This window comes from Corynebacterium confusum, from assembly GCF_030408715.1.
Lineage (GTDB): Bacteria > Actinomycetota > Actinomycetes > Mycobacteriales > Mycobacteriaceae > Corynebacterium > Corynebacterium confusum.
On sequence record NZ_CP047202.1, the window covers coordinates 2,006,498 to 2,121,840 of the forward strand.

94 protein-coding genes, 9 tRNA genes, 3 rRNA genes and 2 pseudogenes (2 of these 108 running past the window's edge) are annotated in these 115,343 nt (G+C 64.5%); 40 read left to right on the forward strand and 68 right to left on the reverse strand.

What is annotated here, in order from left to right; translation table 11 throughout:
* A protein-coding gene (locus tag CCONF_RS09310) for a type I polyketide synthase (RefSeq protein ID WP_290223014.1) crosses the window boundary here: on the reverse strand, window positions 1-6,172 show its 5' portion. It extends 2,327 nt beyond the left edge of the window; only the first 6,172 of its 8,499 coding nucleotides appear in the window; it begins with the start codon at window positions 6,170-6,172; its stop codon lies beyond the left edge, outside the window.
* A gap of 43 nt (window positions 6,173-6,215) precedes the next feature.
* Window positions 6,216-7,352: an SPFH domain-containing protein gene (locus CCONF_RS09315; RefSeq protein ID WP_290223016.1), complete on the reverse strand. Its 1,137-nt coding sequence runs from the start codon at window positions 7,350-7,352 to the stop codon at window positions 6,216-6,218.
* 233 nt (window positions 7,353-7,585) lie between these two features.
* On the opposite strand from CCONF_RS09315, the gene CCONF_RS11555 reads away from it, so the two are divergent.
* Window positions 7,586-7,828 carry an ABC transporter permease family protein gene (locus tag CCONF_RS11555; protein ID WP_290223019.1) on the forward strand — a complete coding sequence of 81 codons (243 nt, stop codon included), beginning with the start codon at window positions 7,586-7,588 and terminating at the stop codon, window positions 7,826-7,828.
* 110 nt (window positions 7,829-7,938) lie between these two features.
* Complete coding sequence (locus tag CCONF_RS11560; RefSeq protein ID WP_290223021.1) at window positions 7,939-8,448, forward strand: periplasmic substrate-binding domain-containing protein; 510 nt, start codon at window positions 7,939-7,941, stop codon at window positions 8,446-8,448.
* 88 nt (window positions 8,449-8,536) lie between these two features.
* On the opposite strand, the gene pflA is transcribed toward CCONF_RS11560, so the two are convergent.
* Together pflA and pflB are read right to left on the reverse strand one after the other, a co-directional pair.
* Window positions 8,537-9,406, reverse strand: coding sequence for a pyruvate formate-lyase-activating protein (gene pflA, locus CCONF_RS09330; RefSeq protein ID WP_290223023.1), 870 nt, complete (start codon window positions 9,404-9,406; stop codon window positions 8,537-8,539).
* A 6-nt stretch (window positions 9,407-9,412) separates the two neighbouring features.
* Window positions 9,413-11,791, reverse strand: a pseudogene (gene pflB, locus CCONF_RS09335) (formate C-acetyltransferase).
* Window positions 11,792-12,192: 401 nt separating this feature from the next.
* On the opposite strand from pflB, the gene CCONF_RS09340 reads away from it, so the two are divergent.
* A complete protein-coding gene (locus CCONF_RS09340) occupies window positions 12,193-14,121 on the forward strand; it encodes a solute carrier family 23 protein (protein WP_290223025.1) in 1,929 nt (642 codons plus the stop codon).
* 58 nt (window positions 14,122-14,179) lie between these two features.
* Here CCONF_RS09340 and CCONF_RS09345 read toward each other — a convergent pair.
* Window positions 14,180-14,265: transfer RNA gene (locus CCONF_RS09345), tRNA-Leu, on the reverse strand.
* Between the two features lie 112 nt (window positions 14,266-14,377).
* On the opposite strand from CCONF_RS09345, the gene CCONF_RS09350 reads away from it, so the two are divergent.
* Window positions 14,378-14,800, forward strand: coding sequence for a hypothetical protein (locus CCONF_RS09350; RefSeq protein WP_290223027.1), 423 nt, complete (start codon window positions 14,378-14,380; stop codon window positions 14,798-14,800).
* A gap of 44 nt (window positions 14,801-14,844) precedes the next feature.
* Complete coding sequence (locus CCONF_RS09355) at window positions 14,845-15,219, forward strand: DUF3817 domain-containing protein (protein ID WP_070769676.1); 375 nt, start codon at window positions 14,845-14,847, stop codon at window positions 15,217-15,219.
* Between the two features lie 9 nt (window positions 15,220-15,228).
* Here CCONF_RS09355 and rdgB read toward each other — a convergent pair whose 3' ends face one another.
* From rdgB to clpS, 8 genes are all read right to left on the reverse strand, one after another.
* A complete protein-coding gene (gene rdgB, locus CCONF_RS09360; RefSeq protein ID WP_290223038.1) occupies window positions 15,229-15,834 on the reverse strand; it encodes an RdgB/HAM1 family non-canonical purine NTP pyrophosphatase in 606 nt (201 codons plus the stop codon).
* Entirely contained in the window at window positions 15,834-16,565 is a 732-nt protein-coding gene (gene rph / locus CCONF_RS09365) for a ribonuclease PH (RefSeq protein WP_290223047.1), read from the reverse strand. Before rph ends, rdgB begins: the two co-directional genes overlap by 1 nt.
* A gap of 28 nt (window positions 16,566-16,593) precedes the next feature.
* Complete coding sequence (locus CCONF_RS09370) at window positions 16,594-17,364, reverse strand: MBL fold metallo-hydrolase (RefSeq protein ID WP_290223055.1); 771 nt, start codon at window positions 17,362-17,364, stop codon at window positions 16,594-16,596.
* A 62-nt stretch (window positions 17,365-17,426) separates the two neighbouring features.
* Window positions 17,427-18,257: a glutamate racemase gene (gene murI, locus CCONF_RS09375; protein ID WP_070769680.1), complete on the reverse strand. Its 831-nt coding sequence runs from the start codon at window positions 18,255-18,257 to the stop codon at window positions 17,427-17,429.
* A gap of 6 nt (window positions 18,258-18,263) precedes the next feature.
* Window positions 18,264-18,896 carry a rhomboid family intramembrane serine protease gene (locus CCONF_RS09380; RefSeq protein ID WP_290226376.1) on the reverse strand — a complete coding sequence of 211 codons (633 nt, stop codon included), beginning with the start codon at window positions 18,894-18,896 and terminating at the stop codon, window positions 18,264-18,266.
* Window positions 18,897-19,023: 127 nt separating this feature from the next.
* On the reverse strand, window positions 19,024-19,962 hold the full coding sequence (locus tag CCONF_RS09385) for a P1 family peptidase (protein WP_290223071.1): 939 nt from the start codon (window positions 19,960-19,962) through the stop codon (window positions 19,024-19,026).
* Window positions 19,962-20,501 (reverse strand): DUF2017 domain-containing protein, encoded by a 540-nt coding sequence (locus CCONF_RS09390; protein ID WP_070769683.1) that lies wholly within the window; start codon window positions 20,499-20,501, stop codon window positions 19,962-19,964. Before CCONF_RS09390 ends, CCONF_RS09385 begins: the two co-directional genes overlap by 1 nt.
* 20 nt (window positions 20,502-20,521) lie before the next feature.
* Window positions 20,522-20,821 carry an ATP-dependent Clp protease adapter ClpS gene (gene clpS, locus CCONF_RS09395; protein WP_290226377.1) on the reverse strand — a complete coding sequence of 100 codons (300 nt, stop codon included), beginning with the start codon at window positions 20,819-20,821 and terminating at the stop codon, window positions 20,522-20,524.
* Window positions 20,822-21,000: 179 nt separating this feature from the next.
* On the opposite strand from clpS, the gene CCONF_RS09400 reads away from it, so the two are divergent.
* Genes CCONF_RS09400 through CCONF_RS09410 form a run of 3 tightly spaced genes read left to right on the forward strand, consistent with a single transcriptional unit; the run spans window position 21,001 to window position 24,995 of the window.
* Complete coding sequence (locus tag CCONF_RS09400; protein ID WP_290223083.1) at window positions 21,001-21,567, forward strand: CAP domain-containing protein; 567 nt, start codon at window positions 21,001-21,003, stop codon at window positions 21,565-21,567.
* A gap of 38 nt (window positions 21,568-21,605) precedes the next feature.
* Window positions 21,606-22,946, forward strand: a complete 1,341-nt coding sequence (locus tag CCONF_RS09405; protein WP_290223085.1) for a nicotinate phosphoribosyltransferase — start codon at window positions 21,606-21,608, stop codon at window positions 22,944-22,946.
* A gap of 18 nt (window positions 22,947-22,964) precedes the next feature.
* Window positions 22,965-24,995, forward strand: a complete 2,031-nt coding sequence (locus tag CCONF_RS09410) for an ATP-dependent DNA helicase (protein WP_435384075.1) — start codon at window positions 22,965-22,967, stop codon at window positions 24,993-24,995.
* 37 nt (window positions 24,996-25,032) lie between these two features.
* Here the strand turns inward: CCONF_RS09410 and CCONF_RS09415 are convergent, their stop codons facing one another.
* From CCONF_RS09415 to nrdF (CCONF_RS09430), 4 genes are all read right to left on the reverse strand, one after another.
* The gene (locus tag CCONF_RS09415) at window positions 25,033-25,785 is read right to left on the reverse strand and encodes a peptidyl-tRNA hydrolase (protein WP_290223087.1); all 753 of its coding nucleotides are present in this window, start codon (window positions 25,783-25,785) and stop codon (window positions 25,033-25,035) included.
* Between the two features lie 3 nt (window positions 25,786-25,788).
* Window positions 25,789-26,967 carry a phosphoserine phosphatase SerB gene (serB, locus tag CCONF_RS09420; RefSeq protein WP_290223089.1) on the reverse strand — a complete coding sequence of 393 codons (1,179 nt, stop codon included), beginning with the start codon at window positions 26,965-26,967 and terminating at the stop codon, window positions 25,789-25,791.
* Between the two features lie 165 nt (window positions 26,968-27,132).
* Window positions 27,133-28,830 (reverse strand): aa3-type cytochrome oxidase subunit I, encoded by a 1,698-nt coding sequence (gene ctaD, locus CCONF_RS09425; RefSeq protein ID WP_290223091.1) that lies wholly within the window; start codon window positions 28,828-28,830, stop codon window positions 27,133-27,135.
* Between the two features lie 349 nt (window positions 28,831-29,179).
* On the reverse strand, window positions 29,180-30,169 hold the full coding sequence (nrdF, locus tag CCONF_RS09430; RefSeq protein WP_290223094.1) for a class 1b ribonucleoside-diphosphate reductase subunit beta: 990 nt from the start codon (window positions 30,167-30,169) through the stop codon (window positions 29,180-29,182).
* A gap of 292 nt (window positions 30,170-30,461) precedes the next feature.
* Between nrdF (CCONF_RS09430) and CCONF_RS09435 the strand changes: the two genes are divergently transcribed.
* Window positions 30,462-31,181, forward strand: a complete 720-nt coding sequence (locus CCONF_RS09435) for a FadR/GntR family transcriptional regulator (RefSeq protein WP_290223096.1) — start codon at window positions 30,462-30,464, stop codon at window positions 31,179-31,181.
* Between the two features lie 96 nt (window positions 31,182-31,277).
* Here the strand turns inward: CCONF_RS09435 and nrdE are convergent, their stop codons facing one another.
* The 5 genes from nrdE to CCONF_RS09460 form a co-directional block, all read right to left on the reverse strand.
* The gene (gene nrdE, locus CCONF_RS09440) at window positions 31,278-33,440 is read right to left on the reverse strand and encodes a class 1b ribonucleoside-diphosphate reductase subunit alpha (RefSeq protein ID WP_290223099.1); all 2,163 of its coding nucleotides are present in this window, start codon (window positions 33,438-33,440) and stop codon (window positions 31,278-31,280) included.
* Window positions 33,441-33,617: 177 nt separating this feature from the next.
* On the reverse strand, window positions 33,618-34,055 hold the full coding sequence (gene nrdI, locus CCONF_RS09445; protein ID WP_290223102.1) for a class Ib ribonucleoside-diphosphate reductase assembly flavoprotein NrdI: 438 nt from the start codon (window positions 34,053-34,055) through the stop codon (window positions 33,618-33,620).
* Between the two features lie 19 nt (window positions 34,056-34,074).
* Window positions 34,075-34,314: a glutaredoxin-like protein NrdH gene (gene nrdH / locus CCONF_RS09450; RefSeq protein WP_290223104.1), complete on the reverse strand. Its 240-nt coding sequence runs from the start codon at window positions 34,312-34,314 to the stop codon at window positions 34,075-34,077.
* Between the two features lie 396 nt (window positions 34,315-34,710).
* Window positions 34,711-34,833, reverse strand: a complete 123-nt coding sequence (gene ykgO, locus CCONF_RS09455; protein WP_003847162.1) for a type B 50S ribosomal protein L36 — start codon at window positions 34,831-34,833, stop codon at window positions 34,711-34,713.
* A 122-nt stretch (window positions 34,834-34,955) separates the two neighbouring features.
* Window positions 34,956-36,293, reverse strand: coding sequence for a sugar porter family MFS transporter (locus tag CCONF_RS09460; RefSeq protein WP_290223106.1), 1,338 nt, complete (start codon window positions 36,291-36,293; stop codon window positions 34,956-34,958).
* A gap of 26 nt (window positions 36,294-36,319) precedes the next feature.
* On the opposite strand from CCONF_RS09460, the gene nadE reads away from it, so the two are divergent.
* The gene (gene nadE, locus CCONF_RS09465; RefSeq protein ID WP_290223110.1) at window positions 36,320-37,144 is read left to right on the forward strand and encodes an NAD(+) synthase; all 825 of its coding nucleotides are present in this window, start codon (window positions 36,320-36,322) and stop codon (window positions 37,142-37,144) included.
* An 18-nt stretch (window positions 37,145-37,162) separates the two neighbouring features.
* Here nadE and CCONF_RS09470 read toward each other — a convergent pair whose 3' ends face one another.
* From CCONF_RS09470 to pgm, 6 genes are all read right to left on the reverse strand, one after another.
* A complete protein-coding gene (locus CCONF_RS09470) occupies window positions 37,163-37,879 on the reverse strand; it encodes a fructosamine kinase family protein (protein ID WP_290223112.1) in 717 nt (238 codons plus the stop codon).
* A gap of 97 nt (window positions 37,880-37,976) precedes the next feature.
* Window positions 37,977-38,052: transfer RNA gene (locus CCONF_RS09475), tRNA-Ala, on the reverse strand.
* A 38-nt stretch (window positions 38,053-38,090) separates the two neighbouring features.
* Window positions 38,091-38,163 (reverse strand) — tRNA-Ala (locus CCONF_RS09480).
* A gap of 116 nt (window positions 38,164-38,279) precedes the next feature.
* On the reverse strand, window positions 38,280-39,050 hold the full coding sequence (locus tag CCONF_RS09485; protein ID WP_290223114.1) for a thioredoxin domain-containing protein: 771 nt from the start codon (window positions 39,048-39,050) through the stop codon (window positions 38,280-38,282).
* Window positions 39,051-39,120: 70 nt separating this feature from the next.
* Window positions 39,121-39,582 (reverse strand): MauE/DoxX family redox-associated membrane protein, encoded by a 462-nt coding sequence (locus CCONF_RS09490; RefSeq protein ID WP_290223116.1) that lies wholly within the window; start codon window positions 39,580-39,582, stop codon window positions 39,121-39,123.
* Between the two features lie 18 nt (window positions 39,583-39,600).
* Window positions 39,601-41,223, reverse strand: coding sequence for a phosphoglucomutase (alpha-D-glucose-1,6-bisphosphate-dependent) (gene pgm, locus CCONF_RS09495; protein ID WP_290223118.1), 1,623 nt, complete (start codon window positions 41,221-41,223; stop codon window positions 39,601-39,603).
* Window positions 41,224-41,395: 172 nt separating this feature from the next.
* Here pgm and CCONF_RS09500 point away from each other — a divergent pair, with 172 nt between their 5' ends.
* The 3 genes from CCONF_RS09500 to CCONF_RS09510 are packed head-to-tail and all read left to right on the forward strand — an operon-like array spanning window position 41,396 to window position 43,559.
* The gene (locus CCONF_RS09500; protein WP_290223121.1) at window positions 41,396-42,817 is read left to right on the forward strand and encodes an alanine/glycine:cation symporter family protein; all 1,422 of its coding nucleotides are present in this window, start codon (window positions 41,396-41,398) and stop codon (window positions 42,815-42,817) included.
* A 29-nt stretch (window positions 42,818-42,846) separates the two neighbouring features.
* Window positions 42,847-43,161: a fluoride efflux transporter family protein gene (locus tag CCONF_RS09505; RefSeq protein WP_290223123.1), complete on the forward strand. Its 315-nt coding sequence runs from the start codon at window positions 42,847-42,849 to the stop codon at window positions 43,159-43,161.
* Complete coding sequence (locus tag CCONF_RS09510; RefSeq protein WP_290223125.1) at window positions 43,158-43,559, forward strand: fluoride efflux transporter FluC; 402 nt, start codon at window positions 43,158-43,160, stop codon at window positions 43,557-43,559. The genes CCONF_RS09505 and CCONF_RS09510 overlap by 4 nt, the downstream gene beginning before the upstream one ends.
* A 16-nt stretch (window positions 43,560-43,575) precedes the next feature.
* Here CCONF_RS09510 and CCONF_RS09515 read toward each other — a convergent pair whose 3' ends face one another.
* From CCONF_RS09515 to CCONF_RS09535, 5 genes are all read right to left on the reverse strand, one after another.
* Window positions 43,576-46,125, reverse strand: coding sequence for an ABC transporter permease (locus CCONF_RS09515; protein WP_290223128.1), 2,550 nt, complete (start codon window positions 46,123-46,125; stop codon window positions 43,576-43,578).
* A 2-nt stretch (window positions 46,126-46,127) separates the two neighbouring features.
* A complete protein-coding gene (locus tag CCONF_RS09520) occupies window positions 46,128-46,892 on the reverse strand; it encodes an ABC transporter ATP-binding protein (protein ID WP_290223130.1) in 765 nt (254 codons plus the stop codon).
* A 215-nt stretch (window positions 46,893-47,107) separates the two neighbouring features.
* A 5S ribosomal RNA gene (gene rrf / locus CCONF_RS09525) occupies window positions 47,108-47,226 on the reverse strand.
* A 123-nt stretch (window positions 47,227-47,349) separates the two neighbouring features.
* Window positions 47,350-50,435, reverse strand: a 23S ribosomal RNA gene (locus tag CCONF_RS09530).
* Between the two features lie 435 nt (window positions 50,436-50,870).
* Window positions 50,871-52,388 (reverse strand): 16S ribosomal RNA (locus CCONF_RS09535).
* Together the 16S, 23S and 5S rRNA genes form the textbook arrangement of a ribosomal RNA operon.
* Window positions 52,389-52,505: 117 nt before the next feature.
* On the opposite strand from CCONF_RS09535, the gene CCONF_RS09540 reads away from it, so the two are divergent.
* Entirely contained in the window at window positions 52,506-52,721 is a 216-nt protein-coding gene (locus tag CCONF_RS09540) for a hypothetical protein (RefSeq protein ID WP_290223131.1), read from the forward strand.
* 140 nt (window positions 52,722-52,861) lie between these two features.
* Here CCONF_RS09540 and murA read toward each other — a convergent pair whose 3' ends face one another.
* Together murA and ramA are read right to left on the reverse strand one after the other, a co-directional pair.
* A complete protein-coding gene (gene murA, locus CCONF_RS09545) occupies window positions 52,862-54,130 on the reverse strand; it encodes a UDP-N-acetylglucosamine 1-carboxyvinyltransferase (protein WP_290223134.1) in 1,269 nt (422 codons plus the stop codon).
* A 20-nt stretch (window positions 54,131-54,150) separates the two neighbouring features.
* Window positions 54,151-54,993, reverse strand: a complete 843-nt coding sequence (gene ramA, locus CCONF_RS09550; protein WP_070768598.1) for an acetate metabolism transcriptional regulator RamA — start codon at window positions 54,991-54,993, stop codon at window positions 54,151-54,153.
* 357 nt (window positions 54,994-55,350) lie between these two features.
* Between ramA and cysK the strand changes: the two genes are divergently transcribed.
* Together cysK and epsC are read left to right on the forward strand one after the other, a co-directional pair.
* Window positions 55,351-56,289 carry a cysteine synthase A gene (cysK, locus tag CCONF_RS09555; protein ID WP_290223139.1) on the forward strand — a complete coding sequence of 313 codons (939 nt, stop codon included), beginning with the start codon at window positions 55,351-55,353 and terminating at the stop codon, window positions 56,287-56,289.
* A gap of 92 nt (window positions 56,290-56,381) precedes the next feature.
* Window positions 56,382-56,945 carry a serine O-acetyltransferase EpsC gene (epsC, locus tag CCONF_RS09560; RefSeq protein WP_290223141.1) on the forward strand — a complete coding sequence of 188 codons (564 nt, stop codon included), beginning with the start codon at window positions 56,382-56,384 and terminating at the stop codon, window positions 56,943-56,945.
* A gap of 75 nt (window positions 56,946-57,020) precedes the next feature.
* Here epsC and CCONF_RS09565 read toward each other — a convergent pair whose 3' ends face one another.
* The 5 genes from CCONF_RS09565 to CCONF_RS09585 all read right to left on the reverse strand — a co-directional run bounded on the left by CCONF_RS09565 (window position 57,021) and on the right by CCONF_RS09585 (window position 57,979).
* Entirely contained in the window at window positions 57,021-57,395 is a 375-nt protein-coding gene (locus tag CCONF_RS09565) for a GNAT family N-acetyltransferase (RefSeq protein ID WP_353959500.1), read from the reverse strand.
* Window positions 57,360-57,435: transfer RNA gene (locus CCONF_RS09570), tRNA-Phe, on the reverse strand. The genes CCONF_RS09565 and CCONF_RS09570 overlap by 36 nt, the downstream gene beginning before the upstream one ends.
* 20 nt (window positions 57,436-57,455) lie before the next feature.
* Window positions 57,456-57,532: transfer RNA gene (locus CCONF_RS09575), tRNA-Asp, on the reverse strand.
* Between the two features lie 245 nt (window positions 57,533-57,777).
* Window positions 57,778-57,851, reverse strand: a tRNA-Asp gene (locus CCONF_RS09580).
* A gap of 55 nt (window positions 57,852-57,906) precedes the next feature.
* Window positions 57,907-57,979: transfer RNA gene (locus tag CCONF_RS09585), tRNA-Glu, on the reverse strand.
* Between the two features lie 116 nt (window positions 57,980-58,095).
* Between CCONF_RS09585 and CCONF_RS09590 the strand changes: the two genes are divergently transcribed.
* A complete protein-coding gene (locus CCONF_RS09590; protein WP_290223145.1) occupies window positions 58,096-58,428 on the forward strand; it encodes a metal-sensitive transcriptional regulator in 333 nt (110 codons plus the stop codon).
* 113 nt (window positions 58,429-58,541) lie between these two features.
* On the opposite strand, the gene CCONF_RS09595 is transcribed toward CCONF_RS09590, so the two are convergent.
* Both CCONF_RS09595 and scpC read right to left on the reverse strand, forming a co-directional pair.
* Window positions 58,542-58,614: transfer RNA gene (locus tag CCONF_RS09595), tRNA-Lys, on the reverse strand.
* A 114-nt stretch (window positions 58,615-58,728) separates the two neighbouring features.
* On the reverse strand, window positions 58,729-60,228 hold the full coding sequence (scpC, locus tag CCONF_RS09600; RefSeq protein ID WP_290223147.1) for a succinyl-CoA:acetate CoA-transferase ScpC: 1,500 nt from the start codon (window positions 60,226-60,228) through the stop codon (window positions 58,729-58,731).
* A gap of 182 nt (window positions 60,229-60,410) precedes the next feature.
* Between scpC and dusB the strand changes: the two genes are divergently transcribed.
* Entirely contained in the window at window positions 60,411-61,556 is a 1,146-nt protein-coding gene (gene dusB, locus CCONF_RS09605; protein WP_290223149.1) for a tRNA dihydrouridine synthase DusB, read from the forward strand.
* 88 nt (window positions 61,557-61,644) lie between these two features.
* On the forward strand, window positions 61,645-62,373 hold the full coding sequence (phoU, locus tag CCONF_RS09610; RefSeq protein WP_290223151.1) for a phosphate signaling complex protein PhoU: 729 nt from the start codon (window positions 61,645-61,647) through the stop codon (window positions 62,371-62,373).
* 162 nt (window positions 62,374-62,535) lie between these two features.
* Here phoU and pstB read toward each other — a convergent pair whose 3' ends face one another.
* The 5 genes from pstB to mshD form a co-directional block, all read right to left on the reverse strand.
* Complete coding sequence (gene pstB, locus CCONF_RS09615; protein ID WP_070768606.1) at window positions 62,536-63,309, reverse strand: phosphate ABC transporter ATP-binding protein PstB; 774 nt, start codon at window positions 63,307-63,309, stop codon at window positions 62,536-62,538.
* A gap of 59 nt (window positions 63,310-63,368) precedes the next feature.
* Window positions 63,369-64,283, reverse strand: a complete 915-nt coding sequence (gene pstA, locus CCONF_RS09620; protein ID WP_290223153.1) for a phosphate ABC transporter permease PstA — start codon at window positions 64,281-64,283, stop codon at window positions 63,369-63,371.
* A gap of 20 nt (window positions 64,284-64,303) precedes the next feature.
* On the reverse strand, window positions 64,304-65,380 hold the full coding sequence (gene pstC / locus CCONF_RS09625; protein ID WP_290223156.1) for a phosphate ABC transporter permease subunit PstC: 1,077 nt from the start codon (window positions 65,378-65,380) through the stop codon (window positions 64,304-64,306).
* Between the two features lie 167 nt (window positions 65,381-65,547).
* Entirely contained in the window at window positions 65,548-66,636 is a 1,089-nt protein-coding gene (gene pstS, locus CCONF_RS09630; protein WP_290223159.1) for a phosphate ABC transporter substrate-binding protein PstS, read from the reverse strand.
* 337 nt (window positions 66,637-66,973) lie between these two features.
* A complete protein-coding gene (mshD, locus tag CCONF_RS09635; RefSeq protein WP_290223161.1) occupies window positions 66,974-67,903 on the reverse strand; it encodes a mycothiol synthase in 930 nt (309 codons plus the stop codon).
* 32 nt (window positions 67,904-67,935) lie between these two features.
* Here mshD and CCONF_RS09640 point away from each other — a divergent pair, with 32 nt between their 5' ends.
* On the forward strand, window positions 67,936-68,754 hold the full coding sequence (locus CCONF_RS09640; RefSeq protein ID WP_290223163.1) for an LmeA family phospholipid-binding protein: 819 nt from the start codon (window positions 67,936-67,938) through the stop codon (window positions 68,752-68,754).
* Between the two features lie 6 nt (window positions 68,755-68,760).
* On the opposite strand, the gene CCONF_RS09645 is transcribed toward CCONF_RS09640, so the two are convergent.
* The gene (locus CCONF_RS09645) at window positions 68,761-69,804 is read right to left on the reverse strand and encodes a diacylglycerol/lipid kinase family protein (protein WP_290223165.1); all 1,044 of its coding nucleotides are present in this window, start codon (window positions 69,802-69,804) and stop codon (window positions 68,761-68,763) included.
* 93 nt (window positions 69,805-69,897) lie between these two features.
* On the opposite strand from CCONF_RS09645, the gene CCONF_RS09650 reads away from it, so the two are divergent.
* Complete coding sequence (locus tag CCONF_RS09650) at window positions 69,898-70,626, forward strand: heme-binding beta-barrel domain-containing protein (RefSeq protein WP_290223167.1); 729 nt, start codon at window positions 69,898-69,900, stop codon at window positions 70,624-70,626.
* Window positions 70,627-70,635: 9 nt separating this feature from the next.
* Here the strand turns inward: CCONF_RS09650 and CCONF_RS09655 are convergent, their stop codons facing one another.
* Complete coding sequence (locus tag CCONF_RS09655) at window positions 70,636-71,481, reverse strand: aminodeoxychorismate lyase (RefSeq protein WP_290223169.1); 846 nt, start codon at window positions 71,479-71,481, stop codon at window positions 70,636-70,638.
* A 62-nt stretch (window positions 71,482-71,543) separates the two neighbouring features.
* On the opposite strand from CCONF_RS09655, the gene ygfZ reads away from it, so the two are divergent.
* Together ygfZ and CCONF_RS09665 are read left to right on the forward strand one after the other, a co-directional pair.
* Window positions 71,544-72,605 carry a CAF17-like 4Fe-4S cluster assembly/insertion protein YgfZ gene (ygfZ, locus tag CCONF_RS09660; RefSeq protein WP_290223172.1) on the forward strand — a complete coding sequence of 354 codons (1,062 nt, stop codon included), beginning with the start codon at window positions 71,544-71,546 and terminating at the stop codon, window positions 72,603-72,605.
* Between the two features lie 194 nt (window positions 72,606-72,799).
* Window positions 72,800-73,009 carry a DUF3073 domain-containing protein gene (locus CCONF_RS09665; RefSeq protein ID WP_290223174.1) on the forward strand — a complete coding sequence of 70 codons (210 nt, stop codon included), beginning with the start codon at window positions 72,800-72,802 and terminating at the stop codon, window positions 73,007-73,009.
* A gap of 72 nt (window positions 73,010-73,081) precedes the next feature.
* Here CCONF_RS09665 and purM read toward each other — a convergent pair whose 3' ends face one another.
* The 3 genes from purM to CCONF_RS09680 all read right to left on the reverse strand — a co-directional run bounded on the left by purM (window position 73,082) and on the right by CCONF_RS09680 (window position 76,145).
* On the reverse strand, window positions 73,082-74,143 hold the full coding sequence (gene purM / locus CCONF_RS09670; protein ID WP_290223177.1) for a phosphoribosylformylglycinamidine cyclo-ligase: 1,062 nt from the start codon (window positions 74,141-74,143) through the stop codon (window positions 73,082-73,084).
* 28 nt (window positions 74,144-74,171) lie between these two features.
* The gene (purF, locus tag CCONF_RS09675; protein WP_290223180.1) at window positions 74,172-75,680 is read right to left on the reverse strand and encodes an amidophosphoribosyltransferase; all 1,509 of its coding nucleotides are present in this window, start codon (window positions 75,678-75,680) and stop codon (window positions 74,172-74,174) included.
* A gap of 69 nt (window positions 75,681-75,749) precedes the next feature.
* Complete coding sequence (locus CCONF_RS09680) at window positions 75,750-76,145, reverse strand: sterol carrier family protein (protein WP_290223183.1); 396 nt, start codon at window positions 76,143-76,145, stop codon at window positions 75,750-75,752.
* Between the two features lie 170 nt (window positions 76,146-76,315).
* On the opposite strand from CCONF_RS09680, the gene CCONF_RS09685 reads away from it, so the two are divergent.
* Together CCONF_RS09685 and CCONF_RS09690 are read left to right on the forward strand one after the other, a co-directional pair.
* Window positions 76,316-77,266 carry an acyl-CoA thioesterase gene (locus CCONF_RS09685; protein ID WP_290223185.1) on the forward strand — a complete coding sequence of 317 codons (951 nt, stop codon included), beginning with the start codon at window positions 76,316-76,318 and terminating at the stop codon, window positions 77,264-77,266.
* Window positions 77,267-77,429: 163 nt separating this feature from the next.
* Window positions 77,430-78,140 (forward strand): annotated as a pseudogene (locus tag CCONF_RS09690) (asparaginase domain-containing protein); the annotation flags it as partial.
* Here CCONF_RS09690 and trhA read toward each other — a convergent pair.
* The 5 genes from trhA to purS all read right to left on the reverse strand — a co-directional run bounded on the left by trhA (window position 78,137) and on the right by purS (window position 87,345).
* A complete protein-coding gene (trhA, locus tag CCONF_RS09695) occupies window positions 78,137-78,799 on the reverse strand; it encodes a PAQR family membrane homeostasis protein TrhA (RefSeq protein WP_290226379.1) in 663 nt (220 codons plus the stop codon). The pseudogene CCONF_RS09690 and the gene trhA sit on opposite strands and share 4 nt — an antisense overlap.
* Window positions 78,800-78,989: 190 nt before the next feature.
* The gene (locus CCONF_RS09700; RefSeq protein WP_290223187.1) at window positions 78,990-83,942 is read right to left on the reverse strand and encodes a DEAD/DEAH box helicase; all 4,953 of its coding nucleotides are present in this window, start codon (window positions 83,940-83,942) and stop codon (window positions 78,990-78,992) included.
* Between the two features lie 164 nt (window positions 83,943-84,106).
* Window positions 84,107-86,416, reverse strand: a complete 2,310-nt coding sequence (gene purL / locus CCONF_RS09705; protein WP_290223189.1) for a phosphoribosylformylglycinamidine synthase subunit PurL — start codon at window positions 86,414-86,416, stop codon at window positions 84,107-84,109.
* A gap of 9 nt (window positions 86,417-86,425) precedes the next feature.
* On the reverse strand, window positions 86,426-87,103 hold the full coding sequence (purQ, locus tag CCONF_RS09710; RefSeq protein ID WP_290223191.1) for a phosphoribosylformylglycinamidine synthase subunit PurQ: 678 nt from the start codon (window positions 87,101-87,103) through the stop codon (window positions 86,426-86,428).
* Entirely contained in the window at window positions 87,103-87,345 is a 243-nt protein-coding gene (purS, locus tag CCONF_RS09715) for a phosphoribosylformylglycinamidine synthase subunit PurS (RefSeq protein ID WP_070768624.1), read from the reverse strand. The genes purQ and purS overlap by 1 nt, the downstream gene beginning before the upstream one ends.
* 320 nt (window positions 87,346-87,665) lie before the next feature.
* On the opposite strand from purS, the gene CCONF_RS09720 reads away from it, so the two are divergent.
* Window positions 87,666-90,395 carry an ExeM/NucH family extracellular endonuclease gene (locus CCONF_RS09720; protein ID WP_290223195.1) on the forward strand — a complete coding sequence of 910 codons (2,730 nt, stop codon included), beginning with the start codon at window positions 87,666-87,668 and terminating at the stop codon, window positions 90,393-90,395.
* On the opposite strand, the gene CCONF_RS09725 is transcribed toward CCONF_RS09720, so the two are convergent.
* The 5 genes from CCONF_RS09725 to CCONF_RS09745 form a co-directional block, all read right to left on the reverse strand.
* A complete protein-coding gene (locus tag CCONF_RS09725) occupies window positions 90,392-91,075 on the reverse strand; it encodes a DUF2334 domain-containing protein (RefSeq protein WP_290223196.1) in 684 nt (227 codons plus the stop codon). The two genes, CCONF_RS09720 and CCONF_RS09725, sit on opposite strands and share 4 nt — an antisense overlap.
* A gap of 46 nt (window positions 91,076-91,121) precedes the next feature.
* Window positions 91,122-93,260: a S9 family peptidase gene (locus CCONF_RS09730; protein ID WP_290223197.1), complete on the reverse strand. Its 2,139-nt coding sequence runs from the start codon at window positions 93,258-93,260 to the stop codon at window positions 91,122-91,124.
* 64 nt (window positions 93,261-93,324) lie between these two features.
* On the reverse strand, window positions 93,325-94,209 hold the full coding sequence (locus CCONF_RS09735; RefSeq protein ID WP_290223198.1) for a phosphoribosylaminoimidazolesuccinocarboxamide synthase: 885 nt from the start codon (window positions 94,207-94,209) through the stop codon (window positions 93,325-93,327).
* Window positions 94,210-94,235: 26 nt separating this feature from the next.
* Window positions 94,236-95,666, reverse strand: coding sequence for an adenylosuccinate lyase (purB, locus tag CCONF_RS09740; RefSeq protein ID WP_290223201.1), 1,431 nt, complete (start codon window positions 95,664-95,666; stop codon window positions 94,236-94,238).
* 22 nt (window positions 95,667-95,688) lie between these two features.
* Window positions 95,689-96,366: a metal-dependent transcriptional regulator gene (locus CCONF_RS09745; protein WP_353959501.1), complete on the reverse strand. Its 678-nt coding sequence runs from the start codon at window positions 96,364-96,366 to the stop codon at window positions 95,689-95,691.
* 54 nt (window positions 96,367-96,420) lie between these two features.
* Between CCONF_RS09745 and nrdI (CCONF_RS09750) the strand changes: the two genes are divergently transcribed.
* On the forward strand, window positions 96,421-96,855 hold the full coding sequence (nrdI, locus tag CCONF_RS09750) for a class Ib ribonucleoside-diphosphate reductase assembly flavoprotein NrdI (protein WP_290223203.1): 435 nt from the start codon (window positions 96,421-96,423) through the stop codon (window positions 96,853-96,855).
* A gap of 61 nt (window positions 96,856-96,916) precedes the next feature.
* The gene (nrdF, locus tag CCONF_RS09755) at window positions 96,917-97,918 is read left to right on the forward strand and encodes a class 1b ribonucleoside-diphosphate reductase subunit beta (protein WP_290223205.1); all 1,002 of its coding nucleotides are present in this window, start codon (window positions 96,917-96,919) and stop codon (window positions 97,916-97,918) included.
* Between the two features lie 34 nt (window positions 97,919-97,952).
* Here nrdF (CCONF_RS09755) and purD read toward each other — a convergent pair whose 3' ends face one another.
* On the reverse strand, window positions 97,953-99,242 hold the full coding sequence (gene purD / locus CCONF_RS09760) for a phosphoribosylamine--glycine ligase (protein WP_290223207.1): 1,290 nt from the start codon (window positions 99,240-99,242) through the stop codon (window positions 97,953-97,955).
* Between the two features lie 34 nt (window positions 99,243-99,276).
* Here purD and CCONF_RS09765 point away from each other — a divergent pair, with 34 nt between their 5' ends.
* A complete protein-coding gene (locus CCONF_RS09765) occupies window positions 99,277-99,702 on the forward strand; it encodes an HIT family protein (protein ID WP_290223209.1) in 426 nt (141 codons plus the stop codon).
* On the opposite strand, the gene CCONF_RS09770 is transcribed toward CCONF_RS09765, so the two are convergent.
* The 3 genes from CCONF_RS09770 to CCONF_RS09780 all read right to left on the reverse strand — a co-directional run bounded on the left by CCONF_RS09770 (window position 99,699) and on the right by CCONF_RS09780 (window position 103,933).
* Window positions 99,699-101,177: a sensor histidine kinase gene (locus CCONF_RS09770; protein ID WP_290223212.1), complete on the reverse strand. Its 1,479-nt coding sequence runs from the start codon at window positions 101,175-101,177 to the stop codon at window positions 99,699-99,701. The two genes, CCONF_RS09765 and CCONF_RS09770, sit on opposite strands and share 4 nt — an antisense overlap.
* Window positions 101,178-101,220: 43 nt before the next feature.
* Entirely contained in the window at window positions 101,221-101,943 is a 723-nt protein-coding gene (locus tag CCONF_RS09775; RefSeq protein WP_409338181.1) for a response regulator transcription factor, read from the reverse strand.
* A gap of 247 nt (window positions 101,944-102,190) precedes the next feature.
* Entirely contained in the window at window positions 102,191-103,933 is a 1,743-nt protein-coding gene (locus tag CCONF_RS09780; protein WP_290223215.1) for a pyruvate dehydrogenase, read from the reverse strand.
* A 179-nt stretch (window positions 103,934-104,112) separates the two neighbouring features.
* Here CCONF_RS09780 and CCONF_RS09785 point away from each other — a divergent pair, with 179 nt between their 5' ends.
* Both CCONF_RS09785 and CCONF_RS09790 read left to right on the forward strand, forming a co-directional pair.
* Window positions 104,113-105,603, forward strand: a complete 1,491-nt coding sequence (locus tag CCONF_RS09785; protein ID WP_290223217.1) for an MFS transporter — start codon at window positions 104,113-104,115, stop codon at window positions 105,601-105,603.
* On the forward strand, window positions 105,590-106,138 hold the full coding sequence (locus tag CCONF_RS09790) for a TetR/AcrR family transcriptional regulator (RefSeq protein ID WP_290223219.1): 549 nt from the start codon (window positions 105,590-105,592) through the stop codon (window positions 106,136-106,138). Before CCONF_RS09785 ends, CCONF_RS09790 begins: the two co-directional genes overlap by 14 nt.
* A gap of 97 nt (window positions 106,139-106,235) precedes the next feature.
* On the opposite strand, the gene CCONF_RS09795 is transcribed toward CCONF_RS09790, so the two are convergent.
* A tRNA-Thr gene (locus CCONF_RS09795) sits at window positions 106,236-106,311 on the reverse strand.
* Between the two features lie 210 nt (window positions 106,312-106,521).
* On the opposite strand from CCONF_RS09795, the gene thrE reads away from it, so the two are divergent.
* The 5 genes from thrE to otsB all read left to right on the forward strand — a co-directional run bounded on the left by thrE (window position 106,522) and on the right by otsB (window position 111,448).
* Window positions 106,522-108,267, forward strand: a complete 1,746-nt coding sequence (gene thrE / locus CCONF_RS09800; RefSeq protein ID WP_290223221.1) for a threonine/serine exporter ThrE — start codon at window positions 106,522-106,524, stop codon at window positions 108,265-108,267.
* 75 nt (window positions 108,268-108,342) lie between these two features.
* Window positions 108,343-108,714, forward strand: a complete 372-nt coding sequence (locus tag CCONF_RS09805; protein ID WP_290223223.1) for a hypothetical protein — start codon at window positions 108,343-108,345, stop codon at window positions 108,712-108,714.
* A 9-nt stretch (window positions 108,715-108,723) separates the two neighbouring features.
* Window positions 108,724-110,151, forward strand: coding sequence for an alpha,alpha-trehalose-phosphate synthase (UDP-forming) (locus CCONF_RS09810; protein WP_290223225.1), 1,428 nt, complete (start codon window positions 108,724-108,726; stop codon window positions 110,149-110,151).
* Window positions 110,148-110,654: a hypothetical protein gene (locus CCONF_RS09815; protein ID WP_290223226.1), complete on the forward strand. Its 507-nt coding sequence runs from the start codon at window positions 110,148-110,150 to the stop codon at window positions 110,652-110,654. The genes CCONF_RS09810 and CCONF_RS09815 overlap by 4 nt, the downstream gene beginning before the upstream one ends.
* A gap of 29 nt (window positions 110,655-110,683) precedes the next feature.
* The gene (gene otsB / locus CCONF_RS09820; protein ID WP_290223228.1) at window positions 110,684-111,448 is read left to right on the forward strand and encodes a trehalose-phosphatase; all 765 of its coding nucleotides are present in this window, start codon (window positions 110,684-110,686) and stop codon (window positions 111,446-111,448) included.
* Here otsB and CCONF_RS09825 read toward each other — a convergent pair.
* Window positions 111,401-112,489 carry a LacI family DNA-binding transcriptional regulator gene (locus CCONF_RS09825; protein ID WP_290223230.1) on the reverse strand — a complete coding sequence of 363 codons (1,089 nt, stop codon included), beginning with the start codon at window positions 112,487-112,489 and terminating at the stop codon, window positions 111,401-111,403. The two genes, otsB and CCONF_RS09825, sit on opposite strands and share 48 nt — an antisense overlap.
* An 88-nt stretch (window positions 112,490-112,577) precedes the next feature.
* Here CCONF_RS09825 and CCONF_RS09830 point away from each other — a divergent pair, with 88 nt between their 5' ends.
* The 4 genes in view from CCONF_RS09830 to CCONF_RS09845 are tightly spaced (at most 18 nt apart) and all read left to right on the forward strand, a layout consistent with a single transcriptional unit that may run on beyond the window.
* Window positions 112,578-113,522, forward strand: coding sequence for a metal ABC transporter solute-binding protein, Zn/Mn family (locus CCONF_RS09830; protein ID WP_290223232.1), 945 nt, complete (start codon window positions 112,578-112,580; stop codon window positions 113,520-113,522).
* On the forward strand, window positions 113,523-114,227 hold the full coding sequence (locus CCONF_RS09835) for a metal ABC transporter ATP-binding protein (RefSeq protein ID WP_290223234.1): 705 nt from the start codon (window positions 113,523-113,525) through the stop codon (window positions 114,225-114,227).
* Window positions 114,227-115,105 (forward strand): metal ABC transporter permease, encoded by an 879-nt coding sequence (locus tag CCONF_RS09840; RefSeq protein ID WP_290223236.1) that lies wholly within the window; start codon window positions 114,227-114,229, stop codon window positions 115,103-115,105. The genes CCONF_RS09835 and CCONF_RS09840 overlap by 1 nt, the downstream gene beginning before the upstream one ends.
* 18 nt (window positions 115,106-115,123) lie before the next feature.
* Window positions 115,124-115,343, forward strand: partial view of a CE1 family esterase gene (locus tag CCONF_RS09845; protein WP_290223240.1) — the beginning only. 647 nt of this gene lie beyond the right edge of the window; the window shows 220 of its 867 coding nt (coding positions 1-220); it begins with the start codon at window positions 115,124-115,126; its stop codon lies beyond the right edge, outside the window.

Sequence of the window (115,343 nt, forward strand, 5' to 3'; positions counted from 1 at the left end):
GCAGGACGAGGTGGACGTGCTCTGAGATTTCGGCGGTGGCGGCGATGAGCCGCTCCACCGACCACAGCAGCAGGCGCATCTGGCGCTCGCTGCCCGCGCCCGCCTCGGCCAGGGTGCCGGCCACGCGCGGCGCGGCGAACGGGAAGAGCAGGGTCGGCGTCAGAGCCGGCTTCACCACGCGCACCTCGACGCCGACGGTGCGGGTGCGCTCGGTGCCAACCCAGTCGACCAGGGCGTCGACGTCGGCAAACGATGCCACGTTGCACGGCACGACCCACAGCGCCGCCTGGCCCCGGGCGTGGTCGCGGTAAAGGCGGGTGAAAAAGTCCAGGCGCGACTGGTCCAGCCGGGAGCTGGTCGCCACGACGGTGGCCCCGCCCCGCAGCAGCTCGGCGGTGATAGCCGCGGCGATGGAGCCCGGCGCGGCGCCGGTGACCAACGCACAGTCGGCGGCGTAGTCGAGGCCGGCCGGGTCCTTCCGGGCCGCGGCGGCGAGATCCGGGTGACCAGAATACTCGGCGATGCGGGCGACCTCCTCGCCCGTTGCGGTCACGTCGCCGCGTCCCCGGGCGGCGTCCTCGCGCGCCGAGGCCCAGCGGTCGTCGAGCAGAACCGCCCGCGCCGGTTCGAAGGCCGGCCGCACGAAATCGGCCCAACCGGCGCCCAGCTCGCGGTCGACGGCGGAGGCGAGTTCGCGCGCACTCTCGCCGTCCTCGCCGGCACCATCATCCTGGCCATCCGTGCTGGCTGCCTCCGGCTCTAGCCGCTCGACGAGGTCGCGGGCGTTGGCGGTTAAGGCATCGGTGAGCTCGCGCAGGGCGGCCGGGTCAGCCGTGGCGGTCGCGGCTGCGGCCGGTTCCGGCAGCGGGGTGGTGATTCCGGCGGCGGCGACGGCGGCATCGATGGCCGCGTCGAGACCTTCGGGCAGGCTGGCTAGCTCGCCTCCGCGCAGGGAGGCCCCGGTGCGGGTCCCATCAACCAGGTGGGCGAGCACGCGGTTCAACCAGCCGGGGCCAAGTCCCCAGCAGCCGCGCACGCGTTCGGAAACGTAGGAGGTCGGCTGCGCGGCCGGGCCGGTCAGATCACGCAGGCAGGCCTCCACCTGCGGCTGGAGCACCGGCCCGAAGGCCTGGTAGCCGCGGGTCTGCCGGTCGACTAGCTCGCCCAGGCTGGCCAGGTCGAGGTCGGCGGCGCCATCGATGGCGGCAATCCCCAGCTCGGTCGAAATATCCAGCAGCAGCTGGTTGCGCCTGGACGACTGGCCCTCCACCAGGGACTCGATGGTGTCTGCCGGCCGCAGCTGGTCGAGGCGCACCTTGGTCCAGGCGGCCACCAGCAGGCGGAGGGCGTCGCTGGCCAGCAGCGGCCGGTCCGCCGGAGTGTCTGTGGCGGCCGGCTGCTCTGATGCGGGCGCGGGCGCGGCTACCGGCTCCGGCTCCGTCTCGGGCTCCGGTTCTAGTTCCGGCCCCGGTTCCGGTGGGAGCTCGGGGTCGGCATCGGTGGCGAAGACGACAGACTGGTCGCGCTCGGCGTTGAGAACCTCCACGCGCGCCGCGCCCGGGTGCTGGCGCAGCATGTTCGCCAGGGTGGGCGCGCTGGCCACGCCGATTTCGACGAAGCGCTGCACGCCCAGCTGCCCCAGGGCGAGATCCTGGGTCTCGATCCAGCGCACCGGGGAGGCGAACTGCCAGGCCAAAAGCTCCACCAGCAGGGTGCGGCCGCGCTGCTGGGCCGGCTGCGTGCGCGCGGCGTCCAGCCACGGCGAGTCCACGACCTCCTCCATGGCTTGGATGAACTCCTCGCCCAGGTCGAAGGGGCGGGCCACCAGGTTGGGGATGTAGCGGCCAATCAGCCGGTCCAGGTCGATGTCTGCCGGGATGAGCTGGTCCAGGTGCCGGCGGAAATCGTCCACCCCGTCGCGCAGGCGGGAGGAGTGGAAGGGCACGTCCACGCCGGGGATGAGGACGAAGGCGCGCTCGCCGCGGGAGGCGGCATCGGCTTCCAGGGCGCGCAGCCCGGCGCGCGTGCCCGCCACGGCGTACTGCTTGGCCTTGACGTTGTAGTTGACGATCTCCAGGAACTCGCCCGTAATCGTCGACAGCTGGCCGACGTAGTCGAAGACGTCCGCGTCCGACATGCCCATTTTGTGCGGGCGCAGCGCCGCCAGCCCGTAGTTGGAGTTGCCGTCGCCATCCCGCGGGACCAGACGGTGCATGGTCAGCCCGCGCTGGTAGACGATCTCGATGACCGCCTCCACCGAGAGCACGTCCGCGAAGGCGGCCAACGCGTTGTACTCGCCCACCGAGTGCCCCGCGAAGAAGGCGTGCTCGGCCAGCACCTCGGCCTCGCGCAGCTGGGCGACCTGCGCGCAGCCCAGCGTGGCCATGGCCACCTGGGTGAACTGGGTCAGGTACAGCACCCCGTCGGGGTGGGAGAAGCTTTCGCCGGCCACCTGCACCTCGTGCGGGTTGCGGCGCACGATGTCCAGGATGGAAAAGCCCAGTGCCTGCCGGGTATGGGCGTCGGCACGGTCCCAGACGGCGCGCGCGGCCGGGGACGCGGCATAGGCTGCCATGCCCATGCCGGGCGACTGGATCCCCTGCCCGGGGAAGGCGTACCACGTCACCGGTGCGGCCAGCTGGGCGGTCGCCTCCAGCACGGGAACGCCGCCCGCGGTGGCGGTGACGGTGCGCACTTCCCCGCCGGCGGCCTGCCCGGTCCGCGCGGTGGAAAACTCCACGGTCTGCCCCGGCAGGACCGGGGCCAGCAGGCGCGCGTGCCAGCCCACGATGTTCTCCCCGGCGGCCAGCTGCGCCAGCGCCGAGGTCCACATGCCGTGGACGATCGGGCCCTGCGACAGGCCTGCCGCCCGCGCCAGGCTCTCGTCGGTGTGGATGGGGTTGAAGTCGCCGGTGACTTGGGCGAAGGGGCGCATGCTTTCCGGCGCGATAACCGCCACCTGGCCGCGGCTTAGAAGCGGGGTCGGGCGAGCGGCCGGGTCCGTGACGTCCACTGCCGGCAGCTCGTCGGCCCCGGCCGTACCGGGGATGAGGAAGCGCTCGGTCAGTGTTGCCAGGTGCTGGTGCCCGCTCACGATGCCGACGTGCACCTCCAGCACCCGCCCCCGCGCGGTGGCCAGGTCGCGGGTCAGGCGGGCCTTGGCGCTGACCTGCGCGCCGTGCTGCGGAAGCTCGGAGTGCAGGCGCACCGCGTGCTCCAGGTGCACCAGCCGCAGCAGCCCCTCGACGGCGCCGGTGTCCGCGATGACCGCGAAGATGGCCGGCCAGGCCGGACCCACCAGCGCGTCGGAGACCGGGCCCGACGCGCTAGCCGGGCCGCTGCCGCCCGGCAGGTAGCCCGCGGTCACGGTCTGGTAGTCCACGGTGTTCAGCGTCGTCGACCACGCCGCCGCCCCGTCGACGACCTCGGGCAGCTGCCCGCCGGCGGCCCGGCGCGCCAGATCCCGCATGGCCTCACCAGCCGAATCAGCGCCCACGACGGGCACGGTCGCCGCCTCCGGCAGCGCCACCGTAACTCCCAGGCCGGGCACACGGAATCCCCCGCCGGGACCTGCTTCCAGGCCCAGCCGGCGCGCCGGGTTGGCTACGGGGTGCCCGGCCCAGTCCCAGGCCGGCGCGGACAGGATGCGCTCGCGCTCGCTCGCCGCGGGGCCGGTGAGCTCCGCGCGGGCGGCCGCGGCGGCCACGAACCGTCCCAGCAGCTCGGCGACGGGCTCGTCCACGCGATCAATCCCGGCCACGGAGCGCGGCGACGGGATGATGGAGACGGCATCGGCCGGGTAGCGGGCATCGTGGGCCTGCCAGAGCGAATCCGTGCGCCACCACCAGCGCACGTCCTCGTCGATGACCGGCACGAAGTTGGCGGGCTTGCCGGGGCCTTTGAGCAGATCGATGAACCAGGCGGCATCGGTGGCGCACAAGTGCTGGGTGCCTGCCTGCGGGTAGGTGGCCAGCAGGTCGGCCAGGTTCGCGGCGTCCAGCTCGCCGGCGGGCAGCTGGGAGGCGAACTCGCCGTGATCGGCGGGGTGCAGTCGGGCCTCGGTGCGCAGGAGCATCTGCTCGAAGCGGGCGCGCCAGGAGTCATCTGCCCACCCGCCGCGGTGGGACAGCTCGAGGTAGCGCTCCAGCCAGCGCCGGTAGGTCAGGCTGGTCAGGTCCCCGAAATAGGGCTTGCAGGTGGCATCTAGGGCGGTGATGATTTCTTGGCGGCGGGAGCGGACAGCATCGACGTCGCCGGCCACGGCGTCCAGCAGCCGGCCGGCCTGGGCGAAGGAATTGTCCACCTCGTGGATGTCGGCGCCCAGCTGCGAACGGCCCGAGGACATGCCGGCGCGGGCGGTGCCGGCCGCGATGAAGCCCTCAGTGCCGGCTGCTGCGACGAGGGCGCGCTTGACGGCCGGGGACGTGGTCGCCTCCCGCGTGGCCATGGCGGCGGTGCCGACCAGGATGGCATCGACGGGCATGTCCGGGCGGTCGTAGGCGCGCGCCCAAGCGCCGGTCAAGTAGTCTGCGCCGCGCTCCGGCGTGCCGATGCCGCCGCCGACGGCCAGGTAGACGTTCTCCGCGGCGCGGATACGCGCGTAGGTGGCCAGCAGCAGCTCGTCCAGGTCCTCCCAGGAGTGGTGCCCGCCGGCCAGCCCGCCCTCCAGCTGCATGATGACGGGGGCAGGGGCCACCGCGCGCGCGATCTCCAGCACCTTATCGACGTGGTGCACCGCGCCGGGTTTGAAGGCCACCCAGGGGATGGTGCCCTCCCGCAGGCTCCGGTAGAGCTCCACCGCCTCGTCCAGCGGTGGGATGCCCGCCGAGCACACGATGCCGTTGACCGGCGCCCCGTTCGCCCGCGCGGTGGGCACCTGGCGCTTGCCCGCCACCTGGCGGCGCCACTGGCGGGGGTTGAGGTAGAGCGCGTTGAACTGCGCGTTCACGCCCGGGGCGAGGTGCTCGCACAGGTAGTCGAGGTTGTCCGCGAGCAGCTGGTCCGTGACCTGCCCGCCGCCGGCGAGCTCGGCCCAGTACCCGGCGTTGGCCGCGGCCGCCACGATGGCTGGGTCTACCGTGGTGGGCGTCATGCCGGCCAGGAGCACGGCTTGGTAGCCGGTCAGGCGGGTAAAGCGGGTCACCAGCTCGCCCTCGGCCGTGGTGCGTGGGGCGAAATCGTTGTACGGGCGGGGCGGGGCCAGCTGGTGGCCGGGGTCGAAAAGGCGGGCCTGTCCGGTCGCGGTGCCGACCGCGAGCACCCCGATGCCGCGACCCTCCACGATCTTCTCGGTCAGGGCGCGCACGCCTTCTTCCGGGCCGACCTCGAGGATCCACTGCGCGCCGGCGTCGACGAGGCGTTCTACCTGCGCCGGCCAGTCGATGACGTCGGTAAGCACCGCGCGGGCGGCCCGGCCCGCGACGGCCGCGTCCAAGCCGACCTGCTGGGCCCAGTCCACGACCTGCTCGACGGCCTCGCCCATGCGCGGGTGGTGGAAGGCCGCGGCGACCTGGATGGGGCGCGCCTGAACCCCCAGGGCGCGGGCGACGGCGAGGTTGTCGGCGGGCGGGCCGGACAGGACGGCATCGCGGGCGCTGTTGTGCAGGCCGATGACCGTGTCCGCGCCGGTCTCCCGGAGGGCGGCGGCGATGTCTTGCGGGTCGGCGTTGATAGCGACCATGGGGGCCGCCTCGTGGTCGCGGACCAGTCCGTAGCGTCGCGCCGTGTGCGTCATCGCCGCGCCGATGAGCTGGGCAATCGCCAGCATCTCCGCGCGGCCGGACTCCTCGTCGAGCACGAATTCGGCCAGCCGGCCTTGGGAGTGGCCGGCGGCGGCGACGGCATCGCTAGCCACCAGGCCCTGGGCGGCTAAGGCGTCGAGCAGGTTCAGCTGGGCCAGGAAGATGCCGGGCACGGATACCTCGGGGGCGCTGAGATCCCAGGCCGGCGGCTGTTGCGCCCAGTCGAAGGGGCAGAAGCCGCGGGGGCGCCGGCTGGCCAGCTCGGCGGCAAGCGGCTGCAACAGCTGCGCGGCCTCGTCCACCGTGGCGCGCAGTTCACGGTCGGCGCCGCGCAGCGAGTCGGTCCAAGAAAAACCCTGTCCCGAAAAGGACAGGGCGAAAGGTTCACGAGGATTCACGGTGAGCTGCTCCTTGTTCAGGTTGGTGCTCACCTAAGGTTAGTGGAGATTCCGGCGAGCCGGAAAAACAAACTCACTAGTCGTTATTGCGCCACTCCCCGTGCTTGTCGCGCAGGGCCTGGAAGGCGTCGCGGGCGGAGTGGATGCCGTTCTCGTCGGCCCAGTCGGCGGCCTGGCCGCGCACGTCGCTAGCGCTCGGCAGGCTGGGGTTCGCGGCCGGGCTGGCGGAGCTGGAGCTGGAGCTGCTGGAGCTGGTCTCCCGCTCGGGGTTGCTGCGGGTGCGCGGGCGCTGGCTGGAAGAAGACTTGCTCGGCTTGTCCAGGCTGTCCAGGGCGTGGTTGCTCATCAGCACGTCGCGCATACCCTCGAAGAGATCCCCCATGCCGGACGGGTTGGACGGCATGTAGAGCACGGAGGCGTTGCCGTTGGAGGAAACGTCCACCATGGCGTCCAGGTACTGGGAGACCAACATGAGGGCCTCAGGGGACTCCTCGACGCCGGCGTTGCGCAGCATCTCGTACTGGGCGGCGATACCCTCGACGATCTCCTTGCGCTGGTCGGCGACGCCGCGGCCCTGCAGCTTGCGGGCCTCGGCCGCGCCCTCGGCTTCCTTGACCACGCGGATCTTTTCGGCCTCGGCCTGGGCCACGGCGGCCTCCCGCTCGCGCTGGGCGGCGTTGATGGAGTTCATGGATTCGCGCACGCGCTCGTCCGGGCGGATGTCGGTGACCAGGGTATTGACGAAGTGCCAGCCGTAGGCGGCCATGTTGTCGCGCAGGGACTCGGCCACGTTCTGGGCGATGGTGTCCTTGGAGGAAAAGGAGTCATCCAGGTTCATATTCGCCACGGAGGAACGCACGTTGTCCTGGACGTAGGCCACGATCTGTTGGTCGGGGCTGGACAGGGTGTAGTAGGCCTCGCGCTCGCGGCCCTCGACGACCTGGTACTGGACCGCCACGGGGATCTGGACGAAGACGTTGTCCTTGGTCTTGGTCTCCACCATCACGTCGAGCTGGCGGACCTGCAGGTTAATCTTTTCGCGTACCCGGTCGACGAAGGGGACCTTGAAATGCAGGCCCGCGTGGGCCACCCCCTGGTACTTTCCCAGCCGCTCCAGGATGGCGGCCTCCTTGGTGCGGACGATGAAGTATCCGTCGAACAACGTCAAAATGACGATGAGGACGATGATGCCAATGACGAGAAGCGTACTCACGCGCGGCCTTTCTGTTTTCGGGGAATTCTATTGCACCGGTCAGCTTTCAGTCTGACACATTCGCCGCCGATGCGCGAGGGGTCCCCAGCGCGAACAGCGCGCACGACACGCAGCCGTGGATGTGGGATCGTGACCGGCCTGCGACCTTCCCCTCCCCGGATGGGGGGGGTAAGCCCGAACACCTTTCCGGAGGGTTTTTCTCATTTTTGCCCCGCCGGTTAACCGCGCCCGCGATGGTCAAATACATCATCAAAAAGACCGCCAGTTGGTTAATCGTGATCTTCCTGGCCACCAACATCGCCTACCTGTTGGCGTCAGTCTTTTTGGATCCGCGCTCCAACTACGCCGGGCGGCGCCCGCCGCTCAGCCAGGAACAAATCAGCCACATCCTGCAGCCGCTCAACCTAGACCCGGAGACCCCTCTACTGGAGCGCTGGTGGACGTGGCTCACCGGCGTGGTGCTGCGCTGGGACTAGGGCGCTTCCCTGCTCGGGGCGGAAGGGTTTTCCCCAAACTCATCGACACCGCCCAACACTTGGTTCTGCCTACCATTTCGTTGGTCATTATCAGTTACACCGGCTACCACATGATGCAGCGTACACTGCTGCTGGATAACCTGTCCGCAGACTACGTGCTCACCGGCGACGACCCGGGGATTAAGGCGGAGGCTTCCGCCACCCAGAAGATGCTGGCGGACGTCGGCATCAAGCTGGACGTCGAGGAGCGCCCGTCGGCGGACTTCTCCAAGATTGTCACCAAGCGCGACTTCGACATCTTCCCGATGGCCTTCGCGTCCTCCTCCCCGCTGGGCGTGGCCAGCTTCAACCAGATCTACGCCTCGGACTCGGAGCTGAACAAGTCCGGCACCGGTACCCCGGAGATGGACAAGAAGATCGAGGAGCTGGGCCAGATCGCGGACGCGGACGAACAGACGCAGAAGGCCAATGAGCTGGAGAAGGAGGCGCTGTCCACCTTCGGCATCATGCCGCTGATGAACGGCCCGCAGATGGTGGCCACCAACCCGAAGCTGGCCAACTTCGGCGCCAAGTCCCTGGGCAGCGTCGAGGTCGAAAACGTCGGCTACGTCAAGGAATAGCCGCCTAAAGCCTGCCAAACGCCGAACACCCGCCCCTGCCTCCTAGTCTCTAGGAGGCAGGGGCGGGTGTTTGCGGGTTATAAGGGAATTAGTAGACCGTGAAGCCTTTGGCTCGGAAGACGTCGCGGATAGCTTCGACATCCTCTGCAGCCGGGGGCTTAGTGTCTTCCAGTGTGTAGGGATAACCCAGCTCACGCCACTTGTCGGCGCCCATGTTATGGAACGGAAGGACCTCAACGCGTTCCACGTTGTTGGGCCACCGTGCCACGATATTGGCGACGTTCTGGACGTTTTCCGGGCTATCCGTCAGGTCAGGGACGACCACAAAGCGGATCCACACCGGCTTGTTTGCCGCCGCGAGCCGGTCACCGAAATCGATGGTCGGCTGCAGCTCACGCCGCGTGACTTCTTTGTAAGTCTTCTCATCGCCTGCTTTGACATCCAGCAGAACCAGGTCAATGTTGTCCAGGTCCTCGTCGCGCACGCGCGCCCCGAGGAAACCGGAGGTATCGATGGTGGTGTGGATGCCGGCATCGTGCACTTCCTTGAGCACCCGGCGGGTGAACGCCGTCTGGAACAGCGCCTCCCCGCCCGAGATGGTCAGCCCGCCATTGGAGGCGTCGAAGATGGGCTTGTAGCGCTTGACGCGCTTGACCACGTCTTCGACCTTCTCCAGGGAGCCGGTCTTCATCTCGAAGGTGTCAGGATTGTGGCAGTACTGGCAGCGGAGCGGGCAACCGGACATGAACATCGTCATGCGGGTACCCGGCCCGTCGACCGAGGTCACCAGTTCCCACGAGTGCACCAAGCCGACGTCGCCAGTGCGGCGGGCTTCCATGAGCTCGGGGCGGGTGATTTGGTCGAGTTCGTTGTCCCCACCCAGGCCCGCGGCGACGCCGCGAACCTTTTCGCCTTCTTCTGGTTGGAGGGTAACAACACCAGTAACGCCATCAGCCATGGTTGATTACGAACCCTGGTGGAAGGTACGGGAGATGACGTCCAGCTGCTGTTCCTTGGTCAGCTTGACGAAGTTGACGGCGTAGCCGGAGACGCGAACGGTCAGGTTCGGGTACTTCTCCGGGTGCTCAACTGCGTCCTCCAGAGTGGACTTGTCCAGGACGTTGATGTTGGCGTGGTACAGGCCGGAGTCCATGTTGTGCTCTGCACGACGGGACTTCATTGCCTCGAGACGCTGATCGAAAGTCGGGGTTGCCATGATGATTTCTCCTTCTACGAGATTGGGTTTTGGGTGGTCTTACTTGTCCATGATGAAGCCGGCGTCCAGGACGCCCACCAGGTTGGTGATGCGCTCATCCGGGGTACGGCCCAGACCAGACGGCGTGATGGTGTTGGTCAGCGAGATGCCGTCCAACGCATCCTTGTAGTCCAGCTTACCGACGGACAGCATGGATGCGACCATGCCGTGGCTGTCGGCGCCGTTCTCCGGGTTTGCGCCCGGCGCGAACGGGGTGCCGGCCTCGTGGCCTGACGGGAAGGCGCCAGTGGCCTTGCCGTAGACCACGTTCGAGGTGATGGTCAGCACCGACTGGGTCGGGATGGCGTTGCGGTACATCGGGATGGCCTTAATCTTTTCCATCACGGTGTGGACGATGGTTGCGGCGATGTCGTCGGCGCGGTCGTCGTCGTTGCCGTAGACCGGGAAATCGCCCTCGGTCTTGTAGTCCACAATCAGGCCGGTCTCATCCCGGACCGGGGTGACCTTGGCGTACTTGATGGCGGACAGGGAGTCGGCCACGATCGACAGGCCGGCGATACCGCAGCCCATCGAGCGCACGATGTCGGAGTCGTGCAGAGCCATCTCAATGGACTCGTAGGCGTACTTGTCGTGGCTGTAGTGGATGATGTTCAGGGCCTCGACGTAGGTGCCGACGACCCAGTCGAGCATCTCCTCGTACTTCTGCCAGACCTCATCGAAGTCCAGCGGCTCGTCGCCCTGGATGGCGTCGTAGCCTTCCACGACCTGCTTGCCGCTGACCTCGTCGCGGCCGCCGTTGATGGCATACAGCAGGGCCTTGGCGGCGTTGACGCGGGCGCCGAAGAACTGCATCTGCTTGCCGACGCGCATCGGGGACACGCAGCACGCGATGGCGGCGTCGTCGCCCCACTGCTCACGAATCTGGCGGTCGGACTCGTACTGGATGGACGAGGTCTCAATCGAGATGTGGGCGCAGAATTCCTTGTAGCCTTCCGGCAGCTTCGGGTCCCAGAAGATGGTGATGTTCGGTTCCGGGGACGGCCCCAGGTTAATCAGGGTCTGGAGCAGGCGGAAGGAGGTCTTGGTGACCAGCGGGCGACCGTCGTCGCCGAAGCCGGCGTCGGACCAGGTGGCCCAGTACGGGTCGCCGGAGAAGATCTGGTCGTAGTCCTCGGTGCGCAGGAAGCGGACGATGCGCAGCTTCATAACCAGCGCGTCGATGATTTCCTGGGCGTCTTCCTCGGTGATGGTGCCGTTGGCCAGGTCGCGCTCGAAGTAGCAGTCGAAGAACGCGGACAGGCGGCCGATGGACATGGCGGCGCCGTCCTGGGACTTGATGGAGCCCAGGTAGCCGAAGTAGGTCCACTGGACAGCTTCCTGCGCGGTGGTAGCCGGACCGGAGATGTCGAAGCCGTACTGCTCGGCCATGACCTTCAGCTTCTTCAGAGCCTTGATCTGCTCGGAGTGCTCCTCACGGAAGCGAGCCCAGTGCTCGGAGAAGCCGGCATCAGCGACGGAGTCGCGAGAAGCCTGCTTTTCCTCGATGAGGTAGTCGACACCGTAGAGGGCCACGCGGCGGTAGTCGCCGATGATGCGGCCACGGCCGTAGGCGTCCGGCAGGCCCGTGATGATGTGGGAGGAACGGGCAGCGCGGATGCGCGGGGTATAGATGTCGAAGACGCCGTCGTTGTGGGTCTTGCGGTAGCGGGTGAAGATCTTCTCGACCTCCGGGTCCACTTCCTTGCCCGCTTCCTTGATGGCCTGCTTGACCATGCGCCAGCCGCCGAACGGCATCATGGCGCGCTTCAGCGGGGTATCGGTCTGCAGACCGACGATGACGTTGTCATCCTCGGAGATGTAGCCGGCCGGGAAGGCGTCGATGTCGGACGGGGTGTGGGTGTCGACGTCGAAGACGCGCTGCTTGCGCTCGACGGACAGGTACTTGTCTTCCAGGTGCTCGAAGGTGCGCTTGGTCTTTTCGGTCGGGCCGGCCAGGAAGGACGAATCCCCTTCGTAGGGGGTGTAGTTGCGCTGGATGAAGTCGCGCACGTCGATGCCCTCAGCCCATGGGCCGGTCTCAAAACCCTTCCAGGCATCAAACTTGAGGTCTTGGGTTGCGGTGGTCACTATCGGTGACTCCCTTCTGTATCTATAAGTTCCCTTATACCGTGGGGCGCGCTCGCCATTCCCAATTCCCAATCCATCTTGTAACCTGTATTTTTCTCGGGTTTCAATGGTCTTGAGCTTCTCTAGCGGCAAGCCCCGCTGAGTCCCAGTGTAGGGGCTTGTTAGGTGGTTACTCCAACCCAGAAAGTGTGCAATAGCCCACACGTCTGATGTCTGACTCTAGTGCGCTGCTCAGGCATTTTAAGTAAAACGTCCGTCCGGTTTAAGCTTCGGGTGGGCGCCAGCTTTCTGGTCATAACCGGAACGTTTTGCTGCGGTTTTCCCGAATTCTGCGCCACCCTTCTACGCTTAGAGAGTACGAATTCAACCGTTTTTTGCTTCGCCCCACCCTGGAGGACTTCGTGGCTGCCCAAACTAGCACCCAGCCCAAGCGCACACACCCCGTCGACCAAGTTCCGGCCCCCGGCAAACTCGCCGCTTTAGGCCTGCAGCACGTGCTCGCCTTCTACGCCGGGGCGGTCATCGTCCCGCTGCTGATCGCGGGTTCCCTGAACCTGGATACCGCCACCACCATCCACCTCATCAACGCGGATCTGCTCACCTGCGGTATCGCGACCATCATCCAGTCGGTGGGCATCGGCAAGCATGTGGGCGTGCGGCTGCCCATCGTGCAGGGCGTGACCACCACGGCCGTCGCGCCGATCATCGCCATCGGCCTAGGCGCGACCGACGGGCAGGGCGGGGTGGCCTCCCTGCCGGTCATCTACGGCTCCATCATCGTCGCGGGCCTGTTCACCTTCTTCATGGCGCCGCTGTTCGGCCGCTTCCTCCGCTACTTCCCGCCGGTGGTCACCGGCACCGTCCTGCTCGTAATGGGCACCTCCCTGCTGGCCGTGTCCGCCAACGACTTCACCAACTACGCGGAGGGCCAGCCCGCGGCCCGCGACCTCTGGTACGGCTTCGGCACCCTGGCCGTCATCGTCCTAGTCCAGCGCTTCTTCCGCGGCTTCCTGGGCACCCTGTCGGTGCTCCTGGGCCTGGTGCTGGGCACGGGCGTGGCCCTACTGGCCGGCGACGCGAGCTTCGCCGAGGTCGGCGAGGCCGACGCCTTCGGCATTACGACGCCGTTTTATTTCGGCCTGCCGCAGTTCGACCTGGTCGCCATCTTCTCCCTGCTGATCGTCATGGTCATCACCATGGTGGAGACCACCGGCGACGTCTTCGCCACCGGCGAGATCGTCAAAAAGCGCATCCGCCGCGCCGACGTCCAGGCCGCGCTGCGCGCCGACGGCGTGTCCACCTTCATCGGCGGCGTGATGAACTCCTTCCCCTACACCTGCTTCGCCCAGAACGTCGGCCTGGTCCGCCTGACCGGCGTGAAATCCCGCTGGGTGGCCGTGTCCGCCGCGGGCTTCATGATCGTGCTGGGCCTGCTGCCCAAGGCCGGGGCCGTGGTCGCGGCGATCCCGGCGCCGGTGCTGGGCGGGGCATCGTTAGCGCTGTTCGCCAACGTCGCCTGGGTGGGCCTGCAGACCATCGCCAAGGCCGACATCAACGACGGGCGCAACGCCGTCATCGTGACCACCGCGCTGGGGCTGGCCATGCTCGTGACCTTCAAGCCGGAGATCGCGGCGGTCTTCCCGGAGTGGTCGCAGACCTTCGTCTCCTCGGGCATGTCCATCGGCGCCATCACCGCCATCGGGCTGAACCTGTTGTTCTTCCACACGGGCCACTCCCGCGGCGGGGACGTCGCCCGCACCGGCGGCACGGGCGTTTCACTGGACGAGCTCAACGCCATGGACCGCGACGACTTCGTGGCGACCCTGCGCCCGTTGTTTAACAACGAGACCTGGCCGCTGGAAACCACCTGGGAGTCCCGCCCCTTCGACAACGTCGGGCAGCTGCGCGAGGCCATCCAGGTCGCTGTCCTCACTGCCGACGTCGAGCGCCGCGAACAGCTCATCCACGACTACCCCGCCATGGACGAGCTCCTGCTGGCCGACGACGAGGGCGCCGCGGCGATCTCCGCCGACCGCGGCTCGCTCGGCCTCGGTGAGCTCGACGACGTCCAGACCGAGCAGATCACCCAGCTGTCCGCCGCCTACCGCGAGCGCTTCGGCATGCCGTTTGTGGCCTACCTGGACACCAACGACACCTTCGAGCGCGTGCTGGACGCCGGCGTGCGCCGCCTGGCCAACTCCGAACCCCAGGAGCACCGCGTGGCGCTGAGCGAAATCGTCGAAATCGCCGGCGATCGCTTCGATATCCTGCTGGCCGACGCCAACCCCATTCGCTCGGCGTGGGACCGGAAATTCACCGAAGTCGAGTAGGAAGGCACAAAAATACCGAGGCCATCTGGTGCGATGACCTCGGCATTTTTCTGTGCGCTGGTGCGCCCGGTGAGACTTGAACTCACACGTCCTTCGGACACTAGAACCTAAATCTAGCGCGTCTGCCAATTCCGCCACGGGCGCGCAATGCGAATGATACTACCGGATTGATTCCGGCGAGTTCTAATCGGGTCGGCGGGCGCTTTCGCTCACTAATGACTTTGGCGCGCCGCGGCCAGTGGGTAGGCTAGGACTCGTGAGCACGCAAGAGTCCGGCAAGCGCCAGAGGATCCGAGTGCGGTGGTGGCATATTGTCCTCATCGCCGTGCTCGTGGTCGCCTTTTTCGCGCTCGCCTACTGGCAGTGGACCCGCTTCCAGTCCGGTTCCGGCACCTTCCAGAACCTGGGTTACGCCCTCCAGTGGCCGCTGTTCGCGGCGTTCGTCATCTACGCCTACCGGACCGCGCTGCGCAGCGAGAACGAGCGGATCGCCGCCGAAAACGAGGCGGAGGACCTCGACGGGTTCGCCTACGAGGCCCCAGAGGTCACCAAGACCAAGCCGACCACCATCGACGAGGATTTCCTCCCCCGCCGGCCCCAGCTCGACGTCGAGGAGTTCAACGCGCTCAACCGCCCGCGCCGCGGACACCACGAGGTCAACCCCGACCTCGACCGCTAAGCCCTGTCCGGCACGACAATTGAAAGCTAAGCTAGATTACCGCTATGACTTCTGAGAATACTTCTGCTTCCACCGCGCCGAAGCGCATCCACCCGGCCCGCCAGGCCCGCGTGCGCACCGCGCTGACCCTGTTCACCGTCGCCGCGACGGTGACCGGTATCTTCCTGCTGGTGCTGACCACGCGCATGGTGCTGGAATACATCGTCGGCATGGACATGCCCGAGTGGGCCACCCACATCGCCCAGATCCACGGCGCCTTCTACGTTTTGTACCTGCTGTCCATCCTGAACCTGGCGCCGAAGGCCCTGTGGCCGCCGATGAAGTGGTTCACCACGGCCCTGGCCGGCACCATCCCGTTCTTCTCTTTCTACATGGAGGTCAAGCGCCGCCGCGAGGTGCAGCGCGACTTCCAGCTCTAGCTCTTCGCGCTAGTTTTTCTGCAACGCCGCCACTACCGGAACCAGCTGCCGCAGCGCCTGGCCCCGGTGGGAGACGGCGTTTTTCTCTTCCGGGGACATCTCCGCCGCGGAGCGCTCCTCGCCGTCCGGCTGGAAGAGCGGGTCGTAGCCGAAGCCGCCCTCCCCGCGCGGGGCAGTCAGCACGCGCCCGGACCAACGGCCTTCCACCACGTGTTCCTGGCCGGCCGGGGTGACCAGCGCGCACACGGAGACGAACGCCGCGGTACGGCGCTCTTCCGGCAGGTGGGCCAGCTGCCCGAGCAAGAGCTCGTTGTTGGCAGCGTCGTCGCCGTGGCGGCCGGACCAGCGCGCCGAGAGCACGCCGGGCATGCCGTTGAGCTCGTCGACGGCCAAGCCGGAGTCGTCTGCCACGCACGGCAGCCCGGTGGCCTGCGCGCCCGCGCGGGCCTTGATCAGCGCGTTGTCGGCGCAGGTGCGCCCGTCCTCGACCGGCTCCGGGTAGGACTGTGCCTCACTGAGCGGGACCAGCTCCACGCCCGCGATGCCGGCCTCGGCCAGGATGGTGTGCAGTTCCTTCAGCTTCTTGGGGTTATTCGAGGCGACCAGCAGCTGCATTAGTCCCACCCCAGGGCGGCGCGCTGCGCGGCGATGAGCTCGGCGCAGCCCTTCTGGGCCACGTCGAGCATCTGGTTCAGCTCGTCGCGGCCGAACAGCCCGTGCTCACCGGTGCCCTGAATTTCCACGAAGTCGCCGCTTTCCTGCATGACCACGTTGAGGTCGACCTCGGCGCGGGAGTCTTCCTCGTACGGCAGGTCGAGGCACACCTGGCCGTCAATGATGCCGACGGAGACCGCCGCGATGGGGTCCAGCAGCGGCTCGCCCGGCACGGCGCCGCGCTCCTTGAGGGCAGCCACGGCATCGGCCAGCGCGACGTAGGCGCCGGTGATCGAGGCGGTGCGGGTGCCGCCGTCGGCCTGCAGGACGTCGCAGTCGAGCTGGATGGTGTTCTCCCCCAGCTCGCTCAAATCCACCGCGGCGCGCAGCGAGCGCCCTACCAGGCGGGAGATCTCGTGCGTGCGGCCCTTGACCTTGCCCTTCATGGACTCGCGCGGCATGCGCTCGTGGGTGGCGGACGGCAGCATGGCGTACTCGGCCGTCAGCCAGCCCTCGCCGGAATCCCGCTTGAAGCGGGGCACGCCCGTTTCCACCGAGGCGGTACACATCACGCGGGTATTGCCGAATTCGACCAACACCGAGCCCGCCGGGTTGGTGGTGAAGTTGCGGGTAATTCGCACGGTGCGCAGCTCGTCGAGGCCGCGGCCGTCTGCTCGTTGAAAATCAGTCATGCTCCCCAGGCTACCCGCCGGGCCCGGGCTAGAGTTCGAATACCATCCCGGGCTCGCCGAGGACCAGTTCGCCGTCGAATTCGGCGCGGGCGGCCGCCACGGTCGCGGCGGCGTCGCCCCAGGGCTGCAGGTGCACCAGCACGAGGGTGCGCACGCCCGCCAGCTGCGCCAGGCGGCCGGCCTCCGCGCCGGACATGTGCATATTTTCCGCCTTGCCCTCGGAGCTAGCTCCCCAGGCGGCCTCTGCTAACAAGACGTCCGCGTCCTGCGCCAGCGGCACCAGCTTGGCATCAAAGGCGGTGTCCGCGGTATACGCGATGATTTTGCCGGTCTCGGTGTGCCGCAAGCGCAGGCCGTAGGTCTCGACCGGGTGGATGGTGCGGTACGGGGTGATGGCGACGTCGTCGACGCGCTGCTCCACCCCGTCCTCCCAGGGGCTGAACGCGAAGGTATCCGACATATCGTCCACGCCGTCCGGCTGGCCGTCGGAGGACAGGCGCCCCAGGTGCAACGGCGCGTAGCTGGGGCCGAAGCAGAAGTTGCGGCCCTTGGCCGGCGCATAAGGGTGGAAGCGGCGCCAAACCATCAGGGAGGGAAAGTCCATGCAGTGGTCGGCGTGGAGGTGGGTGAGCGCCACGTGGGCGTCACAGGGATCCTGGACGTCCTGCAAAGCGGCCAGCGTACCGGGGCCCAAGTCCATGACGATGGACGGCGCATCCGGGAAAGACACGAGGTAGCCGGAGGCCGGATTCCCGGAAGTGGGCACGCTTCCGGAGCATCCCAAGATGGTCAACTTCATGCATTCATGGTGTCACGAATGGGCCCACAGTGGGGCGATTTGTGGCCATTTCGGGGAGAAAATCAACCCGAGTGGGAAATGTGGTTGAATTCACCGACCCCCGGCCCCAGGAAGCGGGAGGCGAGGTTTTCAAAGATCTCCATGTCGCCGGTGGACTCGAACACGCGCGTGGCCGGGTTGTCCACGGGCGCGAGCAGGTCGCGCTCGGTAAGCACCTTGAGAACGTCCTTGGCGGTCTCCTCCGCGGAGCTAACCAGCGTGACCTCGTCTCCCACGGCCAGTTGGATAACCCCCGAAAGGTGCGGGTAGTGCGTGCAGCCGAGTACCAAGGTGTCGACGCCGGCGGCCTGCATGGGTTCCAGGTAACCCTCGGCAATGCCCAGGATCTGGCGGCCCGAGGTAATCCCGCGCTCCACAAACGGCACGAAGTCGGGGCAGGCCACGGCGGTGGCCTGCACGTCCGGGTGCACGGCGAAAAGGTCCTGGTAGACGCCGGATTTGATGGTCCCCTCGGTGCCGATGACGCCGATCTTGTGGTTGCGGGTGGTGGCGATGGCACGGCGCACGGCCGGGCGGATGACCTCCACGACCGGCACGTCGTAGCGCTCGCGGGCGTCGTGTAGGAAGGCGGCCGTGGCGGTATTGCAGGCCACCACGATCATCTTGCAGCCGCGGGCGACCAGCTCGTCGGCGATGTTGATGGACAGCGCGCGGACCTCCGCGATGGGGCGCGGGCCGTAGGGGCCGTGCAGCGTGTCGCCGATGTAGAGCAGCGACTCGTGCGGCAGCTGATCGATGATGGTGCGCGCGACCGTCAGGCCGCCCACCCCGGAATCAAAAATCCCGATGGGGGCGGTCGGTCCGGGCTGCGGTTTATCAGCTAGTTCAGTCACGCCGAACTATTTTACGCTGCGGCGCATAATCTGCTTCGACGTGTCGTCGGAGGTGATAGTCATACCGGCCACGATGCCGCCGATGGCCCCGAACAGGTGGCCTTGCCAGGACACGCCCTCGTAGATGGGCAACACGCCCCAGACCAGGCCGGAGTAGGCAACGCCCAGGACCACGCCGAGGACGATCTGGATGAGCGAGCGGTTGAAGATACCGCGGACCAGCAGGTAGGCCAGCCAGCCGTAGACCAGGCTGGAGGCGCCGATGTGGTTGGTGCCGGGCCCGCCCAGCAGCCACGTGCCGAGTCCGCCGATGAGCACCACCAGTAGGGTGACCTCCCACCAGGCTTTCCGCCCGGAAAGGCCGATGAGGAAGCAGAACACGGCCCCGGGCAGCGAGTTGCCCATGAGGTGCTCCCAGTCGTCGTGCAGCAGCGGGGCGGTGACGATGCCCCAGATGCCGTTGAAGTCCAGCGGGTGGATGCCGTAGTAGCTCAATTGCCCGCCGAAGATGACGTAGTTGATGATGTGGATGCCCCAGAGCACCACCAAGTAGCCAATGGCGAAGACCAGGCCGGTGCGCAAGCGCCCGGCGCGCGTGTAATTCACCGAGTCGCCCCGGTTGGTCTGGGGCTTGCGCATGCCAGCGCCGCCGGCCGGCTGGAGGGGTCCGCCCGTGGGTCCGAAATTCGCCGGGCCGGTCTGCCCCCGGCTACGGTCCGGCCGGGACGAATACGGTCCAGTGGAATATGTCATAGTGCACTTCAGCTTAGCGCAGCAGGGAAGAATACGCGGGGTAGCCGAAGCCGTCGCTGGCCGCGCAGACGGCAGAGACGATGGCGGCTTCGACGGCGGCGGCAGCCAGCGCCGTCAGCCGGGCCAGGACCCCGTCCCCCACCAGCACGGATGCGGCCGGGGCCTGCCCCGACCCCGCGGTGGAGACGCCGAACAAGGTGTCCCCGTCCAGCGGCGAGTGGGCCGGGCGCACCGCGCGGGCGATGCCGTCGTGGCCGGCCAGGGCCAGCCGCTTGGCCTGTGCCTTGAAAAGCGGCGCGTTGGTGTAGACCACCCCGATGGTGGTGTTCAGGCCGGCGGCTGGGTCGGGCAGTTTGGCGAAGGCCGCGCTGTCGATGCCGGGGCTGCCCGGCGCGCCGAACAGGAGCCCGGTGTCCGCGTCGACTACCTGGCCGACCGGGTTGGCCGCCACGATGGCGCCGACGTGATAGCCGGTATCTGCCGACTCCAGCTGCGCCCGGCCCAACCCGCCGCGCAGCTTACCGGCGGTGGCGCCGCAGCCGGCTCCGACGCTGCCCTGGGCCGGATCGTCTCCGGCCAGGGCGGCGCGGATGGCCGCGGCCCCGTCGTCGGCAGTGGGCAGCGTCGGGCCCACTGCCAGATCGAAGATGACGGCCGCCGGCACGATGGGCACGCGCGGGCCGGGCTTGTCCTCGCCGAAGACGGCGAATCCCAGCCCCTCCTGCGCCAGCTGCCGCATGGCCCCGTCCGCGGCCGCCAGGCCGAAGGCGGAACCACCCGCCAGCACGATGGCGTGGACCCGCTGGACGGTGTTGTGCGGGGCCAAAAGGTCGGTCTCCCGCGTGCCCGGGCCGCCGCCGCGCACGTCGACGCCGGCCACTGCCCCGGCGGGCCCGAAATAGACCGCGGTGACCCCGGTATCCCCGCGACTGACGTGGCCGACGCTGAGCATTAGGACATCAGCGCCCGCAGCAGTGAGTCCTGGTTGAATGCCAGCCACTCGACGAGCGCGTCGCGGTCCGTGACCGCGGCATCCGGGCCGCTGAAATCCCCCGCGGCCACGAACAGGCGCAAATCGTTGAGCCCGGCGACGAACTGGTGGGCCTCTTCCTCCGTAATGCTCAGCTCCACGGAGCCAGTCGGCCCCAGCGCGGAGTTGATGGCCTGCAGGTTAGCCAGCTTGGCGCGGGCGATGTCGTTTTCGTGCAGGCTGCGCATCAGGGAGGCGTCGCCGTCGAATTCCTCGTCGCCGTCGGCCATGAAATCCGGGAACAGGCGCGCCAGGGACGGATCCTCCGGGGCGTCTTTGTGGCCGGAGGGCATGTCCATCATCTCCGCCAGCTCGTCCTTCGGCGCGGACTGCGCGCGCTGGATGATGGCCTCGGCCACCGTCGAGGTCAGGTTGCCTAAGACCTCGCGCTCCATGGGGTCCAGGACGGCGTGAAAGCGCACCGGGCGCATTAGCGATTTCTTCTTCTTCCACTCTTGCATGGGGTTTTCTTCTCCGCCTCCTAGCCGGCCTGCTGCATGGTGGCCCACAGGCCCGCGATCTGCAGCTTCTTGACGTCGGCTTCGATCTTGTCGCGCTCACCGGAGGACACGGCCGCCTTGCCCTCGGTGTGTACCTGCATCATCAACTCGTTAGCCCGCTTCTTGTCGTAGCCCAGCACGGTCTGGAAGACGTAGGAGACGTAGCTCATCAGGTTGACTGGGTCGTCCCAGACGATGCACATCCAGGGCAGGTTTTCGCTGGTGGCCACGTCCACCTTGAGGTCCTCGTCCAGTTCCGGGGTAGCCATGGGCGACCCCATGTAAATGGGGGAAATTCTGGCAGTCATACCTAATAGCCTAACCAATTTCACTAGTGCACAAGGTGCCTGGCAGGTAACCTGTGCCTCAACGAGTCTTGTAACGTACTTCATCCCCACTGAAATCACTGTGCTTGCGGCCGATCGCGCCTGCGCGGACCGAGCCGGATAGAAAGGACAGCATGTCACAGCCTCCTCTGCTCACGCGGTTGATTAACGAAGTTCGCGCCGGCCGCTTCCCAGCCGATCTGCCCGGCGTGGCCCGCGCGGTGATCACCCTCGCCGCGACCGTCGGCGTGGCCATCGCCTCCTTGGTCTCCAGCCCCGACGGGGCGGGCTCCTCCGAATTTCCCGGCAACAGATCCTCCACCTCCCAGCCCGAGCCGGCGTCCCCGGAGGAACAAATCCGGCTGACCGAGTTGGAGCAGGAGGTGGGCACCACCCTGAACCAGTGGCGCCTCGACAACGGGCTGCCGCCGGGGCTGCCATGGCCGGATCGCCAGGGCTCGGCCCAGGAGCAGGCCCGCCAGAACGCGGCCGCCGGGAAGGAATCCCGCTCGCCCGAGAACATCTCGCAGCTGCAGGTCAACCTGCCGGTCGAGGGGGCCACCGGCTACGCGGTCGTGGAGAAGCTGCGCGCCTCCCGCCCGCACCTCGAGGTGATCTTGAACCCGGCCAATACCTTCCAGGCGGTCGCCGCGGAGATCGGCCACGGACGCGTCTGGGTCGTCATCCAATTTGAACAATAAACACCCCCGTCACACGCCTGTGACGTACACTTCAGGCTGTGAACGATAGCTCGAATACCACCGCCTCCACTGCCTTACTCACCGACATGTACGAGCTGACCATGCTCGAGGCAGCCCTGCGAGACGGCAGCGCCCACCGCCAAGTCACCTGCGAAGTTTTCTCCCGACGGCTGCCGAACGAACGCCGCTACGGCGTCGTCGCCGGCACGCCGCGGGTCATCGCGGCCATCCAGAACTTCCGCTTCACCGAACAGCAGCTGGCCCACCTCGACTTCCTCGACGAGGACACCAAGGACTACCTGCGCAACTACCGCTTCAGCGGCCAGGTGGACGGCTACCGCGAGGGCGAGCTCTACTTCCCCAACTCGCCGCTGCTGACCGTGCGCGGCACCTTCGCCGAGTGCATCGTGCTGGAGACCGTCATCCTGTCCATTATGAACGCCGACTCCGCGGTCGCCTCCGCGGCCGCCCGCATGGTCACCGCCGCGGACGGACGCCCCATCCTGGAGATGGGCGCGCGCCGCACGCACGAATACGCCGCGGTCACCGCCGCCCGCGCGGCCTACTTGGCCGGCTTCGTCGCCACCTCCAACCTAGAGGCCGGCTTCCGCTACGACATCCCGGTCTCCGGCACGGCCGCGCACGCGTGGACGCTGGCACACGTCAACGAGGACGGCAGCGCCAACGAGAAGGCCGCCTTCGCCACCCAGATCGACGTCCTGGGCGCGGGCACGACCCTGCTGATCGACACCTACGACATCACGCAGGGGGTTATCAACGCCGTGGAGGTCGCGGGTAAGGAACTCGGCGGCGTGCGCATCGACTCCGGTGACTTGGGCGCGGTCACCCGCCGGGTCCGCAGGCAGCTCGACGATCTGGGCAATGCCGAGACCAAGATCGTGGTCTCGTCCGACCTGGACGAGTTCGCCATCGCCGGCCTGCGCGGCGATCCGGTGGACGTCTACGGCGTGGGCACCTCCGTGGTCACCGGCTCGGGCGCCCCGACGGCTGGCCTGGTCTACAAGGTCGTGGAGGTCGACGGGCACCCGGTGGCCAAGCGTTCGTCCTCCAAGGAATCCATTGGCGGTGCCAAGCAGGCGCTGCGCACCTACCGCTCCACCGGCGTGGCGGTCGAGGAGGTCGTCTTCCCCTATACGGACACCACCGCCCCGGACGTCGGCGGGCTGGAGACCCAGCAGCTGACCATCCCGCTGATGCGCGACGGCCAGGCCGTCGACGATATCCCGGACTTGGACACCTCCCGCGCCCACCTGGCCGCGGCCATCGGCACGCTGCCCTGGGAGGGCCTGGCCCTGTCCCGCGGCGAGCCGGCCGTACCTACCCGGGCGGTCGGGTTGCTGCCGCCGCACCAGTCCTAGCCCGGTAGACTAATCGGGGTGACAAACGCCCCGCACGACCCAGCAGACCCCGCCGACCCCGACAGCGAGGCTTATCGCGAGCCGCTCAACCACTCCACGGAGGAGCTGCTGTCCTCGGCTGTCGAAGCCCTGGGCGGCGCGCGGCGCGACGGGCAGATCCGTATGGCCGACGCGGTGACTAAGGCCCTGGATAGCCAGCGCCACCTCGCCGTGCAGGCCGGCACCGGCACGGGCAAGTCCCTGGCCTACCTGGTGCCCGCCATTCGGCACGCGCACAACACCGGCTCCACCGTGGTGGTCTCCACCGCGACGCTGGCCCTGCAGCGTCAGCTGGTCCAGCGCGACCTGCCGCGCCTAGTCGAGGCGCTCGAGCCCATCATGGAGCGCAAGCCCACCTTCGCCATCATGAAGGGCCGCTCGAACTACCTGTGCCTCAACAAGGTAGCACGGGCCGAATCCCTGGCCGAGGCGGAATCCGGGCTCTTCGAGGAAGCCGAAACCACGGGGCTAGGCGCCCAGGTCGCCCGCCTCTACGACTGGGCGGATGAGACCGACACCGGCGACCGCGAGGACTTAGACCGCGGGGTCAGCGACCTCGCCTGGCGGCAAGTCTCGGTCACCTCGAACGAGTGCCTGGGCGCTACCCGCTGCCCGCACGGGGCCGACTGTTTCGCGGAGTCCGCCCGGCAGGCGGCCGCCCAGGTCGACATCGTGGTCACGAACCACGCGCTGCTGGCTATCGATGCCGTCTCCCAGGCCACCATCCTGCCCGAGCATTCCGCGGTCATCATCGACGAGGCCCACGAGCTCGACGGCCGGATCACCTCCGTGTCCACGGCGGAGCTGACCGCGCGCGGCCTCAAGATGGCGGCCAACCGCGTTAAGGCGCTGGGCGCCAACGGCAAGGAGACCCGCCTGAGCGAGCAGGCCGACGAGTTCAATCTCCTCCTGGATGAGTACTCCCCGGGCCGCTGGGTGGACCTGCCGGACGAGGCCAAGTCCCAACTGTCTTCCCTGGCGGATACGGTCGAAGACATCAAGTCCGCCATCGGTCGTGCCCCCGACAACGAGCAGGCCCAGGACCCGGAGAAATACGCCGAGCGCCAGAACCTGACCAACCACCTGGGCTCGATTGTGGAGACCGTCGCGCGGCTGCTCGACGTCTTCGCGACCGGGGACCCGGCCGCGCACGAGGACGTCGTCTGGCTGGACCGGGACAGCCGCAACGGGGCGAACACCCTGGCGGTGGCGCCGCTGTCCATCTCGGAGATGCTCCACGACAACCTCTTTGCCGAACAAACCGTCGTGCTCACCTCGGCGACGCTGACCTTGGGCGGGCGCTTCGACGCGATGGCCGCCCAGTGGGGCCTGCCGCAGGGCACCTGGGACTCGCTGGACGTCGGCACTCCCTTCGACCCGGCCAAGTCCGGGATCTTGTACACCGCCGCAGGCCTGCCCCAGCCCGGCCGCGACGGCCTATCCCCGGCAACGCTCGACGAGCTGCAGCAGCTTATCACCGCCGCCGGCGGACGCACCTTGGGTTTGTTTTCTTCCCGCCGGGCCGCCGAGCAGGCCGCCGAGGAGCTGCGCCCGAAGCTGCCCTTCGAGATCTTCCTCCAGGGCGAGGATTCCATCGGCGCGCTGGTGGATAAGTTCAGCAAGCAGGAAAATTCCTGCCTGTTTGGCACGCTGACGCTCTGGCAGGGCGTGGACGTGCCCGGCCCGGCGTGCTCGCTTGTGACCATCGACCGCATCCCGTTCCCGCGACCCGACAACCCCCTGATGCAGGCGCGCACAGAGGCTGCCAAGGCCGCCGGCCGCAACGGCTTCATGGAGGTCTCGGCCACCCACGCCGCCCTCCTCATGGCGCAGGGCGCCGGCCGCCTGCTGCGCGCAACCAGCGACCGGGGCGTCGTCGCGGTACTGGACCCCCGCCTGGAGACCAAGCGCTACGGCGGCTTCCTGCGCGCCTCGATGCCGCCGTTTTGGTCCACCACGCGCCTGGAAACGGTGCTAGGCGCGCTTCGGCGCCTCGTTGAGAGCCGCTAAAGGCGGGCCCGGCCTCTCCCATAGCCGACCCGGACTGTTAGACGCTTAGAAGGTGCGGCAGGGCGCACACCGTCACCGAATCCGGGGCGATCTCGGTGAACCCGGCATCGACGACCACTACCGCCCCGGGCTCTGCTTCCGCCCGCTCGAAGGTGGCGTGGTCGACCTCGCGCACGCTTAGGGCGAACCCGGCCTGCTTCCACTCCCACGCCGCCTGAACGTTCAGGCTGGCGGCCAGCAGCATGGAGCCGTGCCCGACCTGGGCCGCGGCCTTGCCCGCGCTCATGCCGAGCGAGCCGTCCACGTAGATGACCGGTGCGTTCGCAGCCGGCACGCCCGGCTGGTCGGCGGGCAGGTCCGTGTGGCCGATCTGCAGCTTGCTAATGAGCGGATCCACCCCGTTGACCGCCGAGGGAACGAATGCACGCGCCACGTCGACCGTCACCCCGGGCAGCGCCTGGACGTCGTTCCAGGCCTTGTTACGGCTGCGGCGGGCCACCTTGCGGATACGGTGGCCGTACCAGCGCTCCAGAGCCGCGGCGAAGGCCGTATCGCCGCCGGCGCGCTCGTCCAGGCACACCGCGACCACAGCCCGGGCGGCCGCTTCCAGCACGCGGTGGCGGGCCGGGGTGTCCTGCTTGGGCAGGTTCAGCGCGATCTGCATGGCCTGGACGGTCTCCGGCTGATTGGGGTCTTCCCTATCGCAGTGCCAGTCGCGCGAACTGCAGGATTCCTGGAGCCGCTGGTGGGCGGTGCGGAAAGAGGCATCGATAGCCTGCTCGGGGCCCATGGCCTAGTCCTCCTCAATCTCAGCGGAGGGGATGCCCAGCAGCTGCAGGACCTCGTCCAGGTACGGATGGTTGACCTGCGCGTCGGCCACCTCCTTGAGCGCCGACTTGGCATTAAAGGCAATCCCCAGGCCCGCCGCGCTCAGCATATCGATGTCGTTGGCGCCGTCGCCCACCGCGACGGTCTGCGACATGGGCACGCTACAGTCCGCGGCGAATTCGCGCAGGTATTCCGCCTTCGCCGCGCGGTCGACGATCTTCCCGGTGACCTCGCCGGTCAGCTTCCCGTCGCTAATGGCCAGGGTGTTGGCCCGCACGTAGTCCAGGTTAAGCTCGCGGGCCAGCGGCTGGAGGACCTCCAGGAAGCCGCCGGAGACCACCGCGACCTTGAAGCCCAGGCGCTTGAGAGTAGCCACCGTGGTGCGCGCGCCTGGGGTGAGCTCGATATCAGCCGCGACCTCCGCCAGTACCGACTCGTCCAGCCCGCCCAGGGCCTTGACGCGTTCGCGCAGGGACTCCGCGAAGTCGAGCTCGCCGCGCATGGCGCGCTCGGTGACCGCGGCAACCTCCGCCTCGCGGCCGGCACGGGCGGCGAGCATCTCGATGACCTCGCCGGTAATCAGGGTCGAATCGCAGTCGAAGCAGACCAGGCGCTTGGCGCGGCGGTGCAGGCCGGCCTCCTCGATAGCCAGGTCCACCCCCAAGCGCCCGGCCAGCTCAGCGAGTCGGGCCCGCAAACCGGCGGCATCGCCCGCCACGGTCACGGACAGCTCCAGACCGGTCAGCGGCTGCCGGGACAGACCCCGGATGCGGTCGATGTTGGCGTCGAAGTTGGCCAGCTCCTGCGCCAGCGCCGCCATCTGTTCTGCGGTCACCGTCGCCCCCATGATGACCACCACGTGGCTAGAGCGCGGCCGCGGGGAGCGATCCGTGCCCACCTCGACGGTGACGGTGTGCTGGTAGATGCTCAGCGTATTGCGCAGCCCGGCCTCCGCCTTCTCGACGAGCGCGGGGTCGAGGCGCCCGTAGGCTGCCAGGATGATGCGCCCGGAGAAGATAGCTTGCTCCACGTCCACCAGTTCCACCCCAACGGCCGCCAGCACGCGGAAGAAGGCAGCCGATACCCCGGGCTTGTCCGGCCCCGAGGTCGTAATCACTACGTCCTTTAAAGCTTGATTATCCACAGCCTTTATCCTGCCACAGCAGGATGCGGCCGCGGTCACAGCCCCAGGGCCGCCCCCATTGACCCGGCCCTGGATCGCCAAAAGCCACCTTCTTCGGCCCCGGTAAGTACCGGGACCAGAAGGTGGCTTTGTTGGCAGGAGGGTTCAGCGCCTCGTTGACACTAGTTAGTGTCCAGCACCGATGTGCGCCTCGGAGCGCATGCGCTCAACCATGTGCGGGTAGTGCAACTCGAACGCCGGACGCTCGGAGCGGATACGCGGCAGCGAGTTGAAGTTGTGGCGCGGCGGCGGGCAGGTGGTGGCCCACTCGAGGGAGTTGCCGTAGCCCCACGGATCATCGACGGTGACGATCTCGCCGTAGCGCCAAGACTTGAACACGTTCCAAATCAGCGGGATGACGGAAGCACCCAGCACGAAGGAGAAGATGGTCGAAATCTGGTTGTAGATGGTGAAGCCATCGGACTCCAGGTAGTCGGCGTAACGACGCGGCATGCCCATGTTGCCAACCCAGTGCTGGACCAGGAAGGTGCCGTGGAAGCCGATGAAGGTCAGCCAGAAGTGAATCTTGCCCAGACGCTCATCCAGCATGCGGCCCGTCATCTTCGGGAACCAGAAGTACAGACCCGCGAAGGCGGAGAAGACCACGGTACCGAACAGGGTGTAGTGGAAGTGAGCAATCAGGAAGTAGGACTCAGCCAGGTGGAAGTCCAGTGCCGGGGAGGCCAGCATAACGCCGGTCATACCGCCGAAGAGGAAGGTGGCCATGAAGCCCATGGCGAAGATCATCGGGGTATCCCAGGTGATGTGGCCTTTCCACAGGGTGCCGACCCAGTTGAAGAACTTCATACCGGTCGGGACCGCAATCAGGAACGTCATGAACGAGAAGAACGGCAACAGGACCGCGCCGGTGACGAACATGTGGTGAGCCCAGACGGCCATCGACAGCGCACCGATGGACAGGGTGGCGAAGACGAGGCCGACGTAGCCGAAGACCGGCTTGCGGGCGAAGACCGGGACGACCTCGGAGACGATGCCGAAGAACGGCAGGGCCAGAACGTAGACCTCCGGGTGACCGAAGAACCAGAACAGGTGCTGCCACAGGATGGCGCCACCGTTAGCGGAATCGTAGATGTGGCCGCCCAGCTTGCGGTCGTAGAGAACGCCCAGTGCCGCAGCCAGCAGCAGCGGGAAGATCATCAGGGCCACCACGGAAGCGGTGAAGATGGTCCAGGTGAAGACCGGCATGCGGAACATGGTCATGCCCGGCGCACGCAGGGTCAGCACGGTGGTGACCATGTTGATGGCGGAAGCAACGGTGCCGACACCGGTGGCGCCAACGCCGACGATCCACATGTCAGCGCCAATGCCCGGGGTGTGGACGGAGTCCGCCAGCGGCAGGTACATGGTCCAGCCGAAGTCGGCAGCACCACCCGGGGTCAGGAAGCCTGCCAGCATCACGACACCACCGATGGTGGTGATCCAGAAGCCGAAGGCGTTCAGACGCGGGAAGGCCACATCCGGCGCACCGATCTGCAGGGGCAGGACGTAGTTAGCAAAACCCCAGACAACCGGGGTTGCGAACAGCAGCAGCATCACAGTGCCGTGCATGGTGAACAGCTGGTTGAACTGCTCGTTGGACAGGAACTGCAGACCCGGCGTGAACAGCTCAGCGCGGATCAGCAGTGCCATCAGGCCACCAAGGAAGAAGAAGCTGAACGACATGATCAGGTACATGATGCCCAGCTGCTTGTGGTCAGTGGTGGTCAACATCATCCAGGCCTTGGAGCCGGTCTTAGCGTGCCCCGTCGGCTCTGGACGTGAAGGCTGGACGTAATCGTCCAACCGTGGCGCCACAGCGGTCATTTATATCCTCCTGACTAGCAAGCGCTTGCCAGCTTTATGCCATACAAGCGCTTAAAAGTTTTACACCACCTAATCCTAGGCCAACTCCGCCCCACTTTGCCAGCCGTTTCTAAGACTCGAATTCGCAGCTGAGTGGCCTGGTGTGACTCGTGTGGCGGCATTGTCGCAGCAAATTGGGCCTAGATTTTCGCCAACCCAGAACCCGCACGTAAGCGAACGTGGTGTAGCCCACAATATTCCCCGCGCTAGCTCCGCTTCGCCGCCGGTACAGAGACGAAAATACACCCCCGTGATACGTCATCCTTTCGGTTGACGTCTCGGCCGGGGGTGTCGGGATCTGAGGAGCTTCTTAGAATTCCCAGTCGTCGTCGGTGGTCTCCTCTGCCTTGCCGATGACATAGGAGGAGCCGGAGCCGGAGAAGAAGTCGTGGTTCTCGTCCGCGTTCGGCGACAGCGAGGACAGGATGGATGGCGAGACGCGGGTCTCGTCCGCTGGGAAGAGGCCCTCGTAGCCCAGGTTGTTGAGGGCCTTGTTGGCGTTGTAGCGCAGGAAGCGCTTGACGTCTTCGGTCCAGCCCAGCTCGTCGTAGAGATCCTCGGTGTAGTCGATCTCGTTGTCGTAGAGATCGTAGAGCAGGTCGAAGGTGTATTCCTTCAGCTCCTGCTGCTTGGCCTCGTCCAGCTTGCACACGCCCTGCTGGTACTTGTAGCCGATGTAGTAGCCGTGGACGGCCTCGTCGCGGATGATCAGCCGGATGATATCAGCGGTGTTCGTCAGCTTGGCGCGGGATGAGAAGTACATCGGCAGGTAGAAGCCGGAGTAGAACAGGAAGGACTCCAACAGCGTGGAGGCGACCTTCTTCTTCAGCGGATCGTCGCCCTCGTAGTAGGACATGACGATCTTGGCCTTCTTCTGGAGGTTCTCGTTTTCCTCGGACCAGCGGAAGGCGTCGTTAATCATCGGGGTAGACGCCAGCGTCATAAAGATATTGGAGTAGGACTTAGCGTGCACCGATTCCATGAAGGCGATGTTGGTGTAGACCGCTTCCTCGTGCAGCGTGACCGCGTCATCCAGCAGGCTGACCGCGCCGACGGTGCCCTGGATGGTATCCAGCAGCGTCAGGCCGGTAAAGACCCGCATGGTGGTCTCCTGCTCCTTTTCCGTGAGCGTCTTCCAGCTCGGGATGTCGTTGGAGACCGGGATCTTTTCCGGCAACCAGAAATTACCCGTCAGTCGGTCCCAGACCTCGAGGTCCTTTTCGTCCGGAATGGTGTTCCAGTTGATTGCCTTAACCGGCTGGTCATGGCCGGAAACATACGCATCGTACTCGTGAGACAACGCAGGTGACCTACCTTCATCGATCGGGGGGTATTACAACCCACCACAATACCCGAGGAAGCGCCGGCGAGTCCCCGATGGTCGCCCTAACCTAGGCCGCGGCCGGTTACCCCTACTCAATAACGATCCGGTGTAGTCTTCCAAAAAGTGTTAACAACTCCTTATAGCCAGCGATAACATCCACGTAAGCGCCTACTGCCGGGCCCATAACCGCCAGGGACCTACCAGGTCATTGCACCCGCGTCCCCACTATCCGACCACTGACCCAGTCCACGCGCGAGGATTCCAGATTTTGCTTGCCCCCACCTCCCAGCACCCCACTCCCCTGCTGAGCTCCGTCCTCAACCAGCTCGGATCCGAAATCGTTCACGGGACCATCGCCACCGGCCAGACCTTCACCCTGCTGGATATCTGCGCCCGCTTCGATATCTCGCGGACCGTCGCCCGGGAGGCAATGCGCGCGCTGGAACAGCTCGGACTGGTAGCCTCCTCCCGGCGCGTAGGGATTACGGTCCTTCCCATGACCGAATGGGTGGTCTACGACCAAGCGGTGATCAACTGGCGGCTCCAGTCCGAGCGGACGCGCAGCGATCAGTTGGGTTCGCTGAACGAACTGCGGCTGGCCATCGAGCCCATCGCCGCGCGCTTGGCCGCGCAGCGCGCCTCCGCCGAGGAATGCGCCGAGCTCCTCGCGCTAGCCATCCGGCTATCCGAGCTGGAGACCTCCCCGTCCTCGCGCGTCGGCGAGGAGCTGTCCACCGACCTGCGCTTCCACACCATGATTCTCCACGCCTCCGGTAACGAAATGTTCGCCGCGCTGGCCCCCTCCCTGCTATCCATCTTCAAGGGCAAATCCGTCTTCGGCTCCCCCAAGCGCGACCCGGTCGCCGGCACCACGCGGCTCCACCATGAACTCGCCGCCGCCATCCGGGACCGCGATCCGGACCGCGCCGAGCACCTCTCGCGCATCATCCTGGACGAAAACTGGTCCAGCCCCCATCGCGACTGGTAATTACTGCATAAGCAGATAAGTTAAGAAAACGAAAGGCCCGAGGGAATCAGAACGATTTCCTCGGGCCTTTAACTACCGGCGTACAGCGTTAGCTGCTTAGAGCATGCAGGACACGCAGCCTTCGACCTCGGTGCCTTCCAGCGCCATCTGGCGCAGGCGGATGTAGTACAGGGTCTTAATGCCCTTGCGCCAGGCGTAGATCTGGGCCTTGTTGATGTCACGGGTGGTGACCGTGTCCTTGAAGAACAAGGTCAGCGACAGACCCTGGTCCACGTACTTCGTGGCGACAGCGTAGGTGTCGATGATCTTCTCGTAGCCAATCTCGTAGGAGTCCTTGAAGTACTCCAGATTGTCGTTATCCATGTGCGGGGCCGGGTAGTACACGCGGCCAATCTTGCCTTCCTTGCGGATCTCAATCTTGGAGGCAATCGGGTGGATGGACGACGTCGAGTTGTTGATGTAGGAGATGGACCCCGTCGGCGGCACGGCCTGCAGGTTCCGGTTGTACAGGCCGTCGCGGGCGACGTCCTGCTTAAGCTGCTCCCACTCCTCGGCGGACGGGGTGTGGATGGTCGAGTTGGCGAAAAGCTCCTTGACGCGCTCGGTCTGCGGCTGGAATTCCGCCGGGTCGTAGCGGTCGAAGAACTCGCCGGTCGCGTACTCGGACTGCGGGAACTCCGCGAAGGCCTCACCGCGCTCCTGCGCGATCTTCAGGGAGGCACGCAGGGAGGCGTACAGCACCGCCGCGAAGTAGGCGTTAGTGAAGTCCAGGGCCTCCTCGGAGCCGTATTCGATGTGCTCGCGGCCCAGGAAGCCGTGCAGGTTCATCTGGCCCAGGCCGATGGCGTGGGACTGATCGTTGCCCTGGCGCACGGACGGGACGGAATCGATAGCCGTCATGTCCGCGACCGCGGTCAAGCCGCGGATGGCGGTCTCGACGGTCTGGGCGAAGTTGTCGGAGTCCATCGTCATGGCGATGTTCAGCGAACCCAGGTTGCATGAGATGTCGTTGCCCAGGGTGCGGTAGCTCAGGTCCGCGTCGAACTCCGACGGGGAGTTGACCTGCAGGATCTCCGAGCACAGGTTGGACATGTTGATCCGGCCGGTCTTGACCGGGTTAGCCCGGTTCACGGTGTCCTCGAACATGATGTACGGGTAGCCGGACTCGAACTGGATCTCCGCGATGGTCTGGAAGAAGTGGCGGGCGTTGATCTTCTTCTTCCGGATGCGCGGATCCTCGACCATTTCCTCGTAGTGCTCGGTCACGGAGATGTCCCCGAAGGCCTTGCCGTAGACGCGCTCCACGTCGTACGGCGAGAAGAGGTACATGTCGTCGTTGCGCTTGGCCAGCTCGAAGGTGATATCCGGGATGACCACGCCGAGCGAGAGGGTCTTGATGCGGATCTTCTCGTCCGCGTTTTCGCGCTTGGTGTCCAGGAAGTTCAGGATGTCCGGGTGGTGGGCGTTCAGGTAGACCGCGCCGGCGCCCTGGCGGGCACCCAGCTGGTTGGCGTAGGAGAACGAGTCCTCCAGCAGCTTCATGACCGGGATGACGCCGGAAGACTGGTTCTCAATGTGCTTAATCGGCGCGCCGGACTCGCGGATATTCGACAGCAACAGGGCCACGCCGCCACCGCGCTTGGACAGCTGCAGGGCCGAGTTAATGGAACGCCCGATGGACTCCATGTTGTCCTCGATACGCAGCAGGAAGCAGGAGACCAGCTCGCCGCGCTGGGCCTTGCCGGCGTTCAGGAAGGTCGGGGTGGCCGGCTGGAAGCGGCCGGTCATGATCTCGTCGACAATCTTGCCGGCGAAGTCGACGTCGCCGTCGGCCAAAAACAGGGCGGTCATGGCCACGCGGTCCTCGAAGCGCTCGAGGTAGCGACGGCCGTCGAAGGTCTTCAGCGTGTAGCTGGTGTAGTACTTGTACGCACCCAGGAAGGACTTGAAACGGAACTTGAAAGCGTAGGCCCGCTTGAACAGGTCCTTGATGTCGGAAAACTCGTACTTCGCGATGACCGCCGGGTCGTAGTACTGGTTGTCGACCAGGTAACCGATCTTTTCTTCCAGGTCGTGGAAGTAGACCGTGTTCTGGTTGACGTGCTGCAAGAAGAACTGGTTAGCAGCCTCACGGTCCTGGTGGAACTGAATCTTGCCGTCTTCGTCGTACAGGTTCAACAGCGCGTTCAACGCGTGATAGTCGAGCTTTTCCTCCGGCTTAACCGGCTCTGCCACAGTCTTTCCCAACTGATTATCCACGGCTGCACTCAGGCCTTTCATCTACTACGGAAGCGCCGGATCACGAAGACGGTTGGCCAGCCGTGTCCCGCAGGATGAGACGCGACTGCTAACCGCCCAAGTTAGCCAACGCGATATTTCATGTTTTTAAGTCTATCTGTCCGGCCGCTTCCCCGCGGCCGGCGTTGTAAAGTTGCGCTACGCGCTCAGCGGGGGCTCGAGGCCTAGCTGCTGCGCGTTCGCTATCAAACCGCTGCGGCAGATCTCGACGTCGTCGGAGTTGCCAAGTAGTTCGAAGCGGTAGACGTACGGCACCTTGCACTTGGCGGAGATGACGTCCCCCGCCTTCCCGAAGTCGGTGCCAAAGTTGCTATTGCCTCCCGCAATAACCGCACGGATGAGGCTCCGGTTGTGTTCATCGTTAAGGAAACGGATGACCTGCCGGGGAACCGGGCGGGAGTTTTGGTGATTGATGGACGCTCCCCCACCGTATGTCGGGCAGACCAGAACGTAGGGTTCGTTGACAGTCAGCGGCTCATCATTGAGACGCAGGGGAATACGCGCATTGGGGAAGTCCAGCTTCTCCACGAAGCGGCGCGTATTTTCCGTTGCGGAAGAAAAATACACGACCAACATGGATATCTTCGACTCCTAGTTACGCAGACGCCGCCAGGGTGGCCAGCTCCTTGATGCGGTCCGGACGGAAGCCGGACCAGTGCTCACCGTTAGCCTCCACGACAGGAGCGGAGACGTAACCCAGGGCCATGACGTAGTCGCGGGCCTCGTCGTCCAAGGAGATATCGACGGACTCGTAGTCCAGGCCGGCACGGTCCAGCGCCTTCTTGGTGGCGTTGCACTGCATGCAGGCGGGCTTGGTGTAGAGCTTGATAGACATGGTGGCAGGTTCCTTAATCCGTTTCGGGGAGGCAGATTACTTCTTCTCCGGCCGGTCTTAGAGCACCTCCTGCACTCTTCGACGCCCGCGCTTGAAGTGGCGCCTAGGCCGCCGGAGCAACACCGACAACACTATACTTTGGGGCAAAAGCCCGCAACAGACACTATATATTGTGCTCTGACGCGGGATATCCGCAGGACACCCGAAGCTCAAGCCCCACATCTAGGCCGACACTCACCAACGACGTAACTACACCGTTGGCATTTCCGCAGGACGAGTCGAGCTATTGTGACATATTTCACTTACATCCGTGTAATTACCCCGTAACGCAGAAAGCCGCTCCCCGTATTGCACTGGTGGTGCGACGGGGAGCGGCTTTCGCGCGTCCGGTTCGGACTAGCCCTGGCGAGCCTTGAAACGCGGATCCTTCTTGTTGATCACGAAGACCTTGCCGTGGCGGCGGATAACCTGGGCGCCCGGCTTCTTCTTCAGCGACCGAAGCGACTTGCGGACCTTCATCGGGCGCTCCTTTCTGAATGCGCAATAAAAATGCGGTTGAATCTATAACAAAGAACGTGCTGAGCAACCTCAGCACTGACACGGGGAAACACTCTACCGTACGTTGCCCCAGACCCCAAAATTCACTCCTGGGGTTGGTAGCGTCGCCGCAGGTCCTGGGAGACCTCCTCGAGGCTGCGTCCCATAGTCTCCGGAACCAACACCCGGGTATAGGCGATGGCCACGATCCCCAGCCCGCCGAAGAGCGCGAAGGCCCACGGCCCGGTCAGCCACTCCACCAGCGGCAGGAAATACTGGGCGACGGCCCAGTTGGTCGCCCACAGGCTAAGCCCGGCGATGCCCATGCCGATGCCGCGGATGCCCACCGGCACCAGCTCCGAAATCAGCAGCCACGTTGTCGGCGAGACCGCCGCCTGCTGGAAGGCGATGAAGCTGGCCATCAGCAGTAGAGACAGGCTGGCGAAGGCCACCGAACCCTCCGCCCGCGAATACACGACGGCCAGGGCGAATAGGGAGACCACATTGCCGGTCAGGCCGATGAGCAACAGGCGCTTGCGGCCTACCCGGTCGACCACCTTGAGGCCGACCCAGCACGCGATAACGGAGACCGCGCCGATGACCATGGAGGTATAGACCGAGTTCTGGGTGGAAATCCCCACCTGGTTCATCATCGTCGGCGCGAAATAAACAATCGCGTTCACGCCGGTAATCTGCTGGGTCAAGCCCATAAGCATGGCCAGCAGGACGGTCACCTGCAGCCAACGCGCGGACTTCAGCCGTGAAAACTCGCTGCCGTCAACCTGGTTGTGCTGGCTGTCGGCGACCTCGTCCAGCTCCAGCCCGACCCGGCTGGCCACCCGGCGGGCCTGCTCCGTGCGCCCGCGGGCCACCAGCCAGACGGGAGTGTCCGGTAGGAACCACATGCCGACCGCCAGCGCCGCGCCCGGGAAGGCCGCGGCCGCCAGCATCAGGTGCCAGCTGCCCAGCCCCGCCAGGGCGGAGTTGACCAGGTAGGCCAGCAGCTGCCCCACCACGATCATCAAGGTATTGAGCGAGACCAGCTTGCCGCGCACGGCCGTGGGCACCATCTCCGAGATATACATGGGCGAGACGATGGAGACCGCGCCGACCGCCAGGCCCAGGAAGGCCCGCGCGGCCGCCAGCATCATCACCGAGCCGGACAGCGCGCACCAGATAGAACCCACCACGAAGACGACACCGCCCAGGATGAGTGTCCGCCGCCGCCCCAGGGACTCCGCCACGCGGCCGGCGCTGAGGGCACCGATAGCGGCGCCGATGAGCAGCGCCGAAGTCACCCAGCCCTCCTCGTGCGCGCTCATCCCGAACTCGGGGGAAATAAACAGCAACGCACCGCTCATCACGCCGGTGTCGTAGCCGAAGAGCAAACCACCCAGCGCGGCTACCGCCGCCACCGTTTTAATATAAGAACTTTGTTTCACGTCCCATATTGTCGCACTCCACTACGATGAAGCACATGTCACCAGATCCGAACTCCACCCAGTCCGAAATCATAAAAGCCCTGCACACCCGCCCCTTAATCGATCCAGCAAAAGAGGTCGAACGGCGCGTCGACTTCCTGGTTAATTACCTGGAGACGACCGGCGCGGCCGGCTATGTCCTCGGCATTTCGGGCGGCCAGGACTCCACCCTGGCCGGTCGGCTAGCCCAGCTGGCCTGCGAGCAGGTCGATGGCGCGGCCTTCTGGGCCGTGCGCCTACCCCACGGCCAGCAGGCCGACGAGGACGACGCCCAGGTGGCCCTGGACTTCATCGAGCCCGACCACCGCTTGGACCTAGACATCGCCCCGGCTACCGATACCCTGTCCGCCGCCGCGGCCGATTCCTTGGGCCAGGACGCGCTCAGCGACTTCAACCGCGGCAACGTCAAGGCCCGCTTGCGCATGGTCGCCCAGTACGCCCTGGCCGGCGAGAAAAACCTTTTGGTAGTCGGCACCGACCACGCCGCGGAAAACGTCACCGGATTCTTTACCAAATGGGGCGACGGCGCCGCGGACCTCCTTCCGCTCGCCGGCCTTAACAAGCGGCAGGGCGCGCAACTGCTGGTACACCTCGGCGCGCCGCGCTCGACCTGGGCCAAGGTGCCCACCGCCGATCTGGAAGACAACAAGCCGGGACTGCCGGACGAGGAGGCACTCGGCGTCGCCTATTCCGACATCGACGACTACCTGGAGGGCAAGCCGGTGCCCTCCGCGGCCGCCGCCACCATCGAGCGCCTCTGGCGCGCCGGCGCGCACAAGCGCCAGATGCCGCAGGGCCCTAGCCCGCTCTAGCGCCTCCCCCCCGCGCGCCTAGTAGCGCTCAAGCACGCCGCGCGCGGCCGCTACCAGCGGACGCTGGTAGGCGCGTCCGTGGGTCATCGCGTGCACGGCCAACGGGTGCAGCTGGTGCAGGTCGAAGTCGACCTTCGGATCGCCGTACCCGGCCAGAACCTCGTCGAGGTACGGGGCACCGAAAAGCTCCAGCATCGCCAGATCCGTGTGTGGATGCCCGCCGTGGGCCGCCGGATCGATGACCACGGCGCCGCCCTCACTAAACAGCAGGTTGCCGGCCCACAGGTCGCCGTGGATGCGGGCGGGTTCGACGTCGAAGTCGGTCGCAGCGATAGCCTGGCAGGCCCGCTCGACCGTCTCCAGGTCCCCGGAGGAAAGGCCTGCCCCGCGAGCGAAGGGCAACACGCGCTGCTGGGCGTAGAAGGCCCCCCACGAATCGCTCGGGGTGCAGTCCTGTTCGACGCGGCCGATGAAGTTCTTACCCTCCCAGCCCGCGGGCGGGCAGCCAAAGGCCTCGGCCCCGGCGGCGTGGATCCGGCGCAGGCGTCGGCCGAATTCCCGCGCCGCCTCCGTCGTGGGGGCGGCCGGCTCGACCCGCTCGGTACGCAGGTAGCTCTGGCCTACCTCGACTACCTCCACGACGGCCTCCGGCACCGCCTGGTGCAGCCAGCGCAGGCCCGCGGCCTCCGCCCCGGCCTGGTCGGGTTGGGCAACGTCCTTGGTAAAAGTAGCCATCCCGCCATCCTAACCAATTCTCACCCCGGCGAACCGGGCGCGCGGGCGGGGACAGCAAAACCCGGGCCAGCTGAGCTGAACCCGGGTTTTAAAAAATTGGTGGAGCTAACGGGATTCGAACCCGTGACCCCCACACTGCCAGTGTGGTGCGCTACCAGCTGCGCCATAGCCCCCAAAGTACTGCGAAAGTACCAGGTATGAAGTTGTGGAGTGGAGCTAACGGGATTCGAACCCGTGACCCCCACACTGCCAGTGTGGTGCGCTACCAGCTGCGCCATAGCCCCGTATGCCGTGCACCTAGAAACCGTGCGGTATCTAGTGCGGCAACTCGTATTAATCTACACGCTGGCGAAGGCGCGAACCAAATCGCCAGCGTGAGCTAATTTTTCTCCGGCCGGCCCTACTTGGCTACCTGGTCGACCCAGGCGCCCAGATCGGAGGTCAGCTCCAGCTCTTCACCGTCGACGAAGATGCGCGGCGAGGAAACGGAACCGGTGTCCTTCTCCAGCTTGTGGTAGTTGGCGGCGGCGAATTCCTGGCCGGCGCTCAGATCCATGCCCTTGATCTTGTCCACGGCGTCGCCGGAGGCATCGAAAGCCTTGGCGGCGTCAGCCATTTCCTCAGCGCCCCACTGGCGGGCGACATCCTGCTGATCCTCGAGCAGGACCTTGCGCAGGTTCCAGTAGGCGTGGACGTCGCCGTCTTCCGCCAGGGCGCGGGCCGCGGTGGCCGCCTGGGTGGAATAGCCGTCAAGCTTTTCGGGATCGTCCTGGCCGTCCATGAAGTTCAGGGTATCGTCCTGGCCGTCCATGAAGTTCAGGGTGCGGATGTGGACCACCATCTTGCCGTCCTCGATGGCCTGGGCCATCTTTTCGTCGGAGGCGACGGCCAGCTCCGAGCAGTGCGAGCAGGAGAAGTCCTCATACAGCTCGACGACCGGGGCGTCGTCCTTGGTGTTGGCGGACTTGAGCACCACCGAGTTGTCCTCGTACTGCATGTCCATATTGACGTCGACGGCGCGGTCGGCCAGCTCGTCGGTCTTCGCGCTCTGGCCGTTCCAGATGATGTAGCCGATGACGACGGCGACGATGACCAGCAGGGCTACCAGGCCCCACAGGAACCCGGACTTGCCGCTGGCGTTCGGGTCCGTGACTTTCCGAGAATTACTCACTTACTCCACTCATCCTTTTCAGGGTTGTTTTGCGGTCTTTGCACCTGGAAATAGCCTACCCAAGCAGGCCTTAGGGGTAAATTGCGAACTTCTTGAACGGACGCACCCAGATCCAGACCATGAGCACGAGGAAGAAAAGATCGCGCCCCAGGGTCTTGACGTAGTCCATTACTTGGTCGGTGTTGGCCGGATCGACTTCAAAGCAGCCGCAGTCGATGTCCAGTCCGCGGGCCCAGGCCTGGCCGATGCCGATCATGAACAGCACCAGCACGATGATGCCCACCTTGACTGCCGGGCGCATAAACAGGCCCAGAAGCAGCAGGACGCCGCCGGCGATTTCCAGCGGACCGATGAGATAGGCCAGGTAGTGCGACCATTCCGGTGTGAAGATCTGATAGGCCTCGATGGTCTGGGTCATCGTGAAGTGCTTGTTGAGCTTCTCCACCCCTGCGGCGATCCAGATATAGGCCATGAAGAAGCGCGCGAAGGCGCTTATCAGGTCGAGAATCAGGCTTTTATCGAGTTTCTTCACGCTTGAACAGTTTACACACTACGTGGCGCTGCTCAATGCGTCCTTGACCACATTGACAGCCTCCTGCAGGACTTGTTCCAGGTGTTTTTCACCCAGGAAGGACTCCGCGTAGATCTTGTACTTGTCCTCAGTGCCCGACGGGCGCGCCGCGAACCAGGCATTATCCGTGACCACCTTGAGCCCGCCCAGGGCCGCGCCGTTGCCCGGAGCCTCGGTGAGCTTGGCACGGATCTCCTCCCCGGCCAGCTGCGTGGCCGCCACCGCGTCCGGGGCGAGCCCCTTGAGGACGGCCTTGGCCGCGCGGTCGGCGGGCTCGTCGATGCGCGCGTAGGCGGAGCTGCCCAGCTCCTCGGTCAGCTGCTGGTAGCGCTGGGACGGCGACTGTCCGGTGACCGCCTGAATCTCGGCGGCGAGCAAGTTCATGATGATGCCGTCCTTGTCGGTGGTCCAGGTACTGCCGTCGAAGCAGAGGAAGGCGGCACCGGCGGATTCCTCGCCGCCGAAGGCCAGGGAGGCGTCCTGCAGCCCCGACACGAACCACTTGAAGCCGACGGGGACCTCCACCAACTTCCGCTCCAGACGACCGGCGACCCGGTCGATGAGAGAGGAGGACACCACGGTCTTGCCGATCCCGGCGCCTGCCCAATCGGGGCGGTGGGAAAACAGGTAATCGACGGCGACTGCCAGGTAGTGGTTGGGGTTCATCAGCCCGGCGTCCGGGGTGACGATGCCGTGCCGGTCCGCGTCCGCGTCGTTGCCGGTGGCGATGTCGTAGGAGTCGCGGTTGGCAATCAGGGAGGCCATCGCCGCTGGGGAGGAGCAGTCCATGCGGATTTGGCCGTCCTTGTCTAGGGTCATGAAGCCGAAGGTGGCGTCCACGTGCGGGTTCACCACGGTCAGCTGCAGCCCGTAGCGGCGGGCGATTTCCGGCCAGTAGTCCACCGCCGCCCCGCCCATCGGGTCCGCGCCGATGCGCACGCCCGCCTTGGCGATGGCCCGCAGGTCCACTACCCGGTCGAGGTCGCCGACGTAAGCATCCAGGAAGTCGTAGGTCGCCAGGTTCGGATCCGTTACCCCGGCGACGTCGGCGCGCTCGACCCCCTCGAGGCCGGCGCGCAGGTAGCCGTTGGCACGCTCGGCGATCCAGTCGGTCGCCGCGGAGTCGGCCGGCCCACCGCTCGGCGGGTTGTACTTGAAGCCGCCGTCGCGCGGCGGGTTGTGGGACGGGGTTACCACGATGCCGTCGCTGCCCGGGTGGGCAACGATGGCCCGCGAGACCGCCGGGGTCGGGGTGTACCCGCCGCGGGCATCGACCCGCACGTCCACCCCGCGGGCAACGAGGACCTGCAGGGCCGAGACCATCGCCGGCTCGGACAGCGCGTGGGTGTCGCGCCCGATGAACAACGGGCCGGCGATGCCCTGCTCGGTGCGGTAGTCCACGATGGCCTGGGTGATGGCCCAGATATGCCATTCGTTAAACGCCGCGTCCAGGCTGCTACCGCGGTGGCCGGAGGTCCCGAAGACCACCTCTTGCCCCGGGGTGCGAACGTCGGGGCGGAGCGCATAATAGGAAGTCACCACGTGTGCGATGTCGTCGCGGTCTTCCGGGCGGGCCGGCTGTCCGGCGCGGGGGTGGGCCATGGCAGGTTCCTCTCGTCACGTGTTGGGGGCCAGTTCTGGCAGGGGCCTTCCGCCTTCATTGTCGCCTGCGCGGGCGGACTGCGCAGCGTAAGCACACCTGCTTTTTACCCCCGCCGGAAATATTTTTGTCATTTAGGTCACACGCCTGTGTGGCGGCGGGTACATTCCAAGAATGGACTCGTTACAGAATTTCCTCGACTCGGTGGGTTCCGTCGTCTGGGGCCCGTTCTTCCTCATTCCCCTCCTGCTCCTAACCGGCCTCTTTTTGACCATCCGCATGGGTGGCCTGCAGTTTCGCGCCCTCGGGCGCTCCCTGCGCGCGGTGTTTAGCCACGACGACTCGGATGATTCCACCGACGGTGATATTACGAACTACCAGGCGCTGACCACCGCGCTGGCCGCCACCGTGGGTGTCGGCAACATCGTGGGTGTGGCCACGGCCCTGTCCATCGGTGGACCGGGCGCGCTGTTCTGGATCTGGGTCACCGGCCTGGTCGGCATGATCACCAAGTACACGGAGGCCTACCTCGGCGTCCGTTTCCGTGTCACTGACTCCCGCGGGGAGCAAATCGGCGGCCCGCAGATTTACCTGAAGCGCGGTATCCGCGGCCCCCTCGGCAAGTTCCTTGGCGTGGCCTTCGCTATCTTCGCGGTCTTCGCCTCCTTCGGCATCGGCAACCTGACGCAGGGCAACGCGATTGCTTCCAACATGGAATCCACCTTTGGCATCGACCCGATTGCCTCGGGCGCCATCATGTTCGTCGCTATCGGCGCGGTCCTGCTCGGCGGCATTCAGGCTATCGGCCGCATCACCTCCGCGTTCGTGCCGCTGATGATCATCATCTACGTGGTCGGCGGCATCATCGTGCTGATCACCAACGCCGGGGCCCTCCCGGAGGCCCTGGCGACGGTCTTTACCGACGCCTTCACCGGTACGTCCGCCGCCGGCGGCTTCACCGGCGCCGGCATCATCATGGTCATCCAGTTCGGTGTCGCCCGCGGTATCTTCTCCAACGAGTCCGGCATGGGTTCCGCCGCCATTGCCGCCGCGGCTGCCAAGACCCCGCACCCGGCCCGCCAGGCTTTCGTCTCCATGACCCAGACCTTCATCGACACCCTGGTGGTCGTTTCCATCACCGGCCTAGTCATCGTCGTCACCGGCACCTGGAAGGAAGGCCGTGAGAACGCCGCCACCATGACCGCCGACGCCTTCTCCGTCGGCCTGCCGGGCCACTGGGGCGGCACGATCGTCTCGCTGTCCATCATCTTCTTCGCGTTCTCGACCATCGTGGCGTGGTCCTACTACGGCGAGCGCGCCCTGGCCTCCCTGGTGGGCACCATCGCCACCCTGCCCTACCGCATGTTCTTCACCGTCATCGTCTTCGTCGGCGCCGTCACCGAGCTGGACCTGGTCTGGTCCTTCTCCGACCTGGCCAACGGCCTGATGGCAGTGCCCAACCTCGTCGGCCTGCTCATTCTCTCCGGGCTGGTCGCCCGCGAGACCAAGGCCTACCTCAAGTTCGATCCGGGGCTGAACCGCCCAATCACCGAGGTCCGCGAGTTCACGGAGTCCCAGGGGATGAACTGGAAGTAGCGGCCGCGCCGCGGCTAGCATAGGAGACTATGCGCGAAGCTCTGATTGTCGGCGCCGGGGCTGCCCTCGGCGCCGTTGCCCGGGTCGGACTCATGGCGCTGTTTGCCCAGGCGTGGTGGCCTCTTCTAGCCATCAACGTCGTCGGCTCAGCGCTCATGGGATATTTCCGGCCCGGGCCTTTCTGGTCGACCGGCGTGCTCGGGGGGTTTACCAGCTTCGCGACCTTTGCCTTGCTGAGCTCCGAGCTCAGCCCCGGCGCCGCGGCCGCCTACGTGGCGGCCACGCTGCTGGGCTGCGTCGGCGCGTACCTAGCCGGCGCGCACTTCGGGGGTGAGAGGCGATGACGGCGCTGAGCCTTAACACCCTGCTTATCCTCGCCGCGGTGGGTCTGGGCGCCTTCCTAGGGGGCATGCTGCGCTACGGCCTGTCGCGCCTTTTGCCCAGCCCCGCCGGCACCTTCGCGGCGAATATGCTGGGCTCGCTCGCCCTGGGCCTCACGGTAGGGTTCTTCCGCTTGGGCGGCTGGGAGGCCGGCCCCTGGGGATCCGTGGCCTATATGGGCCTGACTGGTGGCTTCGCCGGCGGGCTGTCCACCTGGTCTACGTTTGCGCGCGAGATGGGAGACATGCTCAAGGCCCGCCACTGGGGGCGGGCCTTGCGGTATGCGGCAGCCACGCTGGCGATTGGCATCATCGCCGCGTGGCGCGGGGTCATCTGGGCCGAGCGAATCTGGTTCGGCTAGCCCCGCGCGGGGCGTTTTAGGAGGAGATGGCCTCCAGCGGCGGGGTCTTGGCCGCCCGGCCGGCCGGCCAGAGGGCAGCGACAACGCCGACTACGCCGGAACCGACCAGCATGATGGCCAGCTGGCCCCACGGAACGGTGGCCTCGTCGAGGCCCTGGTCGGACATGACCTGAATGAAGGACCAGCCCAGCCCCAGGCCGATGAGGATGCCCATGACCGCGCCGAAGATGGCGATCTGGACGGCCTCCAGGGTGATCATGGTCCGGATCTGGCCGCGCTGGGTTCCCACGGCGCGCAACATGCCGATCTCCTGGCGACGCTCGATAACCCCCAGTGTCAGGGTGTTGACGATGCCCAGCACGGCGATGACCACGGCCAGCGCCAGCAGGGCGTAGAGGATGGAGAGCATCTGGTCGATGGCGCCCGCGGATTCGCTGGCGTATTCCTCGCCGGTGGCGACCTGGACGACCACGAGATCCTTGACGGCTTCCTCCAGGTTGCTGCGCAGCTGCTCCAGGTCGGTGCCCTCGGCGGCGTTGACGCCCACCATCTGGGTGGTCAGCGATTCGCGCGGCACGAGCTCCTCGGCCAGGGACTGGTTGACCGCGAAGCCCTGAATCATCTGGTTCGGCTCGAAGGTGCCGATGAGCTTGGCGTCGACCGCTTCGCCGAGGCCGCCGGCCTTAGTCATTGGGTAGGTCTGCCCCACCGTCCAGCCGTGCTCGGCGGCGTAGTCGGTGGTGGCGATGAAGCCCGGCTCCGCCTCGAAGTCCACGTTGCCTTCCGCCACGTCCAGCTGGAAGAGGTTTTCCGGATTGGTGTCCATGACCATGGACTGCTGGAAGCGGGGGCCGTAGTCCATGCTGGCATTGCCATCGATGGCCACCGGCGCCATGGACAGCGAGAGCACTTCGCCGACCCCGTCGGCCTCGCGGGCCTTGTCGGCGGTGTCGTTCGGCGTCGGGAAGGAGCCCGACTGCGGGCCGGCCAAGATGTAGTCGGCCGAGATCTTGTCATCCAGCACGTTGGAGATGGACGTCTTCATCGTCGCGCCCAGCATGCCGATCGCGGTCACCAGGGCGATGCCGAGGGTCAGCGCGAAGGCGGTCGCGGCCGTGCGGCGCGGGTTGCGCCGGGAGTTGGTCGCGGCCAGGCGCCCGATGGCACCGAAGGGGGCGCCGAATACCTTGCCTAGCACCGGCACGATGGGCAGCGACAGCGCCGGGCCGGCGAGGAAGAAGCCGACGATGACGAAGAGGGCGCCCACGCCGACGAGGATGGCGCGCGGGGTGGTCTCGACATCGATAAGCGCGCCCGCGGCCGCCAGGCCCGCTCCGAGCACCAGCACGAGGCCGCCGATGATGGTGCGCACCTTAAGCGAGGATCCGGCGGCGGATTCGGTGGTGCGCATCGCCTCGACCGGTTCCACCGCGCCCGCCCGCTGTGCCGGCATCCAGGCGGAGAACACCGTAACGATAGTGCCCAGCACCAGCGGGACCAGGAAGGCGGACACGGACAGGCCCAGCGAGTCGTCCAATGGCATGCCCTGGCCGTTCATGACGGCCTTGATAATGGCGACCAGGCCAATGCCCGCGACGACGCCCAGGGCGGAGCCGATAAGCCCCACGATGAGGGATTCCATGACCACCGAACCGGTGATCTGGCCGCGGGAGGCGCCCAGGGCGCGCAGGAGCGCGAATTCCTTTGTCCGCTGCGCGACGATCATAGAGAAAGTGTTCGCGATGATGAAGGTGCCCACCAGCAGCGCGATGAGCCCGAAGGCGATGAGGAAGTAGTTGACGAACTTCAAGGCCCCGGAGATGGTCTCCGAAAGCTCATCGGCCAGCTTCTGGCCGGATTCCGCCTCGACCTCGTAGGTCGCGTTGAGGTGGTCGACCAATTGATCGGCGCTGACCCCTTCAGCCGCGGAAACGCGCAGCTGCTGGGAGTCGCCATAGAGCTCGTTGAAGCCGCCGGCCTCCATCGACAGCGTCAGCCCGGAGCCTTGCTCGATGGCCGGCTCGACGATGCCGGAAATAGTCATCCGGTCCTGCTTGTCTGGGTGCACCACGACGACCTCGTCGCCAATCCCGATACCGAATTCCTCGGCGGCCCCGGAGTTGACGACGACCTCATTGGTGCCCTGCGGGGCGTTGCCCTCGACGAGCTCCGCCGGCTGGCCCACCGTGTCCTCGGGCGCGTAATACGGCACCAGCGCAGAGGTACCGCCCTGGGTCTGGTAGGCCTCGGAATCGGAATCGGCCACGACAACCGTCTGGCTCGACTGCATGTTGACGCCGCGGACCTGGGGGTCGTCGGCCAGCTGCTGCCGCATCTCCGCGTTCAGTAGCGGGCCACCCTCCTTCTGGGAGACAGCCGCGTCCACGCCGGTAAAGGAGTTCGACACCGCGGAGTCGAAGGTCGACGACAGCGAGTTGGTGAACATGAACGAACCCGCGATGAACGCGGTGCCCAGCACCACGGCCAGCACCGTTAGGCCCAGGCGCAGTTTGTGGGCCAGAATATTGCGCAGGGAAACCCTGCGCATGGTTTTGTTCTTACCCATATTTAGCTCTCAATCTCCGCCATGATCTGGTGGATGGCCTCCATGGAGGGATCCTCCAGCGAGTGGACCAGGCGGCCATCGGCAAGGAAGACCACCCGGTCGGCGTACGATGCCGCCTTGGCGTCGTGCGTAACAATGACGACGGTCTGCCCGTCCTGGTCGACACTGGTGCGTAGGATGTCCAGGACCTCGGCCGAAGAGTTCGAGTCCAGGTTGCCGGTCGGCTCGTCACCAAAGATGATCTCCGGGCGGGAGACCAGCGCGCGAGCGCAAGCCACGCGCTGCTGCTGGCCGCCAGACAGCTCCGCTGGGCGGTGCTCGAGGCGCTGCGCAAGGCCCAGCCGGCTGGTGATCTCGTCGAACCAGGCCTTGTCCACCTTCTTGCCGGCGATATCCACCGGCAGGGTGATATTTTCCGCCGCGGTCAGCGTCGGCACCAGGTTAAAGGACTGGAAGATAAAGCCCAGCCGATCGCGGCGCAGAGCCGTGATCTCCTTGTCGCTGAGCTGGGACAGGTCCGTATCACCAATCAGGGCAGCGCCGCTGGTGGCGGAGTCCAAGCCGGCCATGGTGTGCATCAGGGTGGACTTGCCGGAGCCCGACGGCCCCATAATCGCGGTGAACTCCTGGCGGCGGAAGTCGATGGTTACGTGGTCTAGTGCGGTAACAGAGGTCTCCCCCTGGCCGTATTGCTTAAACAGCTCGATGGCCCGGGCTGCAACCGCCGGGGTCGAGGCGCCGACGGGGGAAGCGGCAAAATCAGTCATACTTTCACTTTCTTCACTGTAGATAACAACTATTACAGCTTAGCGTGTCATATCCCCGAACGCATCACCGCCCCACCGGCTATGCAAACAATCCCCGGCAAAAACCAGCCACAAAAAGGGCGCAAGGAATCGAGCAAAGATCGAAAAACGGAGGGTTTCCGGCGTGTGGCTGGAAACCCTCCCTCAGGATTATTGAATTTTATGTTGTTGTTTGGTGTCGGCGGTAACCTACTCTCCCACAACCTCCCGGTTGCAGTACCATCGGCGCGACGCAGGCTTAGCTTCCGGGTTCGGAATGGGTCCGGGCGTTTCCCTGCCGCTATTGACCACCGACAAACATCCGGGACACACATGTGGTGTCTGGTCCGGGGTGTTGTGTCAGATACTGCATAGTGGACGCGAACACGACAAAGTGACGATATCTTGTGTTTTGTTTTGTTCCACACAATAGTTTGTGTGGTGTTGGTTGTTTGGCCGATTAGTACCAGTAGCCTCCACATCTTACGATGCGCCCAGGTCTGGCCTATCAACCCGGTAGTCTTCCGGGGGCCTAATAATGAAACCTCATCTTAAAACAGGCTTCCCGCTTAGATGCTTTCAGCGGTTATCCCTCCCGTACGTAGCCAACCAGCCCTGCCACTGGCGTGACAACTGGCACACTAGAGGTACGTCCGTCCCGGTCCTCTCGTACTAGGGACAGCCTTCTTCAAGTTTCAACGCGCGCGGCGGATAGAGACCGAACTGTCTCACGACGTTCTGAACCCAGCTCGCGTGCCGCTTTAATGGGCGAACAGCCCAACCCTTGGGACCTACTCCAGCCCCAGGATGCGACGAGCCGACATCGAGGTGCCAAACCATCCCGTCGATATGGACTCTTGGGGAAGATCAGCCTGTTATCCCCGGGGTACCTTTTATCCGTTGAGCGACACCACATCCACAAGTAGGTGCCGGATCACTAGTCCCGACTTTCGTCCCTGCTCGAGCCGTCACTCTCACAGTCAAGCTCCCTTGTGCACTTACACTCACCACCTGATTGCCAACCAGGCTGAGGGAACCTTTGGGCGCCTCCGTTACATTTTGGGAGGCAACCGCCCCAGTTAAACTACCCACCAGGCACTGTCCCCAACCCAGATCATGGGCCAAGGTTCAGGCATTCACTACCATCAGAGTGGTATTTCACCAACGACTCCACCACCACTAGCGTGATAGCTTCACAGTCTCCCACCTATCCTACACAAACGATAGTAAATACCAATACCAAGCTATAGTGAAGGTCCCGGGGTCTTTTCGTCCTGCCGCGCGTAACGAGCATCTTTACTCGTAATGCAATTTCACCGGGCCTGTGGTTGAGACAGCAGAGGTCTCGTTACGCCATTCGTGCAGGTCGGAACTTACCCGACAAGGAATTTCGCTACCTTAGGATGGTTATAGTTACCACCGCCGTTTACTGGGGCTTAAATTCTCCGCTTCGGAACCAAAGGTTCCTAACAGGTCCTCTTAACCTTCCAGCACCGGGCAGGCGTCAGTCCATATACATCAACTTCACGTCTTCGCATGGACCTGTGTTTTTGATAAACAGTCGGACCCCTCTATTCTCTGCGACCACCACCAGCACACACACCGCAAAGAGTATGGCACCAGCAGTGGCCCCCCTTCTCCCGAAGTTACGGGGGCATTTTGCCGAATTCCTTAACCACAGTTCACCCGAACGCCTTAGTATACTCAACCTGACTACCTGTGTCGGTTTAGGGTACGGGCCGTACACCCACTCACTAGAGGCTTTTCTCGACAGTACAGGATCACCAACTTCACCCTCACGGGCTACGCATCACGCCTCGACCATACATGGTGCGGATTTAACCTACACCACAGTCTGCACGCTTACACCAACAATCCAATAAGTGGCATGGCTACCAACCTGTGTCACCCCATCGCTTGGACCACAGTTCAGGCCCCACGCATATCAACCACGACAATGCCCTCGAAAGGGCGAGTACATGGCGATATGGGTGGTTAGTATCACTGCTTTACCATTGGGCGCGGATATACGGGTACCAGAATATCAACTGGTTATCCATCGACTACGCCTGTCGGCCTCGCCTTAGGTCCCGACTCACCCTGGGAAGACGAACTTGACCCAGGAACCCTTAGTCATCCGGCGGGTAGGATTCTCACCTACCAATTCGTTACTCATGCCTGCATTCTCACTCGCACACACTCCACAGCGCCTTACGATACTGCTTCCACACGTGCACGACGCTCCCCTACCCAACAAAACATTGTTGCCGCGGCTTCGGCGGTATGCTTGAGCCCCACTACATTGTCGGCGCAGAACCACTCGACCAGTGAGCTATTACGCACTCTTTCAAGGATGGCTGCTTCTAAGCCAACCTCCTGGCTGTCTTCGCGATCCCACATCCTTTTCCACTTAGCATACCCTTAGGGGCCTTAACCGGCGATCTGGGCTGTTTCCCTCTCGACTATGAAGCTTATCCCCCACAGTCTCACTGCCACGCACACACTAGCGGCATTCGGAGTTTGGCTGATGTTGCTAAGATTGTAGTCCCGCTCAACCAACCAGTAGCTCTACCTCCACTAGGCTTAAAAAACGTAACGCTGCACCTAAATGCATTTCGGGGAGAACCAGCTATCACGGAGTTTGATTGGCCTTTCACCCCTACCCACAACTCATCCCCGCAGTTTTCAACCTACGTGGGTTCGCGCCTCCACAACCTCTTACAGCTGCTTCACACTGGCCATGGGTAGATCACCCCGCTTCGGGTCCAGGACATGCCACTGACAACACCCCATTAGGATTCGGTTTCCCTACGGCTACCCCACACGGGTTAACCTCGCGACATGCCGCTGACTCGCAGGCTCATTCTTCAAAAGGCACGCCATCACACACAAACAAGTGCTCTGACGGATTGTAAGCACATGGTTTCAGGAACTATTTCACTCCCCTCCCGGGGTACTTTTCACCATTCCCTCACGGTACTCAATACACTATCGGTTATTGCACGTATTTAGGCTTACCGGGTGGTCCCGGCAGATTCACAACAGATTCCACGAGCCCGTTGCTACTCGGGGACAACAACAATCATGACAAGTATGCCTTCACCTACAGGACTCTCACCTACTCCGGTTGACCATTCCAAGCCAATTCAGCTAACACACACACCACAACGAAGCACTGGTAGACACTTCAACGTTGAAACCCCACAACACCGCATGCGCAACCCCTACCAAGTATCACACACACACGGTTTAGCCTCATCCACGTTCGCTCGCCGCTACTAGCAGAATCATTATTATTTTCCTCTCCTACGGGTACTGAGATGTTTCACTTCCCCGCGTAACCCCCACACCCACTATGAATTCATGGGCAGGTACCACCCCACAACGAGTGGCAGGTTTCCCCATTCGGACATCCTCGGATCAACGCTTACTTGACAACTCCCCGAGGCTTAACGCAGCCTGACACGTCCTTCATCGGCACACAATACCAAGGCATCCACCATGCGCCCTTCACACAACGAACACACACCACCACAAACACAGCCCACAAAGACTGCCCTCATGGCGGGTGAACACACAAAAATTAAGAAAAACAAGAAATCACATCACACCACACACAAACAACCACAACAGTTGCTCACATGCAGTACATGCTCGCGTCCACTATACAGTTCTCACACAACACCCAACACACACCACAACCAACCACACCATGGCCAACTGCTAGTCGTGTGTTAGCACCAGGACAACACTAATGCCCCAGACACCCAACAATGCACCAACATACCCAAAACAAACCAACACATGGAATATAAGCATTTGCGAAAAAGAATGATTGCACCCAGCCTCATTCACTGGGGGCATGCGTCCACCCGATTAAACAAATGATGACAGTGCCATACACAGACACATCAGCCACCAACACCCACAACCGTGGGCCAATAAATGAAAACTCCTTAGAAAGGAGGTGATCCAGCCGCACCTTCCGGTACGGCTACCTTGTTACGACTTCGTCCCAATCGCCGATCCCACCTTCGACGGCTCCCTAACACGTTTGGGCCACCGGCTTCGGGTGTTACCAACTTTCATGACGTGACGGGCGGTGTGTACAAGGCCCGGGAACGTATTCACCGCAGCATTGCTGATCTGCGATTACTAGCGACTCCGACTTCATGGGGTCGAGTTGCAGACCCCAATCCGAACTAAGGCCAACTTTAAGCGATTAGCTCCACCTCACAGTGTCGCAACGCATTGTATTGACCATTGTAGCATGTGTGAAGCCCTGGACATAAGGGGCATGATGATTTGACGTCATCCCCACCTTCCTCCGAGTTAACCCCGGCAGTCTCTCATGAGTCCCCAACCAAATGCTGGCAACATAAGACAAGGGTTGCGCTCGTTGCGGGACTTAACCCAACATCTCACGACACGAGCTGACGACAACCATGCACCACCTGTATAAAGGCCACAAAGGGAAACGACATCTCTGCCGCGAACCTAAATATGTCAAGCCCAGGTAAGGTTCTTCGCGTTGCATCGAATTAATCCACATGCTCCGCCGCTTGTGCGGGCCCCCGTCAATTCCTTTGAGTTTTAGCCTTGCGGCCGTACTCCCCAGGCGGGGCGCTTAATGCGTTAGCTACGGCACAAAACCCGTGGAAGGGTCTCACACCTAGCGCCCACCGTTTACGGCATGGACTACCAGGGTATCTAATCCTGTTCGCTACCCATGCTTTCGCTCCTCAGCGTCAGTAACTGCCCAGTAACCTGCCTTCGCCATCGGTGTTCCTCCTGATATCTGCGCATTTCACCGCTACACCAGGAATTCCAGTTACCCCTACAGTACTCAAGCCTGCCCGTATCGCCTGCACGCCCGGAGTTAAGCCCCGGAATTTCACAGACGACGCGACAAACCACCTACGAGCTCTTTACGCCCAGTAATTCCGGACAACGCTCGCACCCTACGTATTACCGCGGCTGCTGGCACGTAGTTAGCCGGTGCTTCTTATCCAGGTACCGTCACAAAACGCTTCGTCCCTGGCGAAAGGAGTTTACAACCCGAAGGCCGTCATCCCCCACGCGGCGTCGCTGCATCAGGCTTCCGCCCATTGTGCAATATTCCCCACTGCTGCCTCCCGTAGGAGTCTGGGCCGTATCTCAGTCCCAATGTGGCCGTCCACCCTCTCAGGCCGGCTACCCGTCGCCGCCTTGGTAGGCCATTACCCCACCAACAAGCTGATAGGCCGCGGGCTCATCCTACACCGAAAAAACTTTCCACCACACACACCAAAGTGCGGTCCTATCCGGTATTAGACCCAGTTTCCCAGGCTTATCCCGAAGTGCAGGGCAGATCACCCACGTGTTACTCACCCGTTCGCCACTCGAGTACTCCAGCAAGCTGAAGCCTTTCCGTTCGACTTGCATGTGTTAAGCACGCCGCCAGCGTTCGTCCTGAGCCAGGATCAAACTCTCCACAAAAAGGCTCGTGAAAAGCCCAAACCTAACAAACAAAACCAACACACAACACACAAACCATGCGCTGCATACTGACCAAAAAAGAATTACTACAAAGAAAAAATGAAAAATTCACAAAACATGAACAATCACATCAATGCAGCCAGAAAGAAACAATTATATTTCAATGACACCCCAACTGAAAGCGCCATCCGGCACACACCAACACAACCATCCACACAAATGCAAAAAGTACATTGGCACACTATTGAGTTCTCAAACATCACTGGCACGCCCCAACAATCAGCAACAACCAACTGTTCAAAGCGGCTTGTTCAACTTTACTCACAACCGTAAACAAAGTCAAACACCGTCACCACCCGTTAACCTCACGGCTACCTCGCGGCGACTGGGATTAATTTACACACAGTCCCTGAAAGAAACAAATCCGCCGGTCAACGGTAAATTCCGGGGCCGACGGATAGGGACTTTGAGCGTTAGTACCGCTCCTCTTCCTGGGTCCGCTCAACCTGAGCGCCCAGTCGGTTCAGGTTCTCGACGAAGTTCGGGTAGCCGCGGTCGATATGGAAGACGTCGTGGACCACGGAGACCTCGTCCGCACACAGGCCCGCGAGAACCAGGCCGGCGCCGGCGCGAATATCGGAACTCCAAACGTGGGTCGAAGACAACCGCTCCTGCCCCCGAACGATGACGTGGTGACCGTCGACTTGTGCGTCCGCCCCGAGGCGGAGCATCTCGTCGACAAAACGGAAGCGGGATTCAAAGACGTTCTCAGTGATCATCGTCGTGCCCTCGGCCACCGCGGACAGGCCAATGGCCATCGGCTGCAGGTCGGTCGGAAAGCCCGGGAACGGCAGGGTATTGAAGTTGACCGCCTTCGGGCGCCCGTCCATACGGACCCTAAAGCCCGTCTCATAGGTCTCCACGTCGGCGCCGGCGGACTTGAGCTTTTCCAGCGGCAGGTGCAGGTGCTTCGGCGCGATCCCGCCTACGGTCAGATCCCCGCGGGTCATGGCAGCGGCATAAGCCCAGGTACCGGCGACAATACGGTCGCCCACCACCTCGTGCTCGGTGGGCTGCAACTTGTCCACACCCTCAATGGTGACGGTCGAAGTTCCCGCCCCGCTGATGCGCGCGCCCATGGAGTTGAGCATGTCGCACAGGTCGACGATCTCCGGCTCACGCGCGGCATTGTCCAAAACGGTGGTTCCCTCCGCCAGCACCGCCGCGGTCAGGATGTTCTCGGTGGCACCAACCGAGGGGAAATCGAGCTTGATCTTCGCGCCGTGGAGGCGCTCCGCCTCGGCCACGACGGCGCCGTGCTCAATCCGGGTCTTGGCCCCCATCTTCTCGAGGCCCGACTGGTGCATATCCAGCGGGCGGGAACCGATGGCGTCGCCGCCGGGGAGGGCCACCTTCGCCCGACCACAGCGCGAGGTCAGCGGGCCCAGAACACAAACGGAAGCGCGGAACTGCCGGACGGCATCGAAGTCCGCGTCCGAGCGCGGCTGGTCTGGGGTGTCGATGGTGACTACCGAGCCGTCGATAGCAACCTCGCAGCCCAGCCCCTCAAGAACTTTCTTCATGAGGGGTACGTCGAGGATCTCCGGACAGTTAGTCAACGTCGTGCGACCCTCCGCTAGCAGGGCGGCCGCCATCAGTTTCAACACACTATTTTTAGCGCCGTCGACCCGCACAGAACCCTGCAGGCGGGCGCCACCGGTGACAATAAATTGGTCCTTCACACCGACCAACTTACAGCCTCTTAGGGCAGTGCGCCGATCCGGCGGGCGGCATTGACCGCCTCGTAACGGGTGTGCGCGCCAAGTTTACGCATCACAGAGCGCAGATAGGACTTCACCGTTTCGGCGCCGATTCCCATTTCTTCCGCGGCTTCGACGTTCGTGTGCCCCAGCGCCACGCACGAGAGCACGTCGAGCTCGCGGGCAGAAAGCTTGGTTGACTGCTTGACGCGGACCGGCGAGACCATCTGATCGCACAGGGTCTCGAGCTCCTTGCGGATATCGTCCTCGGCCACGCGGTTGGCCAGCATGCGCAGCTTCGAGTGGGTGGACCGGACCTGCTCCCATTCCGCACCGTTCATGACGTGCCCGCTGCGGCCGGCACCGCCCTTGCCGCCGTCGGTGCGGCGCAGGACCGAGTTCACGGCCAGATCCTGCTCGAGGCAGCGGGCGGTCATGGTGACTTCCTCGATGACCTTGTCACCTAGGCGGACCGGCGAGTGCACGCCGACGTAGAGGACGCCGCGGATTTCGCGCTGGACGATGACCGGCACGGCCACGATGGAGTGCAGCCCCTCGTCTTGGATGAGCCGGTCGTTTTCGTGGGAGATGGTCTTGGCGCGCAGGTAATCCGACACGCCTACCGCGCGGCGGCTCTTGACGACACGGCCACCGACGCCGACGCCGGCATCGATAGTCAGGTTCTGCAGGGCGGGGGTGCGCAGGCCGACCCACTGTGTGATCTGCAGGCGATTATCCGGCAGCAAGGTGCCGTACATCGTCACCGGGATACCAGTGGCGGTCTTCAAGGAAGACAATGCGGCCCGTACGGCCTCGTCGTCATCTTTAATTCGGTGCGCTTCCAAGACGTACTCCTACTCGGGGGTACCCATTAAGGTGCACCCAGGGTGCCCTTTTTGAACGGGTGTATTACAACACTGTTTCCCAACAGTAACGGGCTAACGGGGGTAATTCTAAATCAGCACTCACATAAAACACGAATCCGCTACCTAATTAAAATACAGGCGGCGGGGTTAACCGCGAGCGCCAGCGCGCTCCAGCTGGTATAACTGCCCGCCCTCCCCACGGCAACCGTCGTGATAAGCGCGGTGGCCAACTGAATAAAACTCGGTCTATTTCTTGCGGACTGGTCGGTCTAGACAACTAGTGTAGGGTGGGAAAAGTAAATCGGAAAACAGCTGCACAAGGAGTCCCGAATACCTATGACAAAGATCTACGACAACATTCTCGAGACCATCGGCGGCACCCCGCTGGTTCGCGTCAACCGTCTGACCGAGGGCCTCAAGGCCGACGTCCTCGTTAAGGTTGAGTCCTTCAACCCGGCTAACTCGGTCAAGGACCGTATCGGCCAGGCCATCGTTGACGCCGCCGAGGCCTCCGGCGAGCTGAAGCCGGGCGGCACCATCGTGGAAGCCACCTCCGGTAACACCGGCATCGCCTTAGCCCTGGTCGGCGCGGCTCGCGGCTACAAGGTCATCCTGACCATGCCGGAGACCATGTCCAACGAGCGCCGCGTCCTGCTGCGCGCCTACGGTGCCGAGATCGTCCTGACCCCGGGCGCCGCCGGCATGCAGGGTGCAGTCGACAAGGCCAACGAGATCATCGAGCAGGACGAAGGCGCCATCCTGGCCCGCCAGTTCGCTAACGAGGCTAACCCGACCGTCCACTACAACACCACCGGCCCGGAGATCTGGAACGACACCGACGGCAACGTCGACATCCTGGTCGCGGGCGTCGGCACCGGCGGTACCATCACCGGTGCGGGTCGCTTCCTGAAGGAGAAGAACCCGGATCTGAAGGCCGTGGCCGTCGAGCCGGCCGCTTCCCCGCTGCTGTCCGAGGGCAAGGCCGGCCCGCACAAGATTCAGGGCCTGGGCGCTAACTTCATCCCGGAGGTCCTGGACCGCAAGCTGGTCGACGAGGTCATCACCATCAGCAACGAGGACGCTGTGGAAACCTCCCGCAAGCTGGCCGTCGCCGACGGCATCCTGGGCGGCATCTCCACCGGCGCTAACCTGAAGGCAGCCCTGGAGCTGGCCCAGCGCCCAGAGAACGAAGGCAAGACCATCGTGACCGTCGTCTGCGACTTCGGTGAGCGCTACGTCTCCACCATCCTCTACGAGGATATCCGCGAAAATTAATTTCACGCGTTAAGTGCCTGCTTGAGCCTTCTATAGCCAAGCAGGCACTTTTTCTTGCCTTTTGAGCGACCGGTTTTTAGTACGCTTTGGATATGAACTTCCTCAGCCGAATCCGCGAAGACCTAGCTAACGCCCGCGACCACGATCCCGCCGCCCGCGGTGACGTCGAAAACGCCATCGTCTATTCGGGGCTGCACGCCATTTGGGCCCACCGTGTCTCCCACTGGCTCTGGAAGCGCGGCCTCAAGAGCCCGGCCCGCGTCCTAGCGCAGATCAACCGCTTCTTTACCGGCATTGAGATCCACCCCGGCGCCACCATCGGCCGCCGCTTCTTCATCGACCACGGAATGGGCATCGTCATCGGTGAAACCGCCGAGATCGGCGACGGCGTGATGCTCTACCACGGGGTTACCTTGGGCGGCCAGGTGCTCACCCAGACCAAGCGCCACCCCACCATCGAGGACAACGTCGTCATCGGCGCGGGCGCCAAGGTGCTGGGCCCCATCACTATCGGCCACGGCTCCGCCGTCGGCGCCAACGCCGTGGTCACCAAGGACGTGCCCCCGGAGCACAGCGCCATTGGCATCCCGGCTAAGAACCGGCCGCGTCGCCACGAAGAGCGCATTAAGCTCGTCGACCCCGACTACTTCATCTAGCCAAGACACAACGCCGCGCAGCGCCGCGCACGCGGCCCTGCAGCCGCCCGCCTAGCTCCCCCGCTAGCTCCCCCCTTAGGAACCCGCCTGCAGCTCCTTGTAGGCGGGATTTTTGTCGATAAAGCGCGCCACGGCGGAGCAGGTCGGGCGCACGCGCTTGCCGGCCTCCCGCGCATCATCTAGCGCGGCTTGAATCAGGGGCTTAGACAGGCCCTGACCCTGAAAGTCCGGTTGGACGACTGTGTGGTCGAACTCGCGGACGTCCGCGTCATCGATGTAGTGCGCGTAACCGGCCTCGTGGCCGTCCACGGTGATGACGAACTGAGAACGATCGGTCTGCTTGACAACGGAATAGTTTTCCATGGCCCCAGTATGCCAAAAAGGCCCGTTCTCTTTAGCGGAAACGGACCTTGCTGGTGGCCAGAGCCAGGATCGAACTGGCGACCCCACACTTTTCAGGCGTGTGCTCTACCGACTGAGCTATCTGGCCGAAGACTACCGGAGTAGCCTTGGCGACCCTGACGGGACTTGAACCCGCGACCTCCGCCGTGACAGGGCGGCGCGCTAACCAACTGCGCCACAGGGCCATTATTTAATTTGCTGCATTTCAGGGCTTAGCACCCTGTCTTGCACGAGTTATTACTCTACACAGAACGCGGAAACATAGGCAAATCGCCTGCTAGTCATCCATATTCATAGAGAAAGCTCGCGCCAATTGGCACACATCCACAAGCCTTGCCAAACCCAAGCCGCCCCGCCGTCCCCGCGCGGCCGCCGGCTCCCAAAGACGCAAAAAAGGGCCGAGGAAAAACCTCGACCCTTCGCAATGCTGCGACCCTGACGGGACTTGAACCCGCGACCTCCGCCGTGACAGGGCGGCGCGCTAACCAACTGCGCCACAGGGCCAGCACGTCTAAGACGTACATAGTGAAGAGGAACCCTTTATAAGAGAACTTCTCCGTACCCCCAACGGGATTCGAACCCGTGCCGCTGCCGTGAAAGGGCAGTGTCCTAGGCCGCTAGACGATGGGGGCGCGCCGCGGTAGTCAAGGCAGAAAACTCTCGCTTTTCCTTGCGCGACTTCTCAAAATATACTGGAAGAATCACTCAATACAAAATCGCGCCCTACCCCGGAGAAAAAACCACCGCTATGCCCGAAAATCAGGAAGCCTGCTCGTGCCACGCACCGCATAAACACGGCTACAACGCGAACGCCGAGTCGAAAAAGAAATACCTCGCCAGGCTGCGCAAGATCGAGGGACAAACCCGCGGCATCCACCGCATGATCGACGAGGATCAGTACTGCATCGACATCATCACGCAGATCTCAGCGGTGACCTCCGCCCTGGAAAACGTCTCCCTCGCCCTCCTCGAGGACCACATCGCCCACTGCGTGGCCGGGGCCCGCAACGCGGACGGGAGCATCGCCCAGGACAAGCTAGATGAGGCCATGCGCGCCATCAAGAAGATGGTCAAGAGCTAGGAGCCCGCAGCCGGCGTCTCAGCCCTCCCCTACGGGCTTGCAGGCCCGAAGCTTGTTAAGACACAAAAGAACCCGTTAACGCGCGCCGCGGCGCGCGTTAACGGGCGGGTGCGTGGGCCCTGAGGGGCTCGAACCCTCGACCTGCGGATTAAAAGTCCGTAGCTCTACCAGCTGAGCTAAAGGCCCAATGCGTTCCTTATTGTAATAGGAGCCGACAACAGGAAGAAAATAGCCCCCGAACCGGGCCTCAAAGGCCCTGTTCAAGGGGGGCTACTAACCGCCTAATGAGCGGTGGCGCGCTTACTGGGGACGCATATCGCCGGTCTCGGCGAAGCGAATCTGGAAGTCGAAGGCGGACTTCAGATCGTGCGGGGTGTGGATGAACTTACCCTGCTTGGCGCGCTCGAAGTACTCCTCCAGGGCCGGTCGGTACTCCGGGTGGGCCACGGCGATGACCTTCTCGGCTCGCTCGCGCGGGGCCAGGCCGCGCAGGTCGGCCACGCCGTTCTCGGTGATAATCACCATGGTGTCGTGCTCGGTGTGGTCGGTGTGAGCCACGAAAGGCACGATGGCGGAGATCTTGCCGTCCTTGGCGATCGACGGGGACACGAAGGTGCTGATGTAGGCGTTGCGGGTGAAGTCACCGGAGCCGCCGGTGCCGTTCATGATGCGGGTGCCGCCCACGTTAGTGGAGTTGATGTTGCCGTAGATATCGGCCTCAATCATGCCGTTGGAAGAAATGAGGCCTACGCGGCGGATGACCTCCGGGTGGTTGGAGATCTGCTGCGGGCGCAGCACGATGTGCTTGGCGTAGCGGTCGGCCTCAGCGTTCATCTTCTCCGCGTACTCCGGGGATAGCGCGAAGGAGGTGGCGGAGGCGACCGTCATCTTGCCGGCGTCGATGAGATCCAGCATGCCGTCCTGGATGACCTCGGTGTAGGCCTGGATGTTTTCGAACTTGGAATCCAGCAGGCCGGCCATCACGGCGTTCGGGACGTTGCCCACGCCTGACTGCATGATGAACTGGTCATAAGCCAGGCGGCCGGCGGCAACCTCGCCCTCGAGGAAGTCGATGAAGTTCGCGGCGATCTTCTCGGAGGTCTCGTCCGGGGCCTTGAAGGGGGCGTTACGGTCCGGGGCGTTGGTCTTAACGACGGCCACGACCTTGTCCTTGGGGATCTCGATGTAGGTCTCACCGATGCGGTCGCTGACCTTGGTGATCGGGATCGGCTGGCGGTTCGGCAGCTTCTCGATGCGGTAAATGTCGTGCATGCCCTCCAGGTTCAGTGACTGCCACTCGTTAACCTCGAGGATGATCTTGTCCGCGGCCTCGATGTACTCGAGGTTGTTGCCCACGGCGGACGACGGCACGATGTTGCCGTCCTCGGTAATGCGGACGACCTCGATGATGGCTACCTGGAAGTCGCCGTAGAAGCCCTCCTCGACCTGCTGGCCCATGTGGGACAGATGGACGTCCTGGTAGAGCAGCTCGCCGGAGTTGGCCTTGTTGCGCAGCACCGGGTCGGAGTTGTACGGAGCGCGGAAGCGCAGGGCGTCCGCCTCAGCGAGGACGCCGTCGCAGTCCGGGGCGGTGGAGGCGCCGGAGAAGACGTCAATCTTGAACTCTTCGCCCGCCTCGTGGGCCTTGGTGGCCTTCTCAGCGATAGCGGCCGGCAGTGCCTTCGGGTAACCGGCGCCGGTGAAGCCGGAAATGCCCACTCGGTCGCCATTGTTAACGTAGTTGGCTGCCTCTTCGGCGGAGACCACGAGGTCCTGGTAATACCCAATCCGCTCAGTCAAGTCTTTACCTCCTGTGATTGTCGCGGCGCACGGTTGTAACGCACGCCGCATGGTTTTAGTTACACGCACCACATTAGCGAATATTTGCAACCTTTTCCGCAACAATGCCAAAACTGTGAAGACAAGGCACACCCGCCATCTCGGTTTGCCAGCGTTTCTGCCCACAGTCCACAATGTAAAACGTGACTTTGCGCATCGGTTCTATCTCTCTCAACTCCCCCGTCATCCTCGCCCCGATGGCCGGGGTGACCAACGTGGCTTTCCGGACGCTGTGCCGCGAGCAGGAGCTCGCCCGCACCGGCACCGTGGCCGGCCTCTACGTCTGCGAGATGGTCACGGCCCGCGCCCTGGTGGAACGCAACGAGAAGACCATGCACATGACGACCTTCGCCCCGAATGAGGATCCGCGCTCGCTCCAGCTCTACACCGTCGATCCGGAATACACCTACCGCGCCGCGAAGATGATCGTGGACGAGGACCTGGCCGACCACATCGACATGAACTTCGGCTGCCCGGTCCCGAAGGTCACCCGCCGCGGGGGCGGATCCGCCCTGCCGTATAAGCGCCGGCTTTTCGGCAATATCGTCGCCGCCGCCGTCAAGGCCACGGAAGGCACCGATATCCCGGTGACGGTAAAGATGCGCGTCGGCATCAACAGCGAGCACCACACGCACCTGGACGCCGGCCGGATCGCCGTCGAGGAAGGCGCGGCCGCCGTCGCCCTGCACGGGCGCACCGCCGCCCAGCGCTACTCGGGCCAGGCGGACTGGTCGGAAATTGCCCGCCTGAAGGAGCACCTCGCGGACAGTGGGGTGCCGGTCCTGGGCAACGGTGATATCTTCAAGGCTTCCGACGCCGCCGCGATGATGGAAGCCACCGGCTGCGACGGGGTCGTCGTCGGCCGTGGCTGCCTGGGCCGCCCCTGGCTCTTCGCCGAACTATCTGCCCACCTGCGCGGCGAGCCGGTGCCCGAAGAGCCGACGCTGGGCGAGGTCACGCAGATCCTCTACCGCCACGCGGAGCTGCTCGCGCACTACGACGGCGAGGCCCACGCCTGCCGCGATATTCGTAAACACGTTGGGTGGTACCTGCGCGGCTTCCCAGTCGGCGGCGAGGTCCGCTCGCAGCTATCGAAGGTCAACTCCCTGCCGGATCTGCGCGAGCTGCTCGCCCCCTGGGCCGGCTCTAATGCCCGGGCTGACGATTCCTCTGGGCCCCGCGGACGTCAGGGTTCGCCGGCCAAGGTCGCGCTGCCGGACGGCTGGCTGGACGACCCGGAGGACGAGGCGGTGCCCGCCGGTGCCGAAATCATGAACTCCGGCGGCTAAACCCGCAGCTTGTATACACCTATTGAGGTATTGAAAAATACTAGTTCTTGACGGGCGTTCCCAATATACCTGCACTATACTGTTGGGCATGCGAATTGCCTACAGAGAGAAGTTAGATAACTTCGCGCACGACCTGATCCTGATGTGCGACACGGTTCAGGCGATCATGTCTCAGGCTTCGCGCGCACTTCTGACGGCCGCCCTGCAGCCGGCGGAAGACGGTCTGTCCCTGTCCGACGAGCTAGAAGAGCTGCGCACCCGGTGCGAAGAACGCGCCGTATCCCTCCTGGCATTGGAAAACCCCATGGCCAAGGACCTGCGCCAAGTGGTCTCCTCTATCTACATCGTGGAGGACCTCTACCGCATGGGCCAGCTGGCCAAGCACATTGCGAAGTCCGCGCGGCGCCGCCACCCCAACCACGTGGTCCCAGAAGAGTTCATGGGCTACCTAGAAGAACTCACCCGCCTGGTCGATGAGATGTGCTCGCGCACCCGCAACGCGCTAATCGATCCGGATCCCCATCTGGCCCTGGAGCTGGCTAGCGACGATGACGCGGTGGACGACATCAACCACCACCTCATCACCATCCTGACCCAGCGGGAGTGGAAGTACTCCACCCGCTCAGCCGTGGACCTGGCCATGCTCTCGCGCTTCTACGAGCGCTACGCGGACCACTGCGTCAACGTGGCCGCCCGCATCCTGTACCTGAGCACCGGTATGCTGCCGGACGAGTACCTGGCCCGCCGCGCCGACGAGGACCGCCGCCAGGACATGGAGGCCCACTTCGCCGCCCTGGAGCGCCAGTTCCGCCGCTAGGTCGGCTTCTCCCCCATGCCCGCCGCGCGTTTTGCGCGGCGGGTTTTTATACGACTAATCCCCCGGAACCAGGGCTCAACCTGGCGCCGGGGGATGAAGTCTTCAGCTCAGACAATCAAGTTTTAGCGCAGCGCACGGTGCGGCCGTGCGCGAGGAATCTCCTTAGCCGAAGCGGCCGGAGATGTAGTCTTCGGTTTCCTTCTTTTCCGGGTTCTCGAAGATCTTGGTGGTGTCGTTGAACTCCACCAGGTGGCCCGGCTTGCCGGTGGCCTCCAGGGAGAAGAAGCCGGTCTTGTCGGACACGCGGGAAGCCTGCTGCATGTTGTGGGTCACGATGACGATGGTGAATTCCTGCTTCAGCTCGTGAATCAGGTCCTCGACCGCCAGGGTGGAAATCGGGTCCAGGGCCGAGCAGGGCTCGTCCATGAGCAGCACCTCGGGCTCGACCGCAATGGCGCGGGCGATGCACAGACGCTGCTGCTGACCGCCGGAGAGGCCGCCGCCCGGCTTGTCCAGGCGGTCCTTGACCTCGTCCCAGAGGTTGGCGCCGCGCAGGGACTTCTCCGCGACCTCCTTGAGTTTCTTCTTGTTCTTCTCGCCGGACAGCTTCAGGCCGGCGACGACGTTGTCCTCGATGGACATGGTCGGGAACGGGTTGGCCTTCTGGAAAACCATGCCGATGGTGTTGCGCACGGAGACCGGGTCAACCTTGGAGTCGTAGATATTCTGGCCGTCCAGCAGGATCTCGCCCTTGACATAGGCACCCGGGATGACCTCGTGCATGCGGTTGAGGGTACGCAGCACGGTGGACTTACCACAGCCGGACGGGCCGATGAACGCAGTTACCGCCTGGGCCGGGATGTGCATGTTGACGTTCTGCACAGCGTGGAAGTCGCCGTAGTAGATATTGACGTCGTTGAGTTCGAGTTTGGACATCTTGTGCTCCTGAGTATGAGAGTTGTCGGTGAAAGTTCAGGCCGGGGAGACAGTGCGGGTTACTGCTTGACCGAGAACTTCGCGGAGATGATTCGGGCGGCAACGTTGAGCAGCGCGATGAGAAGGACCAGGGTGAAGGCGGCGCCCCACAGCTTGTCGAGGACAGCTTCGGTAACGCCGGCCTTGTACATGTCCAACATCATCAGTGGCAGCGAGGACATGGTGCCACTGGTCGGGTCCCACTTCAGAGCGCTGGTGGAACCGACCAGGATGAGGACCGGAGCGGACTCACCCATGATGCGGGCGATTGCCAGCATGACACCGGTGGCGATACCGGACAGTGCGGTCGGAAGAACAATCTTGGCGATGGTCTTCCACTTCGGCACGCCCAGGGCGTAGGAGGCCTCGCGCAGGTCCATCGGGACCACGCGAAGCATCTCCTCGGTGTTACGGACGACAATCGGAATCATCAGCAGCAACAGGGACCAAGCCAGGGCTAGACCGGAGCGGTCGAAGCCCATGACGCCGATCCAGGCGGCGTAGACGAACAGGGCGGCAACGATGGACGGGACACCGGACAGGATGTCCACCATGAAGGTCGTGATGCGGCCGAGCCAGCCACCGCGGGAGTACTCCACCAGGTAGATGGCGGTAAACACGCCAATCGGGACGGCGATGATGGTCGCCAGGCCAGCCTGGATGATGGTACCGACGATGGCGTGCAGCGCACCGCCGCCGGGCTGGTGGTACATGACGCCCAGCATGTCCTCGGTCCACCACCCCAGGTTCAAGGTGACGGGCAGGCCCTTGACGATGAGCTCCCAGAGCACCCACACCAGCGGGATGAGAGCGACAATCATGCTCAGGTAGATAAGGACGGTCGCCGCGCTGTTGGCGAACTTGCGCTTGCCCGAGATGTCGGTAAAGGCGTTGTATGTGGTCGAAACGTCAGAAGCAGCTACAGCATTAGACATTGTTTTTTATCCTCACTCTTCTACTTCTTGGAGACGATCGCGCGGGCAATGGCGTTGACGATGAACGTCAGCAAGAACAGCACCAGACCGGCGGCGATGTAGGCGCCCGCCTTAATCGGGTTGTTGAACTCGGGTGCCGCGTTCGCAATCGCGGTTGCGAAGGTGGTACCGCCATCGAACAGGGAGAAGCGGAACTCGGACGACGGGCCGACGACCATGTACAGAGCCATGGTCTCACCGAGCGCGCGGCCCAGGCCCAGCATGGCGCCGGAGATGTAGCCCGACAGGCCGAACGGCAGAACGGTCATGCGGACGACTTCCCAGCGGGTAGCGCCCAGGGCGAGGGCGGACTCGACCTGGCCCTTCGGGGTCTGGACGAAGACCTCACGCGCGGTGGCGGCGATAATCGGCAGAATCATCACGGCCAGCACGATGCCACCGGTGAACATGTTGCGGGCGGTGGCGAACGACGGCGAGTTCTCGTAGACGGTGAAGAGGAAGAACCCACCGGCCCAGCTGTGAATCCACTCGTAGAAGCCCGAGAGCACTGGGCCCAGTACCAGCCAGCCCCACAGGCCGTAAACGATGGACGGGACGGCGGCCAGCATGTCGACCAAGAAGCCCATTGGCTTGACCAGGCGCGCCGGCGCGTAGTTGGACAGGAAGATGGCCACGCCCAGTGCCACCGGCATGGCGATGATAAGAGCCAGCACCGACATGGTGACCGTGGCGGCGAACAGGTTCGGGATACCGAAGTACATTTCGTCCACGCTGGACGTGTCCCACGGACCCGTGTAGGTGAAGAAGCCGAGGTAGCCTTCGGCGTTGCGGTTCAGCGCGGGGACGGCACGGATAATCAGGAAGATGCCGATAGCCGCGATGAAGACGGTGATAAGGGTGGCGGACGCCGTGGAAAGAATCTCAAAGACGCGATCGCCCGGCCGCTTTACGCCGCCGGTCTTCACGCCTTCGGAAGTGCCCTGGGGTTCGTTGTCGGGTTGGCCCGCGGCGGTGGTCGTAGCCACGGAGTGGCCTTCCACGTTGCGGTCGTCGTCGAGCTTCTTATGCTCACCCGTTGTCGAGTTGTACTCAGCCATGTGGCGGGGATCCTTCAACTTGTAGGGTTTTTACGTGTGTCACATCTTCCCGCTTAACGGGAAGAACCCCCGACGGCGTAGAAAGCGGCCGGCGGGGGAAATTCAACCATCCGGAGCACCACCCCGCGCTACGGGCGGGGTGATGAACCAGTCAGTATGAGGATGTTTTAGGACGCCTGGATCTCGTCGACAGCCTTCTTCAGGCGGTCCAGGTGAGCACCGGTGACCGGGATGTGACCGGCCTCGGTCAGGCCCTCATCCTGGTGGTCCAGAGCGGCCTTCAGGAACTCCTTCAGCAGGGCTGCCTCGGACTCGTCGTAGCCGGCGGAGCAGACAATCTCGTAGGTGGTCAGGATGAGCGGGTAGGAACCCTCATCGGAGGAGGAGAACAGAGCCTCGGAGTTGACGACCATGTCGTTGCCCTCGGTCTCGAACTGCAGGTTCTCCAGAGCGGAACCGACGGTCTCCTCGGACAGCTCGGTCGCCCCAGCGCCGAAGTCGATATTGGCAACGCCCAGGCCGGCCTGCTCAGCGTGAGAGTGCTCGACGTAGGTGATGCCGCCGTCGATGCTGGAGACCTGGGTAGCAACACCGGAGGAGCCGTTGGCGCCCTCGCCGACCTCGGTCGGGAAGTTCTTGCCGCCCTCGTTGTCCCACTCTTCGGTGGCTTCGTGCAGGAACTTCTGGAAGTTGTCGGAGGTACCGGACTCGTCGGAGCGGTAGACCACGGAGATGCCGGTATCCGGCAGGTCAACGCCCTCGTTGTCAGCCTGGATAGCCTCGTCGTTCCACTTGGTGATGTCGCCCTTGAAGATCTTGGCAACGTTCTCGGTGGAAAGGTTCAGCTCGTCAACGCCCTCCAGGTTGTAGGCGATAGCAACCGGGCCGATGACGAACGGCAGGTGCCAAGCGTCGTTGCCGTTGCAACGGTCCTTAGCAGCCTCAACCTGCTCCTCCTCCAGCGGGGAGTCGGAACCGGCGAAGGTGACCTGGCCGTCGACGAACTGGGTACGGCCGGAGCCGGAACCGGTGGCGTTGTAAGCCAGGCTAGCGTCGCCGCCAGTGGTCTCCTGGAACTTGGAAGCGAAGTAGTCCATAGCGTTCTGCTGGGAGGAAGCGCCCTCACCAGTCAGCTCGCCGGAAACCTCGGTCTCGCCCTCAGCGGAGGAGTCAGAGTCGTTGCAGGCGACCAGAGCGGTAGAAGAAGCCGCGATGATGCCGAAGATTGCAGCGGTGCGCTTGAAATTGCGAATCACGGGAAACCTTTCCTGTGGAGATCAGATTCAACTTGATTGTCCGAGCACCTTTACCCGCGCGCTCCCACCCCATGGGACGGTGGAGCCGGGCTGACCTCCAGCGCGGTGGAACTGGCCTTAAAGCGGTGAACTAGTCCGCAGCGCAGTACCTCCGAGCCGTTAAGGCCTGGATACTCACAACACTTAAAGCTATCCAGACTTGGTTAACCCGAAAGGTGCCTTTCGGTTAACACTGAGTTAACAATCGTCCCACCATAGGTGATTCTACTCACCTTTCACGTTTCGATGTGTTTTTACCTGGCTTTGGTTTGGTTTTGGTCTGTTTTCGGCCCCTTGCCTACCCGTTCTTCACGCCGTAGACGCAGTGGCGCTCGGCCACCTCGAAGCCCGCCTTCTCGTAGGAGCGCACGGCCGCGGCGTTGTCCGCCTCCACGTACAGAATCACCTTGTCAGCACCCTTGTCCTGCATGCGCTGCAGGCCCAGGGCCAGCAGCGGCCGGGACAGCCCCTGGCCCCGGTAGGAGGCGGCCAGCCCGATGACGTAGACCTCGCCGAAGGACTCGTCCTCCTCGGTGGTTGCCGGGGAGTGCCATTTGGTCCAGTGGAAGCCGGCCAACGTCGGTTCCGCGCCGCGGGTATCCCACAGGAAGAGCACGTCCGCAGGGTCGAACCAGGAGTTGTCCTTGCCGCGCTCCAAGCGCTCGGCGTCCCAGCCACCCTGCTCCGGGTGCCAGCTAAACGCCTCGTTGTTGACGGCCAGCCAGGCTCGATCCACGGCAGCGGCCCCGAAGCGTTCGGCGGCCGCCGGGTAATCCAGGGACTGAAGGCCCGGCGCGTCGACGGCGGAAAAGGCCGCGGCGCTGGACAACAGATCCCCTTGGACGGCCATGACCAAGAGCTCGCGCTCTACCGCCCGGCCCGCGGCGGTGACCAGGTGCTGGGCCGCCGGCAGGTTGCCGTGCGCCCAGACCGGGCGGTCGCCGAGCTCGGCCAGCAGGGCCTTGCCCCCGCCGTGGCCGCGGTAGTCAGGGGCGACGAAGAGCTCGGCGCTGTCCCCGTCGTCGGCAGCCACCCCGGCCAGGTCCTCGCCCACCCAGAGCAGGGTGTGGGTATGCCCCAGGCGGGCGTCCTCCAGCCCCGCCAGGAACTGCTCGGACAGGGGTGCTACCCCGTCGGCCTGGGCGGCGTCGCGCGCCAAGGCGGCTACGGCGCGGGCCGTGGCGGCATCGTCGGGCAGGTGCGTGGTTTTAGTGCTAGTCGCTGTCATGGTTCCCAGGATAGTTTGCAACAATGGAGCATGTGACTGACGTTGTTGTGCCCGCCCGCGCCCGCAAGCCCCTCGCCTGGTTGCTGGGCATCGCCGCGGTGGGCGGGAGCCTGTTCGTGGTGGACTCCGGCTTCGCCATGCATGCGGAGCACTCCATCTCCCAGCGGGTCAAGGAAGAATCGAAGCTGGAAAACTCCCCCGAGGTCTACGTCGGGGGCATGCCCTACCTAGGGGCGGCGATAACCAACGAAATCCCGCTGATCGAGGTCAAATCCCTCGACGTGGAGGTGCCCCACTTAGGCATGATCAACGCGCAGACGACCCTGCGCGATATCACGGTCTCCGCCCACCAGCTGACCAGCGGCAACTTCGCCGGCACGCCGGTGTCGACCTTCTCGCGCGCCATCACCCTGGACGGCGTTGCACTTGGGCGCCTGTTGGACATCACGGACCTATCCATTGCCAACCCGGACAATATCTCGCCGACGGGTGGCATGGCCTCCGAGGCCGAGCTCACCGGCACCGTCGCCGGTGCGAAGGAGCCCACCCGGGTGCGCGTGACGCTGCGGCTGGTCGGCGAGCGCTTCTACATGCGTCCGGTGGAGATCCTGGAGCTGGCCGAGGGCACGAGCGAGGAAGAGGCCACCCGGGCCTTCGAGTTGGAGCTGGATACCCGGCAGCTGCCCCTGCCCGCCCAGGCCACCGCCGTGCGCCTGCAGGGCGGCGGCATAACCTTCGAGACCCAGCGCCGCAACACCCACCTGCAGCCCGGGCAGCTCGCCCCCATCGAGATCGCCGGGGACTACGACTCAGACGGCCGCGAGGTCAACGACGTAAATTCCGGCGCCTAGCCGCGCCTACTTAATCCGGATCAGATCCCGCAGGATCTCCTTGAGGCTGCGCCTGTGCGGCTCGCCGGCCTCCTGCGGGGCGAAGACCTCGAGGGCATCCGGCACCGACTTAAGCTGGACCCGGGTGTGCGTGCCCTCGGATTCCCCGTCCGCCTGGAAGCGGTGCGGGGTCGGGCAGCTCAGCGTCACCGCGGTGGCGTCGTCGAATTGCAAAGTGCGCGCGCTGGTGACCTTGTTGAGCCAGCGGCGGTGATCCACGCCGATGAGGTGCAACATGCCCACCAGGCCGGACACGCCCTGCAGGCTGCTCAGCCCGAACAGGCCCAGGCCCTCGTCGAAGGAGTTGCGCGGGTTGGTCACCATGGGCAGCGGGCCCAGGAAAGTCCACGGGTTGGTATTCGAGGCCAGCATCAGGGGAACGTTCTCGTGTTCCCAGCGTTTGCCGTCATTACCCTCTGCGACCACGTTGATGCGCGGCGGCCGGCGCAGCGCACGCGTGTAGGCGCGCACCCCGATGACCAGGTAGCGCAGCGGCGTGGCCGCAAAGCCGCGCTCGCGGGCCCGGTCCACGCGCGCTAGGACGTCGGCGTCCAGCCCGAACCCCGCGTTCACGGCGAACCAGCGGTCGTCCCAGGCGCCCAGGCAAATGGTGCGGGTGCTGTTGCGGTCAAGCAGCCGGGCCAGCACATGGGACGCGTCTACGGCGCCGGCGGGAAAGCCCAGCGCGCGCACGAAGACGTTGGCCGAGCCGGTCGGGATGATCGCCAGCACGGGCAGCTCCTCCGGGTGGGGCCGTTGCGCGGGATCTTCCGCGGTGCCGAGCAGGCCGTTGACGATCTCGTTGACGGTGCCGTCGCCGCCCATGGCGATGACCGCGTCAAAGTCTGAGCGGCGCATGCCGGCCACCATCTGCTCCGCATGCCCTGGGTACTGGGTCATCCGGGCCTCCATGGACAGCCCGGGCACCGCCCGCAGCGCCGGCACGACCTGCCGCAGCAGGCCGGCGTTCTGGCTCGTAGAGTTCGGGTTCAAAATTAATAGGGCACGCACACACCACACTCTATAGACCTGGCCCGGGTTTCGCTGTCCTTCTCCCCCGCCCAACCACGCAGTGCCGACGCGCAGTTAGCTAGGATCGAGGGCATGACTGAGCGAAACGAACATTCCGAAACTCCCGAGAACACCACCCCGGCCGGCGAGCCGACTCCGGACACGGCCGCCGATGCCGCCGCGGCGAACACCGGCTCCAACGGCAAGCTCAACGGCAACACCGCCGTAAACCACGCCGCCGAGGCCTGGAAGGACGCCTCTTCCCGCAACATCCCGGCCCCGGACTTCGCCAAGATCCCGGTCTCGGAGGACACTGCCAACCTGCGCCAGGGCCCGTCCCTGCACGACGGCCTGCTGGCCCTGCTGCCGCTGGTGGGCGTGTGGCAGGGCGAGGGCCAGGCGCACGACACCGACGGCAACGAATACACCTTCGGCCAGCGCCTGATTATCGCCCACGACGGTGAGAACTACCTGTCCTTTAGCTCCCGGACCTGGAAGATCGATTCCGAGGGCAAGCCGGGTGAGGCCGACGTCCGCGAGTCCGGCTTCTGGCGCATCTCCGCCAAGGATGAGATCGAGATGACCTACACGTCCTCGACCGGCATCGTCGAAATCTTCTACGGCGAGCCCTTCAACGAGCGCGCCTGGCAGCTCGAGTCCGCCTCGACCATGGTCACCGAGACCGGCCCGAAGAACCTGGGCCCGGGCAAGCGCATGTACGGTCTCATGCCCAACAACAACCTGGGCTGGGTCGACGAGCGCCTCGTCGACGGCGAGATGCGCCCGTACATGTCCGCCGAGCTTTCCCGCGTCGCCGGCTAGCTAATCGCGCTACGATGCCACCGCGGCATCGATGAGCGCGCGGATTTCCTCCGCGTTGTCCGGGGCCGCCAGCTTGGTCCCGTTCAGCGAGCGGACCCGCACCCCAGTGCGCACCGAGGAGACCAGCCAGACCGAGTCCGAGCGCTGCAGGTAGCCCAGGTCCATCTCCTTGGCCTTGCAGTTATAGCCGCGCTCCTCGGCCAGCGCGAAGATCGCCGCCTGCGTGGTGCCCGGCAGGATCCCCGGGGCCTTGGGCGTACGCAGCTTCTTCCCGCGCACCGCCACGACCGTCGAGGTGGCCCCCTCCAGCACCAGTCCGCTGTCCGGGTGGGTATAGATGACGTCGTCGTAGCCGTCGTGGCGAGCCTGGCGCAGCGTGGCTAGCGTCGCGGCGTAGTTCAGAGTCTTGGCTAGCACCTTGTCATCCGCCTGCCAGCGCCGCGGGGTCGCCCACACCCGCACTCCCTTCGCCCGCTGGGCTATAACGTCCGCGCCGATGGGCTGGACCACGACCCACGCCGTCGGCACCCCGGTCGAGGCCCGCCCCCGCGAATAGGTCCAGGTGCACTTGGCTTCCTCCGCGTCGAATTCACTCGCGGCCAGCGCGGTGGCCTCCAGCCACTTATCCAGGCACGGTTCCGGCAACCCTAGGGCGCGGGCGGAGCGAGCGAAACGCTGCGCGTGCCGCTCGGTGTTGCGGGCCTTGCCGTCCCTAATGAGCAGGGACTCGAAGACCCCGTCGCCCCGCGTGACGGCCGCGTCATCCCAAAAGACCAGCGGCAGGGAGGGGTTGTGGCGGCGGATCGATCCCCCGAAGGGCTCGACCACGTAGATTACGGGCGCAGGTTGTAGCATGCCCATAATTATGCCCGGTCCGACCTAGCCAAGCAGGCGAATGGCGCGTTACGATGGCAATTGTGAGTTATTCTTCTGTTCTTCTTCAGCGCTCCGGCGCTGCCGAATTCCAGTCAGAAACACCGCTCGATGCCGCCGGGGTCGCGTGGCATTACGGAAACCCCCTGGGCGAACAACGCGCTGCCCAGTCCGGCGCCATCGTCGTGGACCGCAGCCACCGCAGGTTCTTGCAGGTCAGCGGCCAGGACTCCGCGGAGTTCCTCAACAACCTCCTCTCGCAGAAGCTGGACGATGTCCCCGTCGGCTACAGCTCCACGGCCCTGGATCTGGACATCCAGGGCCACATCCTGCACCAAGCGGACATCACGCGGACGGAGGAAGGCTTCTTCCTCGACCTGCCCGCGGGCCAAGCAGACAGCCTGCGCGATTTCCTGACCAAGATGGTGTTCTGGTCCCAGGTAGAAATCACGGAGCCGGACTACGCCCTGCTGACCGTCCTGGGCGACGGCGAGGTAGCAGACCCCGCGGCCACCGTTTTTAGCCGGGAAGTCGACTGGCCGGGCATCCGTCGGCGCGACCTCGTCGTCCCGCGCGCGGAGCTAGCCACCGCCGTCGCGGAACTGGAAGCGGCCGGTCTCCCCTTGGCCGGGCTGATGGCGTATACCGCCGAGCGCATCCGCGCCCGCGAGCCGGAGCTGGCCGTGGACCTGGACAACAAGTCCATCCCCCACGAGGTTCCGCACTGGATCGGCCGCGGCGATCACGCCGGCGCCGTGCACCTGAACAAGGGCTGCTACCGCGGGCAGGAGACCGTGGCGCGCGTTGAAAACTTGGGCCGCTCGCCCCGCCTGCTGGTACTGCTGCACCTGGATGGCTCGTCCCCGCAGCTGCCCGAGCCCGGCACAGACATCACCTTCGGCGGCCGCCGCGTGGGGCGGATGGGTTCCATCGTCGACGACTGCGACTTCGGCCCCATCGCCTTAGGCTTGGTCAAACGTTCCGCCCTGGATTCCGGGCAGCTGACCATCGGCCAGGCCGCCGCCAACCTCGATCCGGATTCCATCCCCACCGCCGAGGGGCCGAAGGCCGGACGCGCGGCCATTAACAAACTGCGGGGGAAGTAGAGTCACCCGTTTAGAAGACCTAGTGAGAAAACCTTAAGTCTCTCACTAGGCCATTTGCCCTGCCTTAGGGGGTCGTGCGGAATTTTTTTGACGCACCGGCTATTGTGTCTTACAGGAAGATACTCAAATGACAAGCCGATGGGGCCATCCGAAACCCTGGATCGTGCCCTACACACCTCAAGGGGGTCATGCACATGGGACGCGGACGCGCGAAGGCAAAGCAGACCAAAGTTGCACGCCAGTTGAAGTACAATTCTCCGGAGATGGACTTGGATTCGCTCCAGCGCGAGCTAGCCTCCAAGAAACCGGGCGATGGATGGGGCCGAGAGGATGAAGAAGACGACCGCTACGAAGACCCATACGCCGACTACATCGACGACTGGGACGACGAAGCCAAAGGTTAACCCCTAAAAACGCCACAACGCCGCCGGCGACCAAGCCTTGGTCACCGGCGGCGTTGGTGTATCTAAGGGCCGCTAGAAGTTCGGGTGGTTGCCGGTCACGACGACGCGGGGCTCGCCCTCGGCAGACTTGCGCACCTCGCCCAGCTCCCAGGCATCCAGGTGGCGGGCCGTGAGCATGGCCAACGCGCGGTCGCGGTCCTCGGCGGAGACGACCGCCACCATGCCGACACCCATGTTGAAGGTCTTTTCCATCTCGGACAGCTCGACCTTGCCCACCGAGGAGATGGTGCGGAAGATCTGGCCCGGGGTCCAGGTGGAGCGGGCCACGTGCGCGGTCAGCCCCTCCGGGATGACGCGCTCGAGGTTGCCGGCCAGGCCGCCGCCGGTGACGTGGCAGAACGTTGCCACGTGGCACTCCGCGGCCAGCGCCAGGCAATCCTGGGCGTAGATGCGGGTCGGGATGAGCATCTCCTCGCCCAGCGTGCGGCCGAGCTCGTCCATGTACCCGTCCAGCGGCAAGCCCGCCTGCTCCAGTAGCACGTGGCGGGCCAGAGAGTAGCCGTTGGAGTGCAGCCCGGACGCCCCCATCGCGATGAGCACGTCGCCGTCGCGGACCTTGTCCGGCCCCAGCACGTTATCGGCCTCGACCACGCCCACGGCGGTGGCGGAGACATCGTAATCGTCGACCTCCATCACGCCCGGGTGCTCGGCGGTCTCGCCGCCCAGCAACGCGGCGCCGGCCTGCACGCAGCCCTCGGCGATGCCGGCCACGATCTCCGCGACCTTTTCGGGAACGACCTTGCCGACGGCGATGTAGTCCTGCAAAAACAGCGGCTCGGCGCCGCAGACCACCAGGTCATCGACACACATGGCCACCAGGTCGATGCCGATGGTGTCGTGCTTGTCCATTGCCTGGGCCACGGCCAGCTTCGTGCCCACGCCGTCCGAGCCCGCCGCTAGGATGGGCTCCTTGTAGTCGCCGAGCTTGAACAGGCCGGCGAACCCGCCCAGACCGCCCATGACCTCCGGGCGGGTAGCGCGCTTGGCGTGCGGGGCGAACAGCTCCACCGCGCGGTCGCCGGCGGCGATGTCCACGCCAGCGGCGGCGTAAGTGTTGTCAGTGGTATCGGTCATAGCGAAAGTTTCATTCCTTGGGGTCTTTTTAAGAGTTCTGGCTCATAAGCGTACGCACGGCCTCCGCGTTGGGGTTACCGGCCGGCAGGCCCAGCGGGTAGTGACCGTCAAAGCAGGCGGCGCACAGCTGGCTGCGTGGTTGCTCGGTCGCCGCGATCATCTCATCCACGCTGACAAAGCCCAGGCTGTCGGCGCCGATGGCCTCGCAAATGGTCTGGCAGATGACCTCCGGGTCATCGCTCGGCGCGACGTTGGCGATGAGCTCGCCCGGGGAGGCAAAATCGATGCCGTAGAAGCACGGCCACTTCACCGGCGGGGAGGCGATCCGCACGTGGACCTCGGCCGCGCCGGCCTCCCGCAGCATGCGGATGAGGGCGCGCTGGGTGTTGCCGCGGACGATGGAGTCATCCACCACCACCAGCTTCTTGCCGGCGATGACCTCCTTGAGCGGGTTCAGCTTGAGCCGGATACCCAGCTGGCGCAGGGTCTGTGTGGGCTGGATGAACGTGCGACCCACGTAGGCGTTTTTTACCAGGCCGTGGGCGAAGGTGATGCCGGATTCGCGGGCGTAGCCGACCGCGGCTGGGTTGCCGGACTCCGGCACCGGGATGACCAGGTCGGCGTCTTCGGCCGGAAACTGGTGGGCCAGGCGGCGGCCGATGTCCACACGGGTCTCGTTGACCGAGCGCCCAGAGATCTGGGTATCGGGGCGGGCCAGGTAGACGTATTCGAAGACGCAGCCGTGGCGGGTGGGCTCGACGAATTTCTCGGCGCGGATCCCGGTCTCGTCGATGGCGACGAGCTCGCCCGGCTCGATTTCCCGGATGAACTGCGCGCCCACGATGTCGAGTGCACAGGTCTCGGAGGCGACCACGAAGCCCTGCGGCAAGCGGCCCAGGGCCAGCGGCCGCACGCCGTGGCCGTCGCGGGCGGCGTAGAGGGTGTGGCCGTCGGTGAAGGTCAGGCAGAAAGCGCCCTGAACGCGGGGCAGCAGCTGGCGGGCGGATTCGAAAACGGAGGTCTCGTCATTGACGCCGTCGCCCAGCAACATGGACAGGCACATCGAGTCGGAGACCGACTCCTCGTGCGGCTTAATCAGCCCGCGGTCCACGGCCTCCTGGCGCAGCTCCAGGTAGTTGACCAGGTTGCCGTTGTGGCCGAGCGCGATATCCACCCCGTTGGAGGACGCGCCGAACATCGGCTGCACGTTGGACCATTCCTTGCCACCGGCGGTGGAATAGCGGGTGTGCCCGACGGCCACGTTGCCCTGCAAGGAGCTCAGGATGGACTCGTCGAAGATATTGGCCACGAGCCCCATGTCTTTGAAAACCACCAGGCGGTCATCATCCCCGACCGCCATGCCGGCGGCCTCCTGGCCGCGGTGCTGGAGGGCGAAAAGCCCGAAATAGGTAAGCTTGGAAACCTCTTCTCCCGGGGCCCAGACGCCGAAGACGCCGCATTCTTCCCGCGGAGAGGTCTCGCCGTGATCGTCGAGATTAGTGAGGCCAGTTGTCTGAAGTGAGTTGACGGCTTCCACGCCGGTTATCTTAGTCGTTTAGCCAGTCCGGCACTAATACCCGGCCGCCCTCGTGCCCGCTTGCGTGGCTCAGCGGCCCAGCGGGATGACGGGCAGCCACTCCGCGATCTCCGCGGCGCGGGAGCCGGAAGCATCAACCTGCCCTGCGTCGACGGCGGCTTGCCAGCTGGTATGCCCGGTGGCCAAACGCAGCCACGTGCGCGGATCCGTCTCCACGACATTGGGTGGGGTGCCGCGGGTGTGGCGCGGGCCCTCAATACACTGGACGGCCACGAACGGGGGTACCCGCAGCTCCACCGAGTGCCCCGGCGCGTCCTGCTCCACCAACCGGGCCGTGTTGCGTACCGCCTGCGCCAGCGTGGCCCGGGCCGGCCGCTCCGCGGTCTCCGGGTTGTCTTCCCGGATCCACTCTGCCAAAGCCTCGACGGCCGCGCGCGCCGCGGCGGGATCTGCCTTCTTTGCCATGCCGCCCAGTCTAGTCGCCGCCAAGCCGGCGCTGCCCGCGCACAGCCTTCTGCCTGTCCGCGACGCCACGTGCCCTAGTCCTTCCTCCCGCCCTGGTAGCTTTATAAATTATGACCACTACCCCGCAGACGCAGGATGCTCTCAAGTCCCCGCAAATCACCCTTCGTTTCATGGCTTCGCCCACTGATGTCCTGATGGCTGGCGCCCAGGGCATCAGCGGCGGCCGCGTTCTGGAGTGGATCGACAAGGCCGCCTACGCGTGCGCGGTCCAATGGTCCGGCCAGTACTGCGTGACCGCTTACGTGGGCCACATCCACTTCACCCGCCCCATCCCCTCGGGCCACATCGTGGAGGTCCGCTCCCGCATCGCGATGACCGGCCGGTCGTCCATGCACATCGTCAACGAGGTGCTCTCCGCGGACCCGCGGGACGGCATCTTCACCCGCGCCTGCGACTGCCTGGTCATCTTCGTGGCCAAGGACGCCGAAACCAACAAGTCGACCCCGGTGCCGACGTTCACCCCGGAAGACGACGAGCAGCGCCGCGTCGCCGAGGCCGCCCAGTCCCGTATTGAGCTGCGCAAGGCCATCGAAGAAGAGATGGAACAGCAGACCTACGACGGCCCGTCCTACGCCCCGCGGCTCATCAACCGGTTCCTGGCGAAGCCGACGGACGTCAACTGGGGCGGCAAGGTCCACGGCGGCACCGCCATGGAGTGGATCGACGAGGCTGGCACCGCCTGCACCATGGAGTGGTCCGGTGAGCACACCGTGGCCGTCTACGCCGGCGGCATCCGCTTCTACCGCCCGATTGCCATCGGCGACCTCATCGAGGTCGACGCCCGCATGATGCGCACCGACAACCGTTCGATGCAGATGTCCGTCCACGTGCGCGCCGGCAACCCGCGCGGCGGCCGCAACAACCTGGAGACCGCCATCCACGCGACCGTGTCCTACATGGCCATCGACCGCGACTTCCAGCCGCAGGCCGCCCGCCAGTTCACCCCGGTCACCGAGGAGGACAAGCGCCTGGCCGAGCACGCCAACATCCTGCGGGACCTACGCGGCAAGTACTCCCCCAAGCCGCTCATCGTCGCGACCAACAACCAGCACATCGATTAGTCACCTGCCACCGTCTCCCCTCCCCTCGTTTCGGTGTTAGTAAGTCCATAGTGGGCAGCGAAGGCCCCACCTTTCTGCTTTAGATGGACTTATACGCGGACGACGTTTCCTGCCGTCTGCGCTTATATCCACACAGAAACGAGGGAATATGCACACCCCAACCTTGCGCCGCGATGATGTGGATGGTGTTGTGGTAACCCACGGCACCGATTCCATGGAAGAAACCGCCATTGCTGTCGATACCTTCCAAGACAGTGAAAAGCCGGTGGCTTTAACCGGTGCAATGCTCCCCTTTGACGATCCGGATCCAGATGGCCCGGATAACTTGGCGCTCGCGGTCAAGACCGTCACCGATCCCGCCAATAGGGGCCGCGGTACGTTTATTGCCTTTGCAGATCACGTCATCCCCGCCCGCGGCGCTTTCAAGTCCGATACGTCCAAGGCCGATGGCTTTGCCAATAACAATGGCAAGAAGCAGCCTAAGCGCCCGAAGGCCTTAAAGCATCAACCGCTGGGCAATACCCGCGTCGATATCATCGCCGCCTACCCCGGCGCGCCGGCCGATCTTATCCAGCGCTCCTTGGACAGCGGCGCCGAAGGCATCGTGATTGAGGGAATGGGCGCCGGCAATATCGGCGACGAGTTAGCCCAAGCCGCCAAGGCTGCGGCCAAGAAGGTTCCAGTCGTGCTCACCACCCGCGTGGATCACGGCCCAGTGGAGGGCATCTACGGCGGTGCCGGTGGCGGTGCCACGCTTGCCGACGCCGGCGTTATCTCCTCTGGCACCCTGCGCGCTCCCCAAGCCCGTATGCTGCTAGCCGCTGCGATCAGCACTGACACAGATCCCGCGGAGCTCTTCCCCGACGCCGACTAAGCAGCACCTTGAACTACGACCATCCACACCGCAACCAGGTGCACCACCGCCGCTGCGATGGTCGCGGTGTGGAAGTGCTCGTGGTAGCCGTAGTAGCGTGCGTTGCGCCCTGGCCACTTAAAGCCATAGACCAGCGCGCCGAGCGAGTAGACCACGCCGCCGGCAAAGAGCAGCCAGACCACAGCGGCCCCCGCCTGCGTCCACAGCGTGGGCAGAAGCGGCAGCACTAGCCACCCCAGTGCTAGGTAGACCACCACGTCTAACCAGCGCGGATGGCTAATCCACACCAGGTTCAAAATCACGCCGAGAATCGCTCCTACCCACGCAACACCTAGCATCCATGCCGCCTGTACCGGCGATAACACGATGAGGCACAGCGGCGTATACGTCGCCGCAATAAACACCGAGATGGTCGCGTGGTCCGCCCGCCGCCACCACTGCACGGCCCGCGTACTCGCCCACGGGTAGCGGTGATACAGCGCCGAGACGCCAAAGAGACCCACCAGCCCCACTCCGTAAACAGTCACACCAAGCCCCTGCCACCAGTGCAGCGTCATCCATGCATAGGTAATGAGCACGGTGGAGGCAATCACCGACAGCAATGCTGCAATCGCATGTCCCCAGCCACGGCTTAGCGGCCTGGGCCCGCGGTCGGCCATCCAGTACGTGCGCTGGACAAGGCCCGGCCCCGGCGCACTATCCGCATGAATCTGTGCCACGAGGTACTTCCCTTCTGCTAGCCGCAACCAACCCCAACAAGAAACTTACGATACCGTAAGTCTACGGGCATGGTCGGAGTGCTTCAAGGAAAATCACCTCAAAATGCTGCTACCTTTCCGCAGCCGAGCCTTACTCTACCAGCCCATCAACAATGCGTACCGTTTCCATCGCCACGCGCGTGACCTTGCCAATTAGGTCCACGATGTAGCGCGGATTGCCCACCTCATCGGCCCAATCATTCGGGTCATTGACAATGCCGGAGGCCTTATCTTTCTTGACCTGGTAGCGGTCAATCAACCACGCCACCGCAGAGCGCGAACCCAGCAGGTACTCATCCGCCTCCGCCGGGATGCCAGCAATCGTCACGCGCTTGTTGTAAATCAGCTTGGTCACGTCATTGACGTTTTTGCCGGTCTCCGGGTCCTTGCGCTTGACCCACTTCATCTTGAGTACACGCCACGTCTCACGGTCAGACTCATCACCCTTAACCTGAATATCCAGCGGCCAGGGCTCCACGGACTCATAGTTCACGTGCAGGTCCATTAATTCTTTACCAGCCGCAGCAAACTTATCGAACTCCGCACGCGAGGAAGGCGTTTCAATATGCGGCAGCATCTTCTTCAAATCCGCCGCATACTTAGTGCGATAGCCAGGATCATGCAGCTTGCCGTAGACAAAGTGGAAGATGTCATCACCCGTGACATCAGCGCCCAACGACTCCCGATACAAAGCCTTAATCTCATCAGTGATGTTGTCTACGCGCACATACCCATCAACAACCTCACCTACTTTGCCATAGATGCTAGCCTCGCCTTGCTTGGCGACGCTCCCCTCACCAAATAGCCCACCATCCTCGGCCTCGACGGTAGCCCAGGTGAATCGGGGGAAGTATTGAGAAGTGGCAATGACATGAAGGTCAGGCAACAAGTCTGTCGCTAGCACGGCATGTTCAGCAGATTCTCCGGCGCCAACAGTTACAAAGCCGATATTGCGATGCTTCGGTGTCGGGAACATCGACGGCAGTTGATAGCGTCGATGATTCAGTTGACTGTCAAAATAAACGATTTTCCGACAAAATGGCCGGTATAGGCCAAATGTAATGAAACCAAGGCAGTCTAAAGGTAATCGCCTATCCAACTGGCTCTCCAGACTTGATGACCATTTGCTACAGCTAGGATCAACAAACCGTGGATTCCTCTGAAGGAAATCCTTTGCTTTCTGCCCTTGCTGAATTGTTGCCAAAGCCTGAGAGTAAGTATCTTTCAACGTAGCAATTTGCATCTCGAGCTCTGACTTCGAAGTAGCATAAACCCACGCATCGCGATTCGTCTGGAGCCCAGCAGAAAACGTGGCGAAGAAAGTCGTCGAATCGCCCTTCTTCTCCCCTAGCACTGGCCAAGTGCCAAAGTCATCCGAACGCTGGTTCAGCCAGTCACCTTCTTTGTTCGGTTCGATAGTCTGCCAGTCAATGGTTTCAATTGAGGAAGCGTCAACGATCCCAAGCTTCTCCTCAGCGGTGAGATAGTCGCCGATGTCACGATAGTGCAGCTTAAAGTCCGACTTTGCTGGGTCTTTGACACCGACCATGACTGCAATCGTCGTGCGGCCACCATCCCGAAAAATGTTGCCAGCTTCTTTGCGGCGCTGCTCGCCTGCAGTTCGAGCATTTCCACGCAAGTTAAAAATGTAAAGGTCAGTGAAATCCTCGGCCATCGATAAGCGCACGCCGTCGCCAGTGTTGCCGTCTATCCATCCGCCATTGGACACGAAGGCTACTACGCCTTGGTCGCCGATACGGTCGGTGGCCCACCTAAAAGCGCGCAGGTACGAGTCGTACAAGGAGTTCTTATTGGTGGCTATGGATTTCTCCGCATAGGTTTCCGCAATGCGCTTATCCAGGCTCGGATATTTTTGGTTGGCGTTCAGGTCATTGGCGGACTTTTGGCCGGCGGAATATGGCGGATTGCCAATAACTACGTTGATGGGTGCATTCTTTTGGCGCTCGATGGTGGCGTTGTTTTCGCGGAAGATGTTGAGGTCCGGAATGTCGCCGTCTTCGTGGATTTGGAAGGTATCGGCCAGAGCGATGTTGGTAAAAGGTACGTAGTCCGGAATTGGTTCCCCGTTGCGCTGCGCGGCTTCCTCGCGCAGGGCGTTGTAGGTGGTCTCAATGTTGACGGCGGATACGTAGTAGGCCAGCAGCATGATTTCCGTGGCAAAAAGCTCGTTAGCATACTTACGGGCGAGGTCCTCCGGCTTGATGAGGCCCGATTGCAGCAAGCGGACCATGAACGTCGAAGTACCCGCGAAGGGATCGAGGATACTTACGCCTTCTTCGCTTAGTCCTTTGCCAAAGTGCTTCTGGGAGACCTCGTCAGCGGCGCGCAGGATGAAGTCCACGATTTCCACTGGGGTGTAGACGATGCCGAGCGCCTCAGCTTGTTTCTTGAAGGCCTTGCGGAAGAAGCGCTCGTACAGTTCCTTAATCACCTGCTGCTTGCCTGAAGCGGAGGTCACCTCAGAAGCACGCACGCGCACGGACTCGTAAAACTTCTCCAGAGACTCCGTTTCCGTATCAAGGTTCGCCTTGGACAAAGCCTTGACCATCTTCTCCATCACCTGTGCCACGGGGTTATGGGTGATGAAGTCATGGTTTTCAAACAGAGCATTGAAGACCGGCGCTGTAATCAGATGCTGCGAGAGCATCGAGATGGCATCGTCATCGGTGATGCCATCGTTCAGGTTGTTACGCAGGCCTTCGACAAAGTCATCAAATTCCTGGCGCAGTGTGCCATCCGCACCTTCCAGCAGGGATTTAATGCGGGTGATCTGATTCTCCGCAATGGTGGCGACGTCGTCGGCCCAATCTTCCCAGTAAGTGCGGGTGCCGACTTTATCCACCAACTTGGTATAGATAGCCTCTTGCCATTGCTCTAACGAGAACAATGCAATCTGCTGCGTCATGGCCGTAGCATCGTCAAATGCTTCAGGGGACTTGGTGTTATCTGCCCCATCAAGCTTTTCTTTGTCACTTTTCTCTTTGTCACCAGACACGTGCTTGACGTCAATGGGCAGTTCATCTTGCGCATTCGATCCGTTAAGCGCAATTGAATTCACCTTGGCGTTAAAGCGATCATCGTGGGCGCGCAGCGCGTTAAGGATCTGCCAGACCACCTTGAAGCGCTGATTATCGTTAAGCGCTTCCGAAGGCGAAACATTCGGCGGCACCGCCACCGGCAAGATGATGTAACCATAATCCTTGCCCGCAGATTTACGCATCACGCGACCAACGGACTGGACTACGTCCACCATGGAGTTGCGGGGGTTAAAGAAAACGACCGCATCCAACGCCGGCACATCCACGCCTTCGGACAAACAGCGGGCGTTGGTAAGCATGCGGCTTTCGTTTTCATCCGCCGGGGATTCGATCCAGGAAAGCTTGGTGCCACGCTCCATGGCATTCATACCGCCATCAACGTGCTGTGCAGCAACGCGCAGATCAACGTTGGTCAAGGAGACATCGTTCAGCACTGCCTTATCCTTGAGCAGCTCTTGGTGGGTGGCAATGAGCGAAGGATAAGTATCCGCGATAAGCTGTGAGGACTTAATGTCCTTGGCAAAGGCCACAGCGCGCTGCATAGGCTGGGCGTTTTCCTCAAAGCCGCCCTTCTTGCCCTGCAATTCACCAGAGCGCTTGGCCAAACCATTCCAAGCACCGATCATCGCCGAAGCCGTGGTGAGGTTTATCTGGTTGTCATCGCTGCGAGCCATCGCTTCCGCGGCCACCGACTCATCAACCGTCATGACGAGAACCTTGTAATCAGTCAATAAGCCCTTATCCACTGCCTCCCCAAAACCAAGGCGGTAGAACTCGGGGCCATAGATGCCCTCATCATCCATGGAGGTCAGCTCGGCTGAGTGCTCGGCTGCCTTGCCCTTTACCGCATCGTCATAAAGCCTTGGTGTGGCGGTCATGTAAAGGCGCTTTGCTGCCCTGATATAGCCGGCATCGTGGATGCGTACAAAGTTGCTGGCATCTTCACCAGCCAAGGTAATGCCGGTGGTGCGGTGGGCCTCATCGCAGATGACCAAATCAAAATCATCTAGACCCTGCTGCTGGGCCTCGTGGACCGCCGGCAGGGACTGGTACGTTGAAAAGACGATATTGAGACCCTTAGCGCGCTTGCCAGAAGCAAAGCGCTGCGTAATCTCCTCACCGTCCGTAGATACAGGAACCTCGAGGTCATAGACCGCGATGTCTTCCGCCTTCTTCGAAACCTTCGAATCCGAGCACACCGCGAAGGCGCGCATGTCTAGGCGGCCTTGAGCGGTCCACTCCTTTAGTGTCTGCGACAACAAGGAGATGGAAGGAACGAGGAACAGAATGCGGGCTTTGCCACCATTGTCTTCTGCGACTCGCTCCGCTAGGCGCAGCGCGGTGAAGGTCTTACCCGTACCACAGGCCATGATGAGCTTGCCGCGGTCATGGGTCTTAAATCCCTCAATGGCCTTATCAATGGCGGTTTGCTGGTGCGGGCGTGGCTCGAAAGTTTCGCGCTGCGAAAGGTTGATTTGGATATTTTTATCCCGGACCTCAGAGCCCGGGAACGCCACATCCCAGTTAATCGGGGACTCGGCAATGGTCGAAATTCCGATACGGCTGGTGGGGATCATCTGGTTGGCCAACGCCGCTTCCGCATGTGAAGACCAATGATCCGTGGTGGAGATAATCATGCGGCTGCCAAAGTATTCGCTGCCGTTTTCGGTCTCAAAGGAATGCCCTGAGGCCTCAAAGAAGGAATCGAGATGAGATTTCTGGATACGCGCATTGGAAGCGTAGAACTTGCACTGGATGGCCATCCACGTGCCATCATCTACGCGGCGGGCAACTAGGTCGATGCCGGTATCAGCGGTGCCACCGTTGTAGCGCCAGTCAGTCCACCGGCAAACCTCATCAAACTGTGCTTTCAGCGTGGGATCGGTCTTGAAATAGTTGACCATCAGTTTCTCAAAAGCAATACCGTACTTTGCCTTCGGCTGATTTTCGCGCAGTTGATCCAGTACCTCAGAGAACTTTGACATACCAGTATTGTGCCTGAATTCTGTTGCACTCGTGACCAAAACTCGACAGTGTTGGCCTTAAAGAATTAAGAGCTACACTAAGTGGCCTTGCACAGAAGAAAAGCCCAGCCAAAGCTGGGCTTTTCGTGACTCCACGTCATTGTGCGACGTGAATGGGGAGCGGCTTACTCCACCACGGAGTTAGCGCCCACGGCATGGTCGAAGAGGTCCGGCAGGGTGGCGGACCAAGCGGAGACTAGCTGGGAGATGGCGACGGACTCGCCGCCGAGGGTAAGCGCACCGGTTTCGGTGGTCTCACCCACGATGGCGGCTGGGATGTCCAGCTCGCCGGCGCGGGCAAGCACCTGCTCGGCGCGGTCAGCGGTGGTGGCTACGAGCACGCGGGAGGCGGATTCGGAGAAGGCCGCGACGAACTCATCCTCGTGGACTGCGGAAAGGTCCAGGTTGAGGCCGAGGCCGGCGCCGTCGGCAGTAGCACCTGCACGCTTAGCCATCTCAAAAGCAGCCACTGCTAGGCCACCCTCGGACAGATCGTGTGCGGCGGTAAGCAGCTCATTGCCATGGAAGAACTCGGCCAGGCGCTTCTCGTTGGCCATATCCACCTGCGGTGGCAGGCCATTGAGACTGTCCTTATTGGCGCCTTCTGCGCTGACCTGTTGCCAGATGGAGCCGCCGAACTCGTCCTTGGTCTCGCCCAGGGCGATAAGAACTTCCTTTTCGTCCACGGTGCCGAGCTCATTGCCAATGGCCTTGTGCACGTCATCGATAACGCCCAGCACGCCCACCACCGGGGTAGGCAGGATCGGCTCCTCGCCGGTCTGGTTGTAGAAGGAGACATTGCCGCCGGAGACGGGGATGGAAAGCTCCACGGCGGCGTCGGCAAGCCCATGCACCGACTCGCGGAACTGCCACATCACGTCAGGGTTTTCCGGGGAGCCGTAGTTCAAGCAGTTGGTAATCGCGACGGGTTTAGCGCCGGTGACGGCGACGTTGCGATAAGCCTCCGCCAGCGCGAGGCGCGCGCCCATGTTCGGATCCAGCTTGGTGTAGCGGCCGGAGGCGTCGGCAGACACGGCCACGCCGCGGCCGGTCTCCTCATCGATGCGCAGCACACCGGCATCCGCATGGTGGGACTGGACGGTATTGCCGCGCACGTAGCGGTCATATTGATTCATAATGAAATCGCGCGAGCACAGCGACGGGGAAGCCACAAGCTTCTGCAGGGATTCCACCAGGCCACGCTTGTCAGTGCCCTGGTACTTCTGCAGCTCGTCCTGCCACTCCGGGCGGGCATAGGGGCGCTCGTAGACCGGGGCCTCGTCGGCGATGGTGCCGGCCGGGGCGTCCACGACGACCTCGCCCTGGTGGCGGATGACCAGGTGCTTGCCGGTGGTGACCTCACCAATCTCGGCGCAGGTGACGTCCCAGTGCGCGCAGATCTCACGGAAGCGCTCCACGTTTTCCGGGGCTACGACCGCACACATGCGCTCCTGGGACTCGGAGGCGAGGATCTCGGCCGCGGTCATATTCTGCGCGCGCAGCGGCACATTATCGAGGTTGACCTCCATGCCGCCATCGCCGGAGGCCGCAAGCTCCGAGGTGGCGCAGGCCAAGCCGGCGCCGCCCAAGTCCTGGATGCCTACGACCACGCCGGCGTGGTAGAGGTCCAGGCAGCACTCGATGAGAACCTTCTCCGCGAACGGGTCGCCCACCTGGACGGCCGGCAGCTTGCGCTCCGCGCCGTCCTCGAAGGTGTCCGACGCCAGCACGGACACGCCGCCGATGCCGTCCAGACCCGTGCGGGAGCCGAACAGCATGACCTTGTTGCCGGTGCCAGAGGCGAAGGCCAGCTTCAGGTCCTCGACCTTCAGCGTGCCCACGCACAGGGCGTTGACCAGCGGGTTACCAGCGTAGGACTCATCAAAGACGGTCTCGCCCCCAATATTGGGAAGACCCAGGCAGTTGCCGTAGCCGCCGATGCCTTCGACGACGCCCGGCAGGACGCGCTTGGTATCCGCGGCATCGGCTGGGCCGAAGCGCAGCTGGTCCATCACCGCGATGGGGCGCGCGCCCATGGCCATAATGTCGCGGACGATCCCGCCCACGCCGGTGGCCGCGCCCTGGTAGGGCTCGACGTACGACGGGTGGTTGTGGGATTCCACGCGGAAGGTCACCGCGTTGCCGTCCCCGATGTCGACCACGCCGGCGTTCTCACCGATACCGGCGAGGATCTTCTCCCCCATCTCTTCGGTCATGGTCTGGCCGAAGTAGCGCAGGTGCGTCTTCGAGGACTTGTAGGAGCAGTGCTCCGACCACATCACGGAGTACATGGTCAGCTCGGCATCGGTCGGCCTACGCCCCAGGATGTCCTTGATGCGCTGGTATTCGTCGTCCTTGAGCCCCAGCTCGCGGAAGGGCTGTTCCAGGTCCGGGTCCTGCTGGGCCTGGGAGACGGTGTCATTGTGTACGGTCATGTGCGCCTCCTAAACTGCGGCCGTCACGGTGTTGATAGCGGATGCAAAAAGACCCAGGCCGTCGGTGGACGGCCCGGTAAGCGGATCGATGGCGTGCTCGGGGTGCGGCATAAGCCCCACGACCCGGCCGGTCTCGTTGGTAATACCGGCAATCGCGTTGACGGACCCGTTGTAGTTGTCCGTGTAGCGGAAGACCACGCGGCCTTCCTTCTCCAGCTCCTCGACGGTCTCCGCGGCGGCCTGGAAACGGCCCTCTCCGTGTTTAGCCGGGATGAGGATCCGCTGGCCGGCGTCAAATTCGGTGGTCCAGGCGGTCTGCGCGTTCGCGACCTCCAGGTAGGTGTCGGTGCAGTGGAAGTGCAGCCCCTGGTTGCGGGTCAGTGCCCCGGGCAGCAGTCCGGCTTCGGTCAGGATCTGGAAGCCGTTGCAAATGCCCAGCACCGGCATGCCCTTGTGGGCGGCGTCGATGACCGAGCGCATGACGGGCGCGAGGGCGGAAATCGCCCCGGAGCGCAGGTAGTCGCCGTAGGAAAAGCCACCGGGGACCACGACCGCGTCCACGCCGCGCAGGTCGGCGTCAGCGTGCCAGAGGTTTTCCACCTCGGCGCCGGCCCGGCGCGCGGCGCGGGCCGCGTCAACGTCGTCGAGCGTGCCAGGGAAGGTAATTACTCCGATCTTGGCGGACACTACTTGACCTCCAGCCCGGTGACCTCGTAGTCCTCGATGACGGTGTTGGCCAGCAGGGTGGCCGCGACCTTCTCCAGTTCCTCGGCCGTCACGGAGTCCGCGACCTCCAGCTCGAAGCGCTTGCCCTGGCGGACATCGCTGACCCCTTCAACCCCAATTCGACCCAGCGCGCGGACAACAGCTTGCCCCTGCGGATCCAGAATCTCGGCCTTCGGCATGACATTGACAACTACACGAGCCATTAAATTTCCTTACTGTGCTCACGGCTAGGTCTGCGCGCACTAGTTTAGCCTGCCTAGGGCCGCGAAACCTACCCATCCCAGCGGCCACCCCCACACCACTGCCCGCTCCCCCAATCGAGGCTGGAAAGTAAACACCGGGTATCCCCAGCAAAGACGGAAACCAAAATCTTGGCCACACCTAGGCAAACCCCCTGCGGGCTTCGAACACGCGGCAGCGCTTACTCCCGCCAGTGTCCGCTCCGCGTTCTACAACTGAGGTTAATGTGCTCGGAACGCATGAAATTGTCTGTCTTCCCCCCAACGAAGGTGGTTCGTTCCCTATGTCTTCTCCCCAGTCCTCGCGGCGGGTGGCCCGCCGCCGCGGCGCGCTCGTGCTCACGGCCGTAACCTCTACCGTCACCGCCGGTCTCGCCGTCCCCGCAGCCTCGGCAGCTCCGGCCGGGGACAACGTCGTCATCTCCGAGGTCTACGGCGGCGGTGGCAGCTCCGGCGCCGAGTACACCCACGACTTCATCGAGCTCTACAACCCGACGGATGGCGACATCAGCCTGGACGGGTGGAACGTCGAGTACTTCTCCGCCAAGGGCGGCTCCGGCGGGACCACCCAGCTGAACGGGACGATCCCGGCCGGGGCCCACTACCTCATCCAGCAGGCCCAGGGCAACGGCGGCAGCACCCCTTTGCCGGCTGCCGACGCCACCGGCAGCCTGGCCATGTCCGCCACCAAGGGCTCGGTCCAGCTCAGCGACGGCGCGGGCGAGGCGGTCGACTTGGTCGGCTTCGGGGAGGCCAGCCTGTCCGAGGGCTCGCCGGCCCAGGCGCCGAACAATCAGAACTCGGTCCAGCGCGACGAGACCGGCACCGACACCGATGACAACTCCGCCGACTTCACCGCCGGCGCGCCCAGCCCGGCGGGCAACGGCGGAGGCGTGGCCCCGGAACCGGGCACCGAGCCGGAGCCGGCGGATCCGCCCGTCGCGGGCGAGGTCGTGGCCATCGCCGATATCCAGGGCACGGGCTCGGCTTCCCCGCTGGTCGACCAAACCGTGACCACCGAGGGTGTCGTCACCGCCGTGTGGGAAGAAGGCGGCCTGCACGGCTACACCATCCAGACCGGCGGCGAATCCGCGGCCGGCGAGGCCAGCCACGGTCTTTTCGTCTACGCCGGCAATAACGGCACGTACCCGGAAATCGGCCAGTCCGTGCAGGTTACTGGCAAGGTCTCCGAGTACTACGGCAACACCCAGGTCTCGGCTAAGACCTTCACCGAGCTCGAGGAGCCGCTCGAGCAGGTCGAGCCCATCGAGATCGAGGAGCTGCCCGCCGGCGACGAGGCCCGGGAGTCCTACGAGTCCATGCTGGTACTGCCCGGCACCCACACCGTGACCAACAACTACGCGCTCAACACCTACGGCGAGGTCGGCCTGGCCGCGGGCCTAAAGGCCCTGCGCCAGCCCTCCGATGTCCATGCCCCCTCGACGGATCCGAACTCCCCGCTCCAGCAGCTGGAAAAGGACAACGCCGAGCGCCTAGTCACCCTGGACGACGGCCGGACCCGGGATTACCTGAAGACCGATAAGGAGACCCCGCTTCCGTATATCTCCCAGGACGGCGGCCAGACCATCAAGAGCCTGCGCACCACCGACCAGGTTCAATTCCAGCAGCCGGTCGTCGTGCACTACTCCCACGAACAGTGGCGCTTCCAGCCCACCTCCCCGGTCACCGGGGAGACCGCCGGCGCGGATTTGCCGATTAGCTGGGAGGACTCCCGCGCCGCAGAGCTGGGCGCCCTCGACGTCGAAGGCGACTACACCATCGGTGCCTTCAACGTCCTGAACTACTTCACCTCGCTGGGCGAGGAATTCGGCGGCAGCTCCTACAACGACAAGGACGGCAACCCTGTCACCGTCAACCGCGGCACCACCCGCGGTGCCTACACCCAGGCCGCCTTCGAAGACCAGCAGGCCAAGATCGTCACGGCCATCAACGGCCTGGACGCCGACGTCATCGCGCTCTCCGAAATCGAGGACACCTTCGGCGTGACCGGGGATCTCTCCCGCCGCGACGAGGCACTGAACCACCTCGTCGAGGAGCTCAACGCCGCGGGCGGAAGCTGGAAGGCCGTCGCCTCCCCGTCTCAGGGCGTGCCGGAGGATGTCGACGTCATCCGCACCGCGTTCATCTACGACCCGGACCGCGTGCGCCCGGTGGGCGAGTCCCGCATCTTCAGCGACGCCCGCTTCACCGGCACCGCCCGTGAGCCGCTGGCCCAGGAGTTCGCCCCGGCAGATGCCGGCGAGGACGCCGAGACCTTCGTGGCCGTAGCCAACCATTTCAAGTCCAAGGGTTCCGTGGTCAAGGATGACGCGGACCACGGCGACGGCCAGGGCAACAACCCTAACGTGCGCAACGCGCAGGCCCAGGCGGTCCTCGACCACCTGGGCAAGCAGCCGGACTGGCAGGACAAGGCCACCTTCGTCATGGGGGATCTGAACACCTACACCCGCGAGGAGGCCCTGGACATCTTCCGCAACCACGGCTACACCGTGCCGGCGGAGACCTTTGATGCCGACGCCTCCTACCAGTTCAGCGGCCTGCTCGGCTCCCTGGACCACGTCCTGGCCAACGAGGTGGCCAGCAAAAACGTCACCGACGCGCAGGTCTGGAACATCAACGCGGACGAGCCCGTTGCCTTCGAGTACTCGCGCCGTAACTACAACGCGGTCGACTTCTACGACGACTCCCCGTTCCGCTCCTCCGACCACGACCCGGTCAAGGTCGGCTTCTCCCTCGGCGGGGATGACGCCGCCGGCGATGACGAGAACGGGAACGATGGGGACGACAACAACGAGAATGACGACCAGGGCAAGCCAGCGGGTTCGGGGGATGCCGGCTCGAGTGGCTCCTCGGTGGGCGGCGCTGTCGTGGCAGTGATTGCCGGCCTGGCCGCGGTCCTGGGCATCGGTGCCGCCCTGGCGGGGGGCCTGCGCGGCGTGCTGCCGATGTTGCCGGCGGATGTCCGCCGCGTCATCGAGCGCCTGCTGCCCTAGTTCGGCAGGTAGATGCTGTAGTCGGCCGGCTGCGCGCCGGCCGCTGCGGCCCTGTGCACGGCTTTGACGAAGTCCTTGACCACCTTCCGGTCATCGAGGTTACGGCCGGAGACCGAGAGGCGGACGGTGTTGCCGCGCTGGGCGGAGCGTTCCGCCGCGCGGATGATGTTGCGGCGCCACCACTTGGCCGCGCCGAAGCCCTCGCCGTAGGAGAGGTTGCGCGACTGGTAGAACTTGCCGGATTCTAGCTCGTGGATGCCGCGGGTGGATACGGCCACGTCGAAGCCGAAGGCCGGCAGCACCTTGAGGGTTCCCTCCGACATGCGCCAGCGCGGCGGAGCGAAGATGGTGGGGGTGAAACCGATCTTGCCCATCTGCCGGGTCGCACCGGCCAGCCGCAGCTTGGCCTCGTGCTCATCGAGGTTGGCGAATTCCGCGCGGCGGCCCTGGACGGCTTGGTCGAAGCCGTTGAGAATCAGTACCCGGCCGGCGTCTGCTTGCTCTTTGACCCACCCCTTCGTCTTGGAGTCCTTCGCCAAGTGCCAATTGCCATCAATATGCGGGGCAATCAGAAGAGACACAGGAATCGCCTCGGCATCCAGGATGCGGAGGAGATTCGAGGCCTGTTTCCGGGTGTCGTCGAAAATACTGGAAATCGAAACCAGGAGGTGGCCATGCATAAGAAGTATTATCGCACAGCCTTCTAGGTTCCGCGCGTCGAGAACGCTACTCGGTACACCCCGTGGCCTGGTTGATGATCCAGGCGTATTCGAAGGCGTTCTGGCGCCACTTGTCGTAGCGTCCGGACACGCCGCCGTGGCCGGCGACCATCTCCGTCTTCAGCAGGAACTGGCCGCCGCTGGCAACGGTGCGCAGCTTGGCGATCCACTTGGCGGGTTCTACGTAGAGCACGCGGGTATCGTTCAGCGAGGTCGTGGCCAGGATGTTCGGGTAATCCTGCGCCGTGACGTTCTCGTACGGGGCGTAGCTGGCCATGTAGTCGTAGAAGGCCGGGTCGTGGTACGGGTCGCCCCACTCGTCCCACTCCACCACCGTGAGCGGGAGCTCCGGCATGAGCATGGAGGTCAGCGGGTCAACAAAAGGCACGGCGGCTTGGATGGCGGTGAAACGGTCCGGGGCCATATTCGCCACCGCCCCCATCAGCATGCCGCCCGCGGAACCACCTTCCGCCGCCAGCCGGTCCGGGCTGGTCAGGCCGCGGGCGATGAGATCATCGGCAACATCGATGAAGTCGGTGAAGGTGTTCTTCTTCTCCATGAGCTTGCCGTGGTCGTACCAGCCGCGGCCCATCTCCCCGCCGCCGCGGACGTGGGCGACGGCGAAGATCATGCCGCGGTCCAGCAGCGACAGGCGGGTGACGGAGAACCCGGGGTCGACGCTGGTCTCGTAGGAACCGTAGCCGTAGAGCAGCATCGGCTGCGGCGCGGAGGTGTCTAGGTCCGCGCGGTGCACCACGGAGACGGGGATCTCCGTGCCGTCCTGGGCGGTGGCCCACAGGCGATAGGCGGTGTAGTCGCCGGGGTCGTAGCCGCCCTGGACCTCCTGCTGCTTCAGCAGGGTGCGCTCGCCGGCGGCCACGTCGTACTGCAGGACCTGAGCAGGCTGCGTGAATGAGCCGTAGACCATGCGGATGACCGGGGTGTCCCACTCCGGGTTGCCGGTGGTGCCGGCGGTATAGATCTCCTCGTCAAAGTCGACCTGGGTGAACTCGCCGAGCCCCTCACCCTCGGTCAGCGGCATGATGGCGATGCGCCCGATGCCGCCGTTGCGGTAGACCAGCACCAGCTGGTGCTGATAGGTATCCACTCCCTCGATGCGCACGTCCTCGCGGTGCGGGACCAGCACCTGGGTATCGCGCAGGGCGGGCAGGCCGGTGTCCTTCGTCAGCGCCGAGCAGACGGTGACCTCGAAGTTGGCGCCGGCAGCGTTGTGGGTGACGATCCAGCGGTCCTCGCCGTCGATGACGGCGTGGTCCACCTCGTATTCGACCCCGGATTCGCGCTCCCAAAGCAGTTGGAACTCGCCTTCCGGTTGGTCCTGCTCCAGCACCCAGAACTCCGAGGTGATCTTCGAACTGGAGACCAAGAACAGGTACTTGTCGCTGCGGGTGCCGCCCACTCCAACACTGAAGTGGGCGTCTTCCTCGTAGAAGATGCGCACGTCGTCTTCCTGCGGCGTGCCTACCTTGTGGCGCCACACGCTATCGGCGCGCCAGGCCTCGTCGACGGTCTGGTAAAAGATGTAGTCCTCGCCGACCCAGGTCGCGCCGTAGAACAGGCCCATCAGGTGATCGTCCAGCAACTCGCCCGTAGCCAGGTCCTTGATGCGCAGCTCAAAGCGCTCGTCGCCGCTGACGTCGACGGAATACGCCAGGTAACGCCCCGAGGTCGTGATGGAAGAGGCCCCCAGAGAGAAGAACTCGTTGCCCTCGGCCAGCTCGTTCAGGTCGAGCAGCACCTCTTCGCCTGCCGGGCGACCTTCCTCCGGGATGACGGGCGGGAACCACGGGTCCGCGCCCTCCTCGACCGACAGGCGGCACGACAGACCGTAGCTCTTGCCCTCCTGGGAGCGCCCGTAGTACCAGTAATCGCCCTGGCGCACGGGAACGGACATGTCCGTTTCCTTGATGCGGGACTTAATCTCCTGGTAGATATTCTCGGTCAGCGTCTCCAGGTGCGCGGTCTGCGCCTTGGTGTAGTCGTTTTCCGCGTTGAGGTAGTCCAGCGTGTCCTGCGACTTCTTATCCCGCAGCCACTCGTAATCATCGACGAAAGTGCGGCCGTGGAATTGGCGCGAAATCGGACGAACGGGGGCTACCGGAGCATGCATGGATTCATCAGTCATAGGCCCCCATCCTACGTCAACGCGCTACCCGGCCAGCGGGTCACTCCCGCCCGCTGCGTGGGCTTTAGCCTACCCAATCGATGAACTGCTTGCCGGATAGACGCTCGTAGGCCTCGATGTAGCGCAGGCGGGTGGCGGAGACGATCTCGTCCGGCAGGGCCGGCGGGGTGGTCTCGGAGGCCTTGTCCCAGCCGGATTCCGGCGAGGTCAGCCAGTTGCGGACGTACTGCTTGTCGAAGCTGGGCTGGACCTCGCCCTCGACGTAGGAGTCGGCCGGCCAGTAGCGGGAAGAGTCCGGGGTCAGCACCTCGTCGGCCAAGACGAGGGTGCCGTCGCTGTCCAGGCCGAACTCGAACTTGGTGTCAGCCAGGATGATGCCGCGCTCTTCGGCGATCTGGGCGGCCTGGGCGTAGATGGTCAGCGTGGCGTTGCACAGCTGGGCGGCGCGGTCGGCGCCGAGGTCTTTCACGACGCGCTCGTAGGTGACATTCTCGTCGTGCTCGCCCTGTTCGGCCTTAGTAGCCGGGGTGAAGATGGGCTCCGGCAGGCGGGAGGACTCCACCAGGCCGGAGGGCAGTTCGATGCCGCAGACCGTGCCGTTGGCCTGGTATTCCTTCAGCCCGGAGCCGGTCAGGTAGCCGCGGGCCACACACTCGAAAGGCAGCATCTGCAGTTTCTTGACCACGAATGCCCGGCCCAGGACCTCTTCTGGGATCCGCTCGTCGTCGACCGGGCCGGCCAGGTGGTTGGGGAAATTGATGGCGTCGAAGAAGAACTGCGAGGTCGCAGTCAGCACCCGCCCCTTGTCCGGGATGGCGGGCTCCAGGGCGAAGTCGAAGGCGGAAATCCGGTCGCTGGCCACCATGAGCAGCGTGTGCTCATCGATGGCGTAGATATCGCGGACTTTGCCGGATACGAGGTGCTGATAATCGCTAAGACGTGGTCGCATGCCCCACATCTTAGCGCGCCGGTGGGCTAAATAATCTCGCCCGGGCGGTACTGGGCGGCTTGGGGGTGCTGGTCCGCCTTTTCGGCGATCCGGGACAGAACCTGGCCTACCTGCGCTTCCGCAGCGCCGATGAAGGCGTGCTTGTCGGCGAGGGCCTCATCCAGGGCAGCCCTGTCAAGGGGGAGGCGCTCATCAGCGGCCAGGCGCTCCACTAGGTCTTGGTCCGCGCCGTTTTCGCGCATGTTCAGCGCCACGGCGACGGCGTTTTCCTTGATGACCTCGTGGGCGGTCTCGCGTCCCACCCCGGCGCGCACGGCCGCCATTAGGATGCGAGTGGTGGCCAAGAACGGCAGGTAGCGCTCGAGTTCGCGGTCGATCATGGCCGGGAAAGCGCCGAATTCCTCCAGCACGGTCAAGAAGGTCTCGAACTGTCCGTCCAGCGCGAAGAAGGCGTCCGGCAGTGCGACACGGCGGATGACGGAGCAGAAAACGTCGCCCTCGTTCCACTGCTGCCCGGCCAGGTCGCCGACCATGGTCAGGTAGCCGCGGAGGATGACCTGGAAGCCGCAGACGCGCTCGCAAGAGCGGGCGTTCATCTTGTGAGGCATGGCAGAGGAACCGACCTGGCCTTCCTTGAAGCCCTCGGTGACGGTCTCGTTGCCGGCCATCAGGCGGATGGTGGTGGCCAGCGAAGACGGCGCCGCGCCCAGCTCGACGAGGGCGGAGACGGCATCGAAGTCCAGCGAGCGCGGGTAGACCTGCCCGACGGAGTCGAAGATCCGGCTAAAGCCGAGGTAGTCCGCTACGGCGGTCTCCAGGGAGGCCAGCTTGTCATGGGACCCACCCATCAGGTCCAGCATGTCCTGGGCCGTGCCCATCGGGCCCTTGATGCCGCGCAGCGGGTAGCGGTTCAGCAGTGCCTCGACGCGCTCGATGGCCAGCAGCATCTCATCGGCGGCGGAGGCGAAGCGCTTGCCCAGGGTGGTGGCCTGGGCGGCGACGTTGTGGGAGCGGCCCGCCATGACCAAGTGCTGGTACTTGTCGGCGTGCTCGCCCATGCGGGCCACCACGGCGATGGCCTTGTCGCGGATGATCTGCAGGGAGCGGTAGATCTGCAGCTGCTCGACGTTTTCGGTCAAGTCGCGGCTGGTCATCCCCTTGTGGATGTGCTCGTAGCCGGCCAGCGCGTTGAATTCCTCGATACGCGCCTTCACGTCGTGGCGGGTAACGCGCTCGCGCTGGGCGATGGAGTCCAAGTCGACGTCTTCGACCGCTGCCTCGTAGGCGCTGATCGCCTCGTCGGGGATATCCACCCCCAGGTCCTTCTGGGCGCGCATGACCGCGATCCACAGCTGCCGCTCGAGCACGATCTTGTGCTCGGGGCTCCAGATTTCGGTCAGCTCCGCCGAAGCGTAGCGGGAGGACAGGACGTTGTTAATCTTCTTCTTTTCAGCCACAAGCCCTCATTATTCCACGTGACTAAGACGCGGGGGCAACCCAGATGGCGTCGGCGGCAGCTGCCCCCAAATGTACGGATCCTTCCTGCGTCACCACCTCGACCGTCTCCGTGTACGCCGCCCCCGCTTGGGTGCGCACCTCCACCCCGGCGCGCACGCCGTGGGAGGCCAGGAAACGCAACAACTCGGGGTCCGCGTCGGAGACGCGCTCCACGCGGGCCGCGGCCCCCACTGGCAGCTGGCTAAGCTGCACTGCACTCGGCTGGTCCACTACGCCGTCGGCGGCGGGAATCGGATCCCCGTGCGGGTCACGGGTGGGGCGACCGAGCGCGTCATCGATGCGCGCTACCAAGAGATCGGATACCGCGTGCTCGAGGACCTCGGCCTCGGCATGGACCTCATCCCAGGTATACCCCAGCTTTTCTTGCAAGTAGGCCTCGATAAGCCGGTGGCGGCGGACCATTTGGACCGCGAGCTCGCGGCCGTCCGCCGTCAGGTCGAGCGCCCCGTACCGGGTGTCGGTAAAGAGCCCTTGCTGCGTGAGCTTACGAACGGCGTCGGACGCCGAGGACAACGTGACGCCCACGCGGGCGGCTAGCGCGGTCTTGGTGACCGGTTCGGCGGACCATTCCTTCAGCAGCCACGCGGCTTTGAGGTAGTTCTGCGTGCTAACCGGCAGGTCATTGAGCTCGATGTCCATGGGGATACTCTAACAAACTTGAAACTACGGCGTGCCGTAGTTTAAATTTGCCTCATGACGTATTCTGTCGATTCGTTCCGAACGTGCGCGACCGATTTGATCTATTTTTCCTCCGCCTCCGAGAACACCCACCGTTTCGTAGCCCAGCTCAACCGGCCCGCCGCGCGCATCCCCCTGCGCCCTAAACGCGAGCCCATGCTGCTGGCCACTCGGCCTTTCGTCTTGGTTGTCCCCACTTACGGCGGCGGCAACCGCGCGCAAGCTATCCCGCGCCAGGTGCGGGCGTTCCTCAACGTGCCTGCCAACCGCGCCCTCTTGCGCGGCGTCATCACGAGCGGAAACACCAATTTCGGCGAGGATTTCTGCGTCGCCGGAAAACTGATTGCTGACAAGACCGGGGTCCCGGAGCTGTACCACTTCGAGCTTCTCGGCACCCCCTTCGACGTCGAACGCGTCAACGCGGGACTGGCCTATTTTTGGGCCCACTGACCGGCCGTCATACGCAACGCTTTTACCCACCCCACCACCAAGCCTTAAAGGAGAGCAAGAATTGTCCATTATCTCGCAGTCCGTCACCCCGCCCGAGCTCAAGCGGACACCGGCAGCCCGCGTGCGGCCCATCAACTGGAACCGCACCCAGGATCCGAAGGACCTAGAGGTCTGGAACCGGCTGACTTCCAATTTCTGGCTGCCCGAGAAGGTCCCGCTGTCCAATGACTTGAACGACTGGCACGGGCTGACGGCTACGGAACGCACCCAGACCATCCGCGTTTTCACCGGGCTGACCCTGTTGGACACGCTCCAAGCCACGGTGGGCGAGGTCTCCCAGATCCCCGACGCCCAAACCGAGCACGAGGAGGCGGTCTACACCAACATCGCTTTCATGCAATCCGTGCACGCGCGCAGCTATTCTTCGATCTTTTCAACCCTGACCACCACGGAGGAAATCGACGCCGCCTACCAGTGGGCGGTGGACAACGACCTGCTCCAGCGGCGCGTCAAAATGGTGGCCCGCCACTACTTCGGCGCGGACAAGCTAAAGCGCAAGGCCGCGGCCACCTTGCTTTCATCGCTGCTGCTCTACGCGGGGTTCTACCTCCCGCTCCACTTCGCCGCGCGCGGCACCCTGACCAATACCGCAGATCTCATCCGCCTCATCCTGCGGGACAAAGCGGTGCACGGCTACTACTCCGGCTACAAGTTCCAGCGGGGCCTAGAAAGGGCCCCGCACCGCGCCGCGGAGCTCGACGACTTCGTGCACGACCTGCTCGACAAGCTCTACGAACTCGAGCTGCAGTATTCGGCAGAGCTCTACGAGCCCCTGGGGCTAATGGACGGCGTGGCCACGTTCGTGCGCTACAACGCCAATAAGGCGCTCATGAACCTGGGATACCCGGCGCGCTTTGACTATTCGTCCACGGCCGTGGACTCGGCGGTACTGACCGCGCTGGCCCCCAGCGCGGACGAGAACCACGACTTCTTTTCCGGATCGGGCTCCTCCTACGTCATCGGGCGCGCCGAGGCCACCTACGACGCAGACTGGAGCTTCTAACTTTGTTGCCCGAACAGCCGGGCGCCCGCGCCTGCTAGCGGTCCTGGCCGGGCACCTCGATGCGCCCTTCCTGGGCGGCCAGCGCGATGTCGCGGCGGTAGAAGCCACCGTCCATGGTGATGCCTTCGAGCACCGCGTAGGCGGCCTCGCGGGCGGCGGCGAGGGTCGAGCCCTTGCCCAGGGCGTTGAGCACGCGCCCGCCGTTGGAGACCACCTTGCCCTCGGCCGCGGTGGTGCCCGCGTGCAGGATACGCTCCGGATCCTCCAGGGCGTCGCCGGTGATCTCGTCGCCCTTGCGCGGGGAGGCCGGGTACCCCTCGGCGGCCAGCACCACAGTCACGGCGAAGGCGGGCTCCCACTCCAGCGGGCTGAGCTCCGCCAGCTTGCCGGTGGCCACCGCGTTGAGGGCCTCCGCCAGCGGGGAGGTCAAAAGGCTCAGCACGGCCTGGGTCTCCGGGTCGCCGAAGCGGCAGTTGAACTCGATGACCGCCGGGCCCTCCGGGCCCCACGCCAGGCCGGCGTAGAGAAGACCCGAATAGGGGGTGCCGCGGGCGACCAGCTCGCGGGCAACGGGCGCGCAGACCTCATCGACGATGGTGTTGACGCCATCCTGCGGCAGCCACGGCAGCGGCGTGTAGGCGCCCATGCCGCCGGTGTTGGGACCCTCGTCGTTATCGTAAGCGCGCTTGTGATCCTGGGCCGGCAGCAGCGGCACGACGGTTTCGCCGTCGACCAGGCAGAACAGGGAGACCTCCGGACCGGGCAGGAAGGACTCGATGAGCACCGAGTTGCCGCCGTTGTGCACCGCCTTGATGTGCTCCTCGGCCTGCTCGCGGTCCTCGGTGACCACCACGCCCTTGCCGCCGGCCAGGCCGTCGTCCTTGACCACGTAGACTGGGCCGAATTCGTCGAGGACCCGGGAGATCTCGTCCTCCGCGGCGTCCGGGCCGATGGTCTCCGCGTGCGCGGTGCGCACGCCGGCCGCGTCCATCACGTCCTTAGCAAACGCCTTCGAGCCCTCGATCTGGGCGGCCTCCTGGTTGGGGCCGAAGACCGCGATGCCGGCGTCCCGCAGGGCATCGGAAACGCCTGCCACCAGGGGTACCTCCGGGCCAATGACCACCAGGTCCGCGGCGATGTCCTGGGCCAGGCCCGTCATCTGGGCCGAGTCGTCTACCTGGGTGTAATCCGCGTGCACGGTGGCGATCCGGTCCATGCACGGGCTGCCCGGCGCCACGTGCAATTCAGTGGTCGCCGGATCAGCGGCTAGTCCTTTCAAGAGGGCATGTTCGCGGCCGCCCGAGCCAATCACGAGAATACGCATGCCGTCTATCTTAACTTGCCGGTAGCCTGGGGCCATGGCTTCTGTATTTACCAAGATCATCAACGGAGAACTCCCCGGCCGCTTTGTCTACCGGGACGAGCAGTGCGTGGCGTTTTTGTCGATCGAACCGCTGCGCTACGGGCACACCCTGGTCGTGCCGGTGCAAGAGGTCGACAAGTGGACTGACCTCGATCCGGAGACCTGGGGCCACCTGAACCAGGTCGCCCTGCGGATCGGCCAGGCCATCAAGAACGCCTTCGGCACCCCGCGCTCCGGCTACATCATCGCCGGCTTCGATGTCCCCCACACCCACATCCACCTCTTCCCCACCGAGAAGATGTCGGAATACGATTTCTCCAAGACCTACGCCGCCGAGGACACCGACTCGGCCGCCATGGACGAGGCGGCCGCCCGCATCCGCCAGCACCTGGGCACCGACTCGGAGGGCCGCCCAGCCTAATCCGCCGAAGCCGCGGGGTCGTCGGCCTCCGGATAGGCTGGCAGGCGCACGGTAAACACCGACCCCTCCCCCGGGGTCGAATCCACCGTGATGCTGCCGCCATGCTGTTCCACCAGGGATTTCACGATGGCCAGCCCCAGGCCCGAGCCGCCCGTGTCCCGCGTGCGCGAACTATCCTCGCGGTAGAAGCGCTCGAAGATATGGGCGGCTACGTCTTTGTCCATGCCCTTGCCGTCGTCGATGACGTCGAGCAGCACGTCCGTCGCGTCCCGGCGCAACTGCAGGGTCACCGCCGCGTCGTCGCCGCCGTGGCGGATGCCGTTGGAAATCAGGTTGAGCAAGACCTGGTGCAGGCGGTCCGGGTCGCCGTCGACCACGGGCACGGAATTCGACTTGTTGACCACCTGGATGTCCCGACCGGGGAAGGCCGCCCGGGCCGAGGAGCCGACCGCCAAGGCCAGCTCCAGCATGTCGACCAGCTTCTTGTCTAGCCGGTTGCCCTCGGCACGGGTGAGCGAGAGCAGGTCCTCGACCAGCAGCGACATGCGCGTCGACTCGGAATCGATCTTGGACAGGACCAGGTCTACGTCCTGGGTGGCCCCGGAGCGGTAGAGCTCCGTATAGCCGCGCAGGCTGGTCAGCGGGGTGCGCAGCTCGTGGGAGGCGTCGCCGACAAACCGGCGCATCTGCCCCTCCTTCGTCTGGGCCTCCTCCACGGAGCGCTGCAGGTGCCCCAGCATGACGTTGAGCGCTGCCGCCAGCTGGCCGACCTCGGTGTGAAGCGGCCACTCGGGCACGCGCTTGTTCAGGTCCCCGGCGGCGATTTCCGAGGCGGTCTTTTCCACCACCCGCAGCGGGCGCAGCGCCCACCGGATGGACCAATAGCCCGCCAGCGCGATGAGTGCGATGACGAGAGACAGGATCAGCACCTGGACCACCGCTAGGCCCTGCAGGATGCTTGCTTCGCTGCCCAGGGACTTGGCCACGACCGTGACCACCCCGTCGGTCTCAAAAGCCTGTGCTCGCCACTTGACCTCGTTTACCGCGGAATCGGTCGTGGACTCCACCGTCTCCGGGGAACCGCCGATGTAGAGGCCGTCGACCCGCGGCATGGAGTCGAAGACGTTGAAGTATTCGATGGAGCCGTTGGGGTAGATCTTGATAACGCAGAAGTCCGTCGGCGGGCGCTGCGAGCGGTCGCCCAGGGTGAACAGCTCGGGGCTTTGCGCCCAGCCCTTGGCCGCGGAGGCGATGTCCTCGTCCACGCGGTTGTACAACACGTCCCGCATGATCGACGAGACGGCCACGGAGCTGCCAACCAGGCCCAGGCCGGAGACCACCACGAGCAGGACCACCAGCCAGGTGCGCAGGGGCATCGCGGTGGTCTTGAAGCGGCCCTTAAACACCCGCTTTACCTTGGCCCACGCGGAGGTAGGTGCTGCGGCCTGGCGGGCGCTAGTTTCGGTGTCGGTCATGCTGGGGGACGGGGCAATCTCTCTTGAAGGTCAGGTACGGGTCTTAGCTGCGCGGGGTGCGCAGCACGTAGCCCACGCCGCGAACGGTATGGATGAGCGGGGTGTCGCCGGTATCAATCTTGCGGCGCAGGTAGGAGATGTAGGACTCGACCACGTTGCCGTCGCCACCGAAGTCGTAGTGCCAGACGTTGTCCAGGATCTTGGCCTTCGACAGGACGACCTCCTTGTTCTGCATGAGGTAGCGCAGGAGGTTGAACTCGGTGGGCGACAGATCGATGATCTTGCCCGCCTTGGTGACCTCGTGGGTGTCGTCGTTAAGCGTCAGGTCGGCATAAGACATGGTCGCGTTGTTGGACTCGTCTTCCACGCTGGCCCCGCGGCGCAGGATGACGCGCAGGCGGGTGATGACCTCTTCCAGGCTAAACGGCTTGGTCACGTAGTCGTCCGCGCCAATGGTCAGGCCGTGGATGCGCTGCTCGACGCTGTCCTTGGCGGTCAGGTAGAGCGCCGGGCCGTCGAGACCCTCGGAGCGCAGCTTGCCCAGCAGCTCGAAGCCGTCCATACCCGGCATCATGACGTCCAGGATGTAGGCGTCCGGGTTAATTTCGCGGGCAATCCGCAGCGCCTCGGTGCCGGAATTGGCCGTGCGCACGTCGAAGCCCTGGAATTTCAGGGACACGGTCAGCAGCTCGACAATATTGGGCTCGTCGTCTACGACGAGGATTTTAACGTTTTCGGTGCTCTTGTCGTCCATTGTTGTGACCATCGCTTTCTACTATTGGGACCTCTCAGCCCACCGGTACCGCGGACCTACTCGAGGCAAAATCCGCGCCCTTTGCGGGGCTGCTAGGAGAGAATCTGGTTCTCTCAGCTACTACACAGCAGTCTGCCACTTCAATTATCAAAGGTACTGACCGGTTACTGCAAGGAACCTGTGAGTTAGAAAAAGCGGGCCCAGCCGTGCTGGGCCCGCAGTTTTCACCGAAAACGCGTGGTACTAGACCACTGAAGGACTAGACCACAGAGGCCGGGATGTTGCGCAGGTTGGACTTAGCCATGCCCAACATCTTGCCCACGCCGCCACCTAAGACGGTGCGGGTGGCGGCCTTGGAAAAGCCCAGCAGCTGCTCGAAGGTCAGGGTCGGCGGCAGGGAGAGCGCGTTCGGGTCCGTGATCATGTCGATCAGGACCGGGCCGTCGAAGGCCATGGCTTCCTTGATCTGCTTGCGGGCCTTCTTCGGGTCCTCGATGCGGATGCACTTGATGCCGGCGGCTTCCGCGATCTTGGCGTAGTTGACCGGCGCGTGGTCGGTCTGGAACTCCGGCAGGCCCTGGACCAGCATCTCCAGCTTGACCATGCCGAGCGAGGAGTTGTTGAACACGAACATCTTAACCGGCAGGTTGTGCAGCTTCACGGTCAGCAGCTCGCCCATCAGCATGGACAGCCCGCCGTCGCCGGAGAAGGTGATGACCTGCTTGTCCGGGTTGGCAGCCTGGGCGCCAATGGCCTGCGGCAAGGCGTTAGCCATGGTGCCGTGGCGGAAGGAGCCGATCTGCTGACGCTTACCGTTGGCGGTGATGTAGCGCGCGCCCCAGACGTTGCACATACCGGTGTCCACGGTGAAGATGGCGTCGTCGTCCGCCTCGTCGTCGATGATGTCCGCCAGGTACTCCGGGTGCAGCGGGGTCTGCTTTTCCACGTCCTTGGTGTAGGCCTCGACGACGTGGTTGAGCTTGCGGTAGTGCTCCTTGAGCATCTTGTCCAGGAAGGAGCGGTCGGTCTTTTCCTCGACGCTCGGCAGGATGTTGGCCAGCGTGGCGGCGACGTCGCCGACCACCGGGTAGGAAATCTTGGTGCGGCGGCCGATGTGGGAGCCGTTGATGTCGACCTGGGCCACGTTGTGTTTGGGCAGGAAGTCGTTGTACGGGAAGTCCGTGCCCAGCAGGATGAGCAGGTCGGCGTCGTTGGTGGCGTCGTGCGCGGCGCCGTAGCCCAGCAGGCCGTTCATGCCGACGTCGAAGGGGTTGTCGTACTGGATGTACATCTTGCCGCCCAGGGCGTGGCCGATCGGGGCCTTGACCTTCTGGGCCAGCTCGAGGACCTCCTTGCGGGCGTCCTTGACGCCGGCGCCCACGAACAGGGCGACGCTCTTGGCCTCGTTGATGGCCTGGGCCAGAGCGGCAGCCTCGCGCGGGTCCGGGTAGACGACCGGGCGGCCGGTGGAAATCACCGAGTCGGTGAAGGTGTCATCGTCGGCCTCCTGGGTGGTGACGTCGCCCGGGATAACCAGGACGGACACGCCGTTGCCAGCCATGGTGGACTGGATGGCGTGGTGGAGGATCACCGCGCCCTGCTCGGCAGAGTTAACCATCTCGCAGTAGCCGGAGCACTCCTGGAAGATGGACTCGGGGTGGGTCTCCTGGAAGAAGGTGGAGCCGATCTGGCGGGACGGGATGTGGCTGGCGATGGCCAGCACCTTGGCGCCGTTGCGATTGGCGTCGTACAGGCCCTGGATGAGGTGGGTATTGCCGGGGCCGCAGGAGGCCGCGCACACGGCCAGCTCGCCGGTGGTCAGGGAGTCGGCCTCAGCGGCGAACGCTGCGGCTTCCTCGTTACGGACGTGCACCCACTCGATGTCCGACTGGCGCACGGCGTCAACGATCGGGTTCAGCGAATCGCCTACCAGACCGTAGATACGGCGGATGCCCTGCTTTTCTAGCGTTGCTACCAACTGTTCAGCGTATGAACGAGCCATGATTCAACTCCTTCGGTTATTAATTAATCTCCTCCGCCATTGTGCTCCCGAACCGGCCAAATATCCATATTCAGCGGTTATAAGGCTCGCCTTCTCACAGGCGGCGCACCTCTATGATTTCCGCCACTCCACACCCTTCGGGTTGTAAACAATACCGACCGGTCGTTACAGTAATCGGCATGCAAACGACGACTCTGCACCCCGAGGAGACCATGTCTAAGGGCGCCCGCTGGTCCTTCTTCGCCGTTATCTCCTCCGGCCTTTTGATGGTGGGACTCGACAACTCGATCCTCTATACCGCGCTGCCCGCGCTCAACGAGCAGCTCCACACGGATTCCACCCAGCAACTGTGGATCATCAACGCCTACGCGCTGGTGCTCGCGGGCCTGTTGCTAGGCACCGGCACGCTGGGTGACAAGATTGGCCACCGCCGCATGTTCGTTAACGGCCTGTGGATCTTCGGCGCCGCCTCCCTAGCGGCCGCCTTCGCCCCCTCCGCCTGGGCACTGGTTGCCGCCCGCGCGGTCCTGGGCCTCGGCGCCGCCATCATGATGCCGGCCACCCTGGCGCTTATCCGCCTGACCTTCCACGACGAGGTGGAGCGCAACACCGCCATCGGCATCTGGGCCTCCGTCGCCGTCGTCGGCGCCGCCGCCGGCCCGACCGTAGGCGGGTTCCTGCTCGAGCACTTCTGGTGGGGCTCGGCATTCCTCATCAACGTGCCCATCGTGGTGATCGCCCTGGTGGCCACCCGCCTGCTGGCGCCGCCGAATATCGCCAACCCGGACAAGCACTGGGATCTGGTCTCTTCGCTGCTGGCCCTGGTCACCCTGTCCAGCCTGGTCATGGCCATCAAGTCCGCGGCCAGCACCGAACCGAACTGGGGCATGGTCGCCGGCGCGCTCATCGTCTGCGCCATCGGCAGCTTCTTCTTCGCCCGCCGCCAGCGCCAGCTGATCGAACCGCTGCTGACCTTCGACGTCTTCCGCTCGCCCATCTTTACCGGCGGCGTCCTGGCCGCCGGCGGGGCGATGTTCGCCATAGCCGGCGTGGAGATGACCACCACGCAGAAACTCCAGCTCGTCGACGGCTTCAGCCCGCTGCAGGCCGGGTTGATCATCTCCGCGATGGCGATTGCCGCCGTGCCGACCTCGACGCTGGGCGGGGCTAACTTGCACCGCGTGGGTTTCCTGCCGCTTATTTCCGGTGGCTTCGTCCTCATGGCCGCCGGCGTCGGGGTCGCCTTCTGGGCCGGCCGTCACGACATCCTTTGGTTCTTCGTCGTCGCTATGGTCTTCACCGGCATGGGCGCAGGCTTGGCGATGTCCGTCGCCTCGACCGCCATCATCGGCGCCGCCCCGCCGCACCGCTCCGGCATGGCCGCCAGCGTGGAGGAAGTCTCCTACGAGTTCGGCACCTTACTCTCCATCGCGATCACTGGTTCCCTAGTCCCGCTGTTCATGGCCCAGGGCCTGCCGGAGAACACCGCCTCCCTCGGTATGGAGGCCCTCTACCAAGACTCCACCCACGCGGCCGCCGCCGTGGCCTACAATGACGGGTACATGTACACGCTTTGCATCCTGGCCGCAGTCACCGTGGGCTTTGCCGCAGTCACCGCCTACTGCTTCCGCCACAACCCCAAGTCCGGTGGTTACGTTGGCTCGCACTAGCAAGAAGGATCAGATCCTCGCCAGCGCCATTGAGATCATCGGCGAGGACGGCATCCATGCCGTGACCTACGACCGCCTGGCGGAGACCACCGGGCTGTCCAAGTCCGGGCTTATCTACCACTTCCCCTCCCGGCACGCCCTGCTGCGCGACATCCACACCTATGGCGCCGCGCGCTGGGAATCCGAGCTGGAGGACTACGCCGGCGGGCGCAAGGCCGACGAGCTCACCCCAACCCAGCGCCTGCGCGCCCTGCTGAGCTCCCTGGCGAAAAACGATCCCCTCGCCGAGCTGCTGATGAACATCCACGCCCAGACCGATCCGGAGTACTCCGCCCCCTGGGAATCCGTCAGCCTGCGCTGGGGCCCCGACCCAGCCGCCGCAATCGCTAACGATGCCGACCTGGCCGAACTCATCGCCCTCATCATGGGCGAGGGCCTTTGGATCCACGACCACATCACCGAGACCAAGCTCAGCGCCGACAACCGCGCCAAGCTCATCGAGTTCATGCTTAGCCAGCTGCCGGAGGAAAACTAGGTTCAGGAGTCCCGGTCAAATTTTTGGGCATTTCCTGGACTCTTGGGCGATCGATATCAATCCTCTGCCGCCGGAAAACGTCTTTGCGATGGCGCTTTGGAGCTGGAGACGAGACTTGAACTCGCAACCTACGCATTACAAGTGCGTTGCGCTACCAATTGCGCCACTCCAGCCTTCGCCACGGGTGGATTGCACTCCGTGACGACGTGTAAATGCTACCTTACGGTCGTTCGGGGACGAAAAGAGTGGCGGCGATGGGCCTTTAGGAGTACCTAAAAGGCGCGGGTGAAGGCGGGTTATGCGTGAGCGCTTTTCAGGCACTAGGCTTCCGGGTAGGTTCCTTATTCCACCCGTTTTTAACCCAGCTCGCTAAAGGATAGCGCGTGTCAGTTTTTTCCAAGTTGCGCGGGATTTTTCCGGGCAACAGCAGCAATATCGCCACTATCGATGCGGCGAAGGCCGCGCCGCCGCCCTCCCCGCTGGCGCCCATTGATCTGACCGACCCGGCCCAGGTCACCGGCGTCATGGAGATCGCCGCCCGGATCGGCGACCTCCTTATCTGTTCGGGTACGTCGAACTCCGACACCCGCGCGCAGGTCTACCTGGCGGCGGCCTCCTACGGCCTGCACTACTGCCACGTGGGGATCGTGCTCAACACGATCACCATCCACACCAATATCGGCACCGGCTCCGACCGCCGGCCGGTGACCGTCTTCCGGGTCGCCAGCGGGCTGGACGTGAACTTCTCCCGACTGGCGGCGGTGGACCGGCTCATCCGGTCCATCCACTCGGGCTCCACCCCGCCGGCGATGGCGGAGAAGATGCTCGACGACATCGAGGCGATGAAGCCGCCGCGCAGCGTGCGCTCCTCCCTGCTGGGCTGGGGCGTGATGGGCGGGACGTTCTCCGTCATGCTGGGCGGCGACATCTTCGTCGGCGTCGTCTCCTTCTTCGTCGCCCTGCTCATCATGTCCGCCAACGCGTGGCTGGGTAGGTTCCGATTACCGCCCTTCTACCAGAACATGGTCGGCGGGTTCATCGCCGTCGTGCCCGCGGCCTTTTTCTACCGCGTGGCGTCGAGCATCGGCCTGACCTTCTCACCCAGCCAGGTCATCGGTATGGGCATCGTCGTCTTGGTGGCCGGCCTGACGCTGGTGCAGTGTCTGGTCGACGGCATCACCAAGGCCCCGGTGACCTCTTCTGCCCGCTTCTTTGAGGCCTTGCTGTCTACCGGCGCCATCATCGCCGGTGTCGGCGTGGGAATCCAGTTCGTGGACTATATCGGGTTCACCCTGCCGCCGCTGGCGACCATCGCCCCGCCGGTCTACCACGAGATCCCGCTGCTCATCCTGTGCGGCGGCGTGGGCTCGGCCGGGTTTGCCTGGGCCTGCTACGCCTCCTGGTCGGAGACCATCATCTCCGGGCTGACCGCCGCGGCCGGTATGTTCTTCTACTACTTCGTCATTATCCCCTTCGGGGTCTCCACGGTCATCGCCAGCGGTATTTCCGCCGTGGCCGTGGGCCTGGCCGGCGGCCTGATGGCCCGCCGCTTCCTGATCCCGCCGCTGGTGACCATGATCTGTGGCTACACGCCCATGCTGCCCGGCCTGACGCTCTACCGCGGCATGTACGCCGCGCTGAACGAACAGATGATCACCGGCATGACCAACCTGGTCACCGCCCTGGCCATCGCCGGCGCACTGGCCGCCGGCGTGGTCTTCGGTGAGCGCGGTGCGCGGCGCCTGCGCCGCCCGAAGTACTTCCGCCCTTACTCCGCCTTCAAGCGCCTGGGCCGGTACTCCTTCCACCAGGCCACGCGCCTGGCCAACAGCCGCCCGCGCATCCCGCGGGTGCCGCTGTCCCCGTTCGCGCCCCGCCAGGAGTGCCCGGTTCCCCCGCCGGTGCACGGCCCGAAGCCGCCGACGGCCGCGCAGCAGGCCCGCCAGCGCCAGGACGAAAGCGCCACCCAGCAGTGGCAGGCCCAGGTGGATGCCGGGGAGCTCGACGATCACTGGCCACAGCGCTCAGAGTGGCCGGCCCAGCCGCAGCCGCTGCGCGAGGAAACCATCTACACCACCCCCGGTACCGAGGAGTTCTACGCCGCCCACGCGGATCCCGACCAGCGCTGAGCCAGGCCGGTAGCGTACAATATACGGTCTGAAGCTACTAGCTTATTTAGCGCCGTCGCACCGTAGGAGGAATACGTGCCACCCAAGGTCACTGACACCCAGCCCAACGTTGAGCAGATGAACGCCGTGGAGGAAGAGACCGCCGCAGCCGCCCGCCGCGTGGTCTCCACCTATGCCGAGGATTTTCTGGACGGCGTGACCTTGATGTCCATGCTGGGGGTCGAGCCCGACGGCCTTGTCCACAAGAAGGTACTGGCCGAGTACGGCGAGCCCGAGCCGAAGAAGTCGACGAAGAAGACCACCAAGAAGGCCGGGAAGAAGTCGACCAAGAAGGCTTCCAAAAAGTCCACGAAGAAGGCCAGCAAGAAATCGACTAAGAAGTCGACGAAGAAATCTACGAAGAAGGCTTCCAAAAAGTCCACCAAGAAGTCGACGAAGAAGTCTTAAGGACCTGCCATGGCCGGTACCAACAAGTTTGTGGTCGTGGCCAACCGTTTGCCGGTTGACCTTGTCACCCACCCGGACGGCTCCCAGGAATGGAAGGCCTCCCCGGGTGGTTTGGTCGCTGCCCTATCCCCGGTCCTGCGGGAGCAGGAGGGCTGCTGGGTGGGCTGGCCCGGCGTGGCCGACGCGGCCCCGGAACCTTTTACGACTCACGACGGCATCCACCTGCACCCGGTGCGGCTGTCCCAGCGTGACTACGAGGAGTTCTACGAGGGCTTTTCCAACGCGACCCTGTGGCCGCTGTACCACGATCTCATCGTGACCCCCGCCTACCACCGCGAGTGGTGGGCCACCTACCGCGACGTCAACCTGCGTTTTGCCAACGAGGTGGCCAGCGTCGCCGCCCAGGGCGCAACCGTGTGGGTGCAGGACTACCAGCTGCAGCTGCTGCCCGGCATCCTGGAGCAGCTGCGCCCGGATCTGACCATCGGATTCTTCCTGCACATCCCCTTCCCACCCGCGGATCTCTTCCGCCAGCTGCCCTGGCGCGAGGAGCTCATCCGCGGCCTGCTCGGCGCCGACGTCGTGGGCTTCCACCTAGAATCCAACGTGCACAACTTCCTGGGCCTGGCCCAAGCCCAGGGCTTGAGTGTGAGCGGACAGGTGGCTACCCGGCGCGCCAGCGCGCAAGTCGAAGCGCCCGACGGCCGGTTCACCCGGATCGGCGCCTTCCCCATCTCCATCGACATGGGGGACTTCCCGCCGGCAACCGAGGCGGACGTCGCCGAGGTCGAGCGCCTGCGCGCGGAGTTGGGCAACCCGGAAACCGTCATCCTGGGCGTGGACCGCCTGGACTACACCAAGGGCATCCTCCAGCGCCTGAGCGCTTTCGAGGAGCTGCTGGAAACCGGCGCGCTGGACCCGAAGAAGGTCGTCCTGGTGCAAATCGCCACCCCCTCGCGCGAGCGCATCGAACACTACCAGCAGACCCGTTCCGCGGTGGAGGAAGCCGTCGGGCGCATCAACGGGCGCTTCGGGGGCATCGGCAAGCCGGTGGTGCATTACAGCCACCGCTCGGTGCCGAAGCCGGTGCTGCGACAGTACTACCGCCTGGCAGACGTCCTGCTGGTCACGCCGTTCAAGGACGGCATGAACCTGGTGGCCAAGGAATACGTCGCCTGCCACGAGGACGGCTCCGGCGCCCTGGTGCTATCCGAGTTCGCCGGCGCGGCCAACGAGCTGGAGCAGGCCCACCTGTGCAACCCGTTCGATATCGAATCGGTCAAGTCCGCCCTCCGCCAAGCGGTGGTCGGGCTGCGCGAGAGCCCAGAGACCATGGAGGCCAATATGAAAACCCTGCACGCCCAGGTGCGCGACCACGACGTCCAAGTCTGGGCGCAAGCTTTCCTGCAGGCCCTCGGGGAGGCCAAGTCCGAATGAAGCCTATGACCCAGGCCGGGACCTGCCTGGCCGCCGCCGCGCTGGTGCTGGCCGGCTGCGGGGATTCCGAGCCGCCTGCGCCGACCGCCCCCGGCGACGAGCGCATCGTCGGCAAGGACTGGCAGGTAACGGGTATCTACACGGATCCGGAGGCCCTGTCGACCATCTCCGAGGCGGTGACCAATGTGCCGTCCATCAGCTTCGGCGAGTCGACCGCGGTGGGCACCACCGGCTGTGCCCGCTTCGTGGCCAAGGTCTCCTACGCCGAGGGAGAGGACGCCGCCAACGTGCGCGACGCCGATTACCTGCGCTTCGACGAGGTCCGCTACGACGAGCGCAGCGAGGACTGCACGGGTGAGGCCGCCTGGGCGCACAACAGTCTGTCCCGGCTCATCGCCACGGACCGCGAGTTCGACATCTCCATCAACCCCAACCACCAGCTGGTGCTTACCCTGCGCGACGGCAAGGTCGACAGCCCGGCGGTGGAATTCGTCTCGCTCTAGCGGGCCGGGCTCGCGGTAGATTGGAGGGCATGGATTATGCCCTCGCTCTCGACCGCCTCGCCACCACCGACCAGCTGCTGGTAGTCAGCGACTTCGACGGCACCCTGGCCGGCTTCGCCACTGATATCTACGCGGTCCAGCCCCACCCGGATTCCCTGGCCGCGCTGGAGCGGCTGTCCCGGCTGCCGCGCACCACCGTGGCCGCGCTGTCCGGCCGCCACCTGGCCGGGCTCAAGCAGGTCTTCCCCTTGGGCGCCCCGGTGCTCCTCGGTGGTTCCCACGGAGCGGAGACCGAGGGGCTGGACAACCCGGCTCTGGAGGCCGCGGCGGCCAAGATCACGGCCATCGACGAACGGCTGGAGGAACTGTCCGCCCAGCACCCAGGCACCTATATCGAATACAAGCCCGTCCACCGCGTCTTCCACGCCCTCGAGCTCTCCCAGCGCGACCCGGACGCGGCCGCGCGCGCCCTGGAGGCCGCCCTGCGGCTGGAGGTGCCGGGGCTGCACGTGACCGAGGGAAAGAACGTGGTGGAGTTTTCGGCCTCCACCGCCACGAAGGGCTCCTGGATCGCTGATACCCGCCGCCAGCTGGGCGCTACCGGGGTGGTCTTCCTGGGCGACGACGTCACGGACGAGACCGGTTTTCAGGCCCTCGATCCGGCCACGGACGTGGGCGTAAAGGTCGGCGAGGGGGACACGGCCGCGCAGCTGCGGGTGGCCGATGTCGAAGCGGTGGCGGCCTTCCTAACCGACCTGGCCGACCGTCGTGCCGGGGCTGTAGGTCGTTCCTAGGATCTTGCGCGGGTTGACCACCGGCTCCCCCGCGATGAGCCGGGCCAAAAGGTGCCCGGCCGCCGCACCCTTGGCCTTGTTCGGCTGCTGGACCGTGGCCACCCCGCGCAGGCGGGCGACCTCGATGCCGTCGAATCCGGTCACGGAGAGATCCCCGGGCACGCTCCAGCCGCGCTCGGCGGCGTAGTCCACAACGCCCAGCGCCATGGAGTCCGTCGTGCACAGCACGGCGGTCAGCCCCGGGTTGTCCTCCAAAAGCTCCGCCGCGGCCTCCCGGGCAGTGGCCGGCGTGTTGAGGTGGCGGGTCACCACGGGCACCCCCGCGGGATCCACGCCGGCGGTGGCGAAGACCTCGAGCGCGCCCTGCACGCGGGAGCGCTGCACGTGCATCTCGGCCGCGTCCAGGTCCGCTGGGCCCACGGCCCCGTCGAGCCGCGCGCGGCGCAGGCGGATGGACAGGATGCCGATCCGGCGGTGGCCGGCATCGATAAGCGCCTGGGCCGCCGGGGCGATGGCGGCGTGGTCGTCGATGCCGACGAACGGCAGGCCGGTGTCCACCGGCTGGTCGCAGACCACCACGGGCAGCCCGCGGGCCTGGGCGGCGGCCAGATAAGGATCGCCCGCGGCCACCGAGTAGATGACGAACCCGTCGACGCTGGCGCGGCCGAGTAGCTCGGCGGCGCTGGCCTCCCGGCCGGTGGTGTCCGGCCCGGCGGGGATCAGCGTCAGCGAAAAGTCCGTCCCGGTGGTCGCCTCGGAGAGCCCGGCCAGGAAGTCCACGGAGGCCATGTCCTCGAAGGCATAGGACAGGTGCTCGGTCAGCACCACTCCCCAGGACCCGGCGTGGCGAGTGCGCAGGCTGCGCGCCGTCGGATCGGGGCCGGGGTAGCCGCGGGCGGCCGCGGCGGCCAGGATGCGCTGCCGGGTGGCCGGGGCCAGTTGGTCCGGCCGGTTGTAGGCATTCGAGACCGTGGTACGGGAAACGCCCAGCTCAGCGGCTAGTGATGCCAGCGTCTTGCGCTGCGGGCTGCGTTTGACCATGCCCCCTACCTTACCGGCTGCCCGCACCCCGGTATTTTCAACTCATTTCCATTTGACAACAATTTTCAACAAATGCAGACTGGGGGACATGCATGTTGCCAAGAACAAACTCGTCCCCGTCGCCCTTCTCGCCGCCGGCGCGCTGACCTTAAGCGCCTGCTCCGGCCCAGGCACCGGCGGCGACGACGATGGCACCTTGAAGGTGGTCGCCTCCACCTCCATCTGGGCCGACGTGGCCCAGGCGGTCGCGGACAGCTCCCCGAATCTGGACGTCGAGGTCCAGGCCCTGGTCGAGGGCAACGACGTCGATCCGCACCACTTCGAACCCACCGCCGCGGACCTGGCCCGGGCCAACGAGGCCGATGTGGTCATCGCCAACGGCGGCGGCTACGACGCCTGGATGTACCAGGCCTTGAGCAACCAGGACGACATCATCTCCGCGCTGCCGCTGACCGAGCACGGCGCCCTCGACGAGGAACCGGACGTCATGACGGCCACCGAGGCCAAGGAACACCCGGGCGAGGTCACCAACATCGAGGGCAACGAGCACATCTGGTACGACGCCGCCGCCATCGAGAAGGTCGCGCAGGAAACCGCCGACCGCCTCAACGAGCTCTCCGAGACCACGGACGCCTCCGCCGACGCGGTGGTCCAGGAGGCCGAGGCCATCCAGGACAAGCTGGCGAATGTCGGTTCGTTCCGCTACGCCCAGACCGAGCCTATCGCCGACTACCTGATGAAATACACCCCGGCGACGGACTCCACGCCGGACGGCTACCGCAAGACCACCGTCGCCGAGGGCGAACCCACCGCCGCGGACCTGGCCCGCTTCCTGGGCGAGGTCAACGAGGACAAGGTGGATGTGCTCATTTATAATCCTCAGACGGAAACGGATCTCACCGCCCGTATCAAGGACGCCGCCGAGGACAAGGACCTGCCCATCGTCGAAATCGGTGAGACCCCACCGAAGGACACGAATTTCTTGGACTATTACGAACAGGTGGTGGATGATCTCACCGCGGCGAGCAAATAAATGGCGCTAGTTAGCTTCACCGACGCCGCGGTTGACCCGCTGTGGTCCGGGCTCAGCCTGGACATCCAGCCCGGCGACTTCATCGCCCTGCTGGGCCCGAACGGCGTGGGCAAATCCACGCTGCTGGGCACCATCCTGGGCACCCGCCAGCTCACCGGCGGGCGCGTCGACGTCGACGCGCGCGTGGGCTTTATCCCGCAGCAGCGCATGTTCCCCGCCGAGCTACCGATGCGCGCGCGGGATCTGGTCTCCCTGGCGCTCGCACACGGGGTGGTCCGCAACCGCCGGGCCGACCGCGCCCGAGTGGACGAGCTGCTCGCCGCAGTCGGTGCCACCGGGATCACCGACCGCCGGGTGGGCCGCCTTTCCGGCGGCCAACAGCAGCTGGTGCGCCAGGCTCAAGCCCTGGCCCAGGACCCGCAGCTCATCCTGGCGGACGAGCCGCTGCTCTCGCTCGATCCCGCCCGGCAGCAGGCCACGGTGGCCCACCTGCAGCGCTTGAGGAAGGAGCACGATACCTCCATCGTCTTCGTCACCCACAGCATCAACCCGGTGCTCGACGTGGTCGATCACGTGCTCTACCTCGCCCCGCAGGGCCACGTCTTCGGCACCGTGGACGAGGTGATGCGCTCCGAGGTGCTCTCCGAGCTCTACGGGACAAAGGTCAAGGTTATTGAGGTCGACGGAAGGATGCTGGTGGTCTAATGGAATTCTCCCGCTTTATCGAAGACACCCAGTACCTGCTCTCCGTCGACTTCGTCCAGAATTCGCTGGTGGCTTGCGCCCTGCTGGGCGTCCTATCGGGCGTGATGACCTCGCTCATCGTGCTGCGCCAGATGTCCTTTTCCGTGCACGCGACCTCTGAGCTCGCCCTGATGGGCGCGGCCGCCGCCCTGCTTTTCGGCCTGAACATCGGCTTCGGCGCGGTCGCCGGCGCCATCGTGGCGGCCATCGTGCTGGCCACGCTCGGCTTCAAGGGCCAGCAGGACAGCGCTATCGGCGTGGTGATGAGCTTCGGCCTGGGCCTATCGGTGCTCTTTATCCACCTCTACCCCGGCAACGCCACCACCGCGATGACGCTGCTGACCGGGCAAATCGTCGGCGTGTCCCAGGCCTCGGTCTGGTGGCTGGCCGGCACCACCGCCCTGGTCGTCGCGGCCGTGGCCCTGTTCTGGCGGCCGCTGCTCTTTTCCTCCGCGGACCCGGCCATGGCCGCGGCCGCCGGCGTGCCTGTGCGCAGCCTCTCCGTCCTCTTCGCCATCCTGGTGGGCCTGGCGGCCTCCCAGTCGGTCCAGATCGTCGGCTCCCTGCTGGTCATGGCCCTGCTGATCACGCCCGGCGCGGCGGCGGTCCAGATCACCTCTTCGCCCGTGCGCGCCGTGCTCTGGGCCACCGTCTTCGCCGAGATCTCCGCCGTCGGCGGCCTGGTGCTCTCGCTGGCTCCGGGCCTGCCGGTTTCCGTGTTCGTGACCACCATTTCTTTTGTCATTTACCTGTTCTGCCGGGCCATCGGCTGGCGTCGCGGGCGCCATGCCCAGCGCGACGAGACCGCCACCCAGCAGCACTGTTCGGCGCAGGACTAGGGACTAGACTGGCAGGTTATGGGATACACGTTGCACCGGGAAGAACTAGAACACCAATCTAGGACGCGCAAATACCTGCTCAGAGAGCCCGATAACCTCCCGGACAACCCGGACATCGTGCTGTATTTCCACGGTTCCTTACAGTCTGCGAACGTCTCCCGCCGGTTTACCAACGGCACCTTCGACGAGCTGGCCGAAAAATACGGCTGCTTGGTGGCCTACCCGGACGGGGTGGACC

Coding starts and splice junctions, on each gene's coding strand:
- purS (WP_070768624.1), bottom strand. CDS start 87,345: ATGGCTCGTGTAGTTGTCAATGTCATGCCGAAGGCCGAGATTCTGGAT.
- CCONF_RS09720 (WP_290223195.1), top strand. CDS start 87,666: ATGTCTTCTCCCCAGTCCTCGCGGCGGGTGGCCCGCCGCCGCGGCGCG.
- CCONF_RS09380 (WP_290226376.1), bottom strand. CDS start 18,896: ATGCGCAAGCCCCAGACCAACCGGGGCGACTCGGTGAATTACACGCGC.
- CCONF_RS09515 (WP_290223128.1), bottom strand. CDS start 46,125: ATGGGTAAGAACAAAACCATGCGCAGGGTTTCCCTGCGCAATATTCTG.
- rph (WP_290223047.1), bottom strand. CDS start 16,565: ATGACTGATTTTCAACGAGCAGACGGCCGCGGCCTCGACGAGCTGCGC.
- nrdH (WP_290223104.1), bottom strand. CDS start 34,314: ATGTCTATCAAGCTCTACACCAAGCCCGCCTGCATGCAGTGCAACGCC.
- mshD (WP_290223161.1), bottom strand. CDS start 67,903: ATGACAGCGACTAGCACTAAAACCACGCACCTGCCCGACGATGCCGCC.
- CCONF_RS09470 (WP_290223112.1), bottom strand. CDS start 37,879: ATGGCTACTTTTACCAAGGACGTTGCCCAACCCGACCAGGCCGGGGCG.
- CCONF_RS09830 (WP_290223232.1), top strand. CDS start 112,578: ATGCATGTTGCCAAGAACAAACTCGTCCCCGTCGCCCTTCTCGCCGCC.
- pgm (WP_290223118.1), bottom strand. CDS start 41,223: ATGGCCCACCCCCGCGCCGGACAGCCGGCCCGCCCGGAAGACCGCGAC.
- CCONF_RS09390 (WP_070769683.1), bottom strand. CDS start 20,501: ATGCAAGAGTGGAAGAAGAAGAAATCGCTAATGCGCCCGGTGCGCTTT.
- otsB (WP_290223228.1), top strand. CDS start 110,684: ATGGATTATGCCCTCGCTCTCGACCGCCTCGCCACCACCGACCAGCTG.
- purM (WP_290223177.1), bottom strand. CDS start 74,143: ATGACCGATACCACTGACAACACTTACGCCGCCGCTGGCGTGGACATC.
- purD (WP_290223207.1), bottom strand. CDS start 99,242: ATGCGTATTCTCGTGATTGGCTCGGGCGGCCGCGAACATGCCCTCTTG.
- CCONF_RS09745 (WP_353959501.1), bottom strand. CDS start 96,366: ATGGACATCGAGCTCAATGACCTGCCGGTTAGCACGCAGAACTACCTC.
- CCONF_RS09505 (WP_290223123.1), top strand. CDS start 42,847: ATGCGCGAAGCTCTGATTGTCGGCGCCGGGGCTGCCCTCGGCGCCGTT.
- nrdI (WP_290223102.1), bottom strand. CDS start 34,055: ATGTTGGTCGTGTATTTTTCTTCCGCAACGGAAAATACGCGCCGCTTC.
- epsC (WP_290223141.1), top strand. CDS start 56,382: ATGAACTTCCTCAGCCGAATCCGCGAAGACCTAGCTAACGCCCGCGAC.
- nrdI (WP_290223203.1), top strand. CDS start 96,421: ATGACGTATTCTGTCGATTCGTTCCGAACGTGCGCGACCGATTTGATC.
- rdgB (WP_290223038.1), bottom strand. CDS start 15,834: ATGCAGCTGCTGGTCGCCTCGAATAACCCCAAGAAGCTGAAGGAACTG.
- CCONF_RS09520 (WP_290223130.1), bottom strand. CDS start 46,892: ATGACTGATTTTGCCGCTTCCCCCGTCGGCGCCTCGACCCCGGCGGTT.
- CCONF_RS09370 (WP_290223055.1), bottom strand. CDS start 17,364: ATGAAGTTGACCATCTTGGGATGCTCCGGAAGCGTGCCCACTTCCGGG.
- pflA (WP_290223023.1), bottom strand. CDS start 9,406: ATGGCTGATGGCGTTACTGGTGTTGTTACCCTCCAACCAGAAGAAGGC.
- CCONF_RS09765 (WP_290223209.1), top strand. CDS start 99,277: ATGGCTTCTGTATTTACCAAGATCATCAACGGAGAACTCCCCGGCCGC.
- CCONF_RS09685 (WP_290223185.1), top strand. CDS start 76,316: ATGGCTTCGCCCACTGATGTCCTGATGGCTGGCGCCCAGGGCATCAGC.
- CCONF_RS09500 (WP_290223121.1), top strand. CDS start 41,396: ATGGACTCGTTACAGAATTTCCTCGACTCGGTGGGTTCCGTCGTCTGG.
- CCONF_RS11560 (WP_290223021.1), top strand. CDS start 7,939: ATGATGCAGCGTACACTGCTGCTGGATAACCTGTCCGCAGACTACGTG.
- clpS (WP_290226377.1), bottom strand. CDS start 20,821: ATGGGGTCGCCCATGGCTACCCCGGAACTGGACGAGGACCTCAAGGTG.
- CCONF_RS09815 (WP_290223226.1), top strand. CDS start 110,148: ATGAAGCCTATGACCCAGGCCGGGACCTGCCTGGCCGCCGCCGCGCTG.
- CCONF_RS09835 (WP_290223234.1), top strand. CDS start 113,523: ATGGCGCTAGTTAGCTTCACCGACGCCGCGGTTGACCCGCTGTGGTCC.
- CCONF_RS09680 (WP_290223183.1), bottom strand. CDS start 76,145: ATGGCAAAGAAGGCAGATCCCGCCGCGGCGCGCGCGGCCGTCGAGGCT.
- pstA (WP_290223153.1), bottom strand. CDS start 64,283: ATGTCTAATGCTGTAGCTGCTTCTGACGTTTCGACCACATACAACGCC.
- CCONF_RS09540 (WP_290223131.1), top strand. CDS start 52,506: ATGAACAATCACATCAATGCAGCCAGAAAGAAACAATTATATTTCAAT.
- CCONF_RS09665 (WP_290223174.1), top strand. CDS start 72,800: ATGGGACGCGGACGCGCGAAGGCAAAGCAGACCAAAGTTGCACGCCAG.
- CCONF_RS09780 (WP_290223215.1), bottom strand. CDS start 103,933: ATGGCTCGTTCATACGCTGAACAGTTGGTAGCAACGCTAGAAAAGCAG.
- CCONF_RS09355 (WP_070769676.1), top strand. CDS start 14,845: ATGACTTCTGAGAATACTTCTGCTTCCACCGCGCCGAAGCGCATCCAC.
- CCONF_RS09510 (WP_290223125.1), top strand. CDS start 43,158: ATGACGGCGCTGAGCCTTAACACCCTGCTTATCCTCGCCGCGGTGGGT.
- cysK (WP_290223139.1), top strand. CDS start 55,351: ATGACAAAGATCTACGACAACATTCTCGAGACCATCGGCGGCACCCCG.
- CCONF_RS09700 (WP_290223187.1), bottom strand. CDS start 83,942: ATGTCAAAGTTCTCTGAGGTACTGGATCAACTGCGCGAAAATCAGCCG.
- CCONF_RS09785 (WP_290223217.1), top strand. CDS start 104,113: ATGCAAACGACGACTCTGCACCCCGAGGAGACCATGTCTAAGGGCGCC.
- CCONF_RS09385 (WP_290223071.1), bottom strand. CDS start 19,962: ATGCTCAGCGTCGGCCACGTCAGTCGCGGGGATACCGGGGTCACCGCG.
- CCONF_RS09770 (WP_290223212.1), bottom strand. CDS start 101,177: ATGACCGACACCGAAACTAGCGCCCGCCAGGCCGCAGCACCTACCTCC.
- ctaD (WP_290223091.1), bottom strand. CDS start 28,830: ATGACCGCTGTGGCGCCACGGTTGGACGATTACGTCCAGCCTTCACGT.
- nadE (WP_290223110.1), top strand. CDS start 36,320: ATGAAGCACATGTCACCAGATCCGAACTCCACCCAGTCCGAAATCATA.
- CCONF_RS09825 (WP_290223230.1), bottom strand. CDS start 112,489: ATGGTCAAACGCAGCCCGCAGCGCAAGACGCTGGCATCACTAGCCGCT.
- CCONF_RS09730 (WP_290223197.1), bottom strand. CDS start 93,260: ATGACTGATGAATCCATGCATGCTCCGGTAGCCCCCGTTCGTCCGATT.
- pstB (WP_070768606.1), bottom strand. CDS start 63,309: ATGTCCAAACTCGAACTCAACGACGTCAATATCTACTACGGCGACTTC.
- CCONF_RS09590 (WP_290223145.1), top strand. CDS start 58,096: ATGCCCGAAAATCAGGAAGCCTGCTCGTGCCACGCACCGCATAAACAC.
- trhA (WP_290226379.1), bottom strand. CDS start 78,799: ATGGCCGACCGCGGGCCCAGGCCGCTAAGCCGTGGCTGGGGACATGCG.
- CCONF_RS09735 (WP_290223198.1), bottom strand. CDS start 94,209: ATGCGACCACGTCTTAGCGATTATCAGCACCTCGTATCCGGCAAAGTC.
- purL (WP_290223189.1), bottom strand. CDS start 86,416: ATGACCGTACACAATGACACCGTCTCCCAGGCCCAGCAGGACCCGGAC.
- CCONF_RS11555 (WP_290223019.1), top strand. CDS start 7,586: ATGGTCAAATACATCATCAAAAAGACCGCCAGTTGGTTAATCGTGATC.
- CCONF_RS09775 (WP_409338181.1), bottom strand. CDS start 101,943: ATGGTCACAACAATGGACGACAAGAGCACCGAAAACGTTAAAATCCTC.
- CCONF_RS09810 (WP_290223225.1), top strand. CDS start 108,724: ATGGCCGGTACCAACAAGTTTGTGGTCGTGGCCAACCGTTTGCCGGTT.
- CCONF_RS09400 (WP_290223083.1), top strand. CDS start 21,001: ATGTCACAGCCTCCTCTGCTCACGCGGTTGATTAACGAAGTTCGCGCC.
- CCONF_RS09725 (WP_290223196.1), bottom strand. CDS start 91,075: ATGCATGGCCACCTCCTGGTTTCGATTTCCAGTATTTTCGACGACACC.
- CCONF_RS09840 (WP_290223236.1), top strand. CDS start 114,227: ATGGAATTCTCCCGCTTTATCGAAGACACCCAGTACCTGCTCTCCGTC.
- CCONF_RS09415 (WP_290223087.1), bottom strand. CDS start 25,785: ATGGGCCCCGAGCAGGCTATCGATGCCTCTTTCCGCACCGCCCACCAG.
- CCONF_RS09650 (WP_290223167.1), top strand. CDS start 69,898: ATGACTGAGCGAAACGAACATTCCGAAACTCCCGAGAACACCACCCCG.
- ykgO (WP_003847162.1), bottom strand. CDS start 34,833: ATGAAGGTCCGCAAGTCGCTTCGGTCGCTGAAGAAGAAGCCGGGCGCC.
- phoU (WP_290223151.1), top strand. CDS start 61,645: ATGCGAATTGCCTACAGAGAGAAGTTAGATAACTTCGCGCACGACCTG.
- pstC (WP_290223156.1), bottom strand. CDS start 65,380: ATGGCTGAGTACAACTCGACAACGGGTGAGCATAAGAAGCTCGACGAC.
- CCONF_RS09655 (WP_290223169.1), bottom strand. CDS start 71,481: ATGCTACAACCTGCGCCCGTAATCTACGTGGTCGAGCCCTTCGGGGGA.